Genomic DNA, 113,521 nt, shown 5'->3' with positions numbered 1-113,521 from the left:
ACCGGTACCGGGCATCGCAACACCCTCCTCAGGATTCGTCTCCCTCCATGGTGCCCCCGTTCTGCTTCCTGACGGTGCAGACGACGAAATGAGTGCCCGCCTTCCAGGGCCCCTCGCTCGTCCAGGAGCCCGCCGTGTACACCGACGGGTCGAAGCCGTAGTCCCGCGGCGGCACCTCCCGCCCGCACGCCACGTCCGACTCCGTGCGCGCTTCCTGCAACGTCACGTCCGCGCCCAGACGGGTGAACCCGAGCACCTCCTCGTCGTGCGCCCCCGCGCAGGACACCAGCCGGGCGGACCGGTTGGACCGTACGTCGAGGCAGTCCCGTTTCTGCATGTTGGACACGTCGGAGAACTCGCTACCGGGCTTCCGGTGATCCCCGAGCGGCCCGTACACCGGCCCGTTCGCACCCAGCACCAGACAGGCGGTGCGTTTCCCGGCGGCCACGAACCCCGCCTCGGTCGGTACGAGGGCGAAACCGCGCACGTCCGCCAGCTTCCCCCGGAGCTCCCGCGTGCGCTCCTCGCACGCCGCCGGCCCCCGCTCCCGCGCCTCGGCGGCGGACCCGGCCCCTGCGAAGGCCACCACCTGCCCGTCCGGCAGCCGCGCCGCGCAGCCGGGGTCCGACGTCACCCTCGGCGTGCCCTGGAACCGCGTCCCGCTCGGCCAGTCGACGGTCACACAGTCGCCGTCCCCGAGCGGCTTCGCGAGCCCGACGTCCTCGCCGTACGGCTGTGCCGTGCCCCCGGTCCTCCCGGTGTCGTCGCCGGTCCCCGGCGGCTGCTGAGCCACGGCGTACCAGACGCCGCCCCCGGCCAGGACCAGCCCCAGCAGACCGGCGAGGGCGGAGTGCAGGGCCCGGGGGCGGGTACGGCGCCTGCTGCCGCCGGACGTGACCAGCGGCGGCGGCCCGAAGCCCTGCGGGGCGGCCGACGGCACCGGCATCGGGACCGGGACCGGCGCGGGAGGCGCCGGCTGCACCCACGGCGGCTGCGAACCGAGGTCCGTCCGGGTCCGGGCGTACGCGTCCGCCTGCGAGGTGACGATCCGCGACAGCGCCGCCTCCACCTCGGCCGCGCTGATCCGCCGCGCCGGGTCCTTGACCAGCATCGTCTCGAGTACGGGGCCCAGGGCGCCGGCCCGCACCGGTGGCCGTGGCTCCTCCATGACCACCGCGGAGATCTCCGCGAAGTGCGACTCGCGGTCGAACGGGCCGTGGCCCTCGACGGCGTGGTAGAGCGTGCAGCCCAGCGAGAACAGGTCCGCGGCGGCGGTGGGCGGCCCGCCCGTGGCGCGCTCCGGCGCCAGATAGCCCGCGGTGCCCACGAGCACGGACGTCAGCGTGTACCGCGTCTCACCGGCGTCCGGCTGCACCGAGATGCCGTAGTCGGTGAGCAGCACCCGGCCGTACGGCGACCCGGTGCGGTCCGGCGCGAGCAGGATGTTCGCCGGTTTCACGTCCCGGTGCATGACGCCCCGCTGGTGCCCGGCGGTCAGCGCGTCCAGCACGGCGAGGCCGATACGGGCACACTCCGCGGGCTGGAGCGGGCCGCGCCGGGCGATCAGCTCGCGCAGGTCCACCGCGCCCGACACGTACTCCATGACGATCCACGGCAGCCCGTCGTGCTCCAGCACGTCGTGCACCGTGACCACGTGCGGATGCCCGCGCAGCCCCGCCGCGTGCCGGGCCTCCGCACGGGCCCGCGCCACCCGGGCCTCACGCTCGTGACCGGCCTCCACCGCGTCCCGGAAGACGATCTCCTTGAGCGCCACCTCGCAGGCGAGTCTCTGGTCGTGGGCGAGCCACACATGGCCCATACCCCCGCTGCCGAGCTGGTTCAGCAGCAGATAGCGGCCGGCGATGACCCGGCCCACTCCCGACGTCGATGGTCCTGAAGGCATCCGGTGACTCCCGGGGTCTGCGGCGCGCTAGACGGTGGCGCTCTCGGTGGGCTCCTCGGTGGCGGGTCCCGAGGTGGCCGGTTCGCTGGTGGCCGGCGCGCTGGTGGTGGCCGGTGCGCTGGTCGTCGCCGGCGGGGCGCTCGTGGTTTCCGGTGGCGGCGCGCTGGTCGTCTGCGGCGGTGAGCTGGTCATGGTCGGCGGTGAGCTGGTCACGGCAGGGGGTGGGCTCGTCGCCGGTGCGCTGCTCGTCGGGGGTGGTGACGGGCTGCCGCTCGACGGCGGGGGCGAGGAGCTGGGTGGCGGGCTGGAGGAGGGTGGGGCGGAGCTCGGTGGGGGTGAGCCGCTGCCGGGACCGGAGCTGCCCGTCGTCGACGGTTCGGACGTCGACGGCGCCGGGGGCGTGGTCGTGGGCGGGGGAGTGTCCTTGGACCCGTCCGAGGACCCGGCGTCCCCGGCCACGCTCAGCAGGACGTACTCCCCGAAGCCCAGCTCGGTCCCGGCCGGCGGATCGGTCGCCTCGACCCGGGCGTCGTCCGGCGGCAGCCCCTCGCTCTCGTAGCCGGCCGCGAGCCCCTTGTCGGTCAGTGCGCGTCGGGCCTCGCCGAACGTCGTACCGGCGAGGTTCGGCACCGCGCGCTTCTCCCGGGTGTCGAAGGCGGCGTCCTTCGCCCCGGACGTGCCGACCGGCCGGCTGATGCCGCGATCGGTGTCCTCGACGTCGACGAGGGTGATCTTCTCCAGGGGCCGGGCCGCGGGCCGCACGGCCACCACGGAGGAGGGGTCGTACCCCTTCCACTCCTTGTTCCCGTCCTCGAACTTGACCGAGATGCGGCTCGTGTCACCCGCGAAGGGCCGCAGCGGATTTCCGCACGAGCACTTCACCGCGGGCTGTCCCTGCGTATCGACCAGAATCGCGATTCCGGCCTGGAGCAAGGAGTCGTACGGAACAGCCTTTCCCTTTTTGTAGTCGTGGTTCTGCACGAGAGTGTCGTGACGCAACAACACGGGTGTGAGCCGATCGAGATATTCCGGTATCTCGCCTGTCGTGATTTTCAGGGCACGCGCCCACGCCTGTGCTTTCTGTTCGTTCCTGGGATCGGTGAGGAATTGCTCGAGCTGGTCGACATCGCAGACCGTCGGTTGCTTCGAACCCCCGTACAGACCAGGCGTGTCACCCTGCTGGAGACTGCCCCGCACGGGCCGCGACGCGACCTGCGCGTCCTTCCCCAGCCCGTTGTTCTCGTCGAAGAAGGGCGCCAGCGAGGGCACACCGACCGCGATCGCCTTCACCATCAGCAAGGGCGTCTCTCTGTCGCAGCCGCTCACCGCGAGAACGAGAACCAGCAGACACGCGACCTTTGTGGCGAGCCTTTGCATAAATGCGCGAACTGTCATCACCGCTCCCCCCGGCGGTTCCCCCAACGCGCTTCATGCTACTGAATGCTTTCGCGGAGCGAGGCCTTCAGCGTCCGCGTGCGTTCAATGAGGCCAAATAGGCGTTGTACGCCTCGAGTTCCCTGTCCCCGTCCCGATCGGCGGCCCGGTCCTTACGCCTGGCCTGCCGCTGTTCCGAGCCGTACCACTGGAACAGCAGTGCGAGCAGAACGAGTACCGACGGAATCTCGCTGAATGCCCAGGCAATCCCGCCCGCGGCATTCTGATCGGAAAGCGCGTCGATGCCCAGCGAGGCCGGCGGGTTCTTGAACGTCTCCACCATCGGAGTGGACGCCATCATCAGCGCGATGCCGAAGAACGCGTGGAACGGCATGCCCGCGAACAGCTCCAGCATCCGCATCAGATAGCCGGGCCGCTGCGGACCGGGGTCGACACCGATGATCGGCCAGAAGAACACCACGCCCACGGCGAGGAAATGCACCATCATCGCGACGTGCCCCGTCTTCGACCCCATCAGGAAGTCGAAGATCGGCGTGAAGTACAGCGCGTACAGGCTCGCGATGAACAGCGGGATGCTGAACGCCGGGTGCGTGACGATCCGCATGTACCGGCTGTGCAGCAGCGCGAGGAGCAGTTCACGCGGCCCCTTGCGCCCCTTGCCCGCGACCGGCAGCGCCCGCAGGGCCAGCGTCATGGGGGCGCCGAGCAGGATCAGGATCGGCGACAGCATGCTGATGACCATGTGCTGCACCATGTGCACGCTGAACATGACCATCCCGTAGTCGTTCAGCCGGGTGCACATCATCAGCCCGATGGACAGCACACCGGCGACGTACGACACCGTCCGTCCCCACGACCACGCGTCCCCGCGCCGCCGCAGCCGCACGACCCCCCACCCGTACAGCGCGAGCCCGACGAGGCAGGCGACGAGGAAGAACGGGTCGGCCGACCACTGAAGACCCCGCCCCAGCGTGAACGGCGGCAGATCCATGGTCATGCCGTGCCCGCTGTGATCCATTCCGGCGGCTCCTGATTCGTGGGGGTTGTGCAAGTCTGTCCGCACACAGACTAGAACCGCCCCCGGCCGCAGCTGCGGCCGGGGGCGGACTCTTCACTTCCGTACGACGTGATCTAGAGGACGCACTCGGCTTCCTCGTACCGCTCCGCGGGCACCGTCTTGAGCGTCTCCACGGCCTCCGCGAGCGGCACCATCACGATGTCCGTGCCGCGCAGCGCGGTCATGTGGCCGAACTCCCCACGGTGCACGGCCTCCACGGCGTGCCAGCCGAAACGCGTCGCCAGCACACGGTCGTACGCGGTCGGCGTACCGCCCCGCTGCACATGCCCGAGGATGACCGGCCGGGCTTCCTTGCCCAGCCGCTGCTCCAGCTCGATGGAGAGCTGACGGGCGATCCCGGCGAACCGCTCGTGGCCGTAGATGTCCTTGCCGCCCTCGTCGAACTCCATGCTTCCGGCGGCCGGCTTGGCCCCCTCCGCGGCGACGACGATCGCGAACCGCTTGCCCGCCTCGAACCGTTGGCCGACCCGCTTGGCCAGCTCCTCGATGTCGAAGGGCCGTTCGGGGACGACGATGGCGTGTGCGCCGGCCGCCATACCGGAGTGCAGGGCGATCCAGCCGGTGTGCCGGCCCATGACCTCGACCACCAGCACCCGCTGGTGCGACTCGGCGGTGGTCTTGAGCCGGTCCAGCGCCTCGGTCGCCACCCCCACGGCCGTGTCGAAGCCGAAGGTGACGTCCGTGACCGCGATGTCGTTGTCGATGGTCTTCGGCACGCCCACGACGGGCAGACCGGCGTCCGACATCAGCCGGGCCGCCTTCAGCGTGCCCTCGCCGCCGATCGGGATGATCGCGTCGAGACCCAGGTCCTGGAGATGGCCCTTGGCCCGCTCCACGCCGTCACGCAGGTGCGAGGGCTGGACCCGGGAGGAGCCGAGGATGGTGCCGCCGCGGGCCAGGATGCCGCCCACCGCGTCGAGGTCGAGCTTGAGGTAGTCGCACTCCAGGAGGCCCTTCCAGCCGTCCCGGAAGCCGATGACCTCGTCGCCGTGGTCGACGACGGCACGGTGCACGACGGACCGGATGACGGCGTTCAGGCCGGGGCAGTCGCCGCCGGACGTGAGGACACCAATGCGCATAGCCCGAAACAACCTTCTCAACGTGGGCCGGGGACCGGACCACGTTGTCCGGCTCGATCCCCGCCACCCTAGCGGCAGGAGGGGGCGGGGTCGTAGCGTGCGTCCGCCTGCTGGACGGCCCCGCTCAGGTGTGCGGACACATCGTCAGACGGGCTGGTAAAAGCTGCCTGGAGCGCAGGTGAAACCGCAGCTCAGGCAGGTTGCTCGGCAGCCGCGATGCGCTCGGTGCGCAGCGCCTCGTACCACCGGTCGTCGGTCGGCGGCAGCGCGTTCACATCGAGCGCCAGCTTCAGCAGCAGGTCGGCGATGAGGGGGTTGCGCGCCAGCACCGGACCGTGCATGTACGTACCGAAGACGGTGTCGTTGTACGCGCCCTCCGTGCCGTCGCCCGTGCCGTTGCCGTTGCCGGTGCGGACCTGGGCGAGGGGCCGGGCGGTGGGGCCGAGGTGGGTGACGCCCTGGTGGTTCTCGAAGCCGGTCAGCGGGGGCAGACCGAGGCGCGGGTCGATGTCGCCGAGGACGTCACCGACGCACCGCTCGCCCTCACCGCGTACGGACACCACGTCGAGCAGCCCGAGGCCGGGCTCCCGCTGGCCGAGATCGTTGATGAACTCGTGGCCGAGGATCTGGTAGCCGGCGCACACCGAGAAGACGATCGCGCCGTTCTCCACGGCCCGGTGCAGACCGCCGTCCCGGCGCAGCCGCTCGGCCGCGAGCCGCTGCGGACGGTCCTCGCCGCCGCCGACGAGGTAGATGTCCCCGGAGGTCGGGATCGGCTGGTCGCTGCGCACGTCGAGCCGGGCCACGTCGAGGCCGCGCTGGCGCGCGCGGCGTTCCACGACGAGGACGTTGCCCTGGTCGCCGTAGGTGCTGAGCAGGTCCGGGTAGACCCAGACGACCCGCAGCTGGTTGTCGCTCACAAAAGTCCCCTGAGTGTCAGTTGCCGACGCGGCGGCGCAGGTCCTGGAAGGCGGTGTAGTTCGCGATGACCTCGATACGGCCGGGCGGGCACATCTGCACGGCCTGGTCGATGTTCTCGCAGACCTGGAAGTGCTGGTTCGCGACCTCGAGACGCACCGCGAGGTCCAGCTTCCGGTCGCCGATCACACAGATCGGGTGGCCGGTCAGACGCGTGTAGTCGACGTCCCACAGCCAGGAGGTGTCGGTGCCGTCGGCGCCGCGGGCGTTCACCGACAGGATCACCGGGGTCGGAGGAGGATCGATAAGGCTGAAGGTCTCGAGCCAGCCCGCCGGGTTCTTCGCGAGCAGCAGGCGCAGGTCGCGCTGCTGGAACTGCACCACGTCGTAGCGGCCCGCGACGGCCTGCACCTGGTACATGCGTTCCAGGGCGACCTGCGGCGGTACGCCGAAGACCGCGGCGACCGCGGCGGAGGAGGCGGCGTTGGCCTTGTTGGCGCGGCCGGGCAGCTGGAGGTGGATCGGCCACGCGGACCCGTGCGGGTCGAGCACGTGGTCCCCGGACAGCGCCCAGCTCGGCGTCGGCCGGCGGAACCCGCACTCACCGCAGAACCAGTCGTCCCCGGGCCGCTGCATCACACCGCCGCAGGACGGGCAGGACCAGGCGTCGTCCTTCCACATCTGCCCGGCGGCGACCCAGACGACGTTGGGGGAGGAGGAGGCGGCCCACACGACGAGCGGGTCGTCGGCGTTGGCGACGACCACGGCCTTGCTGCCCGCCAGCCCCTCACGCCAGTTCTCGGCGAGCATCCGGGTCTCGGCGGCGCGGTCCAGCTGGTCGCGGGAGAGGTTGAGCAGGGCGATGCACTTGGGGTCGGTGTCCCGGGCGACGCCGGCGAGGTACTTCTCGTCGACCTCGATGACGCCGTAGCGGGCCTCGGAACTGCCCGCGAGGGCCGAGGTGATGCCGGCCGGCATGTTGGCGCCGAGGGCGTTGGAGACGACGGGGCCCGCGGCCCGCAGCGCCTCGGCGATCAGCCGGGTGGTCGTGGTCTTGCCGTTGGTCGCCGAGACCAGGACGACGTCCAGGTTCTGGGCGAGCCGGGCGAGGAGGTCGGGGTCGAGCTTGAGCGCCACCCGGCCGCCGATCACCGAACCGCTGCCGCGCCCCGCGGCGCGAGACGCCGCCGCGACCGCCTTGCCCGCGGTCACGGCGATCTTGGCCCGCGGCGTGAGCGGGTCCGAGTTGCCTGCCATCAGTTCTCGATCCTCCTTGCGTACGCGCCGCGCCTGACGGCAACGTGGTGGTGGTCAGCCTATCGAGATCCATTCGCACTCCCGAATCGCCGTACCCTTGCGGCCATGCGAAACGGCTCCATTCCGGGCACCCGCGGGCGCGTCCGGCCCCTCACGCTGCTCGGTGACCCCGTCCTGCACACCCCTTGCCGGGACGTCACGGACTTCGGCCCGGAACTGGCGACGCTCGTGGAGGACTTGTTCGCGACGATGTACGCGGCCGAGGGGGTGGGCCTGGCGGCCAACCAGGTCGGCGAGTCGCTGCGGGTGTTCGTCTACGACTGCCCCGACGACGATGACGTACGGCACTTGGGCCATGTGGTGAACCCCCGCCTGGTGGAGGCCGACGGCGTGGTGATCCGCGGCCCGGAGGGCTGCCTGTCCCTGCCGGGCCTGGAGGCGGGGACGGAACGCTACGACCATGCGGTGGTGGAGGGGTTCACGGCGACGGGGGACCGGGTGCGGGTGCATGGCACGGGCTTCTTCGCGCGGTGCCTCCAGCATGAGATGGACCACCTGGACGGCGAGGTGTACGCAGACCACGTGACCGGCTGGCGCCACCGCCGACTGATGCGACAGGTGGGCCGAGCCTCCTGGCACAGGGCCACCTGACCCACCTAGGGGCGCGAGGAACTGCGCGACCAGCCCCCACGAGCCCGCAGACGCTCTACGACCGTCAGAACCCCGGACCTCCGACCTTGTCGCCGGCCGCAGCAAGCCGACCCCACAACAGGTCCGCCAAACTCCGTACCAACTCGGCCCGGGAGCACGGCCGTTCCCCCAGCCACCAGTCACCGGCCGCGTGCATCATCCCGACGATCCCGTGCCCCCACACCCGGGCCAGCTGCTGTCCGCCGGGCCCGAGGTCCAGCCGGTCCTCGATGACCTGGGCCAACTCCTCGCCCATCCGGCGAAGCAGCGGCACCGAGTGCTTGCCGGTGTCGAACCCGGCGTCCCCGGACGGCGCCCCCTCGGCCGGGTGCATCAGGAACCGGTATACCTGGGGCCGGAGCTCGATCGCCGCGAGGTAGGTGTCGAGCGTGGCCTCGACCCGCTCGCGTCGGTCCGCGGGGGCGTCGAGCGCGGCCCGCAGGGAATCCAGCAACGCGTCCGTATGCCGTTTGGCCAATGCCGCGTAAAGTCCCCCCTTGTCACCGAAGTGGCGGTAGAGGATCGGCTTGGTGATGCCCGCTTCCGCGGCGATCGCGTTCATGGAGGCCTGTGGGCCGTCACGCAGGACTACTCTGTCCGCGGCCTCCAGCAGTTCGCGCCGGCGGCGGTCGGCGGACCGTTGCTGATCGGTCCGCTGCGTGGTGTCCATGAGCTCTCCCCACCCGTGCTGATTCGGTGACGCCTGCGCAAACTAACACTCACCATGCCCCATGCATCGAACGGGCTACCGACCGGTCATCAGGAGTTGACTTTTCCTACCGACCGGTAACAGACTCGGGTTACCGCTAGTAACATGCACGTGCGCCGCCGCTGGAGGGGACATGGCCGAGTTCACCATGGAGCTCAACGACGAACAGAAGGAGGTCCGGGACTGGTTGCACGGCTTCGCGGCCGATGTGATCCGCCCCGCCGCCGCCGAATGGGACGAGCGTGAGGAGACTCCCTGGCCGGTCATCCAGGAGGCCGCCAAGGTAGGGATCTACTCGCTCGACTTCTACGCCCAGCAGTACTTCGACTCCACCGGCCTCGGCATTCCCATGGCCATGGAGGAGCTGTTCTGGGGCGACGCGGGCATCGCCCTGTCGATCGTCGGCACCGGCCTCGCCGCCGTCGGCGTCCTCGCCAACGGCACCGAGGAGCAGATCGGCACCTGGATCCCGCAGATGTACGGCGACGCGAACGACGTCAAGGTCGCCGCGTTCTGCTCCTCCGAGCCCGACGCCGGCTCCGACGTCGCCTCGATGCGTACCCGGGCCGTGTACGACGAGGCCAAGGACGAGTGGGTGCTCAACGGCACCAAGACCTGGGCGACCAACGGCGGTATCGCCAACGTCCACGTGGTCGTGGCCGTGATCGACTCCGAGCTCGGCTCCAAGGGCCACGCGTCCTTCATCATCCCGCCGAACACGCCCGGCCTGTCCCAGGGCCAGAAGTTCAAGAAGCACGGCATCCGCGCCTCCCACACCGCCGAGGTCGTGCTGGAGAACGTCCGGGTGCCCGGCTCCTGCCTCCTCGGCGGCAAGGAGAAGCTGGACGAGCGCCTGGCCCGGGCCCGGGAGCGCGCCAAGGCGGGCGGCGAGCGCGTGAAGAACGCGGCGATGGCCACCTTCGAGGCCTCCCGCCCGGCCGTCGGCGCGATGGCGGTGGGCACCGCCCGGGCCGCGTACGAGGTCGCCCTCGACTACGCCAAGACGCGCGAGCAGTTCGGCCGCCCGATCATCGACAACCAGGGCGTCGCCTTCCAGCTCGCCGACATGCGCACCTCCATCGACGCCGCCCGCCTGCTGGTCTGGCGCGCCTCGTGGATGGCCATCAACGGCAAGCAGTTCACCGCCGCCGAGGGCTCGATGTCCAAGCTCTTCGCGAGCGAGACGGCGAAGAAGGTCACCGCGCAGGCCGTCCAGATACTCGGCGGCAACGGCTACACCCGCGAGTACCCGGTCGAGCGGATGCACCGCGACGCCGCGATCTACACGATCTTCGAAGGTACGAGCGAGATCCAGCGCCTGGTGATCGCCCGCACCCTGTCGGGGATGCCGATCCGCTAGTCCCGCGGAGGGGCGCCGACCCGACATCGGCGCCCCTACCCGATGTTCACCACCCGGGCCCAGTCGGGCGGGGAGTCCGGCACGTAGTCGGGATCCCGCTCGTCCCAGGAACCGGAGCGCGGGAAGAGCCCCACGACCGTCCGGCACGCCGGGCGCGTGTCCGGCCAGGGCGTCTGGCCGTCCGTCAGGACCACCACGACATCCGGCCCGGGGCGGGCCCGCAGCGCCCTCGCGAAGCCCGCGCGCAGATCCGTACCCCCACCGCCCATCAGCGGGATGCCCTCACCACGGCACAGCGGGTGGACGACCCGGGCCGCCGCGTCGCACGGCAACACCGTGACCAGGTCACGACGACCGCCCACGGCACGGGAGATCGCGGCGACCTCCAGCAGCGCGCCGCCCAGCTCGGCGTCGCTCACCGACCCGGACGTGTCGATCACCACCGACACCCGGGGCGGCCGGCGCCGCAGACTCGGCAGCACGGCACCGGGCACGGACGCGGAGCGCCGCGAGGGACGGCCGTACGTGTAGTCCTCGCCCACGCCCGGACCGGAGGCCGCCGAGCGGACCGCCGCGCCCAGCAACTCCCGCCAGGGCTGCGGCGGATGGAACGCCTCGTCCGCCCACCGCTGCCAGCCCCGCGGAGTCGACCCCGGACGCGCGGAGATCCCCTGGGCCACCCGGAACCGTACGGCGTCCCGTTCCTGCTCGCTCAGACCGTGCGCACCGTCCGGGCCGAGATCCCACTCCCGGTCCAGTCCGTCGGCGCCGCTGCCGCAGTCCAGCCAGGAGAGATCCTGCGTCAGAGGGCCGAGCCGGAACTGGCGCAGATAGTCCTCCATGAGCTGTCCCGTGGGCAGCCGCAGCGACTCGGGACGGATCGCGCCCTCGGGCCGGACCAGGCCCTCGCCGAAGGCGTCGTCGTTGATCTCGCAGTCCGCGGCGATGTTCATCCGCAGCCGTTCGCCGGGCCCGGTCAGCCCGCGTTCCCGCGCGACCCGGTCGCCGCGCCCGTGATGGTCGCGCAGCAGATGCGACACCTCGTGCACCCACACGCTCGCCAGGTCCTCCACCGGCGTCCGGTCCACGAACCCCGGCGATACATAGCAGCGCCAGTGCCGGTCGACCGCCATCGTCGGCACCCGCCGAGACTCGACCGTGTGCAGTGCGAACAGGGCCGTGGCGAGATAGGGCCGGGCCCGTGCGGCATGCAGCCGGGCCGCGTAGAGCTTGTCGAGGTCCAGCGCCCCGGGCGCCTCGGCGCTCAACGGCCCGCCTTCGCCGCGACCGTGGACCGTGCCGCCACGTCGTCGGCCCGCCGGGACAGGGACACCACCCCGGCGAGCCGCTCGATCGCCGCGGGTACGTCCCAGTCCTCCCGCCGCAGTGAGGCGAGCGTGTTCGCGGGTACGACCACCAGGTCCGGCGCCCCGGTCTCCACCGCCCGGACCAGCAGCGCCCACGCGGCGTCCCAGCGGGCCCGGTCCGGACGGGCCCGGACGGCCGCCACGACACCGTCGAGCACGGCCTGCCGCAGATCGCCCCGCTCGGGCAGTTCGGCGGCCGCCGGATCGGCGAGCAGCACCTCCGGGTCCGGCAGGTCCATCCGGTCGATGCTCGCCAGCAGCTCCAGCCCCGGACCGTCCCCCACGGTCCCGCGGACCAGCAGGGACAACACATCACGGGAGGAGCCGGCCGCGGTCGCGAACGCGATCAGGCTCAGCGTCATGTCCCAGCTGCGCGGCGAGGGCCAGGCACCGCCTCGCCGGGTCTCGCTGCCGGGCAGTCGGTGCACCAGCCCCGGCCGGGCGGCGAGCAGCCCGCACACCGCGCGCCGCGCGAAGTCCACGGCCTCCGGCAGCTTCTCCGGGGCGAGTCGGGGCAGCGTCGCCCGGGGCCAGGTCCCGCCGAGACCGCGTACGACGACCTCGTGGTCGTGGGTCCACTGGAGATGGACGAACCGGTTGGCCAGGGGCGGGCTCAGCTCCCAGCCGTCGGCCGCCGAGGACCGTGGGTTGGCGGCGGCCACGATCCGCACTCCGGGCGGCAGTCGCAGGGCTCCGATCCGCCGCTCCAGCACCACCCGGAGCAGCGCGGCCTGAACCGCCGGCGGCGCCGTGGACAGCTCGTCCAGGAACAGCAACCCCCGCCCGGCGCGCACCAGTTGCACCGCCCAGTCCGGCGGCGCCATCGGCACACCCTGTTCCGCGGGGTTGTCCCCTACGACGGGCAGGCCCGAGAAGTCGGAGGGCTCGTGCACGCTGGCGATGACCGTGGTCAGCGGCAGCTCCAGGGCCGTGGCGAGCTGTGTGAGGGCCGCGGTCTTGCCGATGCCCGGCTCGCCCCACAGCAGCACGGGCAGATCCGCGGCCACGGCCAGCGTCAGCGCCTCCAGTTGCAGGTCGGGGCGTGGCTCGGTGGTGGTGTCGCGGAGCAGGGTCAACAGGTCGCCGGCGACGTCGAGTTGGGAGACGGAAGTACAAGTGGGCATATGTCATCACCTTTGGTGGTAGAGGGGAGCACGAAGGAGGGGGTGCGGCGGTCAGCCGCGGGTGGCGCGGCGCGGGCGCACGCGATGGGCACGCGGACGGGGTCGGGGCTGAGGGAGGCGACCGGGCCCGGGGCCGATGAGACCAGCCCTGAACAGCCCGTACACGATCCGCTGTTGTGCGGCCGCCTCCAACTCGTCCCGTAGCGCACCGCCGCGCAGCACCGCGTCAGGGCCGAGCAGCCCCTCCACGACCGCCAGCGCACCGGAGACGTCCCCGTGGGCGAGGCGTTCACGGACGTCGTCGAGGCACTCCGGATGCCGGTGCGCTTCGTCGATGACCCGCAGACAGGGCAACGGCGTGCCGCTCAGCGCGGCCAGCAGTTCCTCCCGTCGGACCTCGGACGGATCGTGGTCCAGCGGTGCCAGCACCCCGTCGACCAGGCCGATCCGGTGCAGGGCGCCCCGGCACTCCACCAGGTGCGGCTGCCCGGCGGGATCCGGTGTCGTGGACGCGGGGTGCGGCACATGCCCCGGTACGAGTGCCGGGGCGACCAGCGGATGCAGCCGCTCGGCCTCGATCGCTCCGGTGCGGAGCAGTTCCAGGTCGGGCAGCACCCAGGTCGCCGCGTCGGGCAGGACCGGCAGCGAGGCTCCGGCAGCCGCGGACGCCTCGGTGATCCGCATCGCCGGCGGCCCGTCCCGGTTCGCGACCAGGTCCAGGGCCAGCCGACGCCGGGCCCCGCACCGCACGATCACGCGGCCCTCGGACCGGCCCTCGGCGCGCAGCAGGATCGCGGCCTCGGCCGCCCACCGGTCGACGGCACAGCGGCGTCCCGGCGGCACCAGCCCCAGGACAGCCGGATCCGTGACGGGAGGGTCCTCGACGCCCGAGCGGACGCGCAGCTCATCGGCCCTGCGCGCGTCCCACAGGTGACGGTGCAGGTCGAGCCGGTACCGCCGGTTGGGCGGGGGATGCGGATGGCGGCCGCCGCCGGCCCCGGAGCCGGGCGATCCGTCCCACAGGGCGAGGCTGATCCGCTGCCCGGCATCCGCCCAGGCGGGCGGAGTCCGCACCACGAGGTGCACCGGCCGCTTGCCGGCAGTGTCGTAGCGGGCCAGCGTGAGGGTCACGCCCGGACGCAACAGTCCGTCGGGAGCGATCCTCGGCATGTGCCAGCGCAAGAGGTCGGGAGCCAGCCGCCGGAGATCGGCCCGCACTCGGGCGGCGAGCTCCACGCCATGGTCACGCGCCACGGAACGCAGCTGGAGATCGACATCGAACCCTGCGGCGGCACAGGCCCCGCCCCAGTCACCGGCGAGGCGCCGGGCGGTCGCTGTCTCGATCATGGAGGGCGGCACGGCGAACTCGCGCACGCGCAGCCAGAAGGAAAGGCGGGGATCCCCGGTCACGGGCGAAGTGAGCATCAGTACTCACCTTGCGCGGACGGGTCCCCCAATCTCTGAACGGAGTGAGTGGTCATCGAGGCGATCGTAGCTTCAACTCCCACCGTGTCAACGGTGTTTCAGCGGCGTCAGTTGCTCGATGTCGTACCGCCCGCGCAGCTCCTCGATCGCCGCGTGGTCCGGCGGACCCCCGTCACCCAGGATCTCCAGCAGCTCCTCGAAGTACCGCTCGTGATCCGGTGGCGGTGAGGCCTGGAAGAACATCTTGGCGGGGGAGTCCGTGGGGTTGGCGAAGGCGTGCGGGCAGCCGGGCGGTACGACGACGACCGTGCCCGGCGTCGCCCGGACCACCCGACCGCCCGAACCCGACTCCCAGCGCTGCCAGTTGTCGGGAGTGCGGATCCTGGGCTCGAAGGCGAGGACGTCCAGCTCGCCCTCGAGGACGTAGAACAACTCCTCGCTGCGGGTGTGCACATGGGCGCCCACGTCGAAGCCGGGCGGCACGATCACCTCGAAGGTGGACGCCGTCCGGGAGTGCGAGCCCGTCACCTTGAAGGTCACGTGCTGGGCCGGGGTCCGGACGATCCGGCCGTGCCCCGGCGGCACCAGAAGCCCTTCGGTAGCCGTCACCACGTCACCGGAAGAGCCTCGGGACCACGGATCAACGCACCCTTCCTGAAAGGCACTTGCTCCGCCGGCACCGCCAGCCGCAGACCCGGCACACGGTCCAGCAGCGCGTCGACCAGGAGCTCGGACTCCAGCCGGGCCAGCATGCCGCCGGGGCAGTAGTGCGGGCCGAAGCCGAAGGACACATGGGGGTTGGGACTGCGGGAGAAGTCGATCGTCTCCGGGTACGGGAAGACGCTCGGGTCGCGGTTCGCGGACAGGTACGACACATAGACCGCGTCGCCGGCCCGGATCCGTACGCCCTGGATGCCCACGTCCTCCAGGGCGATCCGGGACAGGCCCACCGCGTTGCGGTGCGGGATGTAGCGCAGCAGCTCGTCGATGGCCCGGGGCCGGATGTCCGGCTCGGCGCGCAGTCGGTCGGCCAGGTCGGGGCGGGTCAGCAGGAGGTAGAACATCTGGCCGCTGTTGTTCGTGACGGCCTCGCCGCCGATCTGCACCAGCACCGCGAGACCCACCGCCTCCTCCAGCGTGACCTCACCGCGCCCCACGGCGGCCCCCAGCAGGGACGCGACGTCCTCGCCGGTGCTGCCCTCGCGGAGTGCGACGAGGTCGGAGAAGTAGGCGCCCATCTCGTTCCTGGCCTTCTCGCTGACCGAGGCCCCGTGCGCGGAGGACAGGATCAGCTGCGTCCAGGTGTGCATGACCTGCCGGTCGGCGGCCGGGACCCCCATCAGCTCGCAGACCACCGCGATCGGGAAGGGGGTCAGGACGGTCGCGGTGAGGTCGGCCGGCGGGCCGTCCTGGAGGAGCTCGTCGACCAGCTCGTCCAGCATCCGCCGGGACCTCTCGCGGATCCGCTCCACGCCCTTCGCGGTGAACGCGGCGGCCACCGAGCGGCGCAGCCGGGTGTGGTCCGGCGGATCCAGGAAGCCCACCGCGCCACGCGCCGGGATGAAGTGCGGGGCGAGCCGGGTGACCTCGGGCCGGTCCATGACGGCCTCGCGGCTGAAGCGGGGGTCGTTGGTCACCATGCGTACGTCCTCGTACCGGGTGACCAGCCACGCCCAGCCCTCACCGTTGGGCAGCTGGATCCGGGTGACCGGGCCCTCGCGCATCAGCTCGGTGAGCACCGGGTCGAAGTCCACGCCGTTCAGGTCGAGCGAGGGCCAGTGCCGGATGGGGGGCAGGATCTCGGTGATCGTCTCTTCGGTCATCTCATGCCGTCTCTACGTAGCGCTGCCAGCGGCCCAGGGCCATTTCCGCGGTGATGCCGGGCCCGAACCCGGCGAGGAGTCCGCGCGCCCGGTCGTGCGCCCCGCCCTCGTCGAACAGCCGGCGCAGCGCGTCCAGGACGACGGCGCTGGCGATGTTGCCGTACTCGGTGAGCGTGGCCCGGCTGAACCGGAAGGCGTGCGGGTCGACCTGGAGGTACTTGCTGAGGTCGTCGAGGATGCGGGGCCCGCCCGCGTGGACGATGTAGAAGTCCAGGTCGGCGGCGTCCCAGCCGTGCAGCCCCGCGAGGTCCTGGAGCGCGGGGGCGAGCGGTTCCATGGTGGCCGGCACCCGCTTGTCCAGCTGGAAGTGGAATCCGGTGGCCCGGACGTCGTACATGATCCACTCTTCGGTCTTGGGGATCAGGTACGACCCGTTGCGCTCCAGCGAGATGCCCTCGCCGCCCCGCCCGCGCACCACGGCGGCCGCGATGCCGTCGCCGAACAGTCCGTTGGAGAGCAGGTTGCCGATGCCGAGGTCGGTGGGCTGGTAGCACAGGGAGCAGAACTCGCAGGCCACGATGAGGGCGTTGGCCTCGGGGTAGGCCGTGCAGAAGTCGTGGGCCCGGTTGATCGCGGCACCGCCGGCCGCGCAGCCCAGCTGGGCTATGGGTATCTGCCGGGTGGTGCTCTCGAAGTCCAGCTCGTTGATCAGCCAGGCGGTCAGCGAGGGCATCATGAAGCCCGTGCAGGACACGTAGATGATGACATCGATGTCACCGGTCAGGAGCTCGGCGTCGTCGAGCGCCCGCTGCACCACCGCCGGCACCCGCGCCTTCGCCTCGGAGACGTAGACCTTGTTCCGCTCCTCGAAGCCCGGGTGCTTCAGCGTCTCCTCGATGGGCTGCACGAGGTGCCGGGTGCGGACCCCCGTGTTCTCTATCAGCCGGAGGGCCAGCGGCAGTTGGGGGTGATCGGCGTGCCGGGAGCGGGCCAGCTCCAGCGTCTCCTCCATCGTGATCACGTACTCCGGAACGGACACCGAGGGTCTGCACAACGTCGCCATGAACCGTGCCTGCCTTCACCTCAGGAAGTGGTCCAGTCCACGATCACCCGAGAGGCAGTCGACTTCGCGCGGGGTTACTCCGTCTCAGGGACAAGGGGCGCTTCGCGACGGGCGCTGCGGGAACGCCCTCAGGGGCGCGGGGAACTGCGCGACCAGCCACAACGAACCCGCGGACGGCATCGACCCGGCAACCCCTACGGCGCGGTCCCGCTGCTGTGCGCGATGCACGCCACATCAATCCGATCGGCAAGCTTCGCAAGCTCGATCGTCAGCGCGGCCACCGTGTCCTCGTCGAGCCCCTCCTCGCCGGCCTCGACCAGATGCAGCCACCGCCCGCCCACGGTCCGCAAAAGCTTGCTCACATCGGCGGCGGACACCTGCAAGGTCCCGCGGTCATCGACGATCAGAGGCAAAGTCACTTCGCGGTTCACACCGGGGATGTTAGCCGCGCAAGCGTCACGCTCCGTGCCAAACCGTCGTGATGTTGCAGAACTCGCGGATTCCGTGCCCGGACAGCTCACGCCCGTAACCGGACCGCTTGACCCCGCCGAACGGGAACGCGGGATGTGAGGCCGTCATCCCGTTGAAGAACACGCCACCGGCCTCCAGATCCCGTACGAACCGGTCGACCTCGGCCTCGTCCCGCGTCCACACGTTCGAACTCAGCCCGAACGGCGAGTCGTTGGCGATGAGCACGGCCTCGTCGATGTCGCCCGCGCGGTACAGCGTGGCGACCGGCCCGAAGGCCTCCTCGCGGTGGATCCGCATCTCGCGGCTGATGTCGGCGAGGACGGTCGGCGGGTAGTACCAACCGTCCCCGTCGGGCCGTTCGCCGCCGCACAGCACGCTCGCGCCACTGCGCCGGGCGTCGTCGACCAGCTCCTCCAGATCCGCCCGCCCCTGTTCGCTGGAGAGCGGCCCGACGTCCGTCTCCTCCTCCAGCGGGTCGCCGACCCTGAGCGCCTTCATGCCCTCGACGAACCGTTCGGCGAAGGCGTCGTAGACGTCGGTGTGCACGATGAACCGCTTGGCGGCGATGCACGACTGGCCGTTGTTCTGGACCCGCGCGGTGACCGCGATCTGCGCGGCGCGGTCGATGTCGGCGGACGGCATCACCACGTACGGGTCGCTGCCGCCCAGCTCCAGCACCGTCTTCTTCACCATGTCCCCGCACACCGACGCCACGGCCCGCCCCGCGGGCTCACTGCCCGTGAGCGTGGCCGCCTTGACGCGTTCGTCGCGCAGGAGCTCCTCGACGTCGCGGGAGCCGATGAGGAGGGTCTGGAAGGTGCCCTCGGAGAAGCCGGCCTGGTGGAAGAGGTCCTCCAGGAACAGGGCGGTCTGGGGGACGTTGGAGGCGTGCTTGAGCAGGCCGACGTTGCCGGCCATCAGCGCGGGCGCGGCGAAGCGGATCACCTGCCAGAGCGGGAAGTTCCACGGCATCACCGCGAGTACCGGCCCCAGCGGCCGGTAGCGGACCCGGGCCCGGGAGGCGCCCGAGTCCTTGACGTCGGCGTCGGCCGGCTCCTCGTCCGCGAGCAGGGACTCGGCGTGCTCGGCGTACCAGCGCATCGCCTTGGCGCACTTGGCGACCTCGGCGCGGGCCTGCTTGACCGGCTTGCCCATCTCGGTGGTCATGACCTTGGCGATGTCCGACTGGATCTCGTCGAGGAGACCGGCGGCCCGGTTCAGCATCCGGGCGCGCTCGGCGAAGGGCGTCGTCCGGTACGTGCGGAACGTGGCCTCCGCGAGCTGGAGCCTGCGTTCGATCTCCTCGGGCCCCATGGCCTCGTACGTCTTGATCGTCTCGCCGTTCGCCGGGTTCACCGTCGCGATGGGCATGACCGACCTCCAAAGAACCGGACTGTGTTTCGACCTTCCCGCGCCGCGGCCCGCGCCGCAACGTGTCAGGGCGAGTGCTCCGCCAGCCGGTCGAGAAACGTGGCCTGCGCCTTGACGATCACCTCGCGGGCGCGCCCGAGGGGGAACCACTCCACCCGGTCCAGCTCCGGGAACTCCTGCTCCTGTCCCGACTTCGGCGGCCACTCCATCCGGAAGGTGCCCGGTACGACGGTCGCCGGATCGAGGTCGGCCTCCACGGCCCACGCCGTGACGACCTTGCCGTTGGTCTGCGTGACCTCGCCGAGCGGTACGGCCTCCCCGTCGGGCGGCGGCAGCCCCAGCTCCTCCTGGAACTCCCGGCGGGCGGCGTCCCAGGCCGGCTCCTCGGCGGGCACGTACTCGCCCTTCGGGACGGTCCAGGCCCCGGCGTCACGGCGCGCGAAGAACGGACCACCCATATGGCCCAGCAACACCTCCAAACCGGCGTCGGTGTGCCGGAACAACAACAGGCCGGCGCTCGTCTTCACGGCTTCACCTCGGGGTGCGCGGCCAGCAGGGTCTCCACGGTGTCGGCCTCCTCCGGCCGTTTGTCCTCGCGGTAGCGGATCACGCGCGCGAAGCGGAGGGTGACCCCGGCCGGGTAGCGGGTCGACTTCTGGAGACCGTCGTAGGCGATCTCGACGACGAGCTCGGGACGTACGGTCACCACATACCCGTCGGTCTCGACGGCCAGCTCCTGAAGGTGCTCGGTCTGCCAGGTCAGCATCGCGTCGGTCATGCCCTTGAAGGTCTTGCCGAGCATGGCGTACGAGCCGTCCGCCCGGCGCGCCCCCAGGTGGAGGTTGGAGAGCTTGCCGGTACGGCGGCCGTGGCCCCACTCGGCGGCCAGGACGACCAGGTCGAGGGTGTGGACGGGCTTCACCTTCAGCCAGGACGCGCCACGCCGGCCCGCGCTGTAGGTGGCGTCGAGGGACTTCACCACGACACCCTCGTGGCCGCGCTCCAGCGTCTCGGCGAGGAAGGCCTCGGCCGCGCCGACGTCCGCCGGGCCGGACACGAGCGTCCGCCGCACCCGCATCGGCTCGGGGACCAGCCGGGCCAGCTCCGCGTGGCGTTCGGCGAAGGGGAGGTCGAGCAGATCGTGGTCGTCGACGGACAGGGCGTCGAAGAAGACGGGGGAGACGGGCACCTCCGCGGCGGCCGTCGTCACGTCCACACGGGAGCCGACGCGCCCCGCCGTCTCCTGGAACGAGCGGGGCCGGCCGTCGGTGTCGAAGGAGATGACCTCGCCGTCCAGGATGAACCGCTCGCCTCTCAACTCCATGGCGGCAGCGGTCAGTTCGGGCAGCCGGTCGGTGATGTCGTCGAGGGTGCGCGTGTAGATCCGTACGTCGTCGCCGTCGCGGTGCACCTGGACGCGGATGCCGTCCAGCTTCTCCTCGACCGCGCAGGTGCCGAGCTTCCCGACCGCCTCGGCGACCGAGGAGGCGCTGTGCGCGAGCATCGGCAGGACGGGGCGGCCGACGGTGAGCCGGAAGCGGCCGAGCGCCTCGGGGCCGTCCGCGAGCAGGGCCTCGGCGACGGTCTGGAGGGAGCCCGCGAGCATCACCGCGCGGCGGACGTCGGCGGGCGGGGCCTGCGTCGCCTGGGCGAGGCCCTCGGTGGCGACGGCGTCCAGGGCGCCCTGGCGTACCTCGCCGCTGAGCAGTCCCAGGAGGAACCGTTGCTCTTCGGCGGTGGACGCGCCCATCAACTCGCCGACCAGCCGCAGTCGTTGGGCTTGTGAACCGGTGCCGGACACCTTGCCGAGCGTACTGAGCAGGGTGTCGACCTCTTCGACGGTCAGGGTCGGCTCGGGGGCTGGGGGCACTGGGTGGCTCAGCACCTTCCAGCCCACGCCGAGTCGGCCCTGGGGGAGTCGTCCCGCGAGGTAGGGGATCACGATCGGGACGTCCGCCGGTTCGGTTTCTCGGAACAGCTCGGCGAGCAGGGCGATCTTTTTTGAGCGGGCCGACGTTGTGGCGATCTCCTGGGATACCTGGGCCAGGCGGGCTAGGAGCATGTCTCAAGAGTGCGGCACGCTTGGTCGGATTACACGTTGTGTTTCGGCTGCGGGTGCATCGTGGCTGGTCGCGCCCGCGCGGCGGTAGCCGCAAATCGATACAGCCCCGCGCCCCTCAGGGGGTTGCATCGAGGTCTGTGAAGAGCAGATCCCCGTTGATGGTGGCGCCTGCTCGGTAGCCGCCGGCCGCCGCGTTGATCACCTGCTCGCCGAAGCCCATCGCGTTGCCCACGGCCCACACACCGGGGACGGTCGTCTGTCCTGTCGCGTCGACCACGGGGTACGCGCCGAACGGGGTCTCGTTCAGCTGGGCGCCGAGCTGAGCCAGGAGGTCGTTCTGCGGAACGGCCCGAGGTGCGGTGAACAGTACCTGGCGCGCGTGCACCGAGCCGTCGGCCAGGCGTACGCTCGTCAGTCGGTCGTCCTCGATCATCAGTTCCTCGACCTCGCCCTGCACCATCTTGACCCCCGCCACCGCGAGCCTGCGCAGGTCGTCGTCCGACAGGTCGGCCTCCGCGACCGTGTGCAGGAAGAGCGTCACGTCCTTCGACCACTGGGACACCATCAGTGCCTGGTGCACGCTCAGCGGGGTGGTGGCGAGGACGCCGAAGGCCTGGTCGCGGACTTCCCAGCCGTGGCAGTACGGGCAGTGCAGGACGTCCCGGCCGAAGCGTTCGGCGACGCCGGGGACCGCCGGTAGCTCGTCCTTGAGGCCGGTGGCGATCACCAGGCGGCGGGACCGCAGGGTGCGGCCGCTCGCCAGCGTCACACCGAAGCCCTGGGAGACCTCGACCGCCCGGTCCCGCACCAGCTCGACGCCGTACCGCGCGATCTCCTCGCGGCCGGTCGCCAGGAAGTCGGACGGGGACATGCCGTCCCGCGTCAGATAGCCCTGCATGTGGGCGGAGGGTGCGTTGCGGGGCTCGCCCGCGTCGACGACCAGGGTGTGGCGCCGGGATCGGCCCAGGACGAGGGCCGCGGACAGGCCGGCCGCGCCGCCGCCGATCACGATCACTTCGTATGCGTGGGTGTCAGTCATGCCCCCACGGTTGCTCCGCGGGTGCGGGATTGACAAACGGCTTTGCTGATTCTGCAATACAGAGATGAGTACCGAAGAAGTCGAGGGCGTTCTCGCGGATGTCGGTCCCCGGCTGCGCCGGATCCGGAAGGAGCGGGAGGTGACCCTCGCCGCGCTGTCGGAGGCGACCGGCATCTCCGTGAGCACCCTGTCGCGGCTGGAGTCGGGGCTGCGCAAGCCCAGTCTGGAGCTGCTGCTGCCGATCGCGCAGGCTCATCAGGTGCCGTTGGACGAGTTGGTCGGGACGCCGCCGGTGGGGGATCCGCGGGTGCGGGCCAAGCCGCTGGTGCGGCACGGGCGCACGTACTGGCCGCTCACCCGGCAGCCCGGTGGCCTCCAGGCGTTCAAGGTGCTGGTGCCGCAGCGGAAAGAGGAGCCCGAACCCCGTACCCATGAGGGGTACGAGTGGTTGTACGTGCTGTCGGGGCAATTGCGGGTGGTCCTCGGTGAGCACGACGTGGTGATGAGCGCCGGGGAGGCCGCCGAGTTCGACACCCGGGTGCCGCACTGGTTCGGGTCTACGGGGGAGGGGCCGGCGGAGTTTCTGAGTCTGTTCGGGCCGCAGGGGGAGCGGATGCACGTACGGGCGAAGCCGAAGCGGTCGTGACGCACGCTACTGTTCCCTGAACGGCAAGCGACCGCTTAGTATGCGACTACCCCAGGTCGTACGACGTAGTCGCGTGGAGGCATCGCATGCAGGCATGGCAAGTGCACGAGAACGGTGAGCCGGGTGAGGTGATGCGGCTCGCGGACGTCGAGACGCCCACGCCCGGTGACGGCCAGGTCCTGCTGAAGGTGCGTGCCGCGAACATCAACTTCCCTGATGTGCTGATGTGCCGCGGTCACTACCAGGTGAGGCCGCCGCTGCCCTTCACTCCGGGTGTGGAGATCTGCGGCGAGACCGAGGACGGGCGCCGGGTGATCGCCAACCCCGCGCTGCCGTACGGCGGCTTCGCCGAGTACGCGGTCGCGGATGCCGCCGCGCTGCTGCCCGCGCCCGAGTCGCTGGACGACGCCGAGGCCGCCGCACTGCACATCGGGTACCAGACGGGCTGGTTCGGACTGCACCGCCGGGCCCGTCTGGAGGCCGGGGAGACGCTGCTCGTCCACGCTGCCGCAGGAGGGGTCGGCAGCGCGGCCGTGCAGCTCGGCAAGGCGGCCGGGGCCACCGTCATCGGTGTCGTGGGTGGTGCCGAGAAGGCCGATGTGGCACGGGAGTTGGGCTGCGACGTCGTGATCGACCGGCGTGCCCAGGACGTCGTCGCCGCGGTGAAGGAGGCCACCGGCGGCCGGGGCGCCGACGTGATCTACGACCCGGTCGGCGGGGACGCCTACACGCAGTCCACCAAGGTCGTCGCCTTCGAGGGGCGGATCGTCGTGGTCGGTTTCGCGAGCGGGACCATCCCCAGCCCGGGGCTCAACCACGCCCTCGTGAAGAACTACGCGATCCTCGGCCTGCACTGGGGCCTCTACAACACCAAGAACCCGAAGCTGGTCCAGCACTGCCACGAGCAGCTCACCGAACTGGCCGCCCGGGGCGCCATCAAGCCGCTGGTGAGCGAGCGGGTGCCGCTGAGCGGGGCGGCGGACGCGGTCCAGCGGGTCGGCGACGGGGTCACCACCGGCCGGGTCGCCGTCGTACCGACAGGAGCACAGGCATGACCGACGCCGCCGAACTCAAGCGCCGCACAGCGGAGTTGCTGGCCGCGCACCCGCCCGCCACGACGGACCGGCTCGACTTCCTGCGGGCCCGCTTCGACGCGGGCCTCGCGTGGGTCCACTACCCCGAGGGCCTCGGCGGACTCGGTGCCGCGCGCTCCCTCCAGGTCGTCGTGGACGCCGAGTTGGAGGCCGCGGGCGCTCCCGACAACGACCCGCGGCGCAACGGCATCGGCCTCGGCATGGCCGCGCCGACCATCCTCAAGTACGGCACCGAGGAGCAGAAGCAGCTCCTGCGGCCCCTGTGGACCGGCGAGGAGGTCTGGTGCCAGCTCTTCAGCGAGCCTGGCGCCGGCTCCGACCTGGCCGCGCTCGGCACCCGTGCCGTTCGTGAGGGCGAGGACTGGGTGGTCAACGGGCAGAAGGTGTGGACGTCCAGCGCGCACAACGCCCGCTGGGCCATCCTCATCGCCCGCACCGACCCGGACGTGCCCAAGCACGCGGGCATCACCTACTTCCTGTGCGACATGACCGACCCCGGCGTGGAGGTCCGGCCGCTGCGCCAGATCACCGGCGAGGCCGAGTTCAACGAGGTCTTCCTCACCGACGTCCGCATCCCCGACACCCGCCGCCTCGGTGAGATCGGCGACGGCTGGCGGGTCGCGCAGACCACGCTCAACAACGAGCGCGTCGCCATCGGCGGCATGCGGCTGCCCCGCGAGGGCGGCATGATCGGCCCGATCTCCAGGACCTGGCGCGAGCGCCCGGAGCTGCGCAGCCACGATCTGCACCAGCGGTTGCTGAAGCTGTGGGTCGAGGCCGAGGTCGCCCGCCTCACCGGCGAACGCCTGCGCCAGCAGCTCGTCGCCGGCCAGCCCGGCCCCGAGGGCGCCGGCATGAAGCTCGCCTTCGCCCGCCTCAACCAGGAGATCAGCGGCCTGGAGGTCGAACTCCGCGGTGAAGAGGGCCTGTTGTACGACGACTGGACCATGCGTCGGCCGGAGATGGTGGACTTCGTGGGCCGCGACGCGGGCTACCGCTACCTGCGCTCCAAGGGCAACAGCATCGAGGGCGGGACCAGCGAGGTCCTGCTGAACATCGTCGCCGAGCGCGTCCTGGGCCTGCCCTCGGAACCGCGCACCGACAAGGACGTCGCATGGAAGGACCTGGCCCGATGAGCGCACAGCCCGATCTTCTCTACACCGAGGAGGAAGAGGCGCTGCGGTCCGCCGTACGGGACCTGCTCGCCGACCACTGCGACGCCCCCGGTGTCATCGCGCGCACCGAGTCCGACGCCCCGCACGACCTCGCGGCCTGGAAGGCCCTCGCCGACGGCATGGGCCTCGCCGGTCTGCTGGTGCCGGAGGCGCAGGGCGGCCAGGGTGCCACGCACCGCGAAGCGGCGGTCGTGCTGGAGGAGTTGGGGCGCGCGGTCGCCCCGCTGCCCTATCTCACCAGTGCCGTCGTCGCCACCGAGGCGCTGCTGGCCTGCGGCACCGAGGACCTGCTCGCCGAGCTGGCCTCGGGTCGGCGGATCGGGGCGCTCGCGGTCGCGCTGAACGTCTCCGCGGGCAGCGCCTACAAGGTCGTACGCCATGAAGACGGCGCTCTGCATGGGGAGTTGACCGGGATCGCGGACGCGGCGGTCGCCGATGTGCTGCTGGTTCCGGCGGACGACGGCGGGCTGTACGCGGTGGACGCTGCTGACGCGACCGTCACGCCGCAGGTGTCCCTGGACCTCACGCGGCCGCTCGCGACCGTGACCCTGGACGGTGCGCCCGGACGTCTCCTGGGCGACGCAGAACCCGCCGTGCGACGGGCTCTGCGGTCCGGTGCCGGGCTGCTCGCCTCGGAGCAACTCGGGCTGGCGGACTGGACGTTGACCGAGACCGTGCGTTACCTCAAGGAGCGCAAGCAGTTCAACCGGCCCGTCGGCGGGTTCCAGGCGCTCAAGCACCGGCTCGCCCAGCTGTGGCTGGAGGTCGTCAACCTGCGGGCCGCCGCACGCAACGCGGCCGACGCGCTGGCCACCGACGCGGACGCCGACGTGGCGGTCGCCGTCGCTCAGGCGTACGCGGCGTCCGTCGCCGTCCACGCCGCCGAGGAGGCGCTCCAACTGCACGCCGGTATCGGTATGACCTGGGAGCACCCGGTCCACCTGTACCTCAAGCGGGCCAAGGCCGACTCGATCGCGTACGGCACCGCGGGCGCCCACCGTGCGGCACTGGCCGAACTGGTGGACCTGCAAGCCCCCTGACGTTCATCAAGGAAAGCCCGCCCCACCTGGGGCGGGCTTTTCCGTTGCGCCCCGCGCGGTCGCGATGAGACGCGATGAACAGACAGCGGCAGTCCGGCCAACTCCTGTCACGAGCATGCCCTTTGAGAGCGGTACGAGCCCATACTCGCCGGTGTCCCGTACCGCCCTCAAAGGGAGGCAGGCATGGCCCTCACCACCCGTCGCAGAGCCCTCACCACCCTCGGCGCAGCACTCGCGGGCGCCGTCGCCCTGCCCGCCACGGACGCGTCGGCGGGCGAACGCAGGCACCGCCCAAGGCCGTTGTGGCGGGCCCACGCCCACAACGACTACCTGCATCCCCGCCCCCTGCTCGACGCCCTCGACCACCGCTTCGGCAGCGTCGAGGCCGACATCTTCCTCGTCGGTGACCAGCTCCTCGTCGCCCACGAGGCCTCCGAGCTCGACCCGACCCGCACCCTGGAGTCGCTCTACCTCGCCCCGCTCGCCGCCCGCGTGAGGCGCAACCACGGCTCGGTGTACCGGGGTCACCGCAGGCCGCTCCAGCTGCTCGTCGACATCAAGACCGAGGGCTCGTCGACGTACCTCGAACTCGACCGGCAACTGAAGCGCTACAAGCACCTGTTCACCACCTACGCCCACGGCCGGGTCATCCCCGGCCCTGTCACCGCCGTCATCTCCGGCGACCGCGCCGCGCGGGCGCCCATGGAGGCGCAGACCGTGCGGCGCGCCTTCTACGACGGCCGGCTCGCCGACCTCGGCAGCGCCGCGCCCGCCTCCTTCATCTCGCTGATCAGCGACAACTGGACGCTCAACTTCACCTGGCAGGGTGTAGGGGCCTTCCCCGACGCCGAGCGGCAGAAGCTGCGCGGCATCGTGCGGACCGCACACACGCGCGGGCAGCAGGTGCGGTTCTGGGCCACGCCGGACCTGGCCGGGCCCGCCCGTGACGCGCTGTGGGGCGAGCTGCTCGCCGCGGACGTCGACTACCTCAACACAGACGACCTCGCCGGCCTAGAGGCCTTCCTGGACGCCCATCGGTCGGCGTAGACACCACACGTTCGGCGGACAGGTCAGCCGCCCGGACGAACCCTCCGCTACGCCACACTTGCGGCCGAACGCCGTGAACCGGACGTGTTGGCGTGGCGGAGGAGGCCGACGATGGCGATTTCCATCTCTGTGGTGATGTTGCTGCTGATCCTGGCGGTGATCTTCCTGCGCAACGGCGGACTGAAGGTCTCGCACGCCCTGGTCTGCGCCCTGCTCGGCTTCTACCTGGCCAGTACCAGCATCGCCCCGACCATCAGCAGTGGTCTCACGGCCACCGCCGACATCGTCAGCAGCCTCCGGCCCTGAGGCGCGCTCACCCGCTCGTGAAGACCCCGATGCCGTTGGGCACGGGGCGCTCGGCGCCGCCGGAGGGGTGGTTGCGCACCGACACCGCGCCCGCGCCGGGGTCTCGGGCGACCAGGGTCGAGGACCCTCCGCCGTCCAGGCTGAAGCCGTCCGACGCGCCCAACCCCCTCAGTGTCTCGGCGACTTCGGCGATGGTCAGGCCCGTGCGGTACGGGGCCGCGCCGTCCACCGCGAGCAGCAGCACCCGGCGCCCGCGGTCCGCGACCCCCACGGCGGTGCGCACGGCAGAGGTCGTACCGTCGAGGCCGGGCAGGGGCTGTCCGTCGTCGAGGACCGGATAGCCGCCGATCGCGAAGCGGTACGGGACCCGGGTCGCGGACGCGACCAGGCCGCGCTGGACCCGGACCCGCTCTCCGACCGGCAACTTCCGCAACTGGCGCGCGCCTTCCTCCCGGCCCACGAGGACGGTGGTGCCGGCTTCGACGGGGCCGCTGCCCGGGGTGTCGGCGGCCGCGACGACCCGGCCGCGGCGGACCGTCACCTCGTAGGTGTCCGTGCTGCACGGAGCGGCCCGGTCGGTGTCCGTGCCGCAGGTGGCCCGCACCCGGGAGGCGCTGCCCCACCCGCTGGTGAAGGCGCCGATGGAGTCCACCGGCAGGGCGTACTGGTTGAGCCCGCCCAGCGGCAGCCGGGTCCAGCGGGTCCGGACGGAGCCGGTCAGGGTCAGGGTGTCGAGCCGGGCCCGCCGGTCGACGCCCATGCCGAGGACGTCCCTGGTGGAGGTGCCGGGCGGCAGGGCGGGGCCGAAGCGCTGGCCGTCGGGGACCGCCGCCTTGAGGGTGCGGCCGCTCGCGATCGCCGGGCCCACACTCGCGCCGGTCGCCTCGACACCCGGGTGCTGGGTCTCGGTGATGTTGAAGAAGTCGCCGTTGACACCCGCGACGGCGCCCTGGGCGTCCGCCAGTTGTGAGACGGGCGCCCGTGCGGCGACCGCTCCCGGATGCAGCAGGTCGAGCCGTACGCGCGGATCGCGCAGGTCGACGGCGAGGACGTGCACGCGGGTGGGGCCCTTGGTCGCCTGGATGTCGTACTGCCGGTAGGTGACTCCCGGTCCGATCCGGGCGGCGGCCTGGGCGGCGCCGGCCGGTGCCGCCCCCGTCAGGGTCGCACCGGCCAGCGCACCGCATGCCGTGAGGAACGTCAGTACCGCTCTGCCTGCTCGGAACCTGTTCTGACGCAGCGTCACAGTCCCCCCTGAGGTCTCGTCAACTGTCCCAGGACTCAGGGGAAGTGCACCAGACGGCAGGGTGGCTAGGCGTCGAGAAGACGGGAACGGATCAGGAAACGCACTCCTTCGGGTGCTTCGAGCGAGAAGCCGCTGCCCCGGCCGGCCACGACGTCGACGATCAGCCGGGTGTGGCTCCACAGCTCGAACTGGCTGCGCGACATCCAGAACGTCACCGGCTCCCCGACGCCCTCGACCTCCAGCTCGGCGAGCAGCACGTCCGAGCCGCCGGTACGGAACTCGCCCGCCGGGTAGCACATGGGGGCGCTGCCGTCGCAGCAGCCGCCGGACTGGTGGAACATCAGCGGGCCGTGCGCCTCGCGCAGTCGGCGCAGCAGATCGGCGGCCGCGGGGGTGAGCTCGACACGCGGGATCTCCTCATCCATGCGCCCCAGCGCACCACAGGCCACGTTGCGAGAAGGTTGCACCCCGGAGCAGGGTGGGGCCATGTACACGACCCGGGTCTCCAGGCATGTGAACGCCCCGCGCGCGGCCGTCTACCGACAGCTCGTGGACGCCGAGGCGCTCGCGAAGTGGCGGGTGCCCGAGGGGATGCGTGGTGAGGTGCACGCCTTCGACGCCCGCGAGGGCGGCGCGTTCCGTATCTCGCTCACCTACGACCTGCCGACCGGCACCGGCAAGTCCGGCTCGCACACCGACACGTACCACGGCCGGTTCCTGAGGCTGGTGCCGGACGAGCAGGTGGTCGAGGAGTTCGAGTTCGAGACCGTGGACCCCGGCCTGCGCGGCACGATGACGATGACGACCACGCTCTCCGAGGTGGCGGGCGGCACGGAGGTCGTCGTCCTGCACGAGGGGATTCCCGACGCCGTGCCGGCCGACCAGAACGAGGAGGGCACCCGGATGGCGCTGGCCAACCTGGCGCGGCTCGCGGAGGGCTGAGCGTCAGTTCGCGCCGACGTTGGCGGTCAGCAGCCGCAGCAACTGCTTCGCCGTGGCGTCCTGTTCGGGGGTCAGGCCCATGGCGTCACCGATGGCGAGGGGTACCGCCGCGGCCCGTTCGCGCAGCCGTGCTCCCTCGTCGGTGAGGGTGAGGGAGACCGAGCGCTCGTCCTCGGGGCGGCGTTCCCGCCGTAGCAGGCCGTTCGCCTCCAGGCGCTTGAGCAGCGGGGAGAGGGTGCTGGACTCCAGTTGGAGGGCGGTGCCCAGATCCCGTACCGAGATCGAGTCCTGCTCCCACAGCACCAGCATCACCAGGTACTGCGGATAGGTCAGCCGCAGCTCCTCCAGCAGGGGCCGGTAGCGGGCGGTGACCGCTCGGGAGGCCGCGTAGAGGGCGAAGCACAACTGGTCGTCGAGGAGCAGGGAGCCGTCGCGCTCCGGTTCGGCAGGGCTCATGACAGGGTTCCTCGCTCTCGATCCGGTCTCAGGGGCCCCTCGATTCTATCGAGCCGGAAACAGTCGCGAAATAAATGATCGAGCTCGATTAAGTTGTGCACGACTAAATTGAGCGCTACAGTCATGGATGTGCCGCCGCTCCCGACGAACAGCGTCGACGGAGCCAGCCCGCGGCCCCCCTTCTCCGAGGAGATCGCCATGTCCGAGCAGACCGGCACCCGCCCCGTCCTCGAGCCCGCCGCCCAGGCCTTCGTGGAGGCCACCGCGAACCCGCCGTACCTCTTCGACCTCGGTCCCGTCGAGGGCCGCAAGGCCGTCGACGAGGTGCAGTCCGGCGACATCGCCCGGCCCGCGGTCGACGAGGAGTGGATCACCGTGCAGGGCGGGCCCACCGGCGAGGTCCGCGCCCGGATCGTCCGCCCGGCCGGCGCCGAGGGCGTGCTCCCGGTGATCGTCTACATCCACGGCGCCGGCTGGGTCTTCGGCAACGCCCACACCCACGACCGACTCGTGCGCGAGCTCGCCGTCGGCGCCCGCGCCGCGGTCGTCTTCCCCGAGTACGACCTGTCGCCCGAGGCCCGCTACCCGGTCGCGATCGAGCAGAACTACACCGTCGCCAGGTGGGTCGTCGAGGAAGGCGCCTCGAAGAACCTGGACGCCACGCGGATCGCGGTCGCCGGGGACTCCGTCGGCGGCAACATGACCGCCGCCCTGACCCTGATGGCCAAGGAGCGCGGGGACGTCCCGCTGGTCCAGCAGGTGCTGTTCTACCCGGTCACCGACGCCGCGTTCGACACGCCCTCGTACCACCAGTTCGCCGAGGGCTACTTCCTGCGCCGCGACGCCATGCAGTGGTTCTGGGACCAGTACACGACCGACGAGGCCGAGCGCGCGCAGATCACCGCCTCGCCGCTGCGCGCCACCACCGAGCAGCTCACCGGTCTGCCCCCGGCCCTGGTCGTCACCGGCGAGGCCGACGTCCTGCGCGACGAGGGCGAGGCCTACGCCGACAAGCTCCGCGAGGCCGGCGTCCCCGTCACCGCCGTGCGCTACCAGGGCATCATCCACGACTTCGTGATGCTCGACGCCCTGCGCGAGACCCACGCCGCCGAGGCCGCCATCAACCAGGCCGTGGCCACGCTGCGCACCGCACTCGGCACGGCGTAACACCGTCACCGGCGCCGCCGGCCCGCTCAGGCGGGCTGCGGCGTCAGACGGCGGTGGCCCTTGCGGTCGTAGTAGAGGGCCATCGCGAAGCCGAACAGGACACCGAGGACGGCCCCCATCGCGGTCATCGTCCAGGCGCGGGTGAGTCCGGCGTCGCCGCGGGCGTCGAAGTAGAGGATCGCCCGGACGCCGTCGCCGAGCTGGCGCATGGGCTCGAAGTGGGACAGGAAGCGGTAGAAGCCCGGGACCGCCTGGAGCGGCACGGTGGCGCCGGAGGACGGCAGGCCGAGCACGATGAACACGAACATCGACACGAGCTGTCCGATGCCGCCGAACGCCGCGTTGATGGCCTGCACGCCCAGACCCACCGCGAGGGACGCGCAGTACGAGTAGATCCACAGCAGCGGCAGGTGGGTCGCGTCCATGTCGAGGACGGTGACACAGGCGAGCATCACCAGGGAGACCGTCACGAGCGTGATGCCCGCGGTCATCGCCATCTTCAGCAGCAGCGTCTGAGTGCGGCTGATCGGCACGGTGGGCAGCCGGGTGTGCCAGGGGCCGATCTCGTTGTCGGCGTAGCCGAGGGCGGTGTCGACACCGTTGCTGATGATGTTCCCGCCCATGAAGCCCGCCAGGACGAGCAGCAGCGTGTAGTAGAAGGCGGTCAGACCCAGACCGCTGTGGGTGCCGACGGGATGGCCCACCTCGGTGGCGACGGCCACGGGGTCGGCGAGCAGCAGTTTCAGGGTGGCGTCGGCACGCGGGGCCGACCGGGTGAGCTGCTCGCCGATGGTCTGCGAGGCCTGATGTGCCGCCTGCGTGGAGATCTGGGCGGCGAGCGAGGAGCCGAGGCTGCCCTTGCCGGGGTTGGTGAGCACCGTGAGCGTCGGCCGCTCGGTGGCGCCGGTGGTGGTGAGCGCGCCGACGGAGGCGGTGAAGTCCGGGGGGATGACGAGGGCGCCGTAGACCTTGCCCGCGTCCAGTTCGTCCTGGGCCCGCGCCCGGGTGAGCCGGCGCCAGTCGGCCTTGTCGCTCGAGGTGTCCGACATGATTGCCCCGGCGATCTGCGTCCCCAGGTTCCGCTCCTGCCCGGGCAGCGGCTTGCCGGTGTCGGCGTTGACGAGCGCGATCGGCAAGTCCTTGAGATCGCCCTGCGGATTGACGATGCCGCCCATGTAGAGCAGGGACAGCAGCAGGGCGAGCAGCCCGCTCAGGACGGTCGGCACGATCCAGAGCTTGGGGCGGCGCAACAGGGCGGAGGCACGGGCCTGGGGAGCGGGGTCGTTCATGGCTCTCCGTGGGGTGGGCGGTGACGCGTCCCTCCAGTCGTACGCGATCACCGCCCACCCCGCACGCAGAGCGGACGTGATCACCCAGGTGTTTCCGAGGGCGGGAGGGGTGTCGGACATTCGGCGAAACCCGGGCGCGGATGTCGGATATCCGGGGTCCGGCGGGCAGTGGCTGGTGTCGCGGGATCGGCGGACCGAAGGTGTTCGACGCCAGTCACACCCCAGCGCCATTGCGGCGCCGCAAGGAGAAGCCTCAGTGAATGCCAAGACCACGGCGCGTCCGCCGCGGGACGGCCGCGCCGCCACGCTCGTCATGGCCTGCGTCGGCGTGTTCGTCGCCTATCTGCCGGTGACCACCGTCTCGGTGAGCCTGCCCGCGATCCAGCGGGCCCTGGGCGCCTCCACGGCCCAACTGTCCTGGGTCTCCGACGCGTTCGTCCTGCCCATGGCCGCCCTCATCCTCACGGCGGGCGTCTTCGGCGACGTCCACGGCCGCAAGAGGGTCTACCAGGCCGGACTCGCCCTCAGTGCCCTGGGCGCGCTCGTCGCTCTGTGCGCGGGCTCCGTCCAGGTCGTCTGGGCCGGTCAGGCCCTCGCCGGGCTGGGCTCGGCCGCGCTGCTGCCCACCACCCTCGCGCTGATCAGCCACGCCGTTCCGGACCCACGCGAACGCGGAAAGTTCATCGGCCTGTGGGCGACCTCCCTCATGGCCGCCCTCGCGCTGGGGCCGATCATCTCCGGCACCCTCCTGGAGCACTTCGCCTGGCGCTGGATCTACCTCCTGCCGATTCCCGCCTCCCTGCTGGCCATGGCCTGCGCCGCGAAGCTGCTCACCGACTCCCGCGCGCCCGGCTCCCGCCGCCTCGACTGGCCCGGCCAGATCACCGCGGCGTTGGCGATCACCGCACTCGTCTACGGGATCATCGAGGGCGGCGCCACCTCCTTCACCGACCCGAAGGTGATGGTCGCCCTGTCCACCGCCCTGGTCGGTGCTGTCGCGTTCGTCCTGCTGGAGCGAGCCGCCGGCAGCCCGATGCTGGACCTGACGCTCTTCCGCAGCCCGGCTTTCACCGCCACCACCCTGATCGCCATGATCAGCTTCCTCGGCCTGATCGGCTTCTTCTTCGCCCTCAGCCTCTACTTCGGCATGGTCCAGCGGCTCTCCACGCTCGACGCGGCCTGGCGGCTGCTGATGGTGTCCATGGTCCCGCTGGTGCTCGGCGCCCCCGTCGGCCGGCTCATGCACCGCGTCTCCCCCCGGTTGCTCATCCCCGGCGGGCTGCTGGTCACCTCGGGCGCCCTGCTCTCTCTCACGGACATCGACGCGGACACCTCCTTCGGATCGCTGGCCTGGCGGCTGGCGCTGCTCGGTCTCGGCCTGGCGTTCGTCGTCACGCCGATGACCGCGACCGCCGTCGCCTCCGTGCCCTTCCAACAGGCCGGGATGGCCGCCGCCGGCAACAACGCCTTCCGCCAGGTCGGCGGCGCCCTCGGCCCCGCGATCCTGGGCGCGCTGCTGTCGACCCGGGCCGTCGACGCGCTGCCCGGCCACCTCGCCGCCGCCGGTCTGGACGGGCCGACCGTCCAGCACGTCACCGCGGTCGCCGAGCACGACGGCATCGGCGCGGTCGGCGGGCTCGACCTCGGCGCGGACACCGCCCGGGTCCTGGGCGCGCTGTCCGAGGCCTTCCTGGACGGGTTGCACCTGTGCCTGGTCGTCGCGGCCGTCCTGACGCTGCTCGCCGCCGCGGTGGGGGCCCTGCTGCTGCGCGGGCCGAAGCGCACGGCGTCCGTGGTCGCGGGCGGTTCCGCCGCGTCGACGGTGCCGGTGGGCAGCGGCGCGGCCGAGTGACGCCGGGGCCCGGGACCGCTTACGACGGTCCCGGGCCCCTCGACACGAGGGGCGGGCCTCGGCCCGCGGCCGTGTGAGGCGCCGTACCGTCGATCGACCACCCCCGACCAAGGAGGGCCATCGTGGACCCCCGGCCGCTGGACGCGCTGGACCTGAAGCTGATGCAGGCCCTCCAGCTCGACGGACGGGCGCCGTTCAGCCGTATCGGCGAGGTGCTCGGCGTGTCCGACCAGACCGTCGCGCGCCGTTTCCGGCGGCTGCGCACCACCGCCGGCATGCGTGTGCTCGGCCTGGTCGACGAGAGCAGACTCGGCCGTACCTCCTGGATCGTCCGGATGCGCTGCACCCCCGATGTGGCCGAGCAGCTGGCGAACGCCCTGGCGCGGCGCCCCGACACCTCCTACATCGACCTCATCTCGGGCGGTACCGAGGTGCTGTGCGCGATGAAGCCCCGCAGCCGGAAGGACCGCGACGAGCTCCTCTTCGACCGCCTCCAGCGCACGCCCCGGGTCGTCTCCGTCAGCGCGCACTGCATGCTCCACACCTTCTACGGCGGCGCGCTCGGGTGGATCAGCAAGGTCCAGGCGCTCGACGCGGACGAGGAGGAGGCGCTGCGCCCGCCGCCGGTGGAGCCTTCCGACGCCCCTGTCTCCCTCGACGCCGCCGACGAGGCCTTGGTGACGGTCCTGCGCCGGGACGGCCGGGCCGCGTACAGCGAACTCCAGGACGCCACCGGCCAGTCGGAGTCCGCCGTCAAGCGGCGCGTGGAGCGGCTGCGCTCCCTCGGAGTGCTGTACTTCGACGTCCAGCACGACAACGAGTCTCTCGGTCACGGCCTCAGCGCGATGCTCTGGCTGACCGTGGCACCCGCGGCGCTCGACCGCATCGGCAGGGCGCTGGCCCAGCACCCCGAGATCGGCTTCGCCGCTGCGGTCACCGGACAGGCCAATCTGGTGGCCGCCGTCCGCTGCCGGGGCACCGCCGAGCTCTACACCTACCTGAGCGAGAGGGTCGGCGCCCTGGACGGCGTGCAGTCGGTGGAGACGACCCTCACGCTGCGCCAGGTCAAGCAGCTGACCTACGAGCCGTCGCCCAGGTGAACGCCGTGTCGACAACCTGTGTGGGGCGTCGATATGACGGTGACTCGGGCCTTAGCGACCGCTAATGTTGAAGCTTCAAGCGACGAGGAGGTAATGATGTTCGACCTGCGGACCGAGGCCGAGATGCGACTGCACTCGGAGAAGACGGCCAAGGAACTGGCCCTGAAGAAGCAGCGTGAGGACGAGAGCGGGGACGAGAGTGGGAACACCGCACCCGCCGACGTGGAGTCAGTCGAGGTCCCGGCCGCCGACTAGCGGCAGTTCGAACCAGACCACCTTTCCGGTGCTCACCCTGGTCGCCCCCCAGCGCTCCGCGAGCTGGTCGACCAGGAACAGGCCCCGGCCGCCCTCGTCGCTCAGGCGGGCGTGCCGCATCCTCGGTACCACCGTCGAGTCGTCCTCGACCTCGCAGCGCAGCACGTCCGTGCGCAGCAGCCGCAGGGTGATCGGCCGGCCGGCGAACCGTACGGCGTTCGCCACCACCTCGCTGACCAGGAGCTCGGTGGACTCCAGCAGGGAATCCAGGCCCCATTGACGCAGTGTGCGGCGGGTCAGCCGGCGGGCCTGTCCCGCGGTCTGCGGACGCGGAGCCAGGTACCAGTACGCGACGGTGTCCGGCAGGATGCCCTCGAACCGGGCGGCGAGCAGCGCGATGTCGTCGTCCCGGTCACCCGCCCCGAGCGTGCCGAGCGCCTGGTCGCACAGCTCTTCCAAGCCCGGATCCGGGGCGCCCCCGCCCAGCCGCGCGCAGAGCCGGTCCACCCCGGTCAGCACGTCCGAGTCGCGGGACTCCACCAGACCGTCGGTGTACAGCAGCAGGGTCGCCCCGACCGGGGCGTGCAGCTCGACGGACTCGAAGCCACCGCTGCCGACGCCGATCGGCGCCCCGGGCGGCACCTGTACGACCTCGGTGCTGCCGTCGGGATGCAGGAGCACGGGCGGCAGATGGCCGGCGTTGGACATCAGCAGCCGGTGCAGCACGGGGTCGTACATGGCGTACAGGCAGGTCGCCGTGTGCTCGCTGCCCAGCCGTTCCGCCTGCTCGTCGAGGTGGTGCAGGATCTCGTCGGGGGAGAGGTCCAGCCCGGCCAGGGTCTGCACGATGGTGCGCAGCTGGCCCATGATCGCGGCCGACGTCATGGAGTGGCCCATCACGTCGCCGATGACCAGCGCGACCCGGTTGCCGGGCAGCGGGATCGCGTCGTACCAGTCGCCGCCGACCTGCGCGGTCCGCGAGGCCGGCAGATAGCGGCTGGCCAGCACGACTCCGGTCGGCTCGGGCAGGGACGGCGGGAGCATGGTGCGCTGCAAGGTGTCCGCCACGGCCGCTTCACGCGCGTACAGCACCGCCTTGTGGATGCCGAGCGCGGTGTGGGTGGCGAGCTGGGAGGCGACGAGCAGGTCGTCGTAGGTGAAGTCCGGGCGGCCGGGGGAGCGGATGAGGACGACGCTGCCCATGACATGGCTGCGGCCGTGCAGGGGAGCGATGATCAGCCGTCGCCCGGGTGGCACCGCGCCCGGCCGGTTCGCCACCCCGAGCAGCTCGGCCACCACGGACCGCAGGCCCGGAGTGTTCCCGAACACCGGTCGCCCGGCCTGGAGCAGCTTGACGAGCAGACCGTCGCCGGCCGGCCGTACGGCCTCGGCCGCCTGGACGGTGGCGGCGTCCGTGGCCGGGGCCGTGGTGTGCAGCCGCAGGACACCGGGGTCGGTGGTGCCCTCGTCGCCCACCGGGAGCGGCGCGTACAGATGGACGAACGCGGTGTCGGCGAAGGCCGGGACGGCCGCCCGGCACAGTTCGCCCAGGGTCTCGTCGAGGTTCATGCCGCGGGCGATCTGCCGGGTCGCGGCGTCGAGATAGCGGAGCCTGTCGGTCTGCGGCTCGGAGGCGATCGGCCGTCCGGCGGGTGCCTCGGAGGGCGGCGCGGGGCGCTCCGGCCGGGGCGGGGCGGCGGCGGGCCCGGGTGCGCCGGCCGGCCGGCCGCCGGCGCCGCCATCGGCTCCGAGCTGCTTCGTCACGCGTGTCCCTCCGGCCGTGCGGGCCCGCACACAGCGGGCTGATCTGGAGCGGTCAGCTACGCCGTCGGCAGCGCAGGAAGATCTGCACCTCGGGCGGGACGTCCACGGAGGACGGGGCGTACGAGTACGAGGACTCCTCGACGATGTCGAAGCCCGCCGCCTCCACGACCTCGCGCAGCTCCTCGCGGAGGTAGCCCGAGACCCGGATGGTGCTGCCGATGAACGGGATCGAGAAGTCGTCCACATCGGCCTCCACCATCGACAGCGCGAAGAGGCCGCCGGGCACGAGCAGGTGGTGGACGGTCCGCAGGGCGAGCGGGATCTCGGCGCGCGGCAGCATGAGCAGGGCGAAGAAGGCCGCCACCGCGTCGAAACGGCCCAGGTCGCGTGGGCCGCCCGGCCGCAGGTCCGCGATGTCCGCCCGGTGGAAGGTGCCGGTGGGCACATGTCCCTGGGCGAGCGCGACCATCTTGTCCGACAGGTCGATCCCGACGACTTCCAGGCCCCCCTCCGCCAGCCGGCTCGCCGTCGGGATCCCGGTGCCGCAGCCCAGGTCCAGCACCCGGGACCCGGCGGGCAGGGACTTGACGAGCCACTCGGCGGACGCGACCTGACCCTCCTTGTGCGGAAAGGCCTCGTCGTAGCGGTCGCCGATGGCGTCGAAGGCCTCGGCCTGGCCGGTGCGGTCGAGCCGCATGCTCCCGTAACCGGGTCCGTCGGCAGCGCTGCTCACGAGGATCTCCTTCGATGGCGTACGGGTAATTTTTTCACATTTGGGCGAGGTGGGGTGGGCGCCGCGTCAGGGTTCCCTCGAAGTACGTCCAGTCCGTCGCCCCGGGGTCGGAGACGTGCAGCAGGTTCTCCAGGGCGTCGTAGTGGGTGGTCGGATAGCGGACCACGCGGCGGACCACCTCCTTGAGGATGTGCAGGCTGCTGAGGTTCTCGTCCCCCGCGAGCAGCAGGATCTCCCCCTCCGCGCCGGACAGGTAGGCGGTCAGGTCGCCGGCGAGGCGGGTGTAGTGGGTGTTGTACGCGTAGAGGCCGAGGACGTCGCGGTGCGTGAAGCGGCGGCGGGCGCGTTCGACGACGGTGAAGCCGAGCGCGTCCACCATCCGCAGGATCAGCCCGGCCGTCTGCGCGCGGCCGCCTCCGGCCAGCTCGGGGGAGCACGCGAGGGCGCTCAGCCGGTCCAGGTGTTCCGGCCCGGACCGCAGCTCCTTGTCGTACCAGCCGCGTGCCGCGGTCTTGCGGTCCACGTTGCGCCGGGCCCAGCCGACGGCGCCACCGGACGTCGCCACCTCGTACGGCGCGGGCGGCCGCCCGGTGTACACGTCGACCAGTCCGCGTACGGCGTCCCTGGCGACCGGGCGGGGGCACTCGGCGTACGGGCCGCCGAGCACATCCGGCTTGAGGATCATGAGGGCGTCGGAGCGGGGGATCATCGTCCCTCCTGAACGGGGTGCGTGGTGTGGGGCAGGCGGGCCACGAGGAAGTCGAGCAGACCGAGCAGGCGCTCGATGTCGGCGAGCCGCAGGGAGTCGTACAGGCCGATGCGCAGGGCCTGCGGGTCGGCGGGATCCGTCAGGCCGTACGCCAGATGCGCGGCCTCCAGATACCGGCCGAGCCCGGCGACGGTGGCCGGCGGCAGGCCGGTGACCAGGCGGACCGTCAGCGTGTCGCCGACCCGGGCCGCGGGGGCGGTGACCCAGTCGCGGGTGGCCGCCCAGCCGGCGACCAGGGTGCGGCGGGCCGCACGGTCGGCGGCGTCGCTCTCGGGGTCGCTCTCGGCCATGGCCCGCACCGCGTGCGCGAACATCACCAGGTCACCGGTGCCGACCGCGGCACCGGCCGCGTCGAGCGCGCGAGCCAGCCCCGGTGAGGCCGACGCGGCACGCGGCGACAGGACGGCCACGGTGAGGCCTGTGCCGACGCCGAGCAGGCCGCTCGGACACAGGAACGCGACGTCGGTGTCGCGGACGCCGCGCCCGGTGAGCACCTCGGCGGTGCCGCTGAGCTCGGCGGCCCGCCAGGTGCCGGCCGGGACCGCGGCGAGGCGATCCCACCAGCGAGGGTCCTCGTCCGCCACCACGGCGAAGGGGGCCGGGGCGTCGGTCTCCCGCCCGGTCGTCGCGGCGGCGCGCCAGGCGGCGGCGCGCGGTCCGTCGCCCGTCACCGCCAGACCCGACGCCCAGGGCTCGGCGGCGGTGAGCCGGCACAGCCGGGCCGGACGGGCCGCGACGACGGTGAGGGTGTGCCCGTCCGGCACCCGGAACAGGTCCCGGGCCTCGGCGACCACCGACGCCCGGAACTCCCTGAGGTGCCTGTCGTCCGGACTGCGGCCGAGGAGCACCGTCCCGGTACTGGCCAGCGCCGCCAGCCGGGCCGCGGGCACGGGCACCGCCGCGCCGCCCAGCCGGGGCTCCCGCGGGACCAGTGCCTCCGGTATCTCGTGCAGGGCCGGACCGGGAAGGTCGAGAACCACGGTCATGTCAGCCCAACTTCCGGATCACGCGCCGCACATACGGACCGGCGACCGTGCCGGGAGCGAGGTCGACCGTGATCCGCACCAGCTCCTTGACCTCGGCGACCGCGGCCGGCAGATCCTCCTCGTACTCCGTCAGCAACTGCGCGAGACGGGACCGCAGTCGAGGGTCGGGACCGCCCCGCTCCAGCAGCCGGACCAGCCACTTGGGCGCCGGGTTGGTCTCCCCGTGCAGGGCCAGCACCAGCCGGGCGAGATGGGCGACGGCCTCCCGGAACATCCAGTACGCCGAGGAGTCGTTGCCCTCGGCGAGCTCCCCCTCGACATCGGCGAGCCGGTTGACGGCGGCCACCGCCTGGACGTTGACGTGGTACTCGGCCAGCCGGTGGGTGCCCGTCGCCGCCCGCAGCTTCTCCAACTGCTCGGCGCCGCGCAGCGGCACCCCGGTACGGATGCGGTGCAGCACCTTCAGATCGTTCGGGCTCTCCAGCTGGACGATCCCGCCGCCCTCGGACAGCGCCGCCAGGCATTCCTGGAAGGAGCGCGTCAACTCCTCGATCCCGGCGGGCTCCAGGATCGACAGGCTCACCTCACGGCCCTCCAGCTCGCCGATGGTGCCGCTCTTCTCGCCCCTGCGGACGGTGGTGTCGGCGCCGAGGACCATGGCGCCGTCGCCGCCCAGGAAGTAGACGTCCAGGTCGGAGCTGCGGTTGGCCAGTCCGTCGACGACCGAGCCCGCGACGAACAGCAGGCCGTCCGCCGGGTCGCCGACGGCGCCGAGCGCCTGCTCGGCCACGGAGTCGAGGAACGGCCGGGACAGGTTCAGCACGTCTTTCTCTTCTCTCTGCGCAGACGGCACTGCCGCCCGAAGGATTCCAGGATGGTCCGGTTCAGCGCGCTGTCCCCGGTGTGCTGCTCGAAGTGCCACTGGATACCGAGGACATACCGCGCGGGGTGATCGACACTGAGGGCCTCGATCACGCCGTCGGGCGCCAGCGCCTCCACGTGTACGTCCGCCGGGAGCGCGTGGACGACCTGGGAGTGCTGGGAGTTGACCGGCACCGAGGTCCCGGCGAACGCCCCCGGGAGACCGGCGAGCAGTCCGCCCGGCCGGATGTCCACCGGGTGCGCGTCCGCCCAGCGGTCACCGCCCGCGGCGGGATCCGGAACGAAGCGGTGCACGGCTGCCTCCGCGCCCTCGGTGTCCCGCAGCGCCGCCCCGGCCGACACCCCGATCTCCTGCATGCCCCGGCAACTGCCGAGCACCGGCAGGTCCGGCAGGGTCCGGGCGTGCCGCAGCAGCGCCAGCGCGGCGGCGTCCCGGTCGGGGTCGTACTCGCGTCCCTCCCGCGCCGCGCCGGCGTCCCCGAGGAAACGGGGGTGCACGAACGAGCCGCTGCCGGGCAGGACCAGACCGTCCAGGTCGTCCAGAGCCCCGACGGCGGCCTCGTCGGGCGGGATGACGAGCGGCAGCACGCGCGCGTACCGCAGCAGGCTGTCGGCGAGGACGTCGTTGACCCTGGAGTAACTGGTCCCGTTGGCACGCCGCTTGCGGCAGGCCAGGACACCGACGACGGGGAGTTCCGGCGGGTTCGGGAGGTTCACGGGGTCCGGCACGCGGGCCTACCGTCCCGTCCGCAGCCGGAGGTCGTCCAGGATCGCCGGGATCGCGTCCGGGTCCGGCGCCGTCACCACCACGACGACCTCGTCCTCGGGGGAGGGCCACTCGGCGGCGACCCGCACCGCCGGGTGGTCCGCGAGCCGGGACAGCACCGCCGGGAGGTCGGCGTCGGCCCGCACCGGCAGCAGATGCATCGCCGCGGTGGTCACGAAGGGGGCGGGGGTGGGCAGTTCACCGTCCACCAGGGTCTCGACGAGGGCGCGGTACGGCTGTGCCGCGCCGTCGGTGGCGAGCGGCACGAGATGGGAGTTGATCAGATCGCCACCGAGCCGTGCGCCGATCTCCAGCACCACGGGCCCCTCGGCCGCGTAGCGCAGGTCCACATGGAAGCCGCCGGTCGCGATGCCCACGGCGCGTACCGCGCGCTCGGCCGCCTCGTGCACCCGGGCGAGCCGCTCCGGGGTCAGCGCGGAGGGCACGACCGTGGTGGTCGTACGGAGCTCCCCGGGCGCCAGGTACTTGTCGGACACGGCGAGGATCACCACCTCGCCGTCGTGCACCAGCCCGGAGACCGAGTGCTCGCTGCCCTCGACGAGCTCCTCGACCAGGAAGGCCGCGGAGTCCTCGTAGTTGAGGGACGTCAGCTTGATCAGCTCCGCGGGCTCGGTGTCCGCGTCGACGACCGCGGAGCCACGGCCGCCCGAGGAGTGCGCGAGCTTGAAGATCAGGGGCAGCCCGAGCTCCCCGACCGCGGCCTTGAGCTCGTCGGCCGTGGTTCCGGTGCGCCAGCGGGGGTTGAGGCCGTGCGGTTCCAGCGCCCGGCGCTGCGCCGCCTTGTCGAGGCACACGGCGGCCGCGGCGACCGAGGGCCCGCGCAGGCCGAGCGCCTGCGACACCTTGGCGGCGACGTCCACGTACCGGTCGCCCCAGCACAGCACCGCCGCGGGCCGGTGCCCGCCGGCCTCGGCCTGGCGCAGGGCGCGGGCCGCCACGTCCTCGGCGGACTCCGCCCGGGTGAAGGCGGCGGTCCGCTCCTCGGGCAGCCCGAGATGGCCGAGGCCGGTGTCGGAGTGCACGTACACGGCGTGGCCCAGCTCCGCGGCGGCGTCGATCTCGGGCCGCCACTCCAGAGGGGAGCGGCGCAGGCCGAGATGGAGGACGGAACGGTCGGGGGACATAGGAGGGCCTTCCTGGGGAGTGGGTGAGGGCAGGAGTCGGGAGGAGGAGGTCACAGCGTGGCCGCCGCGGGTGCGTGGCGCCGCTGGTACCAGGTGTTGCCGAAGTCCGAGACGACGAGGGCGGGTCCGGTCCGCTCCGAGCGGTCGGCGTGCGCCTGGTACAGGCTCTGCAGCACCCGGCCGATGGCGATGGCCGCGCGCAGCTCCGGGACGCCGTACACGTCACCGTCGGTGCGCATCAGCCGGAAGTCGTGCAGCCCCGGCCGGTGCGCGCCGGCCAGGGTCAGGCCCAGGGGCACCCGGATGGCGTGCCGGACCCCGTTGGCGACATGGCCCTGGTGATGGTGAGACGTCCACTCGGTCATGTCGGGCATGGTGGGAGCGTAGAACCAGTCACGGTTGTCGAAGCTCGGGTGGTCGCTCACGCCGCCGGCGTGCGGCATGAAGTGCCAGCCGTTCCAGCGCATCCGGGCGGCGATGGCCCTGACGACCTGTGGCAGTTCCTCCGGGGCCCGGTCGAAGCGCCGGGTGAAGCCCTCGGCGGGGACCACACAGCAGTAGTAGTCGCTGGTCTTCCAGTGCCCGGGGTCGGGGCTGCCGGCGGCGATGAGCGCGGACAGCGTGGTGAGGTCGCGGGGGCCGCGGGACATGCCGACATGGGAGCCGGTGCTCTCCGTACCGGTCTCGACCAGGTCGTGGATCACTTCCTCGAGGCCGGTGCTGAACGCGGAGCCGGTCGCGGGGCCGTGCAGCGCGGGCATCAACAGCGCCCAGGCGGCGGTGAGTCGATCGGGACGGTCGAGGTCCGCCGCAGGCAGCAGCTCCGTCACCTTCGCGGCGAAGGCGGCCGGCAGATCGGCCGCGGTCACCGGGCGGTCGAGGAAGTGCTCCTGCTTGTTGATCGTCATGGCCTGGACCGTGCGGTAGATCTGCGGCCCGCGTTCGAGCTTGCCGGGACGCAGTCGCCTGGCGTGCTCCGCGAGCGCGAAGAGCCGTTCCACGAGCGGCAGTTGTGCCGTCCCGGCGGGCACCTCGCCGTCGTAGGAAGCGATCTTGGCGCGTATGAAGGTCTCCAGGCGGCCGGGGGTCAGCTGGGTGCCGCTGAACTCCTCGGTCCTGGACGGGGTTCCGGAGGCGATGAGGGCCGACATGCAGACGACGAAGGCGGCGTCGTGGGCCGACCAGGAGGCGACCGGAACGCCGTCGATCCCGTTGAGGCGGCACTGCTCGGAGCCGGCCGGGACCGACTTGCCCACCAGATTGCTGTGCTCCCGGCCGAGGTTGGTGTAGCAGTGTTCGCCGATGTGGACGCGCATGGGTCCGACATGGGTGAGGGTCCGGCGCAGGTCCGCGACCATGGTGTCCACGGTGCCGGGCGGGGCCGCGCGCAGCCAGGCGTGCAGCTCCCTCGACTCGGCCTCCTCCGCCTGCCGCAGCTCGTCCCAGCGCCGGTCGAGATCGGCGGGGCGCCGGCCGGCCCAGTCGACGCGGCCGATCTCCAGGACGCCGTCCGGTGCCGGCTCGCCGTCCCTGAGGATGCGCAACCGTCCGGTGCCGGTCAGCACCATGCGCTCGCCCATGGCGTCCCGCACCAGGGGGAGATGACGGCGCGCGCCGATGTCCCGCAGCTCGGCGAGGGCGAGCGACTCGCCTGCGCTCAGGGCGCCGAGGCCCACCTCGGCCTTCAGCCGGCCGCCGAGGGTCGCGGCGTGCAGGGCCGCGGTGTACGCCGACTCCAACGTGTCGGACTCCTCCGCGACGAGCTCCAGAAGCTTCGTGAATCCCTCTGTACGAAGGAGACCCAACGTAAGACACCTCGATCCGGTGTGGTGGCGTATAGCCACAAAAATGGAGGTAACGGGCGTGAAAGGGCAGTCGGGTGCCCGAGGTCGGGGACGGGAGAGAAAGCGGCGGCCGGGTTCCCGGCCGGGTCAGGAGGCGACCGGTTGCCGGGTCGGCGGGTGCGCGGGGCTCTTCGAGGGCCGGGAGGCCAGGTACGGCAGGGTCGCGCCGGTCGCGGCCAGCAGGACCGCGAGCCCGGCCCAGCCGGCCCAGCCGCCCTCCAGACAGGCGACGACGAGGACGTACGGGGCGACGATCTCCGCCACTCCCATGCCGAGCCCGAACACGCCCTGGTACTCGGTCATCCGGTCCTCCGGCGCCAGCGCGTAGCTCAGCTCCGAGGCGCCCGCCGCGTGATACAGCTCGCCGACGGTGTGCAGCCCGACGCCGACCACCAGCAGGACCACGGCCGGTACGGCGGCCACGTGCCCGGCGGCGGGCAGCGCGGCCAGGCTGACCAGGAAGATCGCGCCGGAGACCCGTACCGCCCGGGCGGCCGTCGGGATCGTACGGGCCCGGCGGCTGACCCGGATCTGGAAGGCGGCCACCAGCAGCATGTTGAGCGCGAAGAGCGCGGGGACGACGGCCCGCGGCGCGGCGGTGTGCTCGACCACCCACAGCGGGAGCACCAGGGTGATGACGAAGTACTCCAGGCACATGACGCCGTCGGCCAGCGTGACCGCCGCGTAGCGGGAGTCGCGCAGCGCCGAGCCGTACCGGCTGTGCCCGCCGGCTCCGATTCCGGTGGCCTTGGCCGTGGCTGTGGACAGTCGGCCCGCGGTGCGTACCGCGGGGACCAGCGCGGCGGCCAGCAGGAAGGTCACCGCGTCGGCGTACACCAGGAGTTCGTAGGCGCGGTCGGTGCCGCTGACCACGGCCGCCGAGGACAGCAGGGCCCCGCCGGCGGTCCCGATGTTGTTCACGGACCGCGAGACGGCGCGGACTTCGGCCCGGCGGGCACCCGCCACCCGGCCGATGAGCGCGTTGTTCACCGCGCGGGCGCTCTTCTGCCCGGCGGCCCCCAGCGCGAGGACGGCGACGAACACCACGAACGAGCGGGCCGCCGGCAGCAGCGCCATGGCCACGGCCTGGACCACCAGCAGCGCGCTGTAGGCGGCGCGCAGCGAGCGGCCGTCCAGGGCCCGGCTCACCGGCACACTGGCGGCGAGCCCGAGGGCGGCCGCGACGGCCAGGCCCGCGCCCATCCGGAGCGGCGACAGGTCCAGGACCTGGACGAAGAACAGGGTGCCGGCGACCGTGAAGAGACCGTTGCCGAGGGCATTGACGAGGGTGACGGTGTGCAGGACGAGTTCGGACCGCCGGGGCCTGCCGGTCACGGTGCCTCCAGCGGCGCGGAGAACACGTCCAGCCGGGCGGCCGTGGTGTTGCTGAAGCCCGCCTTGAAGTGGCCGATCGCCCGGAACTTCTCCGGCAGTTCGGGATACATGCCCGGGTAGAGCTGCTCGCCGAGCTCGAAGTGAGCGCAGCCGAGAGCGCGGGCGTGTTCCATCGCCTGCCACAGCACCCGGTGGCTGAGTCCGCTGCCGTAGCTCGCGGCCTCGTTGACGCCCGAGGCGTACAGGCAGTACCGGTCCGACACGGCGAAGTAGGCCATCGACACCGGCCTGTCGTCCTGCCGGCCGACCACCATGAACCCCTCGTCGGCACGGACCGAGGCCAGGATCGACTCCCAGGAGGCCCGCGTCCGCAGGGTCTTGCCGAAGAACTCCAGATGCAGCCGGACGAACTCGTCCAGGTGGGCGTCGGTCACCTCGCGCGCGGTCACCACCTCCAGGGCGAAGCCGTCGCGGTCCCTGCGCAGGATCTTGCGGAAGTTCTTGCGCAGTTCGGCGAACCGCTCCTCGGCGGGTGGGCGCAGGTCGACGGTCTGGGTGAAGTGGTGCCGGCTGACGCCACCGTGCCGGAGCATCACCTCGGTCAGCGGCGAGATCTCCCCGCCGACCAGGTAGTCCCTGGCGTGGTAGCGCTCGGCGCCGTACCGCTCGGTGAGTTCCTGGAGTCGGGTGTGGATCGCGGCGGCGGCCTGGCGGCGCAGCCGGGCGGGTGCCGTGCGGTCCTCGACCAGCATCAGCGGCCGCCCGTAGGCGGACAGCCGGTGCCGTCCGGGGAGCACCTCGACGGTGAGCGCGAGCCCGGCCACCGGGCCGTCGGGTCCGGCCGCCAGCAGATGGTGCGGGACGAACCGCTCGGCGCACGGGCGGTACTCGCTGACGTCGTGTTCCGCGGGGAGGTAGTAGAGGCGGGTGTAGTGCGCGGCGCCGACCGCGAGCGAGGTGACGGTGTAGTTGGCGTGCTGGTGATCGTCCGACCGCCACAGCCGCAGCCACTCCTTGTCGGCGGCCAGGTCGTCGACTTCGGTGAGGATCACCGGCGCTCCCCTCCTGCCGTGTGTCCGGTCCGGTCCACGGTGTCCTCCAGCTCCGCCATGAGCGCCTCGGCGCGTTCGGGGGTGACGAGGCCGGGCAGGAAGGCGAGTTCGAGGGCGATGTCGTCGCCGTTGTCGCCGGCCCTGAGGCCGAGCGCGAAGGACGGCGTCAGCCTGATGTCGACGCGCACCGCCCGCGAGGTCACCCCGTCGAGCTCCAGCCGGTCCAGGCCCGAGCGGTCCTGGCTGCGGACGTTCAGGAACGCGTAGCGCGCGCTGCCCGCGAGGTCCTCGTGGCCGGGCAGCATCGTCGCGAGCCAGAACGGGAAGGGCACCGCCTCCCGTTGGGCCGCGCGACCCACCTCGCGGGCGGCGCGGTCGATCATCTCGGCGGGCGGCAGACCGGCGGCGCGGCCGAGGAACACCGGGACGTTGTTGGCGAAGAAGCCCACGGAACGGTCCGCGTCCGGGACGGTCCGGTTGGCGAACGTCGACACCAGGGCGACCTCGGACCGCCCCGACCAGCGGGCGAACGCGGTCGCGTAGAGCGCGGTGAGCACGGAACCCATCGGGTGCCCGGTGCTCCGGGCGAGCCCGTGCACGGTCGCCGTGCGCTCCGCGTCGAGCCGCCTGCGGATCAGGGTCTCCTGGGCGTAGTGCGCGGGCGGACCGGGCTCGATGCCGGGATAGAGCAGGGCCGCGGCCGGGTCCTCGGGCGCCCAGGGCTGCCGCGCGAAGTCCGTGCGGAGGGTCGCGGCCAGGTCCTCGCCCAGCCAGGCGTGCTCCGCGCGGGCCCAGTGCAGGAACGTCAGATCGGGGTCGGCCGGCGGGGGCGCCTCGCCGCGCAGGGCCGCGCGGTAGCAGACGGCCAGATCCTCGTTGAGGACCCCCACCGACCAGCCGTCGAACACGATGTGGTCGGCGCACAGGAACAGATGGTGCTCCCGCTCGGCGACCTGGATCAGCGTCGCCCGCAGCAGTCCGTCGTACGCCGTGCCGTGCCGGACGAAGGGGCGCTCCGCGTCCTCCTGGACGAGGTCCAGCGCCTGCTTCCGGGCGGCCTCGGCAGTCAGTTGGGGGTCGATCCGTACGCGTCGCAGCGTGGGCGACCAGTCGGTGAGGCGCTGGCGGTGGGCGCCGGGGGTCTCGTCGATCTCCAGGGCGAGAGCCGGGTGCCGGGTGACGAAGTACCGCAACGCGGCTTGCAGCGCCGTCGCGTCCAGGGGGCCCTGGAGGTGGTACGCCATGGGGACGTTGCTGATGCTCGGCAGCCCGTGCCGGGCCCGCCAGGCCTCGCGGTTCATGCGATGGGCCTGGGTGAGGGCGACCGGCAGCCACGCACCCGGGGTCACGCCGGACGTGGTGGCGGGGGGCCGGAAGTCGTCGGTGGTCCCGACGGCCTCGAAGAAGGCGACGCAGCTCTCGAACTCCGGGCTCAGCAGCAGATCGCCGACGGAGATCTTCCGCGCGAAGTGCTTGTTGAGCTCGACGACCAGGCGGACCGCGGTGAGCGAGTCGCCGCCCACGGCGAAGAACTGAGCGCCGTCGGGGACCACCGTGCCCAGGGTCCGCTGCCACACCGCGCGTACGGTCTCCCGGACTCCCGGCGGCCGCTCGTCCGCGCCGCTGGGATCGGGGTCGGGGGCGGCCCGCGCGGCGAGGGCCCGGCGGTCCACCTTGTTGGTGGCGGTACGGGGCAGCGCCTCGGCCGGCAGGAAGCGCCGGGGTACGGCGTGCGCGGGCAGCAGCCGTGCGGTGAAGGCCCGCAGCCCGTCCTCGTCCGGTGCCGTGCCGCGGCGGGCCACGACGAAGGCCACCAGATGGCGGTTGCCGGGTCCGTCGCCGACGGGGACCACCGCCACCTGGCCGACCTCGGGGTGCGCCGACACGGCGGCCTCGACCTCGCCCATCTCGATGCGGTGGCCGCTGATCTTCACCTGGTCGTCGCGGCGGCCCCGGTAGAGCAGGACACCGTCCTCGACGATCCCGAAGTCCCCTGTCCGGTACAGCCGTTGCACTCCGTCGAGGTGGGTGACCGGGACGAACCGGCCGCGGGTGCGGTCGTCGTCGATCGCGTATCCGTCGGCGAGGGAGATCCCCGCGACGCAGATCTCGCCCTCGGTGCCCTCGGGCACGGGCGTGAGGGAGTCGTCGAGGAGCAGGACCGAGCAGTTGTCCAGCACCTCACCGAGCGGCGGCACCCGCGGCCAGTCCCGAGGGTCGCCGCGCAGCACGCTCTGGGTCGCCGCATGGGTCTCCGTCGGCCCGTACTGGTTGGCCAGGCTGGGGCCGCCGGTGAGCTCGACGAAGCGCTCCAGGGCGGGGGTGACGATCGGCTGCTCGCCCGCGGTGATGATCTCCTCCAGGCGCGGCAGCTCCTGGTCGCCGTCGAACGCCCAGTCCGCCATGGACTGAAGGACGGCGAACGGCACGAAGATCCGCTGCACACCGTGGCGGTGGGCCAGCTCCAGGACCCGGGCCGGGTCGCGCCGGTCCTGCTCCCCGATGAGCACCAGCTCGCCGCCGCTGCACCAGGTCGAGAAAATCTCCTGGAAGGACACGTCGAAGCCGATCGGCGCGAACTGAAGGGTGCGGGTGCCGAGACCCGCGGTCGAGGAGGCCCGCTGCCACTCGACGAGATTGACCAGCGGACGGTGCGGCATCACCACACCCTTGGGCCTGCCGGTGGACCCCGAGGTGAACAGCACATACGCCTCGGACGAGCCGCGCGGCCGGAACCGGCCCGAATCGGCGGGCGCGCTCGCATCGGAGAGCCGCGGTGCCGCGAGCACGGCGCCGGGCGGCCGGGGGCCGGTGTACGCGTCGTCGCTCACCAGCAGTGCCAGCCCGGCGTCCTCGATCATGCCCCGCAGCCGCTGCTCGGGCAGTGCCGGATCCAGCGGCACATAGCAGCCGCCCGCCATGAGGATCGCGAGGACGGACACCATCTGCGGAATCCCGCGCCGGGTGGCGAGACCCACCCGCAGCCCGGCCGCCACCCCGTGCTCGTCCACCAGCGTCGCCGCCATCCCGGCGGCCGCCGCCAGGAGTCGGCCGTACGTCAGGCTCTGGTCGCCGTGGCGTACGGCCACCGCCTCCGGATGCCGCCCGGCCTGCCGTACCACCAGCTCCACGACCGTGTCCGCCGTGAGCCGCCGGTGCGCTCCCGCCCGTACGGATGCTGTCGTCGTCATCGCCCTCTCCCCGTCCGCCCCGTCAGAACCGGTCGCCGCCGGCCAGAACCGCCTTCATCACCGAGCCGTCCGCGACGGCCGCGAGCGCCCGCTCGTGCTCCGCCAGCGGGTACTCCGTCACCAGGTCCGCCAGCGCGAACCGGCGCGTCAGCGCGGGCAACAGCCGTACGTACTCCACGAGATGGGCGCCGGTGAACGCCCAGGAACCGACGACGTCGAGCTGCCGGTACACGATCTGGTGCGGGTTGATCAGGGTGTCGCCGCTGTCGGTGTACTGACCGACGATCAGGTACGAGCCACCGCGCCGCGCCAGCCCGAGCCCCTGCCCAACCGCCGCGGGCACCCCCGTGCACTCGACGACGAGGTCCGCGCCGGCCCCGCCCGTGAGCCGTCGCACCTCCGCGAGCGCGGTGTCGGTGTCGGCCGCCTCGACCAGGTTGACGTGGTGGTCGCCGATGCCCGCCCGGGCCGCGAGCTCCAGCCGGTGCGCGGGACCGCCGACGAGGATCACCCGGGCGGCTCCGGCGAGTTGGGCGAGCGCGGCGGCGGCGAGCCCGACGGGACCGGAGCCCTGGACGACGACCGTCTCACCGACCCGGACCGGCCTGCGCTCGTAGAAGGCGTGCACCATGGTCGGCCCCGCGCAGGCCAGCGACATCGCCGCCGACGCCCCCACCCCGTCCGGGACTTTGATTACGGTGGTGCCGGGGTGCAGCACGATGTGGTCGGCCCACGAACCGGCGAGCGGATACGCCCCGTTGGCCGGCCGGTTCACCCCGTAGGTACGGCGCTGCTCGCACAGCGTCGGCTCGCGGTGCAGCCGGCAGGGCGGGCAGGTGCCGCAGGCCAGCGAGGACGCCCACATCACCTCGTCGCCCACGGCGAGGGGCGCGCCCGCGGCGTCGACATGGGTGCCGGGGGCGAGTTCGTGCACGGTGCCGAGCCCCTCGTGGCCGAGGACCAGCGGGACCGGTACCGGCAGATGGCCCTGGCGGAGGTGCAGATCCGTGCCGCAGACCCCGCCGTACCGGCCGGCGACGACCATGCCGTCCGCGGGCGGCGCCGGCAGCTCGAAGTCGCGCAGGGCGAGCGGGCGTCCGAACTCCTCCAGCACCACGGCACGGCTGCGTCCGTGCTCGGTCACACCGCCTCCCCGACGCCCGCGAGGACGGGCACGTCATCCGTGTCGTGCGCGTCGTCGAGGACGCGGAGGGGAGTGGTGTCCCGGCACACGACATAGTCCGGCCGGGGCTCGCCCAGTGGACGGGGCTCGTTGGTCACGTCGTTGTAGGTGAGGATCAGCAGCCTGCGGTCGAACGGAGACATGTTGGGCGCGGAGCCGTGCACGATCTCCGGATCGAAGAAGATCACCGAACCCGCGGCGCCCTTGGGGCTGTCCATGCCGTGCTCGGCGGCGAGCGCCACCATGTCGGCGGGCTTGAGCGCGATGTCGTCGGGGTCCAGGTGCTGTGCGGAGCGGGCGCTCGCCTGGCTCCGGCCGTCGCGGACGAGACCGTCGCGGTGGGAGCCGGGCACGAAGATGACCGGCCCGTTGAACTCCGTGACGTCGTCGAGGAACACGCCCACGTTCACCAGGCGCGGGGCGAGCAGGTTGTCGGCGATGCGCCACGCCGCGAAGTCCTGGTGCCAGGCCCAACCGCCGCCGCCCATGGCCGGCTTGGCGTTGATCTTGAACTGGTAGACGTAGACCTCCGCTTCCAGCAGCTGGCGCACGGGCCCGAGAACCCCCGGGTGCCGCACCAGGGCCGCGAACTCCGGCTGCCGCCGATGGGAGGCGTATACGGCCCGGACGGCGCGTCCGTCGTCCTCGACGATGCGGTGCTCGCCGGGAATCTCGCCGTCCCGACGGAAGGACTCGCGCAGCGACTCCACCTGCTCGGGGCCGAACAGGGAGTCGACGACGACGAATCCCCGTTCCCGGTAATGTCGGACCTGTTCCTCACTGAGAAGCATCTGTCTCCCCCTCCACCTTCGTTTTCTGCTCTGCCCGATACGTTTTCGTGGTGTTACGGCGTCGGGACAGGCCACGAAGTGTCGAGCAGAACGGCCGACGGCTCGGCGGCCCGAACATCGCCTCCGGCGGGAGATCCGGAAGACAGCGGAACGGCCACGGCGAAAAGTGCCAGGGCGAGCCCGGCGGTCGCCACCCACACGGACTTCTTGGTGTTCTTCCTGCGCTGATCCACGGCAGTTCCCCTTTGGCTGTCGTATTGCTTGCCGCGCCCGCCGCTTATTGCGTGGCGTGCGCATCTTGCGATCGAAATGCTGGCCGACGGCCGGGGCCGCGTCCAGGGATCCGGGTTGACCTCGTGCGGCCATGGCCACTCCAGGTCACCCCTCGGCCACCGACGGCCGGGACCGCATGCAGAACACCCCGGGGGCTCCGAGAGCCGCCGGGGTGAGGAAGAGAGTCGGGGGAAGGGGAGGCGCGCTGGCAGGTCGTGCTGTCAGTCGTGCGGGGCAACGTCCAGCCAGCCGCGGGCCGTGGCCTCCACGCCGGCCTGGAAGCGGCTCTCGCAGTCCAGGCGCCGCATCAGGTCCGCGATGAGCCGGCGCAGCGTACGAGGTGAGACGCCCAGGTCACGAGCGATGGCCTCGTCCTTGAGCCCCTTGGCCATGAGCCGCAGCAGGGCCTGCTCCCGGACGGTCAGCCGGTCGCCGCAGCCCTCCTCGGCCGCCTCGTCCGCCGCCTCCGTCTCGTCTTCCACGACGGGGGAGAGGGGGACGGCCTCGTGGTCCCAGAGGTGATCGAAGAACCGGATCAGGATCTCCAGGAAGGCGCCGCATTCCAGCCGCACGGCAGACCCTGACTGTTCCATGGAAGGGGTCGACACCAGGGCCACCCGCCGGTCCGCGATAACGAGGCGCACCGGAAGTACCGCGGCTATACGGACACTTGCTCCGGCGTTTTCCAGATCCCGCAGATGAGCCGGTCCGAACGAGGTGCGCAGCATCGCCGTCAGATGCATGGAACGCATGGCGACACCGCGGTCCAGGAGTTTCTTGTTCCGGATACGGCCCTCCGCGAGCCGTTCCGGAGAAATAGGAATGCCCGGATGCATTCCGATCACCTCGGCGCGGGCCAGCCCCACGGCCTCTTCCAGCGCACGGGATATCTCCGCCGGCCCGTTCAGTACGGTGGCCTGAGCCAGATCCGTCTCTCCGACGCGGGCGGTCGCCAATTGGTCGACGATCTCGGAGAAAAGACTGCGGGCTTGCTGGACTTCCGAGAAATGCCGTTCCAGGGACCGTTGTTGAGAGTCCAGCATCTCCCTGAGAGCCACTTCGGGAGAGGGGGCCGCCACGTTCTGACGCGCGCTTGTGTAGTCCTGTCGGTGCATGTCCGCCCCATCGCCGAGCCCCCCAGCTCACGGCGTCGGTGACGTGATGCTCCGTGGCCCGGCTGCCTCGCCAGGCCCTGCGTAACCATAGGGTTGCCGTCAGGCAACCTCAAGGGGTCGTCTTGTCATACGAGATCGGCCGCGGGGGCGCCGTTCGCGGTCAGACGACGATGCAGGTCATCGCCGCCCACAACAGGGGCGCGTGCTCGATCCGGCCGTCGGCGCGCCAGCGGTCGAGCTGTTCGCGTTGCCAGCGGCCGAGTCGGTGCACGGGGTCGGGGTCCTCGTGCGCGGTGTCGACGGCGACGATCGCCTCCGACAGCGGACGCACCGACTCGGGCACACCGGCGAGCCGGTGGAACGCCAGGCTGGTCGGCAGCACCCAGCGGGTCGCGGTGACCAGCTCGGCACCGTTGTGGATCATCGCCGTGGCCAGTCCGAACGACTCGGCGAACCGCAGATCGCCGCCGCTCTCACAGCCGATCAGGGCGACCCGCGGCGGCGCCGGCCAGACGCGCGCCCCCGGCTCCCCCTCCGCCCGCAGCGGGAGCGTGCCCAGCAGGAGGTCCTTGGCCGACAGGGGCCGATGGGTACGGACCGGCTCGGCCAGACCCTCGCTCAGCGGACCGCAACACAGGTGGAGGGTGCCGTCCTCGCTCTGCCCGCCCTCGACGGGCGCCCCGCTGACGTGCCCGACGTACAGCAGTCTGCGCGCCCCCTCGCGGAGCACCCCGCTCAGCCAGTCCCGGTCCAGGTCGGTGCGCCGGAACGCCGCCGTCGGGGTGTCGAGGGGCGGTTCGACGGCACCCGTGTCCAGCCGCGCCCTGACCAGTTCCAGCAGCTCCGGGTCCGAGCCGGGCGGCCCCAGGACCGAGCCGAGCGGGGAGTCGGCGCGGAATCCCGGCACCCGGGGGTCGAGGACGAGGACGACCGGGCCATCCTGCTGTGCCCGGCTCGGGGAAGTACTCTGTCGTCGCAACGACGTCGCCGTGGTGGTCACCACGTCCGCCAGATCGATGAGCCGGACGTCGGACTCGTCGTCGACGGCCAGCAGTTCCCAGGGGACCTGGGCGACCCGGGGCGACGGCTGGATACGTACCAGCGGGCGGCCCGCGTGTTCCGACACCTGGCGAATCTGCGCCGTCAGACCCTCCGGCCACAGCGCCTCGGCCAGCGTCCGGGCGAGCAGCCGCTCGGCGCGGGGCTCGGCCAGCCCACCCGACTCGAACGCCCGCCGCATCCCCGCCGCGCCCTCCCCGGGCAACGCGGCGGCCAACTCGCCCACGGCCCGGTCGGCTTCGGCGGCGGGAGCCCAGCCGGTGCCGAACCCCCGGGCACCGCCGGCCCACGTCCAGGTCATGAACAGGTCGCCCGCGTCGGCCAGCCGGACCTGGACCACCGGGCGGTTCGTCAGGTCGTCGGTGAACCAGAACGGAACCTCGTCCTCGTCCACGATCCGCCGGCGATAACGGAACTCGGCCGCCGCGATGTACTCCTGGAGCGCGATCCGGCCGGTCTCCGCCGACATACGCACCTTCGGCGGCGGCGCGACCCGCAGTCCGGCCGAGGCGGCCGCCTCCGCCGCCGCACCACCGAGCGTCATCGCCCCGCTGTCGCCGTCGCCGCGAACGTCGCCGTACGTCTTCATGCCCGCGTCGGGGAAGACCGGCGAGGACTCCTCGGAGGGCGGCACGGAACCCGGCGCGGTGCTCAGGGCCAGGGCGGCGCCCGCGCAGCGGTGTTCCACCAGTTCGAAGAGGAGCCCCTGGTCCTGGCGGCGGACGGCGAGACGGAAGGCCAACCGCATGGCGTCGTCCGCCAGTTGCAGCCACTGGCTGCGCGCGTGGGCGGTGACGAAGTCGTGCCGGGCGGCGGCCAGCGCCAGGGCGGCGGGGACCGCGAGGGAGAGCGCGGTGTCGACGGACCGGGTCTCGTGTTCGCCGTGGTCCGTCCGGTTCAGGTTGTCCTCCAGGGTCCGCGCGAGCATCAGGTCGACCTGCGCGCAGCGCTCGAGGACTCCCCGCTCCTGATAGACGTCCCGGGCCTCCTGGGCCAGCCGCTTCATCTCCTCGATGTCGCCCCGGTCGTACGCCTGTTGGGCGCCCATCAGCAGGCTGTCGGCGGCGGCTACCGAGGCACCGAGCTCCTGGAACCGGTGCAGGCTCGCCGTCAGGAGGCCGTGCGCGTCCTCGGCATCGCCGCGCCGACCGGCGAGAAAGCTCCGGGCCTGCTCACAGACGGCCAACTCGCCGAACCGCCGCTGCTGTTCGAAGAAGGCGGACGCCTCGGTGAACAACCGCTCCGCGAGGTCGAGTTCACCCCGTTCCATCGCGAGGGACGCCCGGTGCGCGAGCATCGTCTGCTGCTCACCGGTGTCCCCCAACGCCCTGAAGGCCTCCTCCGCACGGGCGAAGTGGTCCTCGGCCGCGTCGAACCGGCCGGTCGAGGAACAGATCACGCCGAGCGCGGACAACAGGCGGGGCACGACCTCCGGGGCGCTCGCCGGGGTGGCGGACAGCAGCAGCGTGGCCCGCTCCTCCGCCGTTCCCCACTCGCCACGGTCCATCGCCAGAACCACCCGGTTCAGACCGAGTTCCACGCCGCGCAGTCCATCGGGATCGTCGAACTCGGGCAGTACGGCCGCCGCTTCGTCGAGACAGACCAACGCCTCGTCCAGACGTCCCGTCCTGCGCAGCACGTCGGCCTTGGACATCAGCGCCCTCAACACCAGCTCCAGCCACAGCTGACGGCCCCGCGGCCCCATCGGCGCCGACGCGATGCCGTCGAGCAGGGCCCGCGACCGGTCCACGGCGTCCTCGGCCCGCGGCAGGTCCGAGGCGCCCAGCAGGACGGCCCCGTGGTCGACCAGCACATGCGCGCGCAGGAACCGCACGTCGGGGGAGTCCTCCAGGGACTCGGCGAGTGCGAGGAGCTCGTCGTAGACGGCGTACGCGGCTTCGAACTCGGCGGCCATGTGGTGCGAGTGGGCTTGGGCGAAGCCGCTGTCGAACGGCTCTCCGTACAGGGGTGTCGGTGCGCCGGTCTCGGGCCCGGTGTCGGTCCCGGGTCCGCCGCTGTGCTCGTCCGGCATCCGTCAGTACTCCTCACCGGTGGCGGTGGCGGCCAGGATCTCGGCGAGAAACGGTTCCGAGGGTCCCGAGCGGGCGCCGGACCCGTCGTACGGCGTCGGCTGCGCCGCGTCGGCCAACCGGCGCCGGGCCAGGGCCCGGATCGCGTCACGGTCGGCGCGGCCGTCGGGCCCGGGGCCCGGGTCGAAGCCCGGCAGCAGGACACCGACCTCGATGTGCGGCGGCGTCGTCGCGGACGACGGAGGCGAGCCCGGGAGCTGCTCCATGTCCGCCCGGCCGGCCCACACGTCGTCCCGGCGGCCGAGGGGCACCCGGTTCGGACGGCCGCCGTCCACCCGGACCTCCGCGACGAGCGGTACACCGGGCGCGGCGGGTGCCGTGGCGTGTGCGACGACCTCGACCTCGATCTGCCGGCGCGCGCCGAGCGCCCGAGCGGTCCAGGACACCGCGTCCTCGGCGGCATCGACGAACCCCGGCGGACAGCGACGCCAGTCATTGGTCCCGGAGCCCCGCGCGATCACCCGCCCACCACCGGCCGGCGGGGCACCCGCCGCGAGGGCGTAGTCGACCCGCCCCGCGAACAGCGCACCGAGGTCGACGGGCAGACCGGCGGCGGAGACGGTACGGCCGGGCTCGTGCCCCTGTTCCTCTTCGAGGGCCGTGCGCAGGCGGCGCAGTTCCGGTCCGTCCAGCCCGGCGCAGTCCGCCGCGTCGTCGACCAGCCGCAGAACGTCCTCCAAGTGTCTTGCCGCATCGGAATTTTGGGGTGTCGCGCGCCACCACTGGATCAGCGGGTCGAGAGCACCCCCGTGCTCCTCGACCAGTTCGGCCACGCAGTCGTCCGGCTGGTCGGCGACATCGTCCAGGTCGCCGAAGAGCTGCTGACACCGGTGGGTGAGCGCGGCCAACTCCAGCCCCAGTACGCCCGGTTCGAGCGCCGGAATGCCGTCCGTGTACGACGCCGGCCACCACCGGGCCGCCCAGTGGCCGAAGCCGAGCCGGGCGGCGGCCTGCGCGAGAGCGGTCGGGCGATCCGTCAACTCCCGTACGGTCAAAGGCTCCTGCGCCCCCTCCGCGACGGTGCGCACGGAGGTGGCGGTGTGCTCGCCGTAGACCGCCCACAGCCACTGCTGGGCCCGCCCCACGTCATGGATCTCGGCGACCGGCAGCCCCGGGTCCCCGAGAACGGGCCACGACAGCACCGCCCCCGCGACATCCAGTACGGACCGGCCGAAGTCCGGGCCCACGGTGGCCACATCGTCGTAGGCCCGGAGGAGTCCGAAGGCAGGACCGGCGGTGACCCGGGTCGTGCCGTCCTCGCCCCGCACGACGTGGATGTCCGTCCCGGCGCCCGCCATCACGCGCTCCTCTGTCCGGACGCGTCCAGGGCGGTCGCCGAGAGGGCGCGCAGTGCCGACCGGACTCTGGCGCGGTGGTCCATCATCACCGAGCGGGCGACCCCGTCGAGCACCGCCCAGGCCGACGCGAGGTCCCCCAGCGAGGCGCCGTGGACGTCCCGCCCGTGCAGCCGCACCCACAGCCGCCGCAGGTAGGCCAACCAGGGGGTACGGAGGTCCTGGGCGAGGGCGTCCAGGGCGCCGCCGTCCGGGTCGGGGCGCGGAGACACGGTCATCCTGCGGGCGCGCAGCACCGAAGCCTCGCGCCGCCAGCGGCTGTTGACGGAACGGTGCGCGGCCGTGCTCCCCGCCGACGCACTTCCGGCGCCCAACGGGTCGAGGCCCACCGCGAGCCGTCCGCCGAGAACGACGGTGACGCGCAAGCTCTCGTCGTACAGGCCGAGCGGGGCGCAACTGCGGCCGACCTCGCCGCCGACGAGCTCCGGCACCGTCGGCAACTCCTCGCGCCGGGCCGACGACTGGAGCACGACGAAGAGCCGCTCGAAGAGCGTGCGGTCCAGTGGTGCGGGCAGCGTGGCCGTCGAGGCGCCCCGGCCGACCTCCGGCCGCGACGGCACCGGTCGCGCGGTCAGCCCGAGATGGGCGGGCGGGTCCTCGCCGCCCCAGACGCCGCTCGGGCGCGCCCACAGGGCTCGGCCGAACAGTGCGCCGTGCCCGGCCTCGATCATCGCCGCGTAGGCCGGCGAGTCCGGTTCCGGCGTGCCGCAGGCCTCCAGGACCTCGGTCGCCCGTGCCACCGCCTCGGTCGCGTCCGCGACCGGCCGACGCCCTTCCCAGGCGAGGGCCAACTCGGTGTCGAGCCGGGCCCGTAGGGCGGGGTCCGCGAGACAGTCCTTGAGCGCCTGCACCGTACGTCCGCCGCTCGCGTCCGCCACGTCCTCGACCACGGCCCGGGCCACCGCGTCCGCCCCGGCCGAGGGCGGCCCATGCTCGGTCGCCAGCTCGAAGCACCGCTGGAAGTACAGATCCTGTGGGTTGCCCGCCACCACCCCCAGCTTCCGGCGGGCCTTCTTGAGCAGCGTGAACCACTGTGCCGTCGCCGCGAGTCGCGTGCCGGACTCCCGGATCAGCGCGTCGAGGCGCGCGGCCTCGGCCGGTCCGAGGAAGTCCGCCGAGAGTTCGGGACGCAGCGCGGGCCTGACGATCAGCGGCAGCACGATGAGCTTGACCGTCCGGGTGAGCGGCGCCCCGCCGGGGCCGCTCAGCGATTCGAGCCCCGGACCGAGGGCCCGCCAGGCGTGGTCGATGACCAGGGCACGCGGTCGGCGCTCGTCGGTCGGCTGGCTCGCGGGCGGCATGGGGGGAGAGTACGTCGTCCACGAACAGGCGGTCGAACCTGGGATCGGTAGGTGTTCCGGGCCGCCTAGCGTCCTCACCATGCACCGCACCGGACATCGGTGCTCACCACAAGGAGAAGCGGTCATGGGAATCTTCGGGAAGCGTGGCGGGAACCGCGAGGAGCGAGCCGCCGAGATCGCCGGCAAGGTGGCGAGCGGCAAGGGCTTCTACGGCCGGGCCACGCGCGCGTTCCTCGGCGCGGAGGACTTCGCCAAGGTCCAGCAGTCGATCGGCGCGTACCAGTCGGGCCACGACGTCCAGCAGTTGCTCGCCGCGGGAGTGCCGACCACGCCCGCCGTCGTCCTCTCGATCACAGACACCGGCCGACTGGTCAACTACGACCCGGTGGTCGACCTCGTCCTCCAGCCGGCCGGAACCACCGACCGGATCTCCCTCCAGACCCTCGTCTCCAAACTGCGCATCCCGCGCACCGGCGACCAGGTGCTCCTGATCGCCGACCCCGCCCGGCCGGGCGGCTACCTCTACGCCGGGGACGGCGTGACCCCGTGACCCTCACGGACGCACCGTCCCACCCTCCGTGCAGGCCGACGGCTCACAGCAAGGAGAGACCATGCGCAGCCGTACCAGTGTGTTCGTCGGCAATCTCGTGTTCATGGCGCTCTGCATGGCGGCGTTCCCGTTCTTTCTCGTCTTGGGAGCCGCTGCCTGGCACGACGGCGAGGAGTGGGGCTGGCTGGTGGCCGTAATCGGCGGGGTCTGCACCGCGACGATCCCCGTCATGGCCGCCACCGCCACACGGCAGGAGTTTCCCGGGATCACGCGCAGGGACGCGGTGAAGGGTGGCCGCCCCTCCTACGGCGACGACACGTTCGTGATGTGGGCCCCACGGTCCCAACCGGGCCCGGTGGGCGCCCAGTTGGTGCGGGCGGACGTCCTGGAGGCGTCGCTCGTGCGGTACAGCCCCGACGGGGAGGCGACGTTCACGACGTACTGCGGCAACTACGCGCCCGCGGAGTTCATGCCGGAGATCAGGCTGAGGCTGCGCGTGCACGCGGCTGAGGAGTCCGAAGGGGCCGCCGGGCATGGGGAGTTCGAGGTCACCGGCGAGTGGCGGGTGCCGCCCCTGTGTCTGTCGGCGATCACAGCGGGCCGCCTGGTCGTCCTGGTGGACCCGGCCGGTCCCGCAGGCCCCGAGGGCCCCGGCAGGGTCACCGTCCTGTGGCCGCGCAGCACTTTGCTGGCCGGCACCAGAACCTGCCGGGTGATCGACCTCGAAGGCCGACCGGCAGAGGTGACCCGCTATCTCGGCCGCCAACTGGCACAGATGCGGATCTCGCGCGCGGTCGGAGGGGTCGAGATGGTCGGCGACACGATCGACCTACGGCTCCTGGAGGCCGGAACGGCGGCACGGTACGGCGCCCTGGCCGACCGATTCCGCGACTGCCCCGAGGACCGGGCACCGGTGACCGAGCCGGGCGAGGAGGCCCGCCTGCTGGTGGACGAACTTCCGGGCGAGGAGGCGGGGTTCGGCACTGCCGGCCGACGCTGGTCACGCCACGGCGGCCACCTGGCGCGTGGGCGGTTCCTGGAGATGCGCGGCAGGACCACCTTCCAGGTCCACGGACCGGTGCTCGACACGGTGCTGCGGATCCGGCCGACGGACGGCACACCCCCGTTCGACGCCGCCCGGCGGTTGACGGTGCCGATGGACTACCTGGCGGTCCTGCACCACACCAAGGAGGTGGTGCTGTGCGTCAGCCCGGACGGCAGGTCGTACGCGGTCGACTGGCAGCGCACCGGCCTCCTCGCGGGCCTCGCCACGGCCAAGGTCATCGGGCGGGACGGCCGGGAGTTCTCACTCCCGGCCCGTTCCGAGGCGCTCTGGCCGCTGATGAACCTGCTCGCCTCCCACGGCCTCTCCAACCCGGCTCCCGTCCTCGACCTCCGCCGGCGCCGCATGGGCGAGGTGGCGGAGGCGGTGATGGAAGTGGTCCGGGACAGAGGGCTGGAACCGACCGATCACCGCGCCTAGCGTGACCTGGTCGTGCCGGTGTCACGCCACCGAGTTCAGCAGGTCGGCCAGTACGTCGGGCCGTTCCAGGGCGATGAAGTGGCCGGCCTTCGACACCTGGGTGAAGTCGGCGGCGGGCAGCAGCCGCTTGTTGGCCGCCCGGTCCGAGACCCGGGACCAGTCGTGCTCGCCGTAGACGAGGTGGATGGGAGCCTTGACCTCGGGGTAGCGGGAGCGGGCCGCGATGAGGCTGGGCAGGGCCTGGTACACGCTGCGGGCGACGGTCGGGTAGCCGGGGCGCTTGCCCACCTGGAGCAGCTCGTCCACGTAGTCGGCCCGCAGCGCGCTCTTGTCGCCCAGGCCGCCCTGAAGGATCTTGGTGAGCGCGGGCTTGGGCTCCACACCGGCGATCACCGGGCCCACTCCGGGGGCGAGGACACCGCTGACCACCACGCGGGCGAGGAGGCTGGAGCGGGCGATCCCGCCCGGGAAGTCGTAGGCGTTGACCGCGACGACACGCCGGACCCGCTCCGGGAGGTCGGCCGCCGTGGTCAGGGCGAGCACCGCGCCCATGGACTCGCCGACCAACGTCACGTCGTGCAGGTCGAGTTCGGTGAGGAGCCGCTCGACCCCGGCGCGCATGGCGGGCTCGTCGTAGGACGCGCCGGGCACGATCTCGGAGTAGCCCATGCCCGGCAGGTCGAGGGCGTACACGGTGTACCGCTCCGCGATCAGCGGGATGAGGAGGCGGTAGTGCTCGGCCTGGGTGCGCACGGTGTGCAGCAGGACCAGCGGGGCGCCGCTGCCCGCCTTGAGGTAGCGCAGGGTTCCCTCGCGGCCGTCACGTCCTGCGCGCGGGGCGATGGTGTGGGTGGTGGTCCCCGGGATGTGAATCGTGGGACGTGACTCCTGGCTGGGCATCTCGCGTCTCCCTTTCTTGTCTCGTCGTCTCGGTGTCACTTGGCCAACTGCTCGTACAGTCCGGCCAGGTCGCCGGCGAGGCCCGCCTTGACGTGCCGGGTGATGTCGTCGGCGAGCACCTCGTACGCGCCCGTCTCGATCCCGTCGAGGGCGAGGGCGGCGACGTCACGGGGGCTGGACTTGGGTGCCTCGACGCCCGCCGCCAGGTCCGTGTCGACGTATGCGACGTGCAGTCCGGTGACGGAGATGCCGCGCGGCTGGAGCTCCAGGCGCAGGGAGTTGGACTGCGACCACAGGGCGGCCTTGGATGCGCTGTAGGAGCCGCCGAGGGCCAGCCAGGAGAGCACGGAGTGCACGTTGAGGATGTGACCGCCGCCGTTGGCCTCGATGATCGGCACGAAGGCTCGGGTGAGCAGCAGCGGGCCGTAGAAGTTGGTCTCGAACTCCTTGCGTACGTCGTCGACCGGGGAGTCGAGGAAGGAGGCGCCGACCGAGGCACCGGCGTTGTTGATCAGCACGGTGACATCCTGCGCCTGTGCGGCGGCCGCCGCCACAGAAGCCGGGTCGGTGACCTCCAGCGCCACCGGGACCGCGTCGGGGTGCGTCACGCTGCGCGGGTCGCGTGCCGTGGCGTAGACCTTGGCGGCTCCGCGCCCGTACAGCTCTTCCACCAGCGCCTTGCCGATGCCCCGGCTGCCACCGGTGACGAAGACGTTTGCGCCCTTCAATGCGGTCATGACTGCCTCCACAGGAATCACTTGGAAACCGATCGGTTTCCATCACAGTAAACCGGTCGGTTTCCAAGCGCAAGCTCATGGGAGGAAGCAGGTGTGCGGGGGAGGCTTCAGCGTGGCGTTCCGTATCCGTGGATCCCCGGGATGACGAGGGCTCCACCTGTCTGTCCGGCCTGGTCGATGTCGGCGTCGTTCAGGCTGAGTTGGAGCTTCAGGCCGAGTTTCCCGACAGTGTCGTAGAGCCACTCCGGAACGGTGTCAGGCGTCAGATGGAGGCGGAGGACGGGAGGCAGGGGAATCCCCTCGGCGCCGGAGAGGGTGCCCGTCAGGCTCTCGACGTACATGGTGATACGCCCGCCCTGCAGCGTGGACGTCGAGCCGGACCTTCCGTCGATGTGCTGGATCTGCGGGCCGACGGGTACGGCCATCTCCAGGTCGCGGATCCTGACACCCGCTGCGGAGAACCTGAGCACCCGCTTGGGTCCGGCGGCCGTGTCCACGGTCACCACGCCACCGAAGACGACATCGCGCAGTTCGAGGCGGCTCCCCTTCATGTTCCAGGACTCGGCGGCGAATCGGCCGGCGCTCTTGTCCTCGGGGGCCGCGAGATCGCTGATGTCGCAGGTGCGGTCGGTTTCGCGGGTTTCGCGGGGGGACTGCGTGGGTCGCGGTCGGGGTGCTGGGTCGGTGGTCCGTTGGCCGGGGGAGGGGGATGCGTGGGGAATGGCTGGTGGCGGGTCCGAGGGTTCCGTGGGTGTGGGCGTCGGAGCGGCCGAGGTCGGTGAGGGCGACGCTTCGGGCGCTGGACTCTGCTGCTCGGTGTCGGTGTCGCCGCCGAGGAGGGGGAAGAGGGGGTCGAGGAGTCCCCCGAGACCGGTGGGGGCGGAGGGCGGGCTCGGTGATGCGGTCGGAGGGGCCGGGGTGGGGCTCGTTTCCTCGTCGTCGACCGTGTGCTCCACCGAATCGACGGACGCGTCGCTCGTAGGCACACGGGGTGTACCGGGTGCACGGGGTGTACTGGGCGTGCTGGGAGCGGTGGAGGGACTCGGCGTCGCGGCAGAGGCCGGCGACGGGTCGTCGGAACGGGCGCAGTCGACCCCGTCGTCCGCCGCCTCCTCGGGGACGGACTGCGCCGTGGTGGCACTCGTGTCGACGGCCGGCGGGCGCTGACTTCCCAGGACGAGGGCGGTCGGCAGGGCGGTCAGTACGAGAGCCTTCCCGAGCGGCAGACGCAGGCGGGTCAGCGCGGACGTACGAGCAACGGCGTGGCGGCCTCTCGGAGGCCGGGCCGAACGGGGTTCGACGGGCTCGTCGCCGAGGTGGGGTGACGGGTCAGTCATTGCCCGGCTCTCCCTCCGGGCCGACGGCGTCGCCGGGTGCGTCCGCCTCCACCGGGCCCCACGCCAGCGCGAGGAGTCCACCCGTGGCCGCGAGCAGGGTGCCGGCGAAGAATCCGCCGAAGTTGGAGATGGGGAGCGACAGCACACCGAGGAAGACGGCGACGCATCCGGCGAAGAACCTGATGATCGGCTGGAACCAGAGGAGCCCGCCGAGGACGATCAGCGTCAGACCGATGATCAGCGAGCCCGCTCCCGCGGTGGTGGACATCGCCACGGACAGGGCGCCCAGGGAGACGTTGAAGTACGGGAAGTAGATGATCGGCGCGGCAGCGAGGAGCACCAGTACGCCCGCCCAGAAGGGGCGGGTGCGCCGCCAGGCCCGGAAAGCCTGGCGAGCGCTGGCGAAGCCGCTGTCACTGTGGGGGTGCGCGGATGCGCCGGCACTCGTCATGGGGAAGCTCCCGGATCGTGAACGGGTAAGGGGCAAAGGGAGCGAGGGTCAGAAACAGTCGTGGCGGCCGGCCGCGATGTTCATGTGCAGGCCCGACAGTTCGAACGTCCCGGCGGAGGTGGCCCAGACCCGCTGGTGGGCGTCGAGGATCTCGATCGAGTCCGCCTGCTGGGCGTAGTTGTCGGGATCGACGCGGTCCTTGGGGTTCACATGCCCCTTGGTGATGGAACCGGTGGCGACGCCGATGTCGACGTTGTTGAAGGTGCCCTTCTTGGCCTGGAGGTCCGTCATGTCGATGAACAGGTTCTTGGCCTTGACCGGCGTCCCCGAACCGCCGGCCTTGAGCGTCATCGTGTAGGTCCCGAGTACGGGAATGTCCACCGGCACGGACTGGCACATGTCGGTGATCTTCGCGTTGTCGAGAGCCGAGACGGAGACGGGTATGCGCTTTCCGTTCTTGGCGACGTCCACCGTGGCGTAGTTGGCGAATCCGGTGCCGCTCAGGGAGCCGGCCGAGACCTTGAAGTCGGAGCCGGAGATGCTGAACGAAGCGGCCAGCGCGCCCTGGGCCATGGAGACGGCGACGGCCGCCGTGGCGGCCACCGTCGGCACCGCACCGATGGCGAAACGCTTCCAGTGGGTCTTGCCGATTCGCTGGGACATACGTGGCCCTCCGTTGTCGAGACGTACGGGATAAGAGGCCCGGGTGCGCAAAGAGGGCACACCGGAAAGAGCTCGATAGTGCCACTATCGAGGGCCTGATAGTGGCACTATCGAGCTCGGTGGGCAACCCCCGGTAACGCGATACTGGAGGGACAGTTGAGCGTGAGGGAGCGCATGAGGATTTCAGAGCTCAGCCGGCGGTCCGGGGTGCCGATGGCGACCATCAAGTACTACCGACGGGAGGGGTTGCTCCCCGAGGGACGTGCGCTCAACCCGACCACGGTCGAGTACGACGAGGAGCACCTCCAGCGGCTCCGTCTGATCCGTTCCCTCATCCAGCTCGGAGGGCTGTCCGTCGCCCGCACCCGTGAGGTGCTCGAAGGCGTCGACCGTCCGCTGGACGCGTTCGAGACCCTGGGTGTGGTCCATCACGCCCTGCCCGTCCCCTCCGCCGAGACGGACGGGAGCGGTGGCGGGGGACCGGAGGGCGCCGCCGACGAGGAGGTGCCCGGCGGAGCCGCCGCGAGGGTCGAGGCGCTCATCGAGGACATGGGCTGGCAGATCTCCGACGGCTCACCGCACCGCCCGGCACTCGCCGAGAGCCTCGCGGCGCTGAGCCGCCTCGGTACCGACTACACGGCGGACGACCTCATCCCCTACGCACGGCTCGCCACCGCCACCGCGGATCTGGACTTCGCGCAGTTCGACGGGATCGAGGACCGCATCGCCCTCGCCGAGCGGGCGGTGGTCCTCACCGTGCTGTTCGAGCCGGTCGTGAGGCTTCTGCGACGCCTGGCCCAGGAGGACGCGAACCATCGTCGGCATGGTCGCCGGGCTTGCGGGCGGGGGGAGCGGTCGGGGGAGTGAGCGAGCCCCCGGCGGGGCGCCGGTTGCGGGGCTTGTGGCCCCGTGTCTCCTGAGCGGCGGCGCGCCGAGGTGGCGGGGGTGCCGAGGTGGCGGGTGGTCCGCGGCTTGGGTCGGCGACTTGGGGCGGCGAGTCGGGCCTGTGGTTCGGGCCTCTGGTTCGGGCCTGTGACTCGGGTCGGCAGCTCAAGCCCGGGCCCCCAACTCGGGCTTGCATGTGGAAACCGATCGGTTTACGGTGTTGAAACTGATCGGTTTCTCGCCGTGCAGGCGGGCGAGTCTCCGGACCCGAGTCTTAGGAGCACGGATGACTGCCGCGCGCGACGCCGAGGGGCCACCGTCGAGTCCCCGGCTTCCGGCGAAGCTGGCCGCCCACCCGTCGGTTCAGGCCGTACTCGCCCGGCGCGGAGCCGATGACGCTCCACGGCCACCGGCGGTAATCGACGCGGCCTGGCTGCGCGAGCTGTGTCTGGCGGCCGGTGCGGACGACGCGGCCGCGGTGAGTCTGGACCACCCCGACCTGGCCGGCGAGCGCCAGTACGCGCAGTCGGCGCTGCCCGGCACCCGCACCCTGATCGCGATGGCGGTCCGGATGAACCGCGACAACTGCCGTTCCCCGGCCCGCAGCGTGGCCAACCAGGAGTTCCATCAGACCGACGAACAGGCCAACCACGCCGCCCGCACCGTCACCCGGGCGCTCCAGGACGCCGGTTACCGCGCGCTCAATCCGTCGGTCGGCTTCCCCCAGGAGATGGACCGCTTCCCCAGCGAGCGGATCTGGGTGGTGGCGCACAAGACGGTCGCGGTGGCCGCCGGGCTCGGCGTGATGGGCCTGCACCGCAACGTCATCCACCCGAAGTTCGGCAGTTTCATCCTGCTGGTCACCGTGCTGGTGGACGCGGAGGTGAGCGAGTACGGGCAGGCGCTGGACTACAACCCCTGTATCGACTGCAAGTTGTGCGTCGCCGCCTGCCCGGTCGGAGCCATCGGCAAGGACGGCGACTTCGACGGTCTGGCCTGCACCACCCACAACTACCGCGAGTTCATGAGCGGGTTCACCGACTGGGCGCAGACCGTGGCCGACAGCGAGGACGCCGCCGACTACCGCTCCCGGGTCACCGACTCCGAGAGCGCCTCCATGTGGCAGAGCCTGAGCTCACCCCCGGGCTACAAGTCCGGCTACTGCGTTGCCGTCTGCCCCGCCGGCGAGGACGTCCTGGGCCCCTACCTGGACGACCGCAAGTCGTTCATGGACACGGTGCTGCGACCGCTCCAGGACAAGAAGGAGACCCTGTACGTCCTGCCGGGCTCGCACGCACAGGAGTACGCCCGGCGCCGCTTCCCCCACAAACCCGTCAAGGAAGTCACCGGAGGCTGGCAGCCCCCGGCGAAACGCTCCACATCCACCGATCGAGAGAAACACGCCTCATGAGCGGCATCCACCCCTTCCGCGTCCTGCGCGCCAAACCTCTGTGGATCGCCAACGGCGTCATCACAGGCGTACTCGCGCTGCTGTTCACCGTGTTCTACGTCGGCGCCAACATCGATCCGGTCGATCACATGACCAAGCTGCCCGTCGGCCTGGTCAACGCGGACAAGGGCGCCACCGTCGGCGGCCAGCAGGTCAACCAGGGGGCGCGGATCACCGAGTCGATCACGAAGTCGACCGCGAGCGGGGACAAGATCGACTGGAAGCTGATGGACGAGAAGGAGATGAAGGAGGAACTCGGCAAGGGCAAGCTGTTCGGCGCCCTCGTGATCCCCGCCGACTTCACCTCCTCGACCGTCGCGCTGACCGGCCCCACGGCCACCGGGGCCCCGGCCCGTCCGACGCTGACGGTGCTCACCAACCAGTCCGCCGGCAGCGTGGGTTCAAGCCTGGCCCGGACGGCGACGACGCAGGCGGCCGCGAACGCCTCGCTCCAGGTGGGCAAGGAACTGACCGCCCGGATCGGAACCGCGCAGGAGAAACTGCCCGCCGCGGCACGCGTCCTGCTCGCCGACCCGGCCGCCGTCACCGTCGAGGACGGCCATCCCCTCGACTCGCACAGCGGCCTGGGCCTCACGGCGTTCTACTACGCCCTCACCCTCGTGGTCGTCGGCATGCTCTCCGCCAACGTCATCAACGGCCAGGTCGACCACGCCCTCGGCTACACCCACAACGACATGGGCCCACTGCGCCTGCACCGCCCCCTGATCCGGGCGACCCGGGTGCAGACGCTCGCCATCAGCAGCACCCTCATGGCCGGCCTGTCCCTGCTGATGGGCACCCTGGTCATGGCGGGCGCGGTCGGCCTCATGGGCATGGACGCCGCCCATCTGCCGCTGCTGTGGCTGTACTCGGTGTGCGCCATCGCGGTCGCCGGCATCGGAGCCCTCAGCCTCCTGGTGGTCTTCGGCACGCCCGGCATGCTGGTGGTCACACTGGTCTTCATCGGGATGGCGGTGCCGACGTCCGGGGCCACCACCCCCATCGAGGCGCTGCCCGGCTTCTATCGCTTCCTCGCGGAGTTCGAGCCGCTGCGGCAGATCACCGGTGGCATCCGCTCGATCCTCTACTACGACGCCCAGGGCGACGCGGGTCTGACCCGGGGCTGGGTCATGATGGCGGCCGGCCTCGTGGCCGCGGCACTGTTCGGCTTCGGCGTACTGGGGTGGTACGACCGCAAGGGGCTGCACCGTATCCCGGTGGAGACGGCGCCCGAGAAGACGGCAGCCCCGGCATAGCGGAGGACGTCCTCCATCACCCAGGGCGGGGCCATTGCTCGGAGTGGCCCCGGTGTGTGTCGCCCTGCCGGGGACGACAGGCGCGCACACCATCAGGGCTCGGCGACGGCCTTTCCCCCGGGCCGTCGCCGAGCCATCTCACGGACGCCACCATGGAAACCGATCGGTTTTCTTTTGTCTCTCCCTGGGTTAACCTCGCGGTATGACCACCGAAGTGAAACAAAGCCCCAGGGAGCGGCTGCTGGAAGCGGCGGCCACACTCACCTACCGCGACGGCGTCTGCATCGGCGTCGAGGCGCTCTGCAAGGCGGCGGGGGTGTCGAAGCGCTCCATGTACCAGCTGTTCGAGAGCAAGGACGCGCTGCTCGCGGCGAGCCTCGAGCGGCGCACGTCCGTGTACGTGGCGGCGCTGCTGCCCGCGGCGGACGACAACCGCTCGCCCCGGCAGCGGATCCTCCACGTCTTCGAGCAGGTCGAAGCGCAGGCGGCCGGGCCTGAGTTCCACGGCTGCCCCTTCCTGGCCGCGCAGATCGAGCTCAAGGACCAGAGTCACCCCGCGAGCCAGGTCGCCCGCGCGGTCAAGGAGAACCTGACCGGCTTCTTCCGCGCCGAGGCCGAACGGGGCGGGGCGAGCGATCCCTCCCTGCTGGCCCGGCAGCTCAGCCTGGTCTTCGACGGCGGCAGCGCCCGTGCGGGTATCGGAGCGGACAAGCTGACGGATCTCATCGCGCCCACGGTGACCACCCTGCTCGACGCGGCGGGCGTGCGCTGACGCATCACCCCTCCCGAACGCCGCCCCGCCGCCCGGCCTCCTGGGCAACCCCCATGGCGGCAAGCGTGTTGCCGAGCATGCCGCAGGCGAAGAAGTCTGCGGTACGGCCGGCATCGGCACCCAGCGACAGGTGCACGGTCTCCCAGATCCCCATCCAGCCGGCCCGGACGACCTCGCCGATCAGGCCGTCGCCCCGCGCCTCGGCGGCCGCCACGGTGACGTAGCCCTGCAACTGCATCAGGAGCGTTTCGGGGCGCGTCGAGATGAGCCGGGTGTACGCGTCCGTCATCGCCTGAAGGGCCCCCTCGCCGCTTTCCGCCCCGTCGACGGCCTCCTCGAACGCCAGCCGGGTGTCTTCCGCGCTCCGCGCCAGGGCGGCGACGAAGATCGCCTGCTTGTCCGGGAAGAGCCGGAAGAGATACGGCTGGGTGACGCCGACCCGCCTGGCGATCGCCGCGGTGGTGGTGCCGTCGTAACCGGTGATCGCGAACTCGGCGATCGCCGCACGGATGACGCTCTCGCGCCTCTCCTGCGTGCTGACCCTGTCCATGTCGCCCTGCTTCCTGTCTGAACTCGGCTCCGCTCGGCTCGGCTTGCGCGTGGAAACCGATCGGTTTACAGTGACGGAAACCGATCGGTTTTTCAAGGAGCGCGGGAGTCATGATGACGACAGGTCGGCCGGTGGCACTTGTGACGGGTGCGTCATCCGGCATCGGGAAGGAAACCGCGCTCGCGCTGGTGGCGGCGGGTTTCGAAGTGGTCGGCACGAGCCGGGACACCTCACGCGTCACCCCGCTCGACGGCGTGACGTTCGTGGACCTCGACGTGGCCGATGACGCCTCGGTCGCCGCGGCGGTCCAGGAGGTGAGCGAGCGGTTCGGGCGGATCGACGTCCTGGTCAACAACGCCGGCGTCGGCTCCCTGGGCGCCGCGGAGGAGACCTCCCTCGAGCAGGCCCGGGCCGTCTTCGACACCAACGTCTTCGGGGTCATGCGCATGGTGAACGAAGTCCTGCCGCACATGCGCGCCCAGCGACGCGGGCGCATCATCAACATCTCGTCCGTGCTCGGGTTCATGCCCCAGCCGTACATGGCCGCCTACGCTGCCTCCAAGCATGCGATCGAGGGCTACACCGAGTCCCTGGACCACGAGGTCCGTGACCATGGCGTCCGGGCGCTCATCGTCCAACCCGCCTACACCAGGACCGGGTTCGAGGCCAACAGCGCGAAGCCCGACACCCCCCTGCACGCGTACGCGAAGCAGCGGCAGACCGTCGACCGTGTGATGGCGCAGGCGGTCAGGGACGGCGACGCGCCCGCCGTCGTCGCCCAGGCGATCGTCGCGGCGGCCACCGACACGAAGCCGAAGCCGCGCTACACCGCCGGGCCCCTGGCCGGACGCGCACGCGTACTGCGCCGCCTCGCTCCCGCCGGGGTCTTCGACAAGCAGATCCGCAAGATGAACCAGCTCGCCGGCTGACGCCCAGGCGCTGCCTGGCTCTCCGATCAGCCTCCCCCACCACAACCAGACAGAGGACACCTTGATGACAGAGCGCACTCCCATCCTGATCACCGGTGCCGCCGGCGAGATCGGTGGTGTGAGCCGGACGTTGGTCGACATGCTGCTCGAACAAGGGCACCCCGTGCGCGCGTTCGTACGACAGGACGACGAACGCGCCCAGTCGCTCCGCCAGGCCGGCGCCGAGGTCTTCGTCGGTGACCTGCTCACCATCGCCGACGTGACCGCCGCGCTGAAGGGCGTCCGGCGCATCTACTTCAGCATGGGCCTGTCGCCGTACTACACCGACGCCGTCAGCCTGATGGCCGCGGCGGCGCGGGCCCAGGGCGACATCGAGGTGTTCGTCAACATCTCGGAGTACGAGCAGTCGTTCATGACCTTCGACGACATGACCGCGCCGGAGGACGAGCGGCGCGAGCGGCTCGGCGGAATCGTCACCGACTGGTCGCCGCAGCAGCGGGCCCACTGGGTCGCCGAGCAGGTGCTGGAGTGGTCCGGCGTCCCGACCGTCAACATCCGGGCGGCCTTCTTCGTCGAGAACCCCATCATGACCTGGCTGGCCCTCGGCTCACTGGCCGACGGTGAGCTGCGCCTGCCCTTCGGTGACCACCGCTTCGCACCCATCGCCGGTTACGACGTCGCTGAGGTGATCGCGAAGATCCTGGCCGACCCGGCACCGCACCTCTCGAAGTCCTACGCGCTCACCGGCCCGGAGATGAAGGACGGGCACGGGTTCGCGCAGGACTTCGCGGCCGTGCTGGGAAGCCCGGTCACGTATGTTCCCGAAGACATCGAGACCTGGAACGAGACCTACGTGGACACCCACATGTCCGCGTACCCGCACATCGCGGAGCACCTGAAGACCCTGAACCGGATCATCGGCCGCGGAGGATACGGCGGCCTCACCGACGAGTTGGAGACGCTGCTCGGACGCCCGGCGAAGACCGTCCGCTGGGCACTGGAGAACCACCCGCGCCTCCAGAAACTGGCCGCTTCCTGAGTCGCTGATCCAGGTTGCCTGGAGCGCAACCATGCCTCCAGGCAACCGACTTCGAGCTAAGCCCTCTTGGTGCCGCTCTGCTCTCTGACACCGTCGAACATGGAGGTGAGAGCGGGACTCTCGGCGAGGCTGCCCAGCAGGGCGTGCAGCGACTGCTGTTCCGTGGCGCCCAGGTCGGCGAGGATGTCGCCGTCGAGACCGCCGAGTGTGCGGTTGAGGTCGGCCAGAACCTTGCGCCCGTCGTCGGTGATGTCGACGGCGTACCGACGTCGGTCCTGCGGATCGCGGGTCCGCTCGGCGTACCCGGCCCGCTCCAGGTCGTCGAGGCTCGTCACCATCGTCGCCGGGTCGATGCGCAGGAACGAGCCGAGCGCCAGCTGCGGCATGGCCCCGTTGTCGGCCAAGGCCTGCAGGACGCTGTAGTGGCGCACGCGCAGACCGGTACCGCTGATGCCGTCCTCGGCGATCCTGAACGCCACCTGCCCGAGCTTGACCAGCAGGCAGATGGTGTGTTCGGCCACTGTCCCCGGTACCAGCGGAGCCTCGGACATCGTTCATCCCGCCTATGGTTGGCCCTACGTATCGTCCGGGCCATCGTACGAGAGTGCGGGGCCGTCAGCCGACGATGGTCCGGCCGAAGATCTGCCGGGCGATGACCCACTTCTGGATCTCGTTGGTCCCCTCGTATATCTCGCCGATCTTGCTGTCCCGGTAGATCGCCTCGACGGGGCCGGGGCTGCCGTCGGCGCCCAGTTCGCGTGCGAAGCCGAGGCCTCCGAAGGCCTGGACGGCGTCGCGCGCCATGTCCACCGACAGCTTGGTGGCGTAGTACTTCGCCATCGCGGCCTCGGGCTCCGGGGACGGGTTGCCGGCGTCCAGGCGCAGGGCGGCCTTGGTGACGAGGGTGCGGGCGTTGTCGATCTCGGTGGCCCGCTCGGCGAGCAGGAACTGCCAGTGCTGGTTGGCGGCGACCGGCCTGCCGAAGGCGTGTCGTGTCGACAGGTGGGCCACGGTGTGGTCGAAGGCGGCCTGTGCCATGCCGACCCCGGCGGCCGCGATGCCGATCCGGCCGTAGGTCAGCGTGGACAGCGCGTGGCGCAGTCCGTGTCCCTCGGTGCCGCCGAGGAGGTCGTCGTCGGAGAGGTGTACGTCCGTGAAATGGATGTCCGCCGTGAGCTGGCCGCGGTTGCCCATCTTGCGGTCGGCGAGGCCGACTTGGACGCCCGGAAGTGCCGTGTCGACGATGAACATGCTCAGCCGCTCGCCGGTGCGGGCGAGCACCACCACGAACCCGGCCACGGGGGAGTTGGAGATCCACCGCTTGTGGCCGTTCAGCACCCAGCCGGTCTCGGTGCGTACGGCCTCGGTCCGAACGGCCTGCGGAGACAGGTCGCTGGAGGCGTCCGGCTCGGTGGTGGCGAACGCGCCGACCACCGAGCCCTCCGCGACCTTGCGCAGCCATCGTTGCTGCTGCTCCTCGGTGCCCTGCCGCAGGGCGTTGCCCGCCAGGATGCAGTGCACGTCGAAGACGGCCGCGACGCTGCTGGAGCAGTAGGCGAGTTCCTCGATCGCCGCGGCGGTGGCCGTCGCCGGGTGGGTCAGACCGTCACCGCCGACCTCGGCGGGGAAGGGGATCCGGAGGACCCCGGCCGATGCGAGCGCGTCGAACACCTTCCGGGGGAAGCCGTCCGTGCGTTCGTCGCCGTTCGCGATCGCGGCGGCGTGCGGGGCCACTTCCTGCTCGGCGATCCGGCGCACGGCGGCGCGTACGGACTGGGTCTCTTCGGGGGCGAGGAGCTCGTGGTAGAGGCGGTCGCTCTGGCGTACGGGAGTGGAAGTCATACGTGGACGATATCATTCGTACCGCATATGATTAGTTCCTCAATCGATTTTGGAGGTTCGACCATGACGCGAACGCTGGCCGGCAAGACCGTCCTGATGTCGGGAGGCAGCCGAGGCATCGGCCTCGCCATCGCCCTGCGCGCGGCCCGGGACGGGGCGAACGTGGTGATGCTCGCCAAGACCGCCGTACCGCACCCGAAGCTCGAAGGCACGGTCCACACCGCGGTCGACGAGGTCGAGCGCGCCGGGGGCAAGGGGCTGGCCGTCGTCGGTGACGTCCGCAACGAGGACGACGTGCGCACCGCCGTCAACGCCGCGGTCAGTGCCTTCGGTGGAGTCGACATCGTGGTGAACAACGCGAGCGCGATCGACCTGTCGTCGTCGGAGCAGCTGGAGATGAAGCGGTACGACCTGATGCAGGACATCAACACGCGGGGCACATTCCTGCTGAGCAAGTCCGCGATCCCGCATCTGCGAGCGGCGGACAACCCGCACATCCTCACCCTCTCGCCGCCGTTGAACCTCGCGCCGCACTGGGTGGGCAGGCATCTCGGCTACACGCTGTCGAAGTACGGGATGAGTCTGTGCACCATCGGGCTCGCCGAGGAACTCGCCGCCGACGGCATCGCCGCCAACTCGCTGTGGCCGCGGACCCTGATCGACACCGCCGCCGTGCGCAACGTGGTCGGCGGCGCCGGACAGGCCCGCAGCCCGCAGATCATGGCCGACGCCGCCTACGCCGTCCTCACGCGTGACGCGCGCAAGTGCACCGGCAACCTGTTCGTCGACGACGAGGTCCTGCTCGACGAAGGCGTCACGGACCTGTCCGTCTACAGTCCTGTCGGCTTCGAGGGGGATCTCGCGCTCGACATATTCGTCGACCCGGCCTGACGCCGCCGCGCTCGGTTCACTCGGCGGGCTTCAGGCGAAAGGCGGGGCCGGGGATGCTCTCGATGTCCTCCGGCTGTACGGCGTGGCCCCGGTCGCAGCGGATCTGGGCGTCGACGTGTGCGCCGCAGCCGCGGTGCCGGGACAGCATGGCCGGGCCCTCCGGGTCGGCGCGGTAGCGGTCGCCCCACTGCAGGAGTCCCATCACGGCCGGGACGAGATCCATGCCCTTGGGGGTGATCACGTACTTCGGCCGGCTCCGCGAGCCCGGCTCCTTGTAGGTCTCGGTGGCCAGGATCCCTTCCTCCACGAGCATCTTGAGCCGCGCCGCGAGAAGGTTGCGAGGGCAGCCGAGGACGCGTTCGAACTCGCTGAAGCGGGACGATCCGTACCAGACCTCGCGCAGGATCAGGATCGTCCACTTCTCGCCCACGATCTCAAGGGTCCGGGCGATCGAGCAGTTCGACGTGTCCCGGTCGAGGCGGGGGTCCCTGCCGGTGTCCTGCAGGGCTTCGGTCGTTGCATCCATAGGGGTGATTCTAACCTCTTCTGAGTTTACTTTCACGTACTCAGCGAGTAGCGTCATGATCGGCACGACGTGGAAAGGCGGCCGACATGAAGGCATTCGTCGTCGAGAAGTACGGCAAGGACGGCGCCCGCGCCGCAGACGTACCCGAGCCCCTTGTCGGAGACCGCGACGTCCTGGTCAGAGTGAGCGCCGCCGGCATCAACCCGCTGGACAAGATGGTCCGCGACGGCGAGTTCAAGCAGCTCCTGAAGTACAGGCGCCCGTTCGTGCTCGGCCACGACGTGGCCGGTGTCGTGACGCGGGTCGGTTCCGCCGTACACGGTCTAGAGGTCGGCGACCAGGTCTACGCCCGGCCGCGCGACCTGCGGATCGGAGGCTTCGCGGAGTTCATCGCGATCGACGTGGACGATGTCGCGCCCAAACCCGCCTCACTCACCCTCCAAGAGGCGGCCGCGGTGCCGCTGGTGGCCCTGGCCGCCTGGCAGATCCTCGTCGAGCGCGCGCAGGTGAAGCCGGGCCAGAAGGTGCTCGTCCACGCCGGTGCCGGGGGCCTCGGGTCGACGGTCATCCAGCTCGCCAAGCACCTCGGAGCCACGGTGGCGACGACCGCGAACGCCAGGAGCGAGGAGTTGGTCAGGAGCCTCGGCGCCGACGTCGTGGTCGACTACACCAAGGAAGACTTCTCGCAGGTGCTCTCGGACTACGACCTGGTGCTGGACTCCGTCGGCGGGGTGAACCTCGAGAAGTCGCTGACCGTGCTGAAGCCCGGCGGCCTCGCCGTCAGCGTCGTCGGCCCGCCCGACGCCACTTTCGCCAAGCAGCTCGGTGCCCCCGCCGTCATGGGCCTGGTCATGAGCGTCCTCAGCCGCAAGATCCGCAAGCGGGCCAAGGCGCTCGGCGTGCGCTACGAGTTCTTCTTCATGGCGGCCGACGGCTCCAGCTGCGCAAACTCGGCGCCCTCTACGACAGCGGGAAGCTCCGCCCGGTCGTCGACAGCACCTTCCCCTTCGACCAGACGCTCGAGGCGATGGCGTACGTCGAGCAGGGCCGCGCCAAGGCCGGCAAGGTCGTGGTCTCGATGGTGCCCGACAGCGAGTGAACCGTGCGGGCCGACCGCGGTGCGCCAGGCGGCCGGCCACTGCTGATCGTCAAACGAAGGCCGGCGGGGGCTGGTAGCCCTCGAGTTCCCGGCCCAGGAGCTCGGCGAACCTGATCGTGGTGAGGTCACCGCCGCTCGGCCCCATCGCCTGAAGCCCGACGGGCAGACCGTCCCGGCCCCTTCGGACGGGGATGGTCGTCGCCGGAGAGCCGGCCACGTTGGCGATGGCGCTCCACTTGACCTGGTCCCAGTAGGACCGCGATCGGCCGTCCACCTGGATCCGGCGGCCGAACCTGTCGATCGGCTTGTCGTGATGAGGTGGCGCCGTGGTCGGAGTCACGGGCATGAGCAGCACGTCGAACTCCCGGAAGAACTCGGCCCACCGGTGCCGGAGTTCATGGCGTGCGACGTCCGCCTGCAGCCAGCTGTAGTGGGACTGGAAGGTTCCTCTCACCGCGTCCAGCGCTTCTCCGCGAGGATGCTGGACCAGACGCGCGAGGATCGCGGCGGTGGCGGTCGGTGTCAGTCCGGACCGGTCGTAGGTGAAGGCGCCGAAGAGCAGGCGCTGGAACATGTCATGACTGGTCGTCATGTCGACGGGCAGGCTGATGGGCTGCACTTCGACCGTCGTACCCGCCGCTTTGAGGACACTCAGGGCGTCGTCCACCGCGGTGACGACATCGTGGTCGACCGGGCATGACGGGTCCTCGGTCCACACCGCCACCCGGAAGGCGCCGAGTTCGTTCGCTCGGGGTGGTGCGAGGGTGTAGCTGAAGCCGCCGTCGCGCTCTGGCGGTCCTACCGTCGCGTGGAGAATCGGGACCAGGTCGCGCGCGTCGCGCACCTGGGCGCCGGCGCAGGCCAGGTCGATCTCCGCCCACCGGCCGATGCCTGGTCCGCCCGGTACGTGTCCGATCAGGGGGATGGACCGCCAGGTCGCCTTGTGGCCGTAGAGGCCGTTGAAGTGCGCCGGAATCCGGGTGGACCCGCCGATCTCCGAGCCGAAGTCGAAAGCCGTGAGGCCGGCGGCTGTCGCCACTGCGCCACCGCCTGCGGAACCTCCGGACGTGCGGGCGGTGTTCCAGGGGTTCAGGGTCGGTCCGAACACGGGGTTGTCCGCTTGGACGTCCTGGTTTCCCGCGGGCAGATTGGTCTTGCCGATGATCACAGCGCCCGCGGCCCGCAACCGTCGTACCGCCTCGGCGTCCTGCTCGGGTACGTAGTCCTTGAGGTGGGTCCGACCGCAGACGGTGCGCAGCCCGGCGGTCTCGTAGCTGTCCTTCAGCGTGATCGGGAGGCCGTGGAGCGGGCCGAGTTCCGCCCCGGCCTCGCGCTTCGCGTCGGCTGCCCTCGCGTCGAGCCGTGCCCGCTCGACGTCGAGGGTGACGATCGCGTTCAGCGTTCCGTTGTGCGTGCCGATGCGGTGCAGATAGGTCTCGAGCAGTTCCTCACTCGAAATCTGCCCCGAGGCCAGCGCATTCAGTTGGTCCGTGGCGGGCTGGAAGGGGAGATCACGCACGGAGAGCCTCGTTTCTGTCTGAGCGTGGATGAGTAACTCAGGCGGCGCCGATCAGTGGCGAGTTCATCCGGCCCGCTGCCCTGTCAGGATTTCGAGTTGCACATGCCGGAAATCGACTTGGGGCTCTCGCGGTGAAGTGACGCTGCCCAGCCAACCCAGGGCGAACGCCGCAGGAACGGAAATCAGACCCGGGGTCTGGAACGGATACCAGTTGAAACTCGCTTGCGGCCATAGCGCGAACGCGGTTCCCGAGACGATGGGCGAGAAGACCGTGAGGACGGTGCAGAGCAGCAGTCCGCCATGAACGGACCACAGCAGTCCTCGACGGTTGAAGCGGCTCCAGAAGAAGGAGTAGATCAACGCGGGGAAGACGCACGTAGCCGCGACACTGATCGAGAAGGCGACCAGGAATTCAGTCGGATACCGGTGGATGGCCGCGGCCAGAGACAGGCCCACCGCGCACACGCTGACGGCGGCCACGCGCAGCGCCCGCACCTCTCCGGCTTCCGTGCGACGGCGCTTGCCACGCGCGAACACATCATGGGTGAGAGCGACGGCGGCGGCGAAGGTCACGCTGGTCACGGTCGTGAGGACAGTGAGGAACACGACGCAGGCCAGGACGGTGATGAGCGCGATGCGTCCCGTCGAACCGTCCTGGAGCACCTCCGAGGCCAGCTGGATCGGCGACGACTGCCCAGTGCCGTCGACCGCGCCGATACCGGACGCGCCCACCACGGCTGCCGATGCGAAGCCGGTGGTGATCAGCAGGAGAATGAACGCGCCTACCAGTCCCGTGGCGATGCTCATGGATCGCCGTGCCGAACGGCCGGATCGGGACGCGCTGATCCGGAGGATCTGGTGAGGCATCACGGCCGTGCCGAGGATGAAGACCATGTGATTGCCGAAGGTGTTGAGTGAGCCGAAACTCGCCGTGTAGGGCCAGAACCCCGGCTTCAGATATTCGTCCGGCGCCATGCTTTTGTCCGCGGCCGCCGAGAGCAGAGATCCAGGGTCCCAGTCGAATTTCCCGACGGCCAGCAAGGTGAGCACGGCAAGGGCCGCGAGGGTCAACGGCACCTTGGCGACGTGCATGAAACTGTTGCCTCTCAGCCCCGCTACGGCGGCGAAGCAGGCGACGAGGCAGCCCATCAGGATCGTGCACACCACCTGTGCTCCGTCGGTCGTCATGCCGATCAGGAGGGCCGTACTGCTGCCGGCGACCCGCAGTTGGATCACGATGAGGGGGATCGTGATGGCCAGCGTCACCGCGGTCGCCGCGATGCGGGGCCCCGGTCCCGACGCCCGCAGTGCGAAGAGGTCGCCGAGGGTGTAGCGACCGCTGGTACGTATCTTCTGTGCGAGGAGCAGCAGTACGCCGAGCATGATCAGGCCGTCGAGGGCGTACGTGAACCCGTCGTAGCCGAACAGGGCGACACCGCCGGAGACCGTCAACAGGGTGACCACCGAGATCTGTTCGCCGGCCATCGCGAACCCGTTGATGACGGGGGAGAGGGACCGGTTGGCGACGTAGAGCCTCTCCGGATTCTCCTCCTCGGCTGTGGCGAGGGTGAAGAGCCACAGCAGTGCCACCCCGATGAAGATGAGAAAGGCGATGATCACGGGGCGTCTCGCGTCCGAACCGATGGGGTCGAGTACGCCCGAGCTCAGGAAGTCCATGGTCACCGCGTCACATCCGCGGTCAGGGTCTGTTCGAGGCGATCGGCCGACCGGGTACTCCGCATCTCGTACAGCCAGGCAGTGGCGACGAACAGGGCACACTGCAGCACGCCCCAGACCAGGCCCAGGGTGAGCTTGCCGTACACCTCCACCGCCGGGACGTCGGTGAAGCAGGACAGCGTGATGCCGACGGCGAAGGGAATCCCGTTCACGACAAGGAAGTTGCGCTGCGCACGATGCGCGGTCTCGCGGAGTCTGTTCAGGGGATCCGCGGGGACGTACGACTGCATGGAACCTTCAGACATTGAGGGTGGGCCACGGAACGGCGGTGGTGAGCAGGGGCCAACGGGGTCTGGGGCCCAGAAGAAGGACGGCGGGCAGCACATGAGGCTGCTCGCATCTGTTGGCACTCGGTGCACAGGGTGCTGTGTCGGAGGCGTGGCGGATCAACGCGGACGAAGAGGGCCGCCCGGAGTTCGGTGGTTGCGCTGTTGCACCACCGGAGACCAGGCGGCCGTCAGTGGACGGTCAAGGGGTCAGACTTCGCGTCGGAGCACAGGGCGGAGGGCCTCGATGACGCTCGCGTCGTCCACGGTGGAGGGGACGGGTTCGTCGTGGCCGTCGGCGATGCCGCGCATCGTCTTGCGCAGGATCTTTCCCGATCGGGTCTTGGGCAGGGCGGCAACGACCGTGACGCTCTTGAGTGAGGCGACGGCGCCGATGCGGTCGCGTACGAGTTGGACGAGTTCGGCCTCGACCTCGGCCGCGTCGCGGCTGCTGCCGGCCTTGAGGACGACGAAACCGCGCGGCACTTGTCCCTTCAGCGAGTCGGCGACGCCGATGACGGCGCATTCCGCGACATCGGGGTGAGCTGCGAGGGCTTCCTCCATGCTGCCGGTGGACAGCCGGTGCCCGGCGACGTTGATGACGTCGTCGGTGCGGCCCATGACGAAGACGTAGCCGTCGGCGTCGATGTGTCCGCTGTCGCCGGTGAGGTAGTAGCCGTCGAAGGCGGAGAGGTAGGAGGAGATGTAGCGGTCGTCGTCGTTCCAGAGGGTGGGGAGCGCGCCCGGTGGCAGGGGCAGCTTCACGACGATCGCGCCGTCGACGCCGGCGGGCACCGGATCGCCTGACGCGTCGAGGACGCGCACGTCCCAGCCCGGCAGCGCGCGGGTCGGGGAACCGGGTTTCACGGGTGCGGCCTCGATGCCCACCGGGTTGGCGACGATGGGCCAGCCGGTCTCGGTCTGCCACCAGTGGTCGATCACCGGGATGTCCAGAAGGGCCCTTGCCCAGTGATACGTCTCGGGGTCGAGGCGCTCACCCGCGAGGAAGAGGTGACGCAGACCGGTGAGGTCGTGGTCCGCGGTGAGCGCGCCCTTCGGGTCCTCCTTGCGGATGGCCCGGAAAGCGGTGGGGGCGGTGAACATCGTCTTGACGCCGTACTCGGCGACGACGCGCCAGAACTGGCCCGCGTCCGGGGTGCCGACCGGCTTGCCTTCGTACAGGACGGTGGTGGCACCGGCCAGCAGCGGTCCGTAGACGATGTACGAGTGGCCGACGACCCAGCCGACGTCCGAGCCGGTGAACATCGTCTCGCCGGGCCCCACGTCGTACACGGCACCCATCGACCAGTGCAGGGCCACCGCGTAGCCACCGCTGTCACGGACAACCCCCTTCGGTTTCCCGGTCGTTCCGGACGTGTAGAGGATGTACAGCGGGGCGTTCGCGGCAACCGGGACGCAGTCGGCCGGTGGGGCCGCGGCGACCAGGTCGGCCCAGTCGAGGTCGTCGGCCCCCAACTCGGCCCGCTCCTGCGGACGTTGCAGGATCACGCTCTTCTGCGGCTTGTGGGCCGCGAGTTCGATGGCCCGGTCGAGCAGCGGCTTGTACGCGATGACTCGCTTGCCCTCGATGCCGCAGGAGGCGGAGACGATCACCTTGGGGGCGGCGTCGTCGATGCGGACCGCGAGTTCGTGCGGGGCGAACCCGCCGAAGACGACCGAGTGCACGGCGCCGATCCGCGCACACGCCAGCATCGCGATGGCGGCCTCGGGGACCATGGGCATGTAGATCACCACCCGGTCGCCCTGTTCCACGCCGAGTTGCGCCAGCCCTCCGGCGAACGCCGCCACCTCGTCCCTCAGTCGGGCGTAGGTGTAGGTGCGCCGGGTGTCGGTCACGGGTGAGTCGTAGACGAGCGCGAGCTGGTCGCCGCGGCCCGCTTCGACGTGCCGGTCGAGCGCGTTGAAGCAGACGTTCAGCCGTCCGTCGGGAAACCAGCGGTAGAAAGGTGCGCCGGAGGCGTCCAGGGCGCGTCGCGGAGCGACATCCCAGTCGATGCCCTCCGCCGCCGTCAGCCAGAAGCTCTCCGGGTCTTCGGTGCTGGCGCGGAAGACGTCCTCGTACTTTCCCATTGCGCACTCCTTTGTGGCATCCAGGGACCGGGGGAGGGGCGGTGTGCACCATGCTGCCCAACGCGGTGGTGCCGGCGAGCCCTGTCGGCAGACCTCGCCATCAAGTCCTCGCCATCAAGTCCTCGCCATCAAGTCCTCGCCATCAGGTCCTCGTCAGGCGCCGAGGTGCGTGCGGAGCCACTGTCCCATCCGTCCGATCGCCTCGTTCACCTCGGGCACGCGGCCCGCGCCCAGGACGAACGAGTGCTGCCCCTCGGGAACCCCGTGGGTCTCGGAGGTGACCTTGAAGTCGGCGAGCCGGCGCCCGAGTTCGGCACCGTCGTCGGCGAGGGTCTCGTACTCGCCGTAGTAGACGAGCGTGGGCGGCAGGCCGGTCAGGTCGGCGTTGGCGATGCTGACCCGGGGGTCGGCGGGATCGATGGCGGGGTCCTGCACCCAGGCGCCGCGGAAGAGCTCGAGGGTGGCGCGGCTGAGCATCCTGTCGTTCGCCTCGTTGGCGTCCACGGACTTGTTCCGGAGGGTGAGGTCGGTCCAGGGCGAGACACTGACGATCGCACCGGGGGTGGGCTCGCCCTTGGCCAGGAGACGCAGCGGCAGCAGGACCGCGAGCGTGCCGCCGATGGAGTGGCCGGTGCTGCCGATGTTCCGGGGCTCGTAGCCCTGGGAGAGCAGCCACCGGTACGCCGTCTCGACGTCGTCGAGCTGTGCCGGGTAGGGGTGCTCCGGCGCCAGGCGGAAGTCCACGACCAGGGAACGCACTCCGGCGGCCTTGGCTATGTGGCCGGCGGCCTTGCGGTCGGAGTGCATCGAGGCGGCGACCGATCCGCCGAAGTGGAGGTGCAGCAGCGCCTTGTCGGGGGCGGCGCCCTCGGGGATGGCCCACAGAGCGGGTACGCCGTCCGCGTCGACCTCGGCGTAGGTCACGCCTTCCGGTTCGGTCGACGCCTTGTGGTTCGAGTCGACGATGTCGCGGACGATGCCGAGTTCGAGGCCCGGCGTCGCGGACTTCGCGCTCACGCCGGCGAGGAACTCCGCGAACTCGTGTGCTTCCTTGCTGACGCCCATGGTGGCGCTCCTTCTCAGGTGGGTGCCTCGACGGGGTGGCCGCGCGACAGCCGGATCGATGTGCCGGCTGGCGACGCTACCTTCTGAGTATTAGAAAGTAAACCCAGAGTTCGCGGCGGCGTGGCCACATTGAACTGAGTTTACTTTTCTATACTCAGACCGTAGTGTCTTCGTGTGCGGACGGCTCGACGGCGAGATCCATACCGCCCATCACCTCGACCGCTGAGAAAACCACCGACAAGATCACGCAGAAGGCTGGCCGACATGAAGGCATTCGTCGTCGAGAAGTACGGCAAGGACGGCGTGTCCGCCGCCGACGTACCCGAGCCCACCGTCGGGGACCGCGACGTCCTGGTACGGGTGAGCGCCACGAGCATCAACCCGCTGGACAAGATGGTCCGCAACGGGGAGTTCAAGCAGCTCCTGAAGTACAAGCGCCCGTTCGTGCTCGGCCACGACGTGGCCGGCGTCGTCACCCGAGTCGGCTCCGCCGTAGGCGACTTCAAGGTCGGCGACGAGGTGTACGCACGGCCGCGCGACCTGCGGATCGGCGGCTTCGCCGAGTTCATCGCGATCGACCAGGACGACGTCGCGCCCAAGCCGGAATCGCTCACCCTGGAGGAGGCGGCCGCGGTGCCGCTGGTGGCCCTGGCCGCCTGGCAGATCCTCGTCGACCGCGCGCAGGTGAAGCCGGGCCAGAAGGTACTCGTCCACGCCGGTGCCGGCGGCCTCGGGTCGACGGTCATCCAGCTCGCCAAGCACCTCGGAGCCACCGTGGCGACCACCACGGACACCCGGACCGAGGAGCTGGTGAAGAGCCTCGGCGCCGACGTCGTCGTCGACTACACCAAGGAGGACTTCTCCAAGGTGCTGTCCGGCTACGACTTCGTACTGGACTCGCTCGGCGGTGCCAACCTCCAGAAGTCGCTGACCGTGCTCAAGCCCGGCGGCCTCGCCATCGGTGTCGCCGGTCCGCCGGACGCCGGATTCGCGAAGCAGCTCGGTGCCCCGTCGTTCCTGGGCGCGGCCATGAACATGCTCAGCCGCAAGGTCCGTAAGCAGGCCAAGGCACTCGGTGTGCGCTACCAGTTCTTCTTCATGCAGGCCAACGGTTCCCAGCTGCGCGAACTCGGCGCCCTGTACGACGGCGGACAGCTCCGTCCGGTCATCGACCAGGTCTTCCCGTTCGACCAGACGCCGGCCGCGATGGCGCACGTCGAGCAGGGCCGCACCAAGGCCGGCAAGGTCGTGGTGTCGATGGTGACCGACAGCGACTGACGTTGCAGGGCGGGCCGGAAAGCCGTCGCTGCCGCTCGGTCGAGCAGTGTCACGTCGGTCAGCCCGCCCGGCATCTCATATCCACTCACCGACCGTTGCCGCGCTTGCATGGCGCGCACCGGACCAACCCTCCAAGAGGGTTGGCTTTCTGTAGGGGAGACGGACCCATGAGCCAGCCGCCGGTGACGACGGGGGTCACACAGGTCGACGGAGTCCGTCTGCACTACCTCCGAGCGGGATCCGGGCCCCTGCTGGTCCTCCTGCACGGCTGGCCGCAGACCTCCGACTGCTGGCGGCCGGTACTGGGCGAACTCGCCGCCGACTTCACCGTCGTGGCCCCCGACCTGCGCGGGTACGGTCTGAGCGACAAGCCCACCACCGGGTACGACAAGCGGCGGATGGCCGCCGACATGGCCGGCCTCGTCGAGGCGCTCGGCTTCGAACGTGCCGCGGTGGTCGGTCACGACCGCGGCGCCCGTGTGGGACACCGCTGGGCGCTGGACCGCCCGGAGCAGGTGGAACGACTGGCCGTGCTCGACATCGTGCCCACGCGGGAAATGTTCCGCCGGCTGGACGCCTCGCTCGCCTCCGGGTACTGGCACTGGCTGTTCCAGATGCAGCCCGATCTGCCCGAGCGCCTCGTGGGGCGCGACATCCGTGGCTATCTCGAGTTCTTCTTCGAGCGCTGGACCTACAACCGCCACGGCCTCACACCGGAAGCGGTCGACGCCTACGTCCGCGCCTTCTCCCGGCCGGGCGCCCTGCGCGCGAGCTTCGACGACTACCGCGCCATGGAACAGGACGTGGCCCTCGACGACGTCGACGCCGCCGAGGGCCGCCGTCTCACCATGCCTGTGCTGGCCTTGTGGGGCTCCCAGGGACTCCCGTCCCGTCTGCCGACGCTGGCGATCTGGCGGGACTACGCGGATGACGTCACCGGTGCCGAGATCCCGGAGTGCGGCCACTTCATTCCCGAGGAGCGCCCGGAGGAGCTGCTGGCGCATCTGCGCGGCTTCCTGGACTACGGGACCAAACGGTGACACCCACCGCCACCCAACCTGTGGAAGGGCCGGGTGGCAACGGCCCTCACCGCTGCCACCCGACCCGGTCGGCGCGGCCCTGATCACGAGCCGGCAGCGGCCGCCGCATGGGCCGCCCGCAAGGACGCCTTGTCGATCTTGCCGACCGCGTTCTTCGCGATCGCGTCCACCACGACGAACGAGGTCGGTCGCTTGTAGCCGGTGAGGCTGCGGGCGCAGCGGGCGCCGAGAGCCGTCGGGTCGACGGTCAGGCCCGGTCGTGGCTGGACGTAGGCGACGACGACCTCGCCCCATTTCTCGTCGGGTACGCCGATCACGGCGGCCTCCTGGACCGACGGATCGCCCACGAGGACGTCCTCGATCTCCTTGGGGTAGATGTTCTCGCCGCCTCGGATGATCATGTCCTTCGAGCGTCCGACCAGGACCAGATATCCCTCGGCGTCGAGGTGGCCCACATCGCCCGTGTGCAACCAGCCGTCGACGACGACTCGGGCCGTTTCGTCCGGCCGGCCCAGATAGCCCCGCATGACGTTGGCGCCCCGGATGAGGACCTCACCGTCCGTGCCGGGGGGTACGTCGTTGCCGTCGGCGTCGACGATCCGGATCTCCTGGCCGGGGAAGGGGCGCCCGACGGTCCCGGCACGTCGAGGGCCCGTGACCGGGTTGATGGTGGAGCCGCAGGTCCCCTCGGACAGCCCGTACCCCTCGACGAGCGGAAACCCGTACCGCGCCTCGAACCGGGTCAGCAGTTCGGCGGAGGCGGGCGCCGCCCCGCAGACGGCGTACCGCAGGGACGAGGTGTCGGGTCGAACGTCGTCCGGGAGCGCCGCGAGCATGCTGTAGATCGTGGGAACGGCGCTGAAGAAGGTAGGGCGTTCCTGCTCGACGAGGTCGAAGAAGCTGCGGGGATCGAACCGGCCCGCGATGACGACACTGGCGCCGGCGAGAAGCGGCGTCAGGATGCTGACCACGATCCCGTTGACGTGGAAGAGCGGCAGGATGAGCAGACAGCGGTCGCTCGGCCCGAGCTCGAGCGCCTGGCGCCCCATCTCCACCATGGCGTCGATGTTGGCGTGGTCGAGCATCACGCCCTTCGGGACGCCGGTCGTGCCGCTGGTGTAGATGAGCAGGGCCAGCGCGGACGAGTCCAGATGTGCGGCCTGGTCCGGCAGGGTCGCCTCTTCGTGCAGGTGGCCGACGGCGAGCGTGGCGACACCCTTCACGACGATGGCGGGCCCGTCCTCCACCACGAGCAGTCGTGCTCCGGAGTCCTTGAGCTGTCGAACGACCTCGACGTCGGTCATGCCGGGGTTGACCGGTGTGACGGTGGCGCCGAGCCGCCAGGCGCCGAACAGCAGGAGCACGAACTCGACGCGGTTCGTCAGCTTGAGGGCCACGACATCACCGGGACCGATCCCGAGGCCCCGCAGTTGGTGGGCCGCCGCCCGAACGCGGTGCAGCAGCTGGGTGTTGGTGAGCGACTGGCGCCCGTCCGAGACCGCGAGTCCGTGCGGATCGAGATCGGCCCGGCGGTCGGGCAGAGAAGCGAATTTCATGGCGAGCGTACCTGTCTCGGTGTGATGCGGTCCGGTCACGGAGTCGACGCGGCGGGCGCCGGAGCCAACTGGCGGGTGAGGAACTCGATCTGGTCGCGAACCAGAGTCTCGAAGGTCTCGCCGGTGTAGAAGTCGAAGTGGCCGGCGTCGTACCTCTTGATCTCCCCCTGGGGCGCGGTGGCCGCGTAGCGCAGGGTCTGGGCGGGAGGCGTGACGGAGTCGGTGTCGCTGACGCAGAAGAGGATCGGGATGGCGACCTTCTTCGCCGCACGTCCGGGCCGGTAGGCGGCGATGGTGGGGATGACGCGCGCCGCCACCTCGTTGCGGAACGTCTTTCCGGGCGGCAGGAGGGCTTCGTAGCCGGGCAGCGCGTCCGGGGCGTTCATGAGAGCCGGTGAACCGGGAGGGCCTGCGATGGGAACCATCGCGGGCGCCTTGCCGCGCACCCTGGACGCCAGGTCCCGGGCCAGCACGGGGGTGATCCTGAGGGAGGCGAGGGGGCCGAGCGCGAGCGCGGAGGCGAGGCCGTCGGTGAAGGGGCACTGGGCCACGGCCGCGCGCAGTTCGGGATGGCGTGAGGCGACGGTGATGGCGTGGCCGCCGCCGAAGGAGCTGCCCCACACCGCGACACGGTCGGCGTCGACCTGCCGGCGCGACTTGGCGTAGGCGATAGCCGAGTCCCAGTCGGTGAGTTGGCGCTTGATCGACAGGAGCTGACGAGGGCGGCCGCCGCTGTCTCCGAAGTGCCGGTAGGTGAAGGCCAGGGAGGCGATGCCGGCCTGGGCGAAGCGTTCGGCGAAGGCGTCCAGGCGCATCTCACGCGTGGCGCCGAGGCCGTGCCCGAGGACGACGACGGGCGGGGAGACGACGCCCTTCGGCAGATAGAGCCATCCGGCACATCTGCTGTCGCCTGAGGGGAAGGTGACGTCGTGACGGGTGAAGGACTGGGAGGTGGTCATCGCCGGCTCACCGTCCGTTCTTCGAGTGGAGCCCGGGCACGCTGCCCGAGGTGAGGGCTTCCGCGTACGTGTCCGGCCGGTAGAGCGGCAGCTCGCCGGTGGCCTCGGTCGTCGCGATGTAGTCGAGCATGAGTCTCTGGCCGTCCTTGGACATGACCCTCGCGAAGAACTCGGCGCGCTCGACATGCAGCCCTTCCGGCAAGCCCAGCGAGCCGCCGAAGTACACGGACCGCTTGGCGGCTTCGACGGACCCCTTGGAGCGTGCGCCGAAACGCTCGGCGAGCGCGGTCGCCCTCGCGACCACCTCGCCCTGCGGCACGACCTCGTCGACGGCTCCGTTGGCGAGCGCCTCTTCGGGCGTGAACGGCTTGCCTTCCAGGATGGCCACCAGTGACTTGTGGGTGCCGATCAGGCGGGTCAGCCGCTGTGTGCCGCCGCCGCCAGGAATGATGCCGAGGAGGATCTCCGGCTGGCCGATGAAGTAGTCACCGTCGGTCATGACCCGCAGATCGCACGCCCAGGCGAACTCCGCGCCGAGACCGAGCGCCGAACCGTTGAGGGCGCCGACGAAGACGACTCCGCTGGCGTTCATCCGGAGGAACGTCGCGTGCAGACGGTCGAGCTGGGCGGCTCCCCGCATCGGGGTCCTGTCCAGCACCGGGGCCAGCGCGCGTGTCCGCCTGGCCAGGTGAGCCACCACGGAGGCGCGGCGCCGTCCGACCGTGGGGCTGGCGGCACCCTCTTCCTGCAGCCACCGGACCGAGGCGTGGCTGACGAACCGCTCGGGATGGGCTCCGGTGAAGACGACGGCACGGACGTTCGGGTCGCGGTCGACCCGCCTCACCAGCTTGTCCAGCTGGTTGGCGATGTCGAGGCCGAAGACGCCGTGCGGCCCGCCGTCGACGGTGACGATCAGGACCGATCCACGGTCCTCGATCTTGAGGTGGCCCTTGTCTTTGTATGGCATGGATTCTGCTCCCGGGTGAGTTCGTCCCGTGCTGAGTTCATGGGAGTGGAAAGTGCGTGGGGGACAGCCGAGGATGTGTGGGGCGGCGATGAGGATGCGCGCTTTCGCCTGATACGGCGTGTCACTCGTGCTGTGTATCCTTGCCCTGACGAGTTATATAACCAAGTTATTTGAACTGTGGCAACCATCACTCATGCGAGGGTTCGCGTGAGCTGTGGAGTCAGGAGGAGTGAGAAACGTGGCAGGACGGGCGAGGCTCGACGACGCGCCGGAGCGGTTGGTGCAGGCCACCATCGGCCTGCTGGCCGAGCAGGGACCCTCGGCCATCAAGGCGCGCTCGGTGGCAACGGCGAGCGGACTGTCGACGATGGTGGTCTACAGCCACTTCGGCGGCATCCCCGAACTGATGCGAGCCGTCGCCGACCACGGGTTCACCGAGCTGGGCAAGGCGTTCGCCCAGGTGCCCGTGACGGAGGACCCGATCGCGGATCTCTTCGCCCTGGCGCTGACCTGCCGCCGGGTGGCCCGCGAGAACCCTCACCTGTACGACCTGATGTTCGGCCTGTCCACGCGCGCGACGTATCGGCCCCTGTCCGACACCGACCTTCGCTTCAGCGGGCATTCGCCGGCCTTCCGATCCGCCCACGCCCATGTCGTCGCCGCGTGCGAACGGCTTGTGGGCTCGGGTCGAGTGCTGCAACAAGATCCCGAAGCGGTGGCCGCCCAGTTGTGGAGCGTGGTCCACGGCTACATCACCCTTGAGTTGGCTGAGCACTTCGTCGAGTTCGACGATGCGGTGGCGCAGGTGATGCGGCCGATGGGAGTGAACTTCTCCGTCGGGCTGGGCGACGATCGAGCCCGGGCCGAAGCCTCGCACGAGACCGGAGCACGCCTCTACGACTCGATCGTTCAAGGCAGTTGAGCGTGCGGACCGGTTGAGCGCTGCTCCCTGCGCCGTCAGGACGACCTTCGCCTGGCGGCGGGGGCGTCGGAGCCGGGCGTGACCTGGTTGTTCCTGCCCAGCGCCGCGACTTCGCGTTCGAGAGAGGGCACCGCCCGGGCTGCGAAGCGCCTCGCCCAGGGCCACGCCAACGGCGAGTTCAGCGCTCCCTTCGCCCAGTTGGCCACGGCGACCGCGCGCGGAACGTATACGCGGCTGCGGCGCCGCGCGAGCCCGTCGACGATCGCGGCGGCCGCCCGGTCGGCGCTGGTGGTGACGTTGCCCGGATAGGGCAGTCGGTTGCGCAGGCTCTGGAATGACGGGAGGTCCGACTCGGCGCCCCGGACGAGGTCCGTGTCGATCCATGACGGGTGGACGACGCCTACCGTGATCCCGAGGTGCGCCACCTCCTGGCGGTAGGTCAGGGCCAGCAGTTCGGCCGCGGCCTTGCTCGCGCCGTACGAGGCCATCGCGGCCAGCGGCATGAAGGACAGCGCGGAGGCCACGACCAGCACGTGTCCTCGGCTGCGCTCCAGATGCGGGGTCGCGTACTTGAGGGTGCGGAAGACGCCGTTCAGATTGATGTCCAGCACCCGCTCGAACGATGCCTCGTCCGTCTGGCGCACCGTCCCGTACGCCACGACGCCGGCGTTGGCGACGACGAGATCGACCCCGCCCATGATCTTCGCGGCGTCGTCGATCGCCGACCGCAGGGCGGTGGCATCGCGCACGTCGGCCTCACGCCAGTAGGCGGTCGGGCCCAGATCGCGGGCGAGCTCGCGCAAGCGGTCGGGTTCCAGTCCGATCAGGGTCACCCGAGCGCCTCGAGCGGAGGCCAGGCGCGCCACCTTCTCGCCGATGCCGCGCGCCGCTCCGGTCACCACCAGGTTCTTGCCTCGCAAGTCATGTTTCATGGCGGCAAGATAACTTCGTTATTGATAGAGCACAAGCGTGTTGCCAACATGAGTCATCCGTCCCGCACCTGCTGGGTCTCATGACTGGACGAACCTATGCTGGCTGTCATGAGGCGGACATCCTTTGCGCAGTGGCCCTGCTCGATCGCCCGGACCATGGATCTGCTCGGGGACTGGTGGACGCCGCTGGTCCTGCGCGAGGCCTTCTACGGGATCCGGCGGTTCGACGACTTCCAGGCGGCACTGGGGATCGCCCGCAACACGCTGACCGACCGGCTGAAGAGGCTGGTGGGGGAGGGGTTGCTGGAGAAGCGGCCCTACCAGACGGAGCCGGTTCGGTACGACTACGTGCTCACCGAGAAGGGGCGCGACTTCTACGGCGTACTGCTGGTGATGAACCGCTGGGGGGACCGCTGGCTGGCCGGGGAGGCGGGGCCGCCGGTGGAGATGCGTCACGAGGTGTGCGGCCGGACGAGCCATGCCGAAGTGGTGTGCGCGGAGTGCGGTGAGCCGATGACCGCGGAGAACACCCGCCCTCGGATGGGCCCGGGCTATCCGCCGCACCTGGCCGAGCGGCCGGACGTACGGGAGCGCTTCGCCGACTGACCTCGGGACTCCGTGTGGGGCCGTCCTGCGCCCTTGACAGGTGAGTCTATCTACGCAACTTTACTGCTCAGTGCCTCAAGCGAGAGGTGCCGGTAGGTCGAGGAGGCTGCGGATCCATGGAGTGGACGGGCGCGCGCTACGCGGACAAGCCGACGGTCGAGGTCCACACCTGGATCGAAGCCCCACCGGAGCAGGTGTGGGCCCTGGTGTCCGACATCGAGCTGATGCCACACATGAGCTCCGAACTTCAGTCGGTGGAGTGGCTGGACGGCAGCAGCGGTCCTGCCGTGGGGGCCCGGTTCATCGGCCGGAGCAGGCACGAGGCGTTCGGGGAGTGGGCCACCACGTCCCACATCGTCGAGTACGAGCCGTCGAAGGCGCTCGCCTGGGCGGTGGAGGACCCGCAACACCCCACGGCCATCTGGCGGTTCACCCTGGAAGCGCACGACGGAGGCACGGTGCTGAGGCAATGGATGCAGATGGGTCCGGCCCGCTCGGGCCTCTCCTTCGCCATCGACAGCATGCCGGAGAAGGAGCAGAAGATCGTCTTCGTGCGTATGCGGGAGTTCGAGGCCAACATGACCGTCACCCTCGGCGAGGTCAAGAAGCTGGCCGAGAAGGCCCGGACCTCGGGTGAGGCGAGCCTCTGATGCGCACGTCCACCACGATCGAAGCCTCCGGGGGCGACTGGCGGGAGCTCGTCGACTACGTCACCGAGGCGGAGAAGCTCGGTCTGGACATCTGCTGGGTGGCGGAGGCGTGGGGCTCCGAGGCGCCCGCGCCGCTGGGCTATCTCGCCGCGAGGACCGAGCGCATGCTGCTCGGCTCGGGCATCATCCAGCTCGGCACCCGCACGCCCATGGCCATCGCCCGCGCCGCGATCACGCTGTCGCAGCTCTCCGAGGGGCGCTTCCTCCTCGGACTGGGCCCGTCCGGGCCGCAGGTGATCGAGGGGCTGCACGGTGTGCCCTTCGACCGGCCGCTGTCCCGGATGCGCGAGACGGTCGAGATCGTGCGGCAGGCCGCCTCCGGCGACAAGATCTCCTACTCCGGACGGGAGTTCCGGATCCCGCTGCCGGGCGAGGCGAAGCCCATGCGTCTGTCGATGCGCGCCGAGTACGACATCCCCGTCTACCTGGCCACTCTCTCACCGAAGATGCTGCACCTGACCGGCGAGATCGCCGACGGTTGGCTGGGCACCAGCTTCGTACCCGAGGGCGCCAAGGAGGCGTACTTCGACCACCTGGACCAGGGTCTGGCCGCCGCGGGCCGCACCCGCTCCGACCTCGACATCTGCCAGGGCGCCGAAGTCGCCTTCGCCGATGACGAGGACGCGCTGCGCGCGATGGTGGCCGGGCGCAAGAAGGAACTCGCCTTCAGCCTCGGCGGTATGGGCTCCGCGACCACGAACTTCTACAACAACGCCTACAGCCGCCAGGGTTGGGCCGATGTCGCGGCCGCAGTCCGGGCACTTTGGCAGGCCGGGGACCGGGACGGGGCGGTCGGCCTGGTCACCGACGAGATGGTGCTGGCGACCACCCTGATCGGAACCGAGGACATGGTCCGCGAGCGACTGCGTGTGTGGCGCGACGCCGGCGTCGACACCGTCCGCTTCTATCCCGCCGGCGAGAACCTCGACGCCCGCCTCACGACCCTCGGCCGGGCCATCGACATCGTTCGCGACCTCGACCTCGACTTTGCTCGCGACACCGACCCTGTTGGCGGCACCGACCTTGTCGGCGACACCCATGGTGTTCGCGACATCGAGGACGAGACGGCGCGGTAGCGACCCGTCCGGGCAGCCTGCCCACGGCCGTTCAGGAGGTTCGGGTCCGCGTCAACCACGTGCACGGTCCGGGCAGCCTGCCCAAAGCCGTCCACGAGGTTCCGGTCCCCGTCAACCACGTGCACTGGTGTCGTCGGCCGCGAGGCCGGACATCAGCAGGGTGATCGACTGGAAGGTCCTGGTCAGGGCGTCCTCGCGATCCCGTGCCGCCGCGATGATCTGGTTGCCTTCGCACAGGCCGGCCAGCAGCAGGCGGGCGACGGTGTCGACGGGAACCTCCGGCCGCAGGTCACCGCGTTCCGCCAGGGCGGTCAGCAGCCGCTCGATCGGCGGCTGGGCGATGGTGTCGTTGACCTCCCGGTACCGCCCCGCCAGAACGGAAGGTGCCTGGGCCATCAGTTCGCGGTGCAGCGGGTCGTCGATCGTGCGCCGGAGAAAGGCGTGCGTGAGGTTCGCCACCGCGGTCGTCGCCGGCTCCTCCGGCGTGGCACGGATCGCCTCGGCCGTCGCGTCGGCCAGACCTGCCACCTGCTGAAGCAGCTCCGTGTAGAGCTCGGCGAACATCGCCTTCTTGTCCGGGAAGTGGTGGTAGAAGGTGCCCTTGCTCACCGCCGCCGCCCCGGTGATGGCCTCCACCGACGTGCCCGCGAATCCGTCGTCGACGAACAGCTTGCGCGCGGCCGCCACCAGATCCGCCCGCGTTTGCTCTGCGTACAACTGTCGTCGGTTTGGCCCTCTCATGTGCACCATCGTATATTTGATGACCCGGAGTCAGTGAATGACTCGGAGTCGGCGAGTGGTCGTCATGACAGTGCCCTCCGGAAGGCAGGCGGAGCCGTGGAAAAGCGCAGGATCGTATTGCTGGGCGCGACCGGGTACACCGGGCAGAGAGTGCTCCGGGAGTTGCTGGCAAGGGGTGAGAAGCCGACCTTGGTCGGGCGGAACCGCACCAGAATGCTCGTCCTGGCGGACCGCTTCGAAGCGGAGCTGCCGGTGGCCGAGGTGGACGTGACGTCGTCGGCCGACCTCGCGCGGCTCCTGGAACCGACTGACGTGGTCCTCTCCACGGTCGGGCCGTTCATGCAGCTCGGCATGGCCACGGTCACGGCGGCGGCACGGGCGGGGGCGCACTACTTCGACTCGACGGGGGAGGGCACCTTCGCGCTCCACGTCCTCCGTGAGCTGGACTCCGTCGCCGCCGCCCGAGGCGCAACCGTGGTGCCCGCGTTCGGCTACGACTACGTGCCGGGCAATCTCGCCGGCGCGCTCGTTCTGGAGAAGGCGGGTGAGCGGGCCCGACGTGTCGAGATCGGCTATTTCGTCACTCGTTCGGGCCACGGGGACGAGCTGCTCTACCGGAGCACCCTGCGGGACGCCTTCACCCTGACCACGGGCGCCACGCGGCAGACCCTGGTCGGCGCGGCGGCAGAGGACGGATTCGCCTACCGCCCCCCACGCCCCGGGGCCCCGTCGCGCCTGGTCGCAGAGCGCGCGGCCAAGCGCGTCCGCACATTCCGCTACGCAGGAGTCAGCCGTGCCGCCATGACCGTTCCGGGCTCGGAACATCTCGGGCTGCCGGAGGTCTTTCCCCGACTGGAGAGCGTCGAGGTGGGCCTCGGGTGGCTCGGACGGTGGACGCGTCCGGTACAGATCGTCGCCGCCCTCCAGGCGCCCCTGCTGAGGTCGCCGAAGGTGCGCGCCGCAGTGACGCGGCTGTCCCAGCGGCTCCCGGGATCTCGGCGGGAGCCGGACCGTGACGGCCGTTCCCTGGTGATCGCCGTCGCCCGTGACGCCGCCGGTCGGCCGCTCGCCAGAACGGCCCTCACCGGCCCGGACCCGTACGAGATGACGGGATCGCTCCTGGCCTGGGCTGCCGTCCAGGCGGCGGCGCCGGAAGCGGTCCTCAAGCCCGGCGTGCACGGCCCGGTCGCGGCCTTCGGGCTCGCCGGCCTCAGGCTCGCGGCCACCGCGGCCGGAGTGCACGAAGCCGACGAAAGCCCCACCCGCGGCCGATGACTGCTGAGCGGGCATAGATCACGGAGCCAGGGCGCTGAAGTGGACGCCCGGGTGACTTCCGCCGAGGTGACGCAGCATGCGGTGCCTCCCTGTCCTCCAGGTCGCCTTCCTGTCCCCCGGCGGACGCCTTCGGCAGGCGGTGGCGGGAGCCACCACTGTTGAGTTGTCGAAGCAGGTTGTTCGATCGATCGAGGGCGCGCCGAACCCTTGCGGGAAAGTCGGCCACCCCACTGGAAAGGACCGTCCATGGACGAGCAGGGTGAGCACTTCGACGTCGTCGTACTCGGCGCGGGACCCGGCGGATACGTCGCCGCGATCCGGGCCGCCCAACTCGGCAAGCGCGTCGCGGTCGTCGAGGAGAAGTACTGGGGAGGCGTCTGTCTCAACGTGGGCTGCATCCCCACCAAGGCCCTGTTGCGCAATGCCGAACTCGCGCACGTCTTCACGCGCGAGGCGAAGACCTTCGGCATCAAGGTCGACGGCGAGATCTCCTTCGACTACGGCGAGGCGTTCCGCCGCAGCCGCAAGGTCGCGGACGGCCGCGTCAAGGGCGTGCACTTCCTGATGAAGAAGAACAAGATCACGGAGATCAACGGGCGCGGCACGTTCCGCGACCCCCACACGCTCCAGGTCGTGGACTACGACGGCAACACCCGCACCGTGAGTTTCGACCACTGCATCATCGCCGCCGGAGCGACGCCCAAGCTGCTCCCGGGCACGCGTCGCACGTCGCGTGTGGTGACGTTCGAGGAGCAGATCCTGGCCGACGATCTCCCGCAGTCGATCGTGATCGCAGGCGCCGGTGCGATCGGCATCGAGTTCGCCTACATCCTGCACAACTACGGAGTGAAGGTCACGATCGTCGAGTTCCTGGACCGGATCGCCCCGCTGGAGGACGCCGAGGTGTCCGCCGAACTCGCCAAGCAGTACCGGAAGTTGGGCATCGACGTCCTCACCTCGACCCGCGTCGAGTCGATCGACGAGTCGGGCGCGCAGGTCCGTGTCACGGTCACCGGCAAGGACGGCGCCCAGCAGGTCCTGGAGGCCGACAAGGTCCTCCAGGCGATCGGATTCGCGCCGAACGTCACCGGCTACGGTCTGGAGAACACGGGCGTACGGGTCACCGAGCGCGGCGCGATCGACGTCGACGGCCGCTGCCGCACCTCCGTCCCCCACATCTACGCCATCGGAGACGTCACCGCGAAGCTGATGCTGGCGCACGCCGCCGAGGCGATGGGCGTGGTCGCCGCGGAGACGCTCGCGGACGCGGAGACCATGGAGCTGGACTACGCGATGATCCCGCGCTCCACCTTCTGCCAGCCCCAGATCGCCAGCTTCGGGTACACCGAGGAGCAGGCCAGGGAGCAGGGCTACGACGTCCAGGTCGCCAAGTTCCCCTTCACCGCGAACGCCAAGGCCCACGGCCTGGGCGACGCGACCGGCTTCGTGAAGCTGATCAGCGACGCCAAGTACGGCGAGCTCCTCGGCGGCCACCTCATCGGCCCCGACGTCACCGAACTCCTCCCCGAGCTGACCCTGGCCCAGCAGTGGGACCTCACGGTCCACGAGATCGCCCGCAACGTCCACGCCCACCCCACCCTCGGCGAGGCGATCCAGGAAGCCGTCCACGGCCTCGCGGGTCACATGATCAACATGTAGCGGGAGGGGCGCCCCGACTGCACTGCTGCGCAGAGGTGTTCACGGGTCGGCGGGAACAGCTGGTCAGGAAGCGCTGTTGCACCGGCGGGGACCGGCGCCGGGCGGGCGGGGAGCAGAAAGACCGAAAAGCTGTCCGCCCCGACGCGACCGCCCTCGGGTCCGTGGCAAGCCCGGTCACCCCATGTCGGGGCGCCCGCTCGTACGCCTGCCGCGGGCTCGGACCGAGCCTTTTCACACAGCAGGAGGACTGTTTCATGAACGACCGGCCCTTGACGCTCATGGCGGTGCACGCCCACCCCGACGACGAGGCCACCGGCACGGGAGGGGTCCTCGCGCGGTACGCGGCGGAGGGCATCCGCACGGTCCTCGTGACCTGTACCGACGGCAGTTGCGGTGACGGGCCGGGGGGTGTCAAGCCGGGTGATCCCGGGCATGATCCCGCGGCCGTGGCCCTGCTGCGCCGTCAGGAACTCGAGGCGAGCTGTGGCGTCCTGAAGATCAGCGATCTGGAGATGCTGGACTACGCCGACTCCGGGATGATGGGCTGGCCCAGCAACGACGCCCCCGGTTCCTTCTGGCAGACCCCCGTGGAGGAGGGCGCGGCCCGGCTCGCGGAACTCATGCGGCACTACCGACCTGATGTGGTCGTCACCTACGACGAGAACGGCTTCTACGGCCATCCCGACCACATCCAGGCCCACCGCATCACGATGGCGGCGCTGGAGATGACCGGTCTGACGTCGAAGGTGTACTGGACCACGATGCCCCGCTCGATGATGCGGCGTTTCGGGGAGGCGATGCGCGAGTCGGGTGCGGACTGGCAGGAGCCGGATCCCGCCGAGGCCGCCGCGCTGGCCGAGATCGGACTCCCCGACGAGCAGATCACCACCTGGGTGGACACCACGGCGTTCGGCGGCGAGAAGTTCGATGCCCTGGCCGCACATGCCAGCCAGGGCGAGAACATCTTCTTCCTCAAGATGGGCCAGGAGAAGTTCACCGAGTTGATGGGCGTCGAGACCTTCGTACGCGTCCATGACACCACCGGCGCGGCCCTGCCCGAGAACGACCTCTTCGCCGGACTGCGCTGATCCGATCACGCAGGCCACGGCGCTGTCAGTGCGCGGCCTGCGCGGCCTGTGCGTAGGCAGTGGGCGTGACGCCCACGGTGGCGGTGAAGTCCCGTACGAGATGGGCCTGGTCGGCGTAGCCCAGGTCGGCGGCGAGGGCGGCCCAGTCGATGTCGCTGCGGGTGCCGGCCTGTTCCAGGGCCTCGTGGATGCGGTGGCGGAGGATGACCCACTTGGGGCTGACGCCGACGTACGCGGAGAAGAGCCGTTGCAGCGCCCGCGCGGAGAGACCTTCCGCGCGGGCGAAGTCACCGACGCGGCGCACCGTGCGGTCGGCGCGGATGCGCTGCACGAGGTCCCTGGCGAGGTCGGCCTGCGGATCGGGGATGGGGTCGAGGGAGAGCAGGAGGGTGTCGAGGGCGGCGACGCGGGCACGGTCGTCGGGCGGAGTGAGGACCGAGCGGGCGGTGTCCTGGGTGATCTGCGGGAACACGTCCTGCGCGGGCAGCACGCGGCCGGTCCAGTGCGACACCGGTACCCGCGGGGCGTAGGGGCGGAAGGCGCCGGGCCGGAACTTCACTCCGCACACCCGGCCCCGCCCGGTCAGCTTGCGGGTGTACAGGCCGAGCGCGACGCCGGTGACTTCGCCGCAGGGCGGGCCTTCGTCCTCCTCCCACTGGAAGGTGAGGTGGACCGAGGGGTGCGGGACGACATGGGAGGCGTACGGCGCGGGCAGGTCCCAGTCGACGAGCCAGTACCACTCGACGTAACGGCCCAGCGGCTCGGTGGGCTCGTGGCGGCGGAACCGTACGCGGCTCAGCAGCCCGGACGGGTCCACGATCCCGCGGGTGTCGCGGCGGGGTGCGGCCATGACCTGATCGTATGTCGCGTTTCTTCAAGAGGGGCAGCGGTGGCTGTGCCTACGGTCGGTGCATGGACACGAATTCTGAGCGGACATACGGCATCGGCGAGCTGCTGGGCATGGCGCGCGAGAGGGCGGTTCCGGTGCTCCGGGGCATCCCTGACACGGCTCTGTCGGCTCCCACACCCTGTGCCGAGTACGACGTGAAGGCCCTCGTCGATCACCTCTTCCAGGTGATCGTGCAGTTCCAGCGGCTGGCCGTGAAGGAGGCATCGGACTTCGGTGAGACGCCCGAGCGGGTGGCCGGGAGTCCCGAGTGGCGCGAGCGGCTCGCGGACGAGGCGGACCGTCTGGTGGCGGCCTGGTCCACGCCCGGCGCCGAGGAGGGGACGACCGGTGCGATGAACATGCCCGCGCGGCTGGTCGGCTCCATGGCCCTGCTCGATCTGACCGTGCACGTATGGGATCTGGCGATGGCGACAGGCCAGGACTACCCGGGTCCCGACGAGGCGATCGTGGCGGAACTGTCCGGCGCGGTGGACGAACTGGCGCCGACGGCCAGGAAGATGGGGGTGTTCGGGGAGCCCGTACCGGAGGCCGAGGGCGCATCGACGTTCGAACGGCTACTGGCCCGGACCGGCAGGGACCCGTATGGGAAAACTGCCTGACAGAACGCCAGTTGCCTGAGCAGGCTGCTGCTGCGCAGCGGACGTAGGGCTCCTGGACGGGCAGTCCGACCGGGTTGCGGCCGGCTGCCTCACTCGTAGTAGGCGGCGTACTGGGCCGAGTACTCCTCGACGCAGAAGCCCTCGAAGTCGCCCGCGGCTTCACACTCAAGCAGCCGCTGTCGGGCCGCCTCCGCTTCCGGTGTACGAAGGGCCGAGAGATACGCCTTCGTCTCGGTGAGCCCCGGTCCGCACAGCAGCTGGACATCGATCGAGCAGGCGGCGTCCATACTCGCGGTCTTCGCGCTCCAGATGAGGAGTACGTCATCGATGACGCCGGCGTTGAAGAGCTGGACGCAGCAGAGCTTCATCAGTTCCGTGTCGCCCGCGCCCTGAGAGTGCCGTTCACGCTCCGTCCGGCCTCGCAGGAGTTCGCGCACTTCGTCGAGGTCGGCGGCGACGGGCTGGAGACCGTAGCGGCGCAGGCTCTCGTCCTCGTCCACCGGCGGTACTCCGTCTCTCGGCGTCGGTCTCACATTTCAGTGATCATCTCATTTGGCCGGCTCGGCACCTTGTCGGCGGCCAGGGCGCGTGGTCGGCGTCGCGGGAACGCGGCTACTGTGCGCAGATGTCGTACCGACTCGATGCCGTCGTAGGCGACTTCGACCGCTTGCGAAGCTGGGCCGAAGGGGTGCCGGGGACGGTGGTCGCCCCGCTCAGGCAACGCATGGGCCTGCTGCCACTGCCACTTTCCACCGCGCTCGGCGGTGACGTGCCGAGCGTGCTCGGTGATCTCTCACAAGGTGGACCGGTGGCCCATGTGCAAGCGGACTTCTGGGGCGGCGAGGGGGAGCAGACCGCCGCCTTGTGGCGGGCCGGTGTGCGGGAATGGGGGCCGGTTCATACCTCGGAATTCAGCGGTCCGCGGGAGGACTGGCCGATCAACGCGGCGCTCGCCCGACTCGGTGTGGCGTCGGCCGGCCCCGGCGCGCCGGACCACCGCGATCTGTTCGTGGAAGTGGGCCTCGGCCAGGGACGGGACGAGGAGGACTGGCGCCGGGCCGCTCTGAAGGCCCGCGACGCGGCCGACTACGACGAGTGGCACGCGAGAGAGCAGGCCGAGCGCGAGTCCGAGGAGCGTGCCGCAGCCGAGCGAGCCCTCCATGAGCGGCTGCCCGGCATCCCGGTGCCCCTCAACGGCAAGGAGATCATCACCCTGCTAGGCCTACCGCAAGGTCGGACGATAGGGGCGGCCATCCGCCACCTCCAACAACTCCACCTCGACCACGGCCCCCAGTCCCGCGAAGAAGCCGAAACCGCACTGCGCACCTGGGCAGCACAGCAAGGCCTGCCCCGGACCACAGTGGCTTAGGACCGCGGTCGTTGCCTGGAGGGCAAGCAACCCCCCTCCAGGCAACCGACTTGAAGCCCTAGAAGAACCCGAGCTTCTTCGGGCTGTACGACACCAGAAGGTTCTTGGTCTGCTGGCGGTACATCAGCTAGGCCCACGCTGAGCTGGCAAAACGGTAGTTGGCGCAGCCTTCCTTCGAGGGCTGGTCCGGAAATGGTCCGGATCTTGGTCTGGCGGCGCCGCTGCGGCTGCACTGATAGTGATTGGGAGCCAGTGGGGACTGGACGGGGCAGATGGGTGGCTGCCCGGACGCTGGCTATCTGGACTCGAGGGCGTGGTGGTGGACCAGCGAGCTGGTCCGAGATCGTGCGGAGTCGGAAGTCGTGCCTCGGCTTCGGCAGGGCCGCAGCAGGCTCGAATCCCGGCACGGCGGGCCAGTCCAACGGCGGAAAGGAAGGCCCGTACAGCCTAACTTGGGGCACGAGAGAGGCTTATGGGTGACCTCAGCCGGGACTTCGACACGATGTTTTCTCAGCTGCGCCCTGCGCCGTGACTCAGTCTGCGACCATCGACCGGCCTCAATCAGTCGGTCCGCCAAGTCGACCTGCTGCCTGCTTCTTTCTGGCTGCTCCCGAATCCCGGCCACGACAACCCCTGTCTCACCGGGCCGTCGGCACTGACACCACGGGACCCAACCGCCACAGCAGATACCGGGCGCATGGAACCTCTGGCCGATTCCCCGGGTTCCTGCCACCGCCGCGATACGGCGCTGCTCACAGCGATTCGATCCACTCGCCGGACTCTTTCAGCACATAGGAGGCGCCGGCCGCCAGCGACTCGCGGGCCGTACCGTCGCACGACGCAGGGGCTCTGGGATGGCCGCCGCCTGTGGAATCACCACCGCGTACGCGGCACAGGCGTCGGCGAACTGCCAGGTCCGCCCCCGGTCCGTCCGGATCAGTACTAGTTGCTCTGAGCCTCGCTCTCGCCCGGGCCTGGAGCCAGGAGCTACGCGGGGCCGCCGCGGAGAAGGAGTGCGAGCGGCTCCGCGGCATTGCGTCCACCGCTCTCCGCCACCTGCGCGAAGCAGGAGAGGGCCGCAGGGCGGGCCGGATCGAGCTAGGTCTGAACGGGAGGTAGCTCAAGTCGGTCGGAGTGTCAGTGGTCGCCGCCATACTCAGAAGATGTGCAACTGACTTCAGGCGCATGTCCAGGAGTCCTCGACCGAGTAGGAACGAATTGACACCCGAGAGCGACGCGGTGCCCGACCGCGACCTGTACCTTCTGGCGCAGATGCGAGAGGCCTTCGGGCGCGTGGTTTACAGCCACAAGACTCATGAGAAGCAAGCGGACATTTGCTTCACCAAGCACCGGTGGCAGCAGGGCGTCCTCATTACTCTCACCGCGATCAGCTCGGGCACCTTCCTTGCCGCGGTGGTCGGCCTGCTCGGCAACGCAGTGCTGACGAGCCTCGCGACCTCTTCTATTGCGCTTCTGGTCAGCTGGATGAGCCTTGGGACGAAGACCTTCAAGTTCGAGGAGGAGTCTGAGGCCCACCGCGGCATCGCCTCTCGGCTGTGGGACGTCCGGGAGTCGTACATCTCCCTCATCGCCGACTTGATGTCCGGCACCGTCTCCAACGCGGAGGGCCGAGAGCGGCGGGACGAGTTGCAGCAGGCCGCGCGCGACGCGTACGCCGACGCGCCCAGGACGAGCAACAGGGCCTTCGCGCGCGCCCAGGGCGGGCTGCAGAACAACGAGGAGATGACGTTCACCTCGCGCGAGATCGACCTCTTCCTTCCCGAGGCGCTCCGGCTCGGCGAAGGCGAGGCATGACGATGAAGACCTCAGAGATCTTCGAAACGCTGCTCCAGAACCTCAAGGTCGGAGAGACGGCCACGACGGTCGCCTCGCGCCGGGACGAGATCACGAAGGCACTCAACAAGGACTTCCGCGACAAGGACGGCTGCACCGACTACAAGCTGATGGTCGGATCGTTCGGCCGGCACACCGCGATCAAGGGCGTGTCCGACCTCGACATGATCTTCATCCTCCCGCCCGGGATCCGGTCGAGCTACGACGGGGACACCGGCCCGCGGAGGATTCTCGAGAGGGTCCGCGACGACCTCAAAGCGCGGTACAAGAACACTGAGATCCGCGTCGACCAGTGCGTCGTCCGAGTGCGGTTCACGTCCAACGCCTTCAAGTTCGAGGTCCAGCCGGCATTCGAGAACGCTGACGGCAGCTTCGACTACCCGGACACGAAGGCTGAGGGCTGGAAGGTCACCAAGCCGCGCGAGGAGATCGCCGCGACCAAGGAGTGCAACGACCGTACCGCGACGAACATGCGCCACCTTGCCCGGATGGCACGGGCATGGAAGAACGCGAACGGCGTGAACATGGGTGGCCTGCTCATCGACACCCTCGTCTACAACTTCTTCGACCAGAACGACGACTACGACGCAGCGGGCACAGGCTCGTTCGACCTCATGGCCCGCGACTTCTTCGAATTCCTCAAAGATCAGCCAGAGCAGGAGTACTACCTGGCGCTGGGCAGCCGTCAGCGGGTCTACGTCAAGGCGAAGTTCCAGCCGAAGGCGAAGAAGGCGTACAACCGATGCCTCGAGGCGATCGCGAACGAAGGCAAGACGTCCGCCAACAAGAAGTGGCGCGAGGTCTTCGGCACGTCGGTGCCGCTGGCGAAGAGCGCGAGCGAGTCGTCCCGGACGTTCAGGGACACCGAGGAGTTCATCGAGGACGCGTTCCCGGTCGACGTGTCCGAGAGCGTGTCCATCGACTGCGAGGTCACGCAGGCCGGATGGCGTCCGACCTGGCTCCGCTCGATGCGTCGCGGCGGGATCCTGCTCAAGGCCGACAAGAGCTTGAGGTTCGTGGTCACCAGCTGCTCGGTCGGGGAGCCCTACACGCTGAAGTGGAAGGTGCTCAATCGTGGTCCGGAAGCCGAGCGGCGGGACATGATCCGCGGCCAGATCGTCGACTCGACCAAGCGGGGAGTCCGCATCGAGCACTCGGACTTCAAGGGCGAGCACGTCGTCGAGTGCTACGTCGTTAAGGACGGGGTCGTCGTCGCTCGGGACCGGATCGACGTGCCGGTCAGCAATACGAGCGACAAGACGGCGAACGTCCTGTAGGGAACCGATCCTCGGAGTGCGACGAGGCAGCCCCGAAGAATCTGCCGGGGGTCTCGTCGCATCAGACGCATCCGCCCGTAGGGCCGAAGGCTGAACAGTTCTCTCGCTGTGATGAGCGAGTGCCTGCTTAACGCGGAGATGGGTGGCGGGAGCGGTACGCTGCCCGCCGCGCAGCTGAGCTGCGTTCCGAGGACGCCAGCAGTGCCCCGCGACGAAGCAGATACCGCGGAAGCGGAGTTCCGGTGGGTTCGAAACCCTTGGCTGAGGCTGGTTCTCCGTCGGACGCTTCCGGAGAATGGTGCCGTGGAACGGCGGATTGACTTCTGGCGAGAGCGGCAGATGCTCTGTGGACGCTGCGATCATCGGTGGCGCGTCGATCTGGACTGGATCGATCGGTGGGAGCAGGCAGAGAAGACCTGCCCCGGCTGTGGCATGACCTGCGAGCACGAGGACTCACCCCGGGTAACGGTCGACCCCGAAGACCCAGCGCTCCACGACGACCGGGTAGCGCGGCTCTTCTGGTACCACACGAGCACGCAGCCGGACTGGCCGACGCGTAACTTCGATCCGGCGGCCGTCCTGACTTCCGAGACCCGCATGAGGATGGGCGGCGGTGAGCGGGTCACCGAGTGGACGGCGCGGCAGCGGGCGAAGGCCCTCCACGTCGGCACGTACGAGGCCGCTGTCCACAACATGCTGCGTCGGATCCGTAACCAGGCCGACCAGCACAGCCAGTTCTATCTGTATCGGGTCAGTCTGAAGCCCTCCGTCGTGGTGCGGGCGGGGTGGCTCGTCGACCCTGGCAACTTCGTCGGCGACGTCGTGCTCGACGAGGTCTGCCCGCCAGACGTCGATGTCGCCCGCTACCTGAACTACCACGAGGATCCGGGAGGACTCTCGCTCGCGCTGGGGAGGAACGCGATCGCCAGTGTTCAGCGGATCGCTGTTCCGCTCCCCGACATCTGGGATGGCGGCTGGGTGCGCGATGCCGTTGCGGCTTTCGAGGGCGTGAGCGGCACCGTCGTCCCGGCGACCGGCAAGCCGGCCCGCCGCATGCGGCCGCCTTCGTCACGAGCCGTCCTGGGCCGAGACCTCGGTGCGTCCCTGGCTGGCAGACTGCCGGTCAACCTCCAGGACCAGTTCGCGTCGGCCGCGGCGTTCGCGGAAGGAGAGGATCCAGAGCAGTGGGCGCGACGGACCAGCAGCCTGTTCGATCTGATCGACGATCCGACTCCCGTGCTGGCTGCGCTCGACCAGCAAGATCCCCGGGAGGTCTGAGAACGGACTGTCCGCTCCCGAGGGGTAGGAAGCCCTGAGGTCGCTGTCGGTTAGGCTGCCCGGGCCCTGGGCACGGCCGTGTTGGCGACGGGCTGACAGCGCGAGGTCACGAATGGGTGAGGCTTTCGTGGTCCCACTGCTCCAGCAGCGTCTCCGCAGGCAGAGCGCTGCCTTCGGGGGCAAGGCGCTGGACCGGCATGTCGTGGGAGGCGCATGCGAGCAGTTGCTCAGCGACGAGGTGAGGAACGAGCAAGGCTGTAGTGCCTGACTTCCGGTTGAAAGCTACCTGGTAGGTGGCGATGACTGATGCCTCCCAGAGGGTGAGAGGGTCGCGTTCCGGCTCGTTGTGGCGGGTGCGTGGGAGAGCGGGTGCCTTGACTGCCACCAGCTGCCACGGCGCGGTGGCTGGGCGGGCGGCTTCTTCGCGCGCCTGGCGGATCCAGTCGGCGGTGAGCTGACGGAAGGCGGTGTGAGCTTCGGGCTTCCCCTTGCGGCGGCGCCCGAAGGCGTCGCTGACGACGGTGTACACCGAGAAGTCATGATCTTCCAGGCGCTGCCAGGACCAGGTGGCTCGGCGACTCCACTCGTGCCAGGCTCGCCGGAAGGTCTTCTCCGCTTCCGCTCCCAACCCGGCGAAGCCGGGATCGCTGGAGAAGCGCGGCGTGGGCAGGGCGTGTACGGCAGCCGCCTCCAGCAGATGGGCCGGCTGGACGAGGGCCGCGAAAGCCCGACGCTCGGCGTCGAGGACGGCGGTGAGCCGACTCTGCAGCCCGTCGGCCCACGGGGCGAGGAACGGGTAATCGGCTACTGCCTGGTTGCTCCGTATCAGGTAGGAGTGCAGTCGGCGCCAGTGTGAGTGGCGCCCGTAGCGGAGATTGCGGGCGCGGTCATAGCGTTCCCACCTCTCGTCGTGCCCAGCCTCGATGTCTTCCTCATCCGCCTCGCCGACGTCATTGGTGTGGGGCGGGTAGTCGCCGGTGGATAGGGCGATGGCCGCGTCATGCTCGGCCCTAATGTCATCCTCGTCCTCGGGGTCCCTGTCGAGCCAGATGGTGAGAGAGTCCACGTCGTTCACCGCCGCGCCGAGCGGCAGAATCGGGCTGTCCGTGAACAGAGCCCACCGGCAGTTCGTACAGAGCCGCTCGACGGCTTCGCCGAACAAGATGTCGAACTGGTTCACAGAAGCGGCCGACCGCAGTGCGCGGCACTCGGGGCTTCCGTGGAGCTTGCCCTTGCCCGTTGGTGAGGCGTGGCAGGTGATGGAGGTGTCCCGGGCTGGCCCCAGGGGAACCTCGGGCTTGAAGATCGAGCCGAGCATGACGTGGCGGAGCTCACCGGTATTCGAAGACATGTCGGCAGGCTATGCGCAGGCACTGACAGTCCGCCGGGTAATCGGCCCCCACCACTCTGGGGTGAGTTGACACACCACGCCAGGTACACGGCCGCCAGCACGATGGTCATGCGGATCATGTGATGAGAGCGGTCAGGCTTGAAGCATGTTCCCACGCCCGCAGAGCGTGCTGCTGAGCCTGAGCGGTCCCGCTAGTCGTGCCACCACACGTGTCAGAGCGTTGTCGCCTGCCTCACGCCGGGCGGGAGTCTGGTCCGCGACTGGTCCGGGGACAGTCCTCGTTCGGGTCGACCATCGACCTGAGGCAGCCCGTTGCTTACCCAGAGTGACTCCGGTGTCGGACTGCCTGGAGCGTAACGGCGCCTCCAGGCAGTCGACTTGAGGCTCTAGAAGAACCCGAGTTTCTTCGGGCTGTATGAAACCAAATCTGCTAGCGGTACAGCCATTGCATGCCCTTGACCAGGGTAGACGCGTAGTTCGTAGGGGAGTTGGCGGACGGCGGTCCGAGTAGGGTCCGGATCTTGAACGTGGATTGTCGAGGGCGAAGAGTGCGTCCTGATCCTCGACGGGCTTGACCAGATCCCGCAGGCCCACCGCCGAATTGCAGGCGGGTAGTTGCACGATGGTGAGCCAGTCATGGGCGGCCGCGTACTCCCGGGCTCGACGGCATGCTCGTCGCGTTCCAGCGCGCCGCGGGCGGGAGACTGCCAGCCCAGCCGTGGCGGTGCAGCAGCCGCCAAACCGCCGCCATCGAGTAGTCGATACCGAACTTGAAGGCGATCAGGACTCTAATCCGTGCCGGGGTCCACCACTGGTCCTACCAACCGTGCTCGGTGGGTCCCAGAGCCAACTCCTTCTCCAACTCGGCGAGCCGGCCGTCGGACAGCCTGAGCAGTTTCGACGGTCCGGAGGAAGCCAATGCATCCATCCCGCCCTCCCGCCAGGCCCGCCGCCAGCGTTCCACCGACCGCTCGCTCACCCGCAGATCCTTCGCGATCACCGCGGTCTTCTCGCCGCGCGTGAACCGTTCGCCCGCCTGGTACCAGATCCACTCACGAAACTCTCGCCGCTCGGCGGTCAACCCGCCGCCGCCCTACACGTGTACTGCATACCACCGGCCTACCGCAGGGATCAGCACCCGACTACAACCCGAAGAGATCAGTAGGTAGCCGATTCCTCCCGCGTGCTGCCTAAAGAGCGTTGCATGAGGCCGTGAACAGGGGATCGTCGTGAAATCGCCACTTGCTTCAGCTGGCGGGCATATGGTTTCGCGAGGTGGTACTGCTTTGGCGGAGCGCGGGAGACGTGCTGCCGGGGGGATGTTCAGCAGGGGTGCGGCGGTTAGCTGGCGGCTGAGGTAGCGGATGCAGGAAGAGCGGGGAACGTGGCGACGTGGTTTGAGCGAATGGCGGCCGTTCCCGGCCTGCATTTCCCCGGTAGCCCTGGTGTTGTTCGCGAGGCGCTGCCAGAGGCACGAGTCCGTCCGAAAGTCTCGTACGGATCACTGATGTGGCCGACTGATGAGGGCACTACGTCGGCAACGCCGGCCAGTCGGCATGTGCCCATAGAGGCGAGCGGAGCGGACCTGGTCGCCCAGGTCTGGGAGGCGCTGGAGCTTCCCGGTGGGGCAATGGATTACCACTTCGTCCTGCAGGGCGCGGTTGACCGCTTGTGGAGCGGCCGACGCTCCTATCCTGAAGGGCTTGAGCTGCTTGAGGTGTTCGCGCTGCTGGACCTGGAGTTGATGGAGGCAGCCCCTCAGGCGGTGTCCTTCGACACCGGTCCCGTCCCGGAGTCGTTCGTGCATGTGACGTCCGTGTCCCGACTCATTGTGCTGCTGGAACGCGAAGGCGCTCTCGAAGAAGCTCTTGGCGTGGCACGGCGGTTGGCCCGTTTCGGACAGGGCGAGGACACGGTGGCCCGGCTGTCGGAGAAGGCCGGTGCGTTGGTGCAGGAAGCTGCGGTTGGCGGGGCTGCATGAGCACGGGACTGCACCAGGTGATCCCTTCGGCCTCCTATCTGGAAGAGGCGTTCTTGCGCTGGGTGCTCACTCCGGCTGCGGAGCGGGGCGTCGTGGCGCACGTGCGCAGCCAGCATCCGGTGACGGTCAATGAACGTACCTACCGGCTGGACTACCTGATCTCTGGCGAGTCGCTGCAACTGGCCGTCGAGTTGGACGGGTTCACCTTCCACAGTGACAGGGGGGCCTTCACCTACGACAGGCTACGGCAGAACGACCTGGCCGCCACGGGGCTGACGGTTCTGCGGTTTTCCTATGATGCGGTGCGCCTGGACACCGCGCGCTGCGTTGCCCAGCTGCAGACGATGTTGCGCCAGGATGCGACGCTTGCGCCGTTAGTGGTCGCCGTACCGCGCATCGAGGTCCCGGAGATGGCGGGGGATCCCTTGCGGGCGGCCGATCCGCCTCTGGGCGCCCAACCAGCGGCCGGTGGGTCCTACTTCACCGGCGCGCGCGCTTCGGTGGCGCGGGAGCCGTTGCGGGCGTGCCAGGATGAGGCTCTGGCCGCGCTGGCCAACTACTACGCGTCCGGAGGACGGCATGCGGCCACGGTGATGGCGGTCGGGGCCGGCAAGACCGCACTGGGAGTGGCGGCCGCGTTGTCCTTCAGCAGGCGGCGGGCGCTGGTGGTGACTCCGGGCTCGGTCATCCGCGGCACGTTCGCCAAGGCACTCGATCCGGGTACGCCGGGCAATGTTCTGTACGGACTGGTGGGCGGCCCGCTGCTGCCGGGCGCGCGCCCGCCGGCCACGCTGGTCCTGGACAGGGACGACGGGCAGATCAGCCGGGTGAGCAGACAGCGGCTGCTGGCCGCGGATGTGCTGGTCACGAACTTCCACGCGCTCGGCACCGGCGACAAGGATGGGGACCTGCTGGCTAAGCTGGAGCCGGAGGATGTCGACTTCATCGTCGTGGACGAGGCACACATCGCCGCCAGCGCCTCCTACCAGCGGCTCTTCGCCCACTTCGAGGGTGCACGCACGCTGCTGATGTCGGCGTGCTTCCAGCGCCTGGACGGCAAACCGATCGACGCCGATGTCGTCTACCGCTACCGGCTGGTGGACTCCGTCGCGGACGGCTCGGCGAAGAACCTGCGCGTGCACCGGTTCGCCCCGGAGGCGGCGACGACGGTGTACGAGGCGGTGTGGCCCGACGGACGCCGCGAACAGATCATGGGCCGTGATTCCCTGCTGGCCGCGTTGGGGAACGAGCGGAAGATGGCTCGCATCACGGCGCAGTCCGAGGCGTCGATCCGGCACGTGATGACCGTGACGCGGGCCTGTCTGGATGCCCAGGCCAAGCTGCTGGCCCCGGTCAAACCCCGGGCGCTGTTCGCGGCGATGGGTGAGGCCCATGCGCAGCAGATCGCCCGTATTGCCGAAGAGCACGGCATCCCCTGCGGCACGTTGCACCACAGCATGTCGGCCTCGACGATCAAAGCCACCCGGCGGCGTTTCGAGTCCGAGGCGGGAGACCTGCAAGGCATCGTCCAGCTGCGGATGCTCGGCCAGGGCTACGACTTCCCGCCCATCACCGTGGTGGTGCCGGTGCGCCCCTACGGCAGCTTCGGCGAGTTCTACCAGTTCATCGGGCGTGGTGTGCGCGTACTGAGGCATCCCGGCCTGGCTGTCGACCAGCAGTACCTGGACGTGGTCTGCCACGCCGAACTCGGCCTGGAGGACCACCTGGAGGCCATGTGTGCGGACAACGACATGGATCCAGCAGTGCTGCTCGACGTCCCTCTGATTGACCCCGGCACGCTGGAACAGGTACAGGACGGTGACGGCACTGGGGAGGCGGCCTCTGATGGCACAGTCCCAGGCGGGGTTGATGCGTTCGTGCTGTACGAGCAGGGGCGTGTCGAACAGCGGGTGGTGCACGATTTGGGCCGGGTGGAAGCTCGGCGGGCGGAGCGGGAGATGCAGCTGATGGCCCAGCGCTACGCCGTCTACGCACAAAACAACGCGACGCCGATGCCGTTTGAACAGTTCGTCGAGTACATGCGGAGGCTGACCGGTGGCCAGTGACGAGCCGCGCTGGTGGCAGCCTGTCATCGGCGCATCCCCCGAAGACGGGCTTGCCTTGGAGGCGGCTGCCGAGCAGCACCAGCGCTTCGCTGAGCTCGACGCGCTCGCGGCCCGGCTGCTGGCCGCCGCACTGAGCGGCCAGCGAGTGGCCTCGGTGATCAGAGGCAAAGGACCACAGGCTGCGGACAGCGTTGAAGTGCTTGGGCTCAGCGGGCCGGAGAAAGCCTGGTGTGCTGAGAAGTTCGGAGTGCGGGAGCAACAGCAACGCGGTGCGTGGTACCTGCCACAAAAGCTCTCCGTGAAGGCAGGAGCAGTCAATCTGCCGCATCTGCTGCGCGAACGCGCGGCTCACGCGGTGACGTTGGCCACCGATGACACCGCCCGGGTCAGTGTGGTGGAGGGCGCGGACGCGATACTGCTGTGGGCGCTGCTGGTGCCGCTGTTCGAGACGTTGCTGGAGCCGGTCCGGGTGCGGGCAGCCGGACAGGCCGGGACCGTCGAAGACCAACAGGAACAGTGGGCCGGTATCGAGGAACGCTACCGTCTGCTGGGCTTGGGCCAGGATGAGCTCGAGGAGTTCCGCTTCGGCGGCGGCTGGCACCGGCTGGACCGGCGCGGGCAGCAACGCGCCCGCCTCCGACTCCTGGACACCCTCACCGCCACTGATCCTCTGCAGCTTGTCACCCGTCACCGGATCCAGCAGACGCAGGCACTCATTGCCAGCTTCGCCAAAAAGGCCAAGGCCGGTACCGCTCTGGCCAGACGGGTCCTGACCCGGGCGCTGCAGCCGGTGGTTTCCGGCTACTTTGCCGGCGACTGGCTGAGCGTACTGGACTACCTGCAGGCGCTACCGCACCCAGACGAGGAAGTCATTACCGCGCTGCCCGGGCCGCGCCTGTACGTGGGGATGTCTGCTCAGGCAGCCGGCATGGCCGCCGAGGCGGGCATCCCGGAGGACGAAATCCATGCCATGCTCGCCGCCTTCCTCGGTGGCCCGACCTCACTTTCCCCCGTCGAAGAACGTGCTGCAGCTTTGCGCGACTGGTGGTCAGCCTTCGACCACACGCACGCTGTCCAAAGCTCCGGCATGCGACCGCTTTGGGGACTCGTCGACAACGAGATCATGTCCTTCGCCTGGCACGACGACCACGGCATCACCCAGCAGCTGTACCGGCAGGTGCTGCCCGCCTCCGTCAACGAGCAGGTGGACCGCCTGTGGCAGGCGGTGACGCTGCAGCGCCACCCTGGCGCCATCGTCAGCAATCCCCGGCCCCACCAGGTGATGGCCCAAACGCTCGGACCCGCCCTGGAGTTCTGGCACGGTGTCGCGCTGACCGCCTGGTTCGTGTGCGAAGGCCCTTACTCCCGCGCCCCTCTGTCCGGTGTGGCTGACTACTACAGCCGCACCCTTACCGCGCTGCATGCCGTCGGCTGTCCTGTCTCGACGGATCTGTTCGAGGAACTGCGCATTGCTGAGCAGCATTTGGGGCCGGAGGAGGAGATCGTCCGAGAGCGCAGGGAGCTACCGGTGGACACGGCGATCGGTTCCTTCACCTTGACGATGAGTCACAGTAGCGGCACCCGCCGCGAAGGCTTCGAGCGGGTCCGTAACATCGTCACCCGCCATCGCCGTGCCTGGACGGAGCAGTATCTTGACGCGTACCTGCAGGGGCGGTGGCGCACCGCATTGGAAGACGTTGCCCGTGCCCATCACCGGTTCGTGGCCGCCAAGGGCAAGCCGCCAAGCTTGAATCAGTTTGCCCAATTCGCCACCAGCGCGGCCAATCAATGGACCGGTGGTGACCTCGGCGCCCTGTACACCGCGATCGGCGAGCCTGCTGCCGCCCAGCAAAAGCGTCCGGCTCGTCTACTGCCGAATGACGGCCACGTCTTCGCCGAGCGCGTCTACACCGCGCTCGGCGGCACCGCCGTCGACAACGACCTCCGCATGAACCAGCCTGAAGAAGCCCAACGGCAGTGGCAGCTCAGCCGCCTGGCCGAGGAAAGCCTGCGCTATGTGCAGCTCTACGAGGCCCTCGGACATCCGCCTACACCTAAACAGTTCGGCGCCCACCGCCTGGCCTGGCCCTGGCCCGGCGAAGAAGCCCAAGGCTGGCCTCTCTTCCAGGACACCCTCGCCGCGCTAACCGGTACCAGCCGACCCGCAGAGGCATCCGACGCGGACGCGGTCAAGGCCGCCCCAGAGTCACAGCACGAGGCTGGGAACGCGCTGGGCAAGGGCGCTAATGCCCATCTCGCATCCGAGCGGGTAATGGTGCGCGTCACCGCCACCGGTACGCCCGTTGATGTCTCCGCCGTCCTACTCACCCGCCACGGCAAGGTCCGCAGCGACCAGGACCTCGTCTTCTATAACCATCCCCACCACGACGGAGTCCGCACCGACGGCGACATCATCACCGCGGAGCTGGGGCCTTCCCCCGTGATGGTGGACACGCTTCGTTGATCACGCGGCGAGCGTGAGCTTACTGACTTCGGCGTATTAGGGTCCGTCCGGTCTGTCGAAAGCGAGGCCCGTCTCGGCGAAGAATCCGTCGAGGATGCAGTGCCGGTACTGCAGCGCCTTGAGCCGCCTGCGGAGCAGAGTC

At 70.5% G+C, this 113,521-nt stretch carries 101 protein-coding genes and 2 pseudogenes (1 of these 103 cut by a window edge); 40 read left to right on the top strand and 63 right to left on the bottom strand.

What is annotated here, in order from left to right; all coding sequences use genetic code 11:
- From ABKA17_RS38465 to ABKA17_RS38435, 7 genes are all read right to left on the bottom strand, one after another.
- Positions 1-15 carry the 5' end (the start) of a hypothetical protein gene (locus tag ABKA17_RS38465; protein ID WP_353697022.1) on the bottom strand. Its footprint begins 162 nt before the window's first position, so 15 of the gene's 177 nt are visible here — the first part of the coding sequence; the start codon lies at positions 13-15; the stop codon falls past the left edge of the window.
- A gap of 13 nt (positions 16-28) precedes the next feature.
- Complete coding sequence (locus ABKA17_RS38460) at positions 29-1,903, bottom strand: serine/threonine-protein kinase (RefSeq protein WP_353697021.1); 1,875 nt, start codon at positions 1,901-1,903, stop codon at positions 29-31.
- A 27-nt stretch (positions 1,904-1,930) separates the two neighbouring features.
- Positions 1,931-3,196 carry a DUF6777 domain-containing protein gene (locus ABKA17_RS38455; protein ID WP_353697217.1) on the bottom strand — a complete coding sequence of 422 codons (1,266 nt, stop codon included), beginning with the start codon at positions 3,194-3,196 and terminating at the stop codon, positions 1,931-1,933.
- Positions 3,197-3,365: 169 nt separating this feature from the next.
- On the bottom strand, positions 3,366-4,316 hold the full coding sequence (locus tag ABKA17_RS38450; RefSeq protein WP_353697020.1) for a cytochrome c oxidase assembly protein: 951 nt from the start codon (positions 4,314-4,316) through the stop codon (positions 3,366-3,368).
- A gap of 113 nt (positions 4,317-4,429) precedes the next feature.
- Positions 4,430-5,455 carry a 6-phosphofructokinase gene (locus ABKA17_RS38445; RefSeq protein WP_353697019.1) on the bottom strand — a complete coding sequence of 342 codons (1,026 nt, stop codon included), beginning with the start codon at positions 5,453-5,455 and terminating at the stop codon, positions 4,430-4,432.
- A 191-nt stretch (positions 5,456-5,646) separates the two neighbouring features.
- On the bottom strand, positions 5,647-6,375 hold the full coding sequence (locus ABKA17_RS38440) for a type 1 glutamine amidotransferase (RefSeq protein ID WP_353697018.1): 729 nt from the start codon (positions 6,373-6,375) through the stop codon (positions 5,647-5,649).
- 16 nt (positions 6,376-6,391) lie between these two features.
- A complete protein-coding gene (locus tag ABKA17_RS38435) occupies positions 6,392-7,630 on the bottom strand; it encodes a MurT ligase domain-containing protein (RefSeq protein WP_353697017.1) in 1,239 nt (412 codons plus the stop codon).
- 105 nt (positions 7,631-7,735) lie between these two features.
- On the opposite strand from ABKA17_RS38435, the gene def reads away from it, so the two are divergent.
- Positions 7,736-8,281, top strand: a complete 546-nt coding sequence (gene def, locus ABKA17_RS38430) for a peptide deformylase (protein ID WP_353697016.1) — start codon at positions 7,736-7,738, stop codon at positions 8,279-8,281.
- Positions 8,282-8,345: 64 nt separating this feature from the next.
- Here the strand turns inward: def and ABKA17_RS38425 are convergent, their stop codons facing one another.
- Positions 8,346-8,990, bottom strand: a complete 645-nt coding sequence (locus ABKA17_RS38425; protein ID WP_353697015.1) for a TetR/AcrR family transcriptional regulator — start codon at positions 8,988-8,990, stop codon at positions 8,346-8,348.
- Positions 8,991-9,162: 172 nt separating this feature from the next.
- Here ABKA17_RS38425 and ABKA17_RS38420 point away from each other — a divergent pair, with 172 nt between their 5' ends.
- Positions 9,163-10,389, top strand: coding sequence for an acyl-CoA dehydrogenase family protein (locus tag ABKA17_RS38420; RefSeq protein ID WP_353697014.1), 1,227 nt, complete (start codon positions 9,163-9,165; stop codon positions 10,387-10,389).
- Between the two features lie 35 nt (positions 10,390-10,424).
- Here the strand turns inward: ABKA17_RS38420 and ABKA17_RS38415 are convergent, their stop codons facing one another.
- The 11 genes from ABKA17_RS38415 to ABKA17_RS38365 form a co-directional block, all read right to left on the bottom strand.
- Positions 10,425-11,657: a vWA domain-containing protein gene (locus tag ABKA17_RS38415; RefSeq protein WP_353697013.1), complete on the bottom strand. Its 1,233-nt coding sequence runs from the start codon at positions 11,655-11,657 to the stop codon at positions 10,425-10,427.
- On the bottom strand, positions 11,654-12,880 hold the full coding sequence (locus tag ABKA17_RS38410) for an AAA family ATPase (RefSeq protein WP_353697012.1): 1,227 nt from the start codon (positions 12,878-12,880) through the stop codon (positions 11,654-11,656). Before ABKA17_RS38410 ends, ABKA17_RS38415 begins: the two co-directional genes overlap by 4 nt.
- Positions 12,881-12,931: 51 nt before the next feature.
- Positions 12,932-14,305, bottom strand: coding sequence for a hypothetical protein (locus ABKA17_RS38405; RefSeq protein WP_353697011.1), 1,374 nt, complete (start codon positions 14,303-14,305; stop codon positions 12,932-12,934).
- An 87-nt stretch (positions 14,306-14,392) separates the two neighbouring features.
- Positions 14,393-14,914 (bottom strand): cupin domain-containing protein, encoded by a 522-nt coding sequence (locus tag ABKA17_RS38400; RefSeq protein ID WP_353697010.1) that lies wholly within the window; start codon positions 14,912-14,914, stop codon positions 14,393-14,395.
- Positions 14,911-16,128 (bottom strand): cytochrome P450, encoded by a 1,218-nt coding sequence (locus ABKA17_RS38395; RefSeq protein WP_353697009.1) that lies wholly within the window; start codon positions 16,126-16,128, stop codon positions 14,911-14,913. The genes ABKA17_RS38400 and ABKA17_RS38395 overlap by 4 nt, the downstream gene beginning before the upstream one ends.
- A gap of 1 nt (position 16,129) precedes the next feature.
- The gene (locus tag ABKA17_RS38390) at positions 16,130-17,191 is read right to left on the bottom strand and encodes a type III polyketide synthase (RefSeq protein ID WP_353697008.1); all 1,062 of its coding nucleotides are present in this window, start codon (positions 17,189-17,191) and stop codon (positions 16,130-16,132) included.
- Positions 17,192-17,385: 194 nt separating this feature from the next.
- Positions 17,386-17,622, bottom strand: a complete 237-nt coding sequence (locus ABKA17_RS38385; RefSeq protein WP_046257283.1) for a DUF6213 family protein — start codon at positions 17,620-17,622, stop codon at positions 17,386-17,388.
- A 25-nt stretch (positions 17,623-17,647) separates the two neighbouring features.
- Positions 17,648-19,033, bottom strand: coding sequence for an NADP-dependent succinic semialdehyde dehydrogenase (locus tag ABKA17_RS38380; RefSeq protein WP_353697007.1), 1,386 nt, complete (start codon positions 19,031-19,033; stop codon positions 17,648-17,650).
- Positions 19,034-19,098: 65 nt separating this feature from the next.
- The gene (locus ABKA17_RS38375) at positions 19,099-19,560 is read right to left on the bottom strand and encodes an NUDIX hydrolase (protein WP_353697006.1); all 462 of its coding nucleotides are present in this window, start codon (positions 19,558-19,560) and stop codon (positions 19,099-19,101) included.
- Complete coding sequence (locus ABKA17_RS38370; protein ID WP_353697005.1) at positions 19,557-21,095, bottom strand: ATP-dependent DNA ligase; 1,539 nt, start codon at positions 21,093-21,095, stop codon at positions 19,557-19,559. The genes ABKA17_RS38375 and ABKA17_RS38370 overlap by 4 nt, the downstream gene beginning before the upstream one ends.
- Positions 21,096-21,210: 115 nt before the next feature.
- Positions 21,211-22,134: an NAD(P)/FAD-dependent oxidoreductase gene (locus ABKA17_RS38365; protein WP_353697004.1), complete on the bottom strand. Its 924-nt coding sequence runs from the start codon at positions 22,132-22,134 to the stop codon at positions 21,211-21,213.
- A 64-nt stretch (positions 22,135-22,198) separates the two neighbouring features.
- On the opposite strand from ABKA17_RS38365, the gene ABKA17_RS38360 reads away from it, so the two are divergent.
- The 6 genes from ABKA17_RS38360 to ABKA17_RS38335 all read left to right on the top strand — a co-directional run bounded on the left by ABKA17_RS38360 (position 22,199) and on the right by ABKA17_RS38335 (position 27,442).
- Positions 22,199-22,780: a helix-turn-helix domain-containing protein gene (locus tag ABKA17_RS38360; protein WP_353697003.1), complete on the top strand. Its 582-nt coding sequence runs from the start codon at positions 22,199-22,201 to the stop codon at positions 22,778-22,780.
- Between the two features lie 86 nt (positions 22,781-22,866).
- Positions 22,867-23,835: an NADPH:quinone oxidoreductase family protein gene (locus ABKA17_RS38355; protein ID WP_353697002.1), complete on the top strand. Its 969-nt coding sequence runs from the start codon at positions 22,867-22,869 to the stop codon at positions 23,833-23,835.
- Complete coding sequence (locus ABKA17_RS38350; protein WP_353697001.1) at positions 23,832-25,010, top strand: acyl-CoA dehydrogenase family protein; 1,179 nt, start codon at positions 23,832-23,834, stop codon at positions 25,008-25,010. Before ABKA17_RS38355 ends, ABKA17_RS38350 begins: the two co-directional genes overlap by 4 nt.
- On the top strand, positions 25,007-26,089 hold the full coding sequence (locus ABKA17_RS38345; protein ID WP_353697000.1) for an acyl-CoA dehydrogenase family protein: 1,083 nt from the start codon (positions 25,007-25,009) through the stop codon (positions 26,087-26,089). The genes ABKA17_RS38350 and ABKA17_RS38345 overlap by 4 nt, the downstream gene beginning before the upstream one ends.
- A gap of 183 nt (positions 26,090-26,272) precedes the next feature.
- Entirely contained in the window at positions 26,273-27,136 is an 864-nt protein-coding gene (locus ABKA17_RS38340) for a phosphatidylinositol-specific phospholipase C/glycerophosphodiester phosphodiesterase family protein (protein ID WP_353696999.1), read from the top strand.
- Between the two features lie 111 nt (positions 27,137-27,247).
- Positions 27,248-27,442 (top strand): hypothetical protein, encoded by a 195-nt coding sequence (locus tag ABKA17_RS38335; RefSeq protein WP_353696998.1) that lies wholly within the window; start codon positions 27,248-27,250, stop codon positions 27,440-27,442.
- Positions 27,443-27,449: 7 nt separating this feature from the next.
- Here ABKA17_RS38335 and ABKA17_RS38330 read toward each other — a convergent pair whose 3' ends face one another.
- Together ABKA17_RS38330 and ABKA17_RS38325 are read right to left on the bottom strand one after the other, a co-directional pair.
- Positions 27,450-28,688, bottom strand: a complete 1,239-nt coding sequence (locus ABKA17_RS38330; RefSeq protein WP_353696997.1) for a phosphodiester glycosidase family protein — start codon at positions 28,686-28,688, stop codon at positions 27,450-27,452.
- Between the two features lie 65 nt (positions 28,689-28,753).
- Positions 28,754-29,113 carry a DUF779 domain-containing protein gene (locus tag ABKA17_RS38325; RefSeq protein WP_353696996.1) on the bottom strand — a complete coding sequence of 120 codons (360 nt, stop codon included), beginning with the start codon at positions 29,111-29,113 and terminating at the stop codon, positions 28,754-28,756.
- A gap of 61 nt (positions 29,114-29,174) precedes the next feature.
- Between ABKA17_RS38325 and ABKA17_RS38320 the strand changes: the two genes are divergently transcribed.
- Complete coding sequence (locus tag ABKA17_RS38320) at positions 29,175-29,630, top strand: SRPBCC domain-containing protein (protein WP_353696995.1); 456 nt, start codon at positions 29,175-29,177, stop codon at positions 29,628-29,630.
- Positions 29,631-29,633: 3 nt separating this feature from the next.
- On the opposite strand, the gene ABKA17_RS38315 is transcribed toward ABKA17_RS38320, so the two are convergent.
- Positions 29,634-30,086: a MarR family winged helix-turn-helix transcriptional regulator gene (locus tag ABKA17_RS38315; protein ID WP_353696994.1), complete on the bottom strand. Its 453-nt coding sequence runs from the start codon at positions 30,084-30,086 to the stop codon at positions 29,634-29,636.
- Positions 30,087-30,284: 198 nt separating this feature from the next.
- Between ABKA17_RS38315 and ABKA17_RS38310 the strand changes: the two genes are divergently transcribed.
- A complete protein-coding gene (locus tag ABKA17_RS38310) occupies positions 30,285-31,253 on the top strand; it encodes an alpha/beta hydrolase (protein WP_353696993.1) in 969 nt (322 codons plus the stop codon).
- A 26-nt stretch (positions 31,254-31,279) separates the two neighbouring features.
- On the opposite strand, the gene ABKA17_RS38305 is transcribed toward ABKA17_RS38310, so the two are convergent.
- Positions 31,280-32,542: a YhgE/Pip domain-containing protein gene (locus tag ABKA17_RS38305; protein WP_353696992.1), complete on the bottom strand. Its 1,263-nt coding sequence runs from the start codon at positions 32,540-32,542 to the stop codon at positions 31,280-31,282.
- 313 nt (positions 32,543-32,855) lie between these two features.
- Here ABKA17_RS38305 and ABKA17_RS38300 point away from each other — a divergent pair, with 313 nt between their 5' ends.
- The 3 genes from ABKA17_RS38300 (at position 32,856) to ABKA17_RS38290 (ending at position 35,749) form a co-directional block, all read left to right on the top strand.
- On the top strand, positions 32,856-34,394 hold the full coding sequence (locus tag ABKA17_RS38300) for an MFS transporter (RefSeq protein WP_353697216.1): 1,539 nt from the start codon (positions 32,856-32,858) through the stop codon (positions 34,392-34,394).
- 122 nt (positions 34,395-34,516) lie between these two features.
- Positions 34,517-35,494, top strand: a complete 978-nt coding sequence (locus ABKA17_RS38295; protein WP_353696991.1) for an Lrp/AsnC family transcriptional regulator — start codon at positions 34,517-34,519, stop codon at positions 35,492-35,494.
- Positions 35,495-35,590: 96 nt separating this feature from the next.
- Positions 35,591-35,749, top strand: a complete 159-nt coding sequence (locus ABKA17_RS38290) for a hypothetical protein (protein WP_353696990.1) — start codon at positions 35,591-35,593, stop codon at positions 35,747-35,749.
- Here the strand turns inward: ABKA17_RS38290 and ABKA17_RS38285 are convergent.
- The 17 genes from ABKA17_RS38285 to ABKA17_RS38205 form a co-directional block, all read right to left on the bottom strand.
- Positions 35,723-37,318 (bottom strand): SpoIIE family protein phosphatase, encoded by a 1,596-nt coding sequence (locus ABKA17_RS38285; protein WP_502994517.1) that lies wholly within the window; start codon positions 37,316-37,318, stop codon positions 35,723-35,725. The two genes, ABKA17_RS38290 and ABKA17_RS38285, sit on opposite strands and share 27 nt — an antisense overlap.
- 247 nt (positions 37,319-37,565) lie before the next feature.
- Positions 37,566-38,210 (bottom strand): class I SAM-dependent DNA methyltransferase, encoded by a 645-nt coding sequence (locus ABKA17_RS38280; RefSeq protein WP_353697215.1) that lies wholly within the window; start codon positions 38,208-38,210, stop codon positions 37,566-37,568.
- 70 nt (positions 38,211-38,280) lie between these two features.
- Positions 38,281-38,955, bottom strand: coding sequence for a hypothetical protein (locus ABKA17_RS38275; RefSeq protein WP_353696988.1), 675 nt, complete (start codon positions 38,953-38,955; stop codon positions 38,281-38,283).
- A complete protein-coding gene (locus ABKA17_RS38270) occupies positions 38,952-40,001 on the bottom strand; it encodes a hypothetical protein (RefSeq protein WP_353696987.1) in 1,050 nt (349 codons plus the stop codon). The genes ABKA17_RS38275 and ABKA17_RS38270 overlap by 4 nt, the downstream gene beginning before the upstream one ends.
- A gap of 1 nt (position 40,002) precedes the next feature.
- On the bottom strand, positions 40,003-40,824 hold the full coding sequence (locus ABKA17_RS38265; RefSeq protein ID WP_353696986.1) for a hypothetical protein: 822 nt from the start codon (positions 40,822-40,824) through the stop codon (positions 40,003-40,005).
- Positions 40,818-41,612: a gamma-glutamyl-gamma-aminobutyrate hydrolase family protein gene (locus ABKA17_RS38260; protein WP_353696985.1), complete on the bottom strand. Its 795-nt coding sequence runs from the start codon at positions 41,610-41,612 to the stop codon at positions 40,818-40,820. Before ABKA17_RS38260 ends, ABKA17_RS38265 begins: the two co-directional genes overlap by 7 nt.
- Positions 41,613-41,618: 6 nt before the next feature.
- Entirely contained in the window at positions 41,619-42,794 is a 1,176-nt protein-coding gene (locus tag ABKA17_RS38255) for an ATP-grasp domain-containing protein (RefSeq protein ID WP_353696984.1), read from the bottom strand.
- A gap of 50 nt (positions 42,795-42,844) precedes the next feature.
- Entirely contained in the window at positions 42,845-44,599 is a 1,755-nt protein-coding gene (locus tag ABKA17_RS38250; RefSeq protein WP_353696983.1) for a hypothetical protein, read from the bottom strand.
- Between the two features lie 126 nt (positions 44,600-44,725).
- Positions 44,726-45,973 (bottom strand): MFS transporter, encoded by a 1,248-nt coding sequence (locus ABKA17_RS38245; RefSeq protein ID WP_353696982.1) that lies wholly within the window; start codon positions 45,971-45,973, stop codon positions 44,726-44,728.
- Positions 45,970-47,025 carry a GNAT family N-acetyltransferase gene (locus ABKA17_RS38240; protein ID WP_353696981.1) on the bottom strand — a complete coding sequence of 352 codons (1,056 nt, stop codon included), beginning with the start codon at positions 47,023-47,025 and terminating at the stop codon, positions 45,970-45,972. Before ABKA17_RS38240 ends, ABKA17_RS38245 begins: the two co-directional genes overlap by 4 nt.
- A complete protein-coding gene (locus ABKA17_RS38235; protein WP_353696980.1) occupies positions 47,022-50,216 on the bottom strand; it encodes a non-ribosomal peptide synthetase in 3,195 nt (1,064 codons plus the stop codon). The genes ABKA17_RS38240 and ABKA17_RS38235 overlap by 4 nt, the downstream gene beginning before the upstream one ends.
- A 22-nt stretch (positions 50,217-50,238) precedes the next feature.
- The gene (locus tag ABKA17_RS38230) at positions 50,239-51,360 is read right to left on the bottom strand and encodes a zinc-binding dehydrogenase (RefSeq protein ID WP_353696979.1); all 1,122 of its coding nucleotides are present in this window, start codon (positions 51,358-51,360) and stop codon (positions 50,239-50,241) included.
- On the bottom strand, positions 51,357-52,190 hold the full coding sequence (locus ABKA17_RS38225; protein WP_353696978.1) for a phytanoyl-CoA dioxygenase family protein: 834 nt from the start codon (positions 52,188-52,190) through the stop codon (positions 51,357-51,359). The genes ABKA17_RS38230 and ABKA17_RS38225 overlap by 4 nt, the downstream gene beginning before the upstream one ends.
- A gap of 494 nt (positions 52,191-52,684) precedes the next feature.
- Positions 52,685-53,506, bottom strand: a complete 822-nt coding sequence (locus ABKA17_RS38220; protein WP_353696977.1) for a helix-turn-helix transcriptional regulator — start codon at positions 53,504-53,506, stop codon at positions 52,685-52,687.
- Positions 53,507-53,738: 232 nt separating this feature from the next.
- Entirely contained in the window at positions 53,739-56,669 is a 2,931-nt protein-coding gene (locus ABKA17_RS38215) for a hypothetical protein (protein ID WP_353696976.1), read from the bottom strand.
- Positions 56,670-56,672: 3 nt separating this feature from the next.
- Positions 56,673-58,025 (bottom strand): hypothetical protein, encoded by a 1,353-nt coding sequence (locus ABKA17_RS38210; RefSeq protein ID WP_353696975.1) that lies wholly within the window; start codon positions 58,023-58,025, stop codon positions 56,673-56,675.
- On the bottom strand, positions 58,025-59,383 hold the full coding sequence (locus tag ABKA17_RS38205; protein ID WP_353696974.1) for a hypothetical protein: 1,359 nt from the start codon (positions 59,381-59,383) through the stop codon (positions 58,025-58,027). Before ABKA17_RS38205 ends, ABKA17_RS38210 begins: the two co-directional genes overlap by 1 nt.
- 124 nt (positions 59,384-59,507) lie before the next feature.
- Between ABKA17_RS38205 and ABKA17_RS38200 the strand changes: the two genes are divergently transcribed.
- Both ABKA17_RS38200 and ABKA17_RS38195 read left to right on the top strand, forming a co-directional pair.
- Positions 59,508-59,933: a hypothetical protein gene (locus tag ABKA17_RS38200; RefSeq protein ID WP_353696973.1), complete on the top strand. Its 426-nt coding sequence runs from the start codon at positions 59,508-59,510 to the stop codon at positions 59,931-59,933.
- 61 nt (positions 59,934-59,994) lie between these two features.
- A complete protein-coding gene (locus tag ABKA17_RS38195) occupies positions 59,995-61,416 on the top strand; it encodes a hypothetical protein (RefSeq protein WP_353696972.1) in 1,422 nt (473 codons plus the stop codon).
- A gap of 21 nt (positions 61,417-61,437) precedes the next feature.
- On the opposite strand, the gene ABKA17_RS38190 is transcribed toward ABKA17_RS38195, so the two are convergent.
- The 5 genes from ABKA17_RS38190 to ABKA17_RS38170 all read right to left on the bottom strand — a co-directional run bounded on the left by ABKA17_RS38190 (position 61,438) and on the right by ABKA17_RS38170 (position 65,504).
- On the bottom strand, positions 61,438-62,316 hold the full coding sequence (locus ABKA17_RS38190) for an alpha/beta fold hydrolase (RefSeq protein ID WP_353696971.1): 879 nt from the start codon (positions 62,314-62,316) through the stop codon (positions 61,438-61,440).
- Between the two features lie 35 nt (positions 62,317-62,351).
- Positions 62,352-63,053, bottom strand: coding sequence for an SDR family oxidoreductase (locus tag ABKA17_RS38185; RefSeq protein ID WP_353696970.1), 702 nt, complete (start codon positions 63,051-63,053; stop codon positions 62,352-62,354).
- Positions 63,054-63,160: 107 nt separating this feature from the next.
- Complete coding sequence (locus ABKA17_RS38180; protein WP_353696969.1) at positions 63,161-64,390, bottom strand: hypothetical protein; 1,230 nt, start codon at positions 64,388-64,390, stop codon at positions 63,161-63,163.
- Positions 64,383-64,841, bottom strand: coding sequence for a DUF6114 domain-containing protein (locus ABKA17_RS38175; RefSeq protein ID WP_353696968.1), 459 nt, complete (start codon positions 64,839-64,841; stop codon positions 64,383-64,385). The genes ABKA17_RS38180 and ABKA17_RS38175 overlap by 8 nt, the downstream gene beginning before the upstream one ends.
- Positions 64,842-64,889: 48 nt before the next feature.
- On the bottom strand, positions 64,890-65,504 hold the full coding sequence (locus tag ABKA17_RS38170) for a DUF6230 family protein (protein ID WP_353696967.1): 615 nt from the start codon (positions 65,502-65,504) through the stop codon (positions 64,890-64,892).
- A 174-nt stretch (positions 65,505-65,678) separates the two neighbouring features.
- Here ABKA17_RS38170 and ABKA17_RS38165 point away from each other — a divergent pair, with 174 nt between their 5' ends.
- From ABKA17_RS38165 to ABKA17_RS38150, 4 genes are all read left to right on the top strand, one after another.
- The gene (locus tag ABKA17_RS38165; protein WP_353696966.1) at positions 65,679-66,371 is read left to right on the top strand and encodes a MerR family transcriptional regulator; all 693 of its coding nucleotides are present in this window, start codon (positions 65,679-65,681) and stop codon (positions 66,369-66,371) included.
- Positions 66,372-66,675: 304 nt separating this feature from the next.
- On the top strand, positions 66,676-67,800 hold the full coding sequence (locus ABKA17_RS38160) for a 4Fe-4S binding protein (protein ID WP_353696965.1): 1,125 nt from the start codon (positions 66,676-66,678) through the stop codon (positions 67,798-67,800).
- Positions 67,797-69,095: an SNG1 family protein gene (locus ABKA17_RS38155; protein ID WP_353696964.1), complete on the top strand. Its 1,299-nt coding sequence runs from the start codon at positions 67,797-67,799 to the stop codon at positions 69,093-69,095. The genes ABKA17_RS38160 and ABKA17_RS38155 overlap by 4 nt, the downstream gene beginning before the upstream one ends.
- Before the next feature lie 202 nt (positions 69,096-69,297).
- Positions 69,298-69,867, top strand: coding sequence for a TetR/AcrR family transcriptional regulator (locus ABKA17_RS38150; protein WP_353696963.1), 570 nt, complete (start codon positions 69,298-69,300; stop codon positions 69,865-69,867).
- Between the two features lie 4 nt (positions 69,868-69,871).
- On the opposite strand, the gene ABKA17_RS38145 is transcribed toward ABKA17_RS38150, so the two are convergent.
- Positions 69,872-70,417: a TetR/AcrR family transcriptional regulator gene (locus ABKA17_RS38145; protein ID WP_353696962.1), complete on the bottom strand. Its 546-nt coding sequence runs from the start codon at positions 70,415-70,417 to the stop codon at positions 69,872-69,874.
- A gap of 113 nt (positions 70,418-70,530) precedes the next feature.
- Here ABKA17_RS38145 and ABKA17_RS38140 point away from each other — a divergent pair, with 113 nt between their 5' ends.
- Both ABKA17_RS38140 and ABKA17_RS38135 read left to right on the top strand, forming a co-directional pair.
- On the top strand, positions 70,531-71,346 hold the full coding sequence (locus tag ABKA17_RS38140) for an oxidoreductase (protein ID WP_353697214.1): 816 nt from the start codon (positions 70,531-70,533) through the stop codon (positions 71,344-71,346).
- Positions 71,347-71,410: 64 nt separating this feature from the next.
- Positions 71,411-72,385, top strand: coding sequence for an NmrA family NAD(P)-binding protein (locus ABKA17_RS38135; protein WP_353696961.1), 975 nt, complete (start codon positions 71,411-71,413; stop codon positions 72,383-72,385).
- A 56-nt stretch (positions 72,386-72,441) separates the two neighbouring features.
- Here ABKA17_RS38135 and ABKA17_RS38130 read toward each other — a convergent pair whose 3' ends face one another.
- Both ABKA17_RS38130 and ABKA17_RS38125 read right to left on the bottom strand, forming a co-directional pair.
- Complete coding sequence (locus tag ABKA17_RS38130) at positions 72,442-72,936, bottom strand: MarR family winged helix-turn-helix transcriptional regulator (protein ID WP_353696960.1); 495 nt, start codon at positions 72,934-72,936, stop codon at positions 72,442-72,444.
- Between the two features lie 64 nt (positions 72,937-73,000).
- On the bottom strand, positions 73,001-74,227 hold the full coding sequence (locus ABKA17_RS38125; RefSeq protein WP_353696959.1) for an acyl-CoA dehydrogenase family protein: 1,227 nt from the start codon (positions 74,225-74,227) through the stop codon (positions 73,001-73,003).
- Positions 74,228-74,290: 63 nt separating this feature from the next.
- Between ABKA17_RS38125 and ABKA17_RS38120 the strand changes: the two genes are divergently transcribed.
- Positions 74,291-75,118, top strand: a complete 828-nt coding sequence (locus ABKA17_RS38120) for an SDR family oxidoreductase (protein ID WP_353696958.1) — start codon at positions 74,291-74,293, stop codon at positions 75,116-75,118.
- A gap of 16 nt (positions 75,119-75,134) precedes the next feature.
- Here the strand turns inward: ABKA17_RS38120 and ABKA17_RS38115 are convergent, their stop codons facing one another.
- A complete protein-coding gene (locus tag ABKA17_RS38115; RefSeq protein WP_353696957.1) occupies positions 75,135-75,644 on the bottom strand; it encodes a winged helix-turn-helix transcriptional regulator in 510 nt (169 codons plus the stop codon).
- Positions 75,645-75,730: 86 nt separating this feature from the next.
- Here ABKA17_RS38115 and ABKA17_RS38110 point away from each other — a divergent pair.
- Positions 75,731-76,743: pseudogene (locus ABKA17_RS38110) on the top strand (NADP-dependent oxidoreductase).
- Positions 76,744-76,792: 49 nt separating this feature from the next.
- Here ABKA17_RS38110 and ABKA17_RS38105 read toward each other — a convergent pair.
- The 5 genes from ABKA17_RS38105 to ABKA17_RS38085 form a co-directional block, all read right to left on the bottom strand.
- Entirely contained in the window at positions 76,793-78,262 is a 1,470-nt protein-coding gene (locus ABKA17_RS38105) for an amidase (RefSeq protein ID WP_353696956.1), read from the bottom strand.
- Positions 78,263-78,325: 63 nt separating this feature from the next.
- Positions 78,326-79,939, bottom strand: coding sequence for a sodium:solute symporter family transporter (locus ABKA17_RS38100; RefSeq protein WP_353697213.1), 1,614 nt, complete (start codon positions 79,937-79,939; stop codon positions 78,326-78,328).
- A gap of 2 nt (positions 79,940-79,941) precedes the next feature.
- Entirely contained in the window at positions 79,942-80,151 is a 210-nt protein-coding gene (locus ABKA17_RS38095) for a DUF485 domain-containing protein (RefSeq protein WP_353696955.1), read from the bottom strand.
- Between the two features lie 324 nt (positions 80,152-80,475).
- Positions 80,476-82,356: a propionyl-CoA synthetase gene (locus tag ABKA17_RS38090; protein ID WP_353696954.1), complete on the bottom strand. Its 1,881-nt coding sequence runs from the start codon at positions 82,354-82,356 to the stop codon at positions 80,476-80,478.
- A 153-nt stretch (positions 82,357-82,509) separates the two neighbouring features.
- Complete coding sequence (locus tag ABKA17_RS38085; protein ID WP_353696953.1) at positions 82,510-83,421, bottom strand: alpha/beta hydrolase fold domain-containing protein; 912 nt, start codon at positions 83,419-83,421, stop codon at positions 82,510-82,512.
- 264 nt (positions 83,422-83,685) lie between these two features.
- Between ABKA17_RS38085 and ABKA17_RS38080 the strand changes: the two genes are divergently transcribed.
- The gene (locus tag ABKA17_RS38080) at positions 83,686-84,699 is read left to right on the top strand and encodes an NADP-dependent oxidoreductase (RefSeq protein ID WP_353696952.1); all 1,014 of its coding nucleotides are present in this window, start codon (positions 83,686-83,688) and stop codon (positions 84,697-84,699) included.
- A gap of 167 nt (positions 84,700-84,866) precedes the next feature.
- Entirely contained in the window at positions 84,867-85,739 is an 873-nt protein-coding gene (locus tag ABKA17_RS38075; protein ID WP_353696951.1) for an alpha/beta fold hydrolase, read from the top strand.
- Positions 85,740-85,822: 83 nt separating this feature from the next.
- On the opposite strand, the gene ABKA17_RS38070 is transcribed toward ABKA17_RS38075, so the two are convergent.
- Genes ABKA17_RS38070 through ABKA17_RS38060 form a run of 3 tightly spaced genes read right to left on the bottom strand, consistent with a single transcriptional unit; the run spans position 85,823 to position 89,221 of the window.
- Positions 85,823-87,295 carry a class I adenylate-forming enzyme family protein gene (locus ABKA17_RS38070; RefSeq protein ID WP_353696950.1) on the bottom strand — a complete coding sequence of 491 codons (1,473 nt, stop codon included), beginning with the start codon at positions 87,293-87,295 and terminating at the stop codon, positions 85,823-85,825.
- 35 nt (positions 87,296-87,330) lie between these two features.
- A complete protein-coding gene (locus ABKA17_RS38065; protein WP_353696949.1) occupies positions 87,331-88,254 on the bottom strand; it encodes an alpha/beta hydrolase in 924 nt (307 codons plus the stop codon).
- A gap of 7 nt (positions 88,255-88,261) precedes the next feature.
- Entirely contained in the window at positions 88,262-89,221 is a 960-nt protein-coding gene (locus ABKA17_RS38060; RefSeq protein WP_353696948.1) for an enoyl-CoA hydratase/isomerase family protein, read from the bottom strand.
- A 280-nt stretch (positions 89,222-89,501) separates the two neighbouring features.
- Between ABKA17_RS38060 and ABKA17_RS38055 the strand changes: the two genes are divergently transcribed.
- A complete protein-coding gene (locus tag ABKA17_RS38055) occupies positions 89,502-90,143 on the top strand; it encodes a TetR/AcrR family transcriptional regulator (protein ID WP_353696947.1) in 642 nt (213 codons plus the stop codon).
- A gap of 35 nt (positions 90,144-90,178) precedes the next feature.
- Here the strand turns inward: ABKA17_RS38055 and ABKA17_RS38050 are convergent, their stop codons facing one another.
- The gene (locus ABKA17_RS38050; protein ID WP_353696946.1) at positions 90,179-91,075 is read right to left on the bottom strand and encodes an SDR family oxidoreductase; all 897 of its coding nucleotides are present in this window, start codon (positions 91,073-91,075) and stop codon (positions 90,179-90,181) included.
- A 108-nt stretch (positions 91,076-91,183) separates the two neighbouring features.
- Here ABKA17_RS38050 and ABKA17_RS38045 point away from each other — a divergent pair, with 108 nt between their 5' ends.
- The 3 genes from ABKA17_RS38045 (at position 91,184) to ABKA17_RS38035 (ending at position 93,467) form a co-directional block, all read left to right on the top strand.
- On the top strand, positions 91,184-91,681 hold the full coding sequence (locus ABKA17_RS38045) for a winged helix-turn-helix transcriptional regulator (RefSeq protein ID WP_353696945.1): 498 nt from the start codon (positions 91,184-91,186) through the stop codon (positions 91,679-91,681).
- A gap of 116 nt (positions 91,682-91,797) precedes the next feature.
- On the top strand, positions 91,798-92,331 hold the full coding sequence (locus ABKA17_RS38040; RefSeq protein WP_353696944.1) for an SRPBCC family protein: 534 nt from the start codon (positions 91,798-91,800) through the stop codon (positions 92,329-92,331).
- Positions 92,331-93,467 (top strand): LLM class flavin-dependent oxidoreductase, encoded by a 1,137-nt coding sequence (locus tag ABKA17_RS38035; protein WP_353696943.1) that lies wholly within the window; start codon positions 92,331-92,333, stop codon positions 93,465-93,467. Before ABKA17_RS38040 ends, ABKA17_RS38035 begins: the two co-directional genes overlap by 1 nt.
- Positions 93,468-93,578: 111 nt before the next feature.
- On the opposite strand, the gene ABKA17_RS38030 is transcribed toward ABKA17_RS38035, so the two are convergent.
- Positions 93,579-94,184 carry a TetR/AcrR family transcriptional regulator gene (locus ABKA17_RS38030; RefSeq protein WP_353696942.1) on the bottom strand — a complete coding sequence of 202 codons (606 nt, stop codon included), beginning with the start codon at positions 94,182-94,184 and terminating at the stop codon, positions 93,579-93,581.
- 24 nt (positions 94,185-94,208) lie between these two features.
- Here ABKA17_RS38030 and ABKA17_RS38025 point away from each other — a divergent pair, with 24 nt between their 5' ends.
- The 3 genes from ABKA17_RS38025 (at position 94,209) to ABKA17_RS38015 (ending at position 98,230) form a co-directional block, all read left to right on the top strand.
- Positions 94,209-95,483: a saccharopine dehydrogenase NADP-binding domain-containing protein gene (locus ABKA17_RS38025; protein WP_353696941.1), complete on the top strand. Its 1,275-nt coding sequence runs from the start codon at positions 94,209-94,211 to the stop codon at positions 95,481-95,483.
- Positions 95,484-95,729: 246 nt separating this feature from the next.
- Positions 95,730-97,142, top strand: a complete 1,413-nt coding sequence (gene lpdA / locus ABKA17_RS38020) for a dihydrolipoyl dehydrogenase (protein ID WP_353696940.1) — start codon at positions 95,730-95,732, stop codon at positions 97,140-97,142.
- Positions 97,143-97,396: 254 nt separating this feature from the next.
- A complete protein-coding gene (locus tag ABKA17_RS38015; protein ID WP_353696939.1) occupies positions 97,397-98,230 on the top strand; it encodes a PIG-L family deacetylase in 834 nt (277 codons plus the stop codon).
- 25 nt (positions 98,231-98,255) lie between these two features.
- Here ABKA17_RS38015 and ABKA17_RS38010 read toward each other — a convergent pair whose 3' ends face one another.
- On the bottom strand, positions 98,256-99,080 hold the full coding sequence (locus ABKA17_RS38010) for a DUF6597 domain-containing transcriptional factor (RefSeq protein WP_353696938.1): 825 nt from the start codon (positions 99,078-99,080) through the stop codon (positions 98,256-98,258).
- A gap of 62 nt (positions 99,081-99,142) precedes the next feature.
- Between ABKA17_RS38010 and ABKA17_RS38005 the strand changes: the two genes are divergently transcribed.
- Complete coding sequence (locus ABKA17_RS38005) at positions 99,143-99,739, top strand: TIGR03086 family metal-binding protein (protein ID WP_353696937.1); 597 nt, start codon at positions 99,143-99,145, stop codon at positions 99,737-99,739.
- Between the two features lie 89 nt (positions 99,740-99,828).
- Here the strand turns inward: ABKA17_RS38005 and ABKA17_RS38000 are convergent, their stop codons facing one another.
- Positions 99,829-100,239 (bottom strand): hypothetical protein, encoded by a 411-nt coding sequence (locus ABKA17_RS38000; protein ID WP_353696936.1) that lies wholly within the window; start codon positions 100,237-100,239, stop codon positions 99,829-99,831.
- Between the two features lie 125 nt (positions 100,240-100,364).
- Between ABKA17_RS38000 and ABKA17_RS37995 the strand changes: the two genes are divergently transcribed.
- The 4 genes from ABKA17_RS37995 (at position 100,365) to ABKA17_RS37980 (ending at position 105,517) form a co-directional block, all read left to right on the top strand.
- Positions 100,365-101,108, top strand: a complete 744-nt coding sequence (locus tag ABKA17_RS37995; protein ID WP_353696935.1) for a hypothetical protein — start codon at positions 100,365-100,367, stop codon at positions 101,106-101,108.
- 1,218 nt (positions 101,109-102,326) lie between these two features.
- Positions 102,327-102,923 (top strand): SLATT domain-containing protein, encoded by a 597-nt coding sequence (locus tag ABKA17_RS37990; RefSeq protein WP_353696934.1) that lies wholly within the window; start codon positions 102,327-102,329, stop codon positions 102,921-102,923.
- On the top strand, positions 102,920-104,239 hold the full coding sequence (locus ABKA17_RS37985) for an SMODS domain-containing nucleotidyltransferase (protein ID WP_353696933.1): 1,320 nt from the start codon (positions 102,920-102,922) through the stop codon (positions 104,237-104,239). The genes ABKA17_RS37990 and ABKA17_RS37985 overlap by 4 nt, the downstream gene beginning before the upstream one ends.
- Positions 104,240-104,542: 303 nt before the next feature.
- Complete coding sequence (locus tag ABKA17_RS37980; RefSeq protein ID WP_353696932.1) at positions 104,543-105,517, top strand: hypothetical protein; 975 nt, start codon at positions 104,543-104,545, stop codon at positions 105,515-105,517.
- A gap of 106 nt (positions 105,518-105,623) precedes the next feature.
- Here ABKA17_RS37980 and ABKA17_RS37975 read toward each other — a convergent pair whose 3' ends face one another.
- Entirely contained in the window at positions 105,624-106,868 is a 1,245-nt protein-coding gene (locus ABKA17_RS37975; protein ID WP_353696931.1) for a hypothetical protein, read from the bottom strand.
- 662 nt (positions 106,869-107,530) lie between these two features.
- Positions 107,531-107,949: pseudogene (locus ABKA17_RS47995) on the bottom strand (winged helix-turn-helix domain-containing protein); the annotation flags it as partial.
- 477 nt (positions 107,950-108,426) lie between these two features.
- On the opposite strand from ABKA17_RS47995, the gene ABKA17_RS37960 reads away from it, so the two are divergent.
- From ABKA17_RS37960 to ABKA17_RS37950, 3 genes are read left to right on the top strand one after another with little or no spacing between them, the layout of a single operon-like run.
- The gene (locus tag ABKA17_RS37960) at positions 108,427-108,849 is read left to right on the top strand and encodes a hypothetical protein (protein WP_353696929.1); all 423 of its coding nucleotides are present in this window, start codon (positions 108,427-108,429) and stop codon (positions 108,847-108,849) included.
- A complete protein-coding gene (locus ABKA17_RS37955) occupies positions 108,846-110,915 on the top strand; it encodes a DEAD/DEAH box helicase family protein (RefSeq protein WP_353696928.1) in 2,070 nt (689 codons plus the stop codon). The genes ABKA17_RS37960 and ABKA17_RS37955 overlap by 4 nt, the downstream gene beginning before the upstream one ends.
- A complete protein-coding gene (locus tag ABKA17_RS37950; protein ID WP_353696927.1) occupies positions 110,905-113,379 on the top strand; it encodes a TerD family protein in 2,475 nt (824 codons plus the stop codon). Before ABKA17_RS37955 ends, ABKA17_RS37950 begins: the two co-directional genes overlap by 11 nt.
- The last annotated feature ends 142 nt before the right edge of the window (positions 113,380-113,521 follow it).

Origin of the sequence: Streptomyces sp. RG80, assembly GCF_040446465.1 — a bacterium.
GTDB lineage: Bacteria > Actinomycetota > Actinomycetes > Streptomycetales > Streptomycetaceae > Streptomyces.
Note: the sequence above shows the minus strand (reverse complement) of the source record. Positions and strands in the feature narration are given on the sequence as shown.

Coding starts and splice junctions, on each gene's coding strand:
- ABKA17_RS38120 (WP_353696958.1), top strand. CDS start 74,291: ATGACGCGAACGCTGGCCGGCAAGACCGTCCTGATGTCGGGAGGCAGC.
- ABKA17_RS38205 (WP_353696974.1), bottom strand. CDS start 59,383: ATGCCGCCCGCGAGCCAGCCGACCGACGAGCGCCGACCGCGTGCCCTG.
- ABKA17_RS38145 (WP_353696962.1), bottom strand. CDS start 70,417: ATGGACAGGGTCAGCACGCAGGAGAGGCGCGAGAGCGTCATCCGTGCG.
- ABKA17_RS38305 (WP_353696992.1), bottom strand. CDS start 32,542: ATGAACGACCCCGCTCCCCAGGCCCGTGCCTCCGCCCTGTTGCGCCGC.
- ABKA17_RS38380 (WP_353697007.1), bottom strand. CDS start 19,033: ATGCCCATCGCGACGGTGAACCCGGCGAACGGCGAGACGATCAAGACG.
- ABKA17_RS38200 (WP_353696973.1), top strand. CDS start 59,508: ATGGGAATCTTCGGGAAGCGTGGCGGGAACCGCGAGGAGCGAGCCGCC.
- ABKA17_RS38175 (WP_353696968.1), bottom strand. CDS start 64,841: ATGACGAGTGCCGGCGCATCCGCGCACCCCCACAGTGACAGCGGCTTC.
- ABKA17_RS38045 (WP_353696945.1), top strand. CDS start 91,184: ATGAGGCGGACATCCTTTGCGCAGTGGCCCTGCTCGATCGCCCGGACC.
- ABKA17_RS37975 (WP_353696931.1), bottom strand. CDS start 106,868: ATGTCTTCGAATACCGGTGAGCTCCGCCACGTCATGCTCGGCTCGATC.
- ABKA17_RS38150 (WP_353696963.1), top strand. CDS start 69,298: ATGACCACCGAAGTGAAACAAAGCCCCAGGGAGCGGCTGCTGGAAGCG.
- def (WP_353697016.1), top strand. CDS start 7,736: ATGCGAAACGGCTCCATTCCGGGCACCCGCGGGCGCGTCCGGCCCCTC.
- ABKA17_RS38235 (WP_353696980.1), bottom strand. CDS start 50,216: ATGACGACGACAGCATCCGTACGGGCGGGAGCGCACCGGCGGCTCACG.
- ABKA17_RS38190 (WP_353696971.1), bottom strand. CDS start 62,316: ATGCCCAGCCAGGAGTCACGTCCCACGATTCACATCCCGGGGACCACC.
- lpdA (WP_353696940.1), top strand. CDS start 95,730: ATGGACGAGCAGGGTGAGCACTTCGACGTCGTCGTACTCGGCGCGGGA.
- ABKA17_RS38215 (WP_353696976.1), bottom strand. CDS start 56,669: ATGCCGGACGAGCACAGCGGCGGACCCGGGACCGACACCGGGCCCGAG.
- ABKA17_RS38325 (WP_353696996.1), bottom strand. CDS start 29,113: ATGGATGAGGAGATCCCGCGTGTCGAGCTCACCCCCGCGGCCGCCGAT.
- ABKA17_RS38075 (WP_353696951.1), top strand. CDS start 84,867: ATGAGCCAGCCGCCGGTGACGACGGGGGTCACACAGGTCGACGGAGTC.
- ABKA17_RS38070 (WP_353696950.1), bottom strand. CDS start 87,295: ATGAAATTCGCTTCTCTGCCCGACCGCCGGGCCGATCTCGATCCGCAC.
- ABKA17_RS38135 (WP_353696961.1), top strand. CDS start 71,411: ATGACAGAGCGCACTCCCATCCTGATCACCGGTGCCGCCGGCGAGATC.
- ABKA17_RS38040 (WP_353696944.1), top strand. CDS start 91,798: ATGGAGTGGACGGGCGCGCGCTACGCGGACAAGCCGACGGTCGAGGTC.
- ABKA17_RS37955 (WP_353696928.1), top strand. CDS start 108,846: ATGAGCACGGGACTGCACCAGGTGATCCCTTCGGCCTCCTATCTGGAA.
- ABKA17_RS38315 (WP_353696994.1), bottom strand. CDS start 30,086: ATGAGCCCTGCCGAACCGGAGCGCGACGGCTCCCTGCTCCTCGACGAC.
- ABKA17_RS38345 (WP_353697000.1), top strand. CDS start 25,007: ATGAGCGCACAGCCCGATCTTCTCTACACCGAGGAGGAAGAGGCGCTG.
- ABKA17_RS38300 (WP_353697216.1), top strand. CDS start 32,856: ATGGCCTGCGTCGGCGTGTTCGTCGCCTATCTGCCGGTGACCACCGTC.
- ABKA17_RS38065 (WP_353696949.1), bottom strand. CDS start 88,254: ATGACCACCTCCCAGTCCTTCACCCGTCACGACGTCACCTTCCCCTCA.
- ABKA17_RS38090 (WP_353696954.1), bottom strand. CDS start 82,356: ATGGGAAAGTACGAGGACGTCTTCCGCGCCAGCACCGAAGACCCGGAG.
- ABKA17_RS38285 (WP_502994517.1), bottom strand. CDS start 37,318: ATGAACCTCGACGAGACCCTGGGCGAACTGTGCCGGGCGGCCGTCCCG.
- ABKA17_RS38425 (WP_353697015.1), bottom strand. CDS start 8,990: ATGGACACCACGCAGCGGACCGATCAGCAACGGTCCGCCGACCGCCGC.
- ABKA17_RS38275 (WP_353696988.1), bottom strand. CDS start 38,955: ATGATCCCCCGCTCCGACGCCCTCATGATCCTCAAGCCGGATGTGCTC.
- ABKA17_RS38155 (WP_353696964.1), top strand. CDS start 67,797: ATGAGCGGCATCCACCCCTTCCGCGTCCTGCGCGCCAAACCTCTGTGG.
- ABKA17_RS38100 (WP_353697213.1), bottom strand. CDS start 79,939: ATGGACTTCCTGAGCTCGGGCGTACTCGACCCCATCGGTTCGGACGCG.
- ABKA17_RS38035 (WP_353696943.1), top strand. CDS start 92,331: ATGCGCACGTCCACCACGATCGAAGCCTCCGGGGGCGACTGGCGGGAG.
- ABKA17_RS38060 (WP_353696948.1), bottom strand. CDS start 89,221: ATGCCATACAAAGACAAGGGCCACCTCAAGATCGAGGACCGTGGATCG.
- ABKA17_RS38445 (WP_353697019.1), bottom strand. CDS start 5,455: ATGCGCATTGGTGTCCTCACGTCCGGCGGCGACTGCCCCGGCCTGAAC.
- ABKA17_RS38160 (WP_353696965.1), top strand. CDS start 66,676: ATGACTGCCGCGCGCGACGCCGAGGGGCCACCGTCGAGTCCCCGGCTT.
- ABKA17_RS38005 (WP_353696937.1), top strand. CDS start 99,143: ATGGACACGAATTCTGAGCGGACATACGGCATCGGCGAGCTGCTGGGC.
- ABKA17_RS38460 (WP_353697021.1), bottom strand. CDS start 1,903: ATGCCTTCAGGACCATCGACGTCGGGAGTGGGCCGGGTCATCGCCGGC.
- ABKA17_RS38010 (WP_353696938.1), bottom strand. CDS start 99,080: ATGGCCGCACCCCGCCGCGACACCCGCGGGATCGTGGACCCGTCCGGG.
- ABKA17_RS38050 (WP_353696946.1), bottom strand. CDS start 91,075: ATGAAACATGACTTGCGAGGCAAGAACCTGGTGGTGACCGGAGCGGCG.
- ABKA17_RS38360 (WP_353697003.1), top strand. CDS start 22,199: ATGAGTACCGAAGAAGTCGAGGGCGTTCTCGCGGATGTCGGTCCCCGG.
- ABKA17_RS38140 (WP_353697214.1), top strand. CDS start 70,531: ATGACGACAGGTCGGCCGGTGGCACTTGTGACGGGTGCGTCATCCGGC.
- ABKA17_RS38165 (WP_353696966.1), top strand. CDS start 65,679: ATGAGGATTTCAGAGCTCAGCCGGCGGTCCGGGGTGCCGATGGCGACC.
- ABKA17_RS38335 (WP_353696998.1), top strand. CDS start 27,248: ATGGCGATTTCCATCTCTGTGGTGATGTTGCTGCTGATCCTGGCGGTG.
- ABKA17_RS38170 (WP_353696967.1), bottom strand. CDS start 65,504: ATGTCCCAGCGAATCGGCAAGACCCACTGGAAGCGTTTCGCCATCGGT.
- ABKA17_RS38125 (WP_353696959.1), bottom strand. CDS start 74,227: ATGACTTCCACTCCCGTACGCCAGAGCGACCGCCTCTACCACGAGCTC.
- ABKA17_RS38225 (WP_353696978.1), bottom strand. CDS start 52,190: ATGCTTCTCAGTGAGGAACAGGTCCGACATTACCGGGAACGGGGATTC.
- ABKA17_RS38015 (WP_353696939.1), top strand. CDS start 97,397: ATGAACGACCGGCCCTTGACGCTCATGGCGGTGCACGCCCACCCCGAC.
- ABKA17_RS38115 (WP_353696957.1), bottom strand. CDS start 75,644: ATGGATGCAACGACCGAAGCCCTGCAGGACACCGGCAGGGACCCCCGC.
- ABKA17_RS37995 (WP_353696935.1), top strand. CDS start 100,365: ATGTCGTACCGACTCGATGCCGTCGTAGGCGACTTCGACCGCTTGCGA.
- ABKA17_RS38395 (WP_353697009.1), bottom strand. CDS start 16,128: ATGACCGAAGAGACGATCACCGAGATCCTGCCCCCCATCCGGCACTGG.
- ABKA17_RS38455 (WP_353697217.1), bottom strand. CDS start 3,196: ATGGTGAAGGCGATCGCGGTCGGTGTGCCCTCGCTGGCGCCCTTCTTC.
- ABKA17_RS38085 (WP_353696953.1), bottom strand. CDS start 83,421: ATGGGCGTCAGCAAGGAAGCACACGAGTTCGCGGAGTTCCTCGCCGGC.
- ABKA17_RS38340 (WP_353696999.1), top strand. CDS start 26,273: ATGGCCCTCACCACCCGTCGCAGAGCCCTCACCACCCTCGGCGCAGCA.
- ABKA17_RS38405 (WP_353697011.1), bottom strand. CDS start 14,305: ATGCTCACTTCGCCCGTGACCGGGGATCCCCGCCTTTCCTTCTGGCTG.
- ABKA17_RS38355 (WP_353697002.1), top strand. CDS start 22,867: ATGCAGGCATGGCAAGTGCACGAGAACGGTGAGCCGGGTGAGGTGATG.
- ABKA17_RS38450 (WP_353697020.1), bottom strand. CDS start 4,316: ATGGATCACAGCGGGCACGGCATGACCATGGATCTGCCGCCGTTCACG.
- ABKA17_RS38185 (WP_353696970.1), bottom strand. CDS start 63,053: ATGACCGCATTGAAGGGCGCAAACGTCTTCGTCACCGGTGGCAGCCGG.
- ABKA17_RS38290 (WP_353696990.1), top strand. CDS start 35,591: ATGTTCGACCTGCGGACCGAGGCCGAGATGCGACTGCACTCGGAGAAG.
- ABKA17_RS38350 (WP_353697001.1), top strand. CDS start 23,832: ATGACCGACGCCGCCGAACTCAAGCGCCGCACAGCGGAGTTGCTGGCC.
- ABKA17_RS37985 (WP_353696933.1), top strand. CDS start 102,920: ATGACGATGAAGACCTCAGAGATCTTCGAAACGCTGCTCCAGAACCTC.
- ABKA17_RS38280 (WP_353697215.1), bottom strand. CDS start 38,210: ATGCGGCTCGACCGCACCGGCCAGGCCGAGGCCTTCGACGCCATCGGC.
- ABKA17_RS38435 (WP_353697017.1), bottom strand. CDS start 7,630: ATGGCAGGCAACTCGGACCCGCTCACGCCGCGGGCCAAGATCGCCGTG.
- ABKA17_RS38410 (WP_353697012.1), bottom strand. CDS start 12,880: ATGCCCACTTGTACTTCCGTCTCCCAACTCGACGTCGCCGGCGACCTG.
- ABKA17_RS38210 (WP_353696975.1), bottom strand. CDS start 58,025: ATGGCGGGCGCCGGGACGGACATCCACGTCGTGCGGGGCGAGGACGGC.
- ABKA17_RS38080 (WP_353696952.1), top strand. CDS start 83,686: ATGAAGGCATTCGTCGTCGAGAAGTACGGCAAGGACGGCGTGTCCGCC.
- ABKA17_RS38390 (WP_353697008.1), bottom strand. CDS start 17,191: ATGGCGACGTTGTGCAGACCCTCGGTGTCCGTTCCGGAGTACGTGATC.
- ABKA17_RS38420 (WP_353697014.1), top strand. CDS start 9,163: ATGGCCGAGTTCACCATGGAGCTCAACGACGAACAGAAGGAGGTCCGG.
- ABKA17_RS38270 (WP_353696987.1), bottom strand. CDS start 40,001: ATGACCGTGGTTCTCGACCTTCCCGGTCCGGCCCTGCACGAGATACCG.
- ABKA17_RS38320 (WP_353696995.1), top strand. CDS start 29,175: ATGTACACGACCCGGGTCTCCAGGCATGTGAACGCCCCGCGCGCGGCC.
- ABKA17_RS38130 (WP_353696960.1), bottom strand. CDS start 72,936: ATGTCCGAGGCTCCGCTGGTACCGGGGACAGTGGCCGAACACACCATC.
- ABKA17_RS38195 (WP_353696972.1), top strand. CDS start 59,995: ATGCGCAGCCGTACCAGTGTGTTCGTCGGCAATCTCGTGTTCATGGCG.
- ABKA17_RS38220 (WP_353696977.1), bottom strand. CDS start 53,506: ATGCTGGACTCTCAACAACGGTCCCTGGAACGGCATTTCTCGGAAGTC.
- ABKA17_RS38180 (WP_353696969.1), bottom strand. CDS start 64,390: ATGACTGACCCGTCACCCCACCTCGGCGACGAGCCCGTCGAACCCCGT.
- ABKA17_RS38310 (WP_353696993.1), top strand. CDS start 30,285: ATGTCCGAGCAGACCGGCACCCGCCCCGTCCTCGAGCCCGCCGCCCAG.
- ABKA17_RS38255 (WP_353696984.1), bottom strand. CDS start 42,794: ATGTCCCCCGACCGTTCCGTCCTCCATCTCGGCCTGCGCCGCTCCCCT.
- ABKA17_RS38370 (WP_353697005.1), bottom strand. CDS start 21,095: ATGCTCCTAGCCCGCCTGGCCCAGGTATCCCAGGAGATCGCCACAACG.
- ABKA17_RS38365 (WP_353697004.1), bottom strand. CDS start 22,134: ATGACTGACACCCACGCATACGAAGTGATCGTGATCGGCGGCGGCGCG.